General features: G+C 67.9%; 116 protein-coding genes and 1 pseudogene (1 of these 117 running past the window's edge). 47 read left to right on the forward strand and 70 right to left on the reverse strand.

The genetic code is table 11. The annotated features are described in order from the left end of the window. The 4 genes from ACWEH3_RS06390 to rimP form a co-directional block, all read right to left on the reverse strand. On the reverse strand, positions 1-394 hold a 394-nt coding region (locus tag ACWEH3_RS06390; protein ID WP_452358278.1), incomplete at its 3' end, for a translation initiation factor IF-2 N-terminal domain-containing protein. A 106-nt stretch (positions 395-500) separates the two neighbouring features. Then, entirely contained in the window at positions 501-833 is a 333-nt protein-coding gene (locus ACWEH3_RS06395; protein WP_450019146.1) for a YlxR family protein, read from the reverse strand. 122 nt (positions 834-955) lie between these two features. Further along, positions 956-1,984 carry a transcription termination factor NusA gene (gene nusA, locus ACWEH3_RS06400; protein WP_450019148.1) on the reverse strand — a complete coding sequence of 343 codons (1,029 nt, stop codon included), beginning with the start codon at positions 1,982-1,984 and terminating at the stop codon, positions 956-958. Further along, positions 1,981-2,646 carry a ribosome maturation factor RimP gene (rimP, locus tag ACWEH3_RS06405; RefSeq protein ID WP_450019150.1) on the reverse strand — a complete coding sequence of 222 codons (666 nt, stop codon included), beginning with the start codon at positions 2,644-2,646 and terminating at the stop codon, positions 1,981-1,983. Before rimP ends, nusA begins: the two co-directional genes overlap by 4 nt. 160 nt (positions 2,647-2,806) lie before the next feature. Here rimP and ACWEH3_RS06410 point away from each other — a divergent pair, with 160 nt between their 5' ends. Both ACWEH3_RS06410 and ACWEH3_RS06415 read left to right on the forward strand, forming a co-directional pair. Next, positions 2,807-3,403, forward strand: a complete 597-nt coding sequence (locus ACWEH3_RS06410) for a hypothetical protein (RefSeq protein WP_452358279.1) — start codon at positions 2,807-2,809, stop codon at positions 3,401-3,403. Then, positions 3,400-3,834 (forward strand): ferritin-like domain-containing protein, encoded by a 435-nt coding sequence (locus ACWEH3_RS06415; protein WP_450019154.1) that lies wholly within the window; start codon positions 3,400-3,402, stop codon positions 3,832-3,834. Before ACWEH3_RS06410 ends, ACWEH3_RS06415 begins: the two co-directional genes overlap by 4 nt. A 101-nt stretch (positions 3,835-3,935) precedes the next feature. Here ACWEH3_RS06415 and ACWEH3_RS06420 read toward each other — a convergent pair whose 3' ends face one another. Both ACWEH3_RS06420 and ACWEH3_RS06425 read right to left on the reverse strand, forming a co-directional pair. Beyond that, a complete protein-coding gene (locus ACWEH3_RS06420; protein WP_450019156.1) occupies positions 3,936-5,687 on the reverse strand; it encodes an acyl-CoA dehydrogenase family protein in 1,752 nt (583 codons plus the stop codon). 185 nt (positions 5,688-5,872) lie between these two features. Next, a complete protein-coding gene (locus tag ACWEH3_RS06425; RefSeq protein WP_450019158.1) occupies positions 5,873-7,630 on the reverse strand; it encodes a proline--tRNA ligase in 1,758 nt (585 codons plus the stop codon). Positions 7,631-7,688: 58 nt separating this feature from the next. On the opposite strand from ACWEH3_RS06425, the gene yaaA reads away from it, so the two are divergent. Further along, positions 7,689-8,432 (forward strand): peroxide stress protein YaaA, encoded by a 744-nt coding sequence (yaaA, locus tag ACWEH3_RS06430; RefSeq protein ID WP_450019272.1) that lies wholly within the window; start codon positions 7,689-7,691, stop codon positions 8,430-8,432. Here yaaA and ACWEH3_RS06435 read toward each other — a convergent pair. Both ACWEH3_RS06435 and ACWEH3_RS06440 read right to left on the reverse strand, forming a co-directional pair. Next, positions 8,425-9,066 carry an HD domain-containing protein gene (locus tag ACWEH3_RS06435; RefSeq protein WP_450019160.1) on the reverse strand — a complete coding sequence of 214 codons (642 nt, stop codon included), beginning with the start codon at positions 9,064-9,066 and terminating at the stop codon, positions 8,425-8,427. The two genes, yaaA and ACWEH3_RS06435, sit on opposite strands and share 8 nt — an antisense overlap. A 53-nt stretch (positions 9,067-9,119) precedes the next feature. Further along, positions 9,120-10,112 carry a PucR family transcriptional regulator gene (locus tag ACWEH3_RS06440; RefSeq protein WP_450019162.1) on the reverse strand — a complete coding sequence of 331 codons (993 nt, stop codon included), beginning with the start codon at positions 10,110-10,112 and terminating at the stop codon, positions 9,120-9,122. A 111-nt stretch (positions 10,113-10,223) separates the two neighbouring features. Between ACWEH3_RS06440 and ACWEH3_RS06445 the strand changes: the two genes are divergently transcribed. Together ACWEH3_RS06445 and ACWEH3_RS06450 are read left to right on the forward strand one after the other, a co-directional pair. Then, positions 10,224-11,714 carry a CoA-acylating methylmalonate-semialdehyde dehydrogenase gene (locus ACWEH3_RS06445; protein WP_450019164.1) on the forward strand — a complete coding sequence of 497 codons (1,491 nt, stop codon included), beginning with the start codon at positions 10,224-10,226 and terminating at the stop codon, positions 11,712-11,714. Between the two features lie 133 nt (positions 11,715-11,847). Next, a complete protein-coding gene (locus tag ACWEH3_RS06450; RefSeq protein ID WP_355070067.1) occupies positions 11,848-12,261 on the forward strand; it encodes a PPOX class F420-dependent oxidoreductase in 414 nt (137 codons plus the stop codon). A 2-nt stretch (positions 12,262-12,263) separates the two neighbouring features. Here the strand turns inward: ACWEH3_RS06450 and ACWEH3_RS06455 are convergent, their stop codons facing one another. Together ACWEH3_RS06455 and cobA are read right to left on the reverse strand one after the other, a co-directional pair. Next, positions 12,264-13,724 carry an MFS transporter gene (locus ACWEH3_RS06455; protein WP_355070065.1) on the reverse strand — a complete coding sequence of 487 codons (1,461 nt, stop codon included), beginning with the start codon at positions 13,722-13,724 and terminating at the stop codon, positions 12,264-12,266. A 329-nt stretch (positions 13,725-14,053) separates the two neighbouring features. Continuing rightward, positions 14,054-15,328, reverse strand: a complete 1,275-nt coding sequence (gene cobA / locus ACWEH3_RS06460) for a uroporphyrinogen-III C-methyltransferase (RefSeq protein ID WP_450019167.1) — start codon at positions 15,326-15,328, stop codon at positions 14,054-14,056. Positions 15,329-15,526: 198 nt separating this feature from the next. On the opposite strand from cobA, the gene ACWEH3_RS06465 reads away from it, so the two are divergent. Beyond that, positions 15,527-15,970, forward strand: coding sequence for a nucleoside deaminase (locus ACWEH3_RS06465; RefSeq protein WP_450019274.1), 444 nt, complete (start codon positions 15,527-15,529; stop codon positions 15,968-15,970). Positions 15,971-15,987: 17 nt separating this feature from the next. On the opposite strand, the gene ACWEH3_RS06470 is transcribed toward ACWEH3_RS06465, so the two are convergent. Continuing rightward, positions 15,988-17,346 carry a DoxX family protein gene (locus ACWEH3_RS06470; protein WP_450019169.1) on the reverse strand — a complete coding sequence of 453 codons (1,359 nt, stop codon included), beginning with the start codon at positions 17,344-17,346 and terminating at the stop codon, positions 15,988-15,990. Between the two features lie 66 nt (positions 17,347-17,412). Next, on the reverse strand, positions 17,413-18,771 hold the full coding sequence (locus ACWEH3_RS06475; protein ID WP_450019171.1) for a DoxX family protein: 1,359 nt from the start codon (positions 18,769-18,771) through the stop codon (positions 17,413-17,415). Positions 18,772-19,010: 239 nt separating this feature from the next. Here ACWEH3_RS06475 and ACWEH3_RS06480 point away from each other — a divergent pair, with 239 nt between their 5' ends. After that, on the forward strand, positions 19,011-20,141 hold the full coding sequence (locus ACWEH3_RS06480) for a phosphotransferase family protein (RefSeq protein ID WP_450019173.1): 1,131 nt from the start codon (positions 19,011-19,013) through the stop codon (positions 20,139-20,141). 2 nt (positions 20,142-20,143) lie between these two features. Continuing rightward, positions 20,144-21,241: a hypothetical protein gene (locus ACWEH3_RS06485; protein WP_450019175.1), complete on the forward strand. Its 1,098-nt coding sequence runs from the start codon at positions 20,144-20,146 to the stop codon at positions 21,239-21,241. Between the two features lie 369 nt (positions 21,242-21,610). Here the strand turns inward: ACWEH3_RS06485 and ACWEH3_RS06490 are convergent, their stop codons facing one another. The 6 genes from ACWEH3_RS06490 to mqo all read right to left on the reverse strand — a co-directional run bounded on the left by ACWEH3_RS06490 (position 21,611) and on the right by mqo (position 28,533). Continuing rightward, positions 21,611-21,979, reverse strand: a complete 369-nt coding sequence (locus ACWEH3_RS06490; RefSeq protein WP_450019177.1) for a cobalamin biosynthesis protein — start codon at positions 21,977-21,979, stop codon at positions 21,611-21,613. After that, on the reverse strand, positions 21,966-23,507 hold the full coding sequence (locus ACWEH3_RS06495; protein WP_450019179.1) for a cobyrinate a,c-diamide synthase: 1,542 nt from the start codon (positions 23,505-23,507) through the stop codon (positions 21,966-21,968). Before ACWEH3_RS06495 ends, ACWEH3_RS06490 begins: the two co-directional genes overlap by 14 nt. A 79-nt stretch (positions 23,508-23,586) precedes the next feature. Then, on the reverse strand, positions 23,587-24,201 hold the full coding sequence (gene cobO, locus ACWEH3_RS06500) for a cob(I)yrinic acid a,c-diamide adenosyltransferase (RefSeq protein WP_450019181.1): 615 nt from the start codon (positions 24,199-24,201) through the stop codon (positions 23,587-23,589). A 173-nt stretch (positions 24,202-24,374) separates the two neighbouring features. After that, complete coding sequence (locus ACWEH3_RS06505) at positions 24,375-26,387, reverse strand: VWA domain-containing protein (RefSeq protein WP_450019276.1); 2,013 nt, start codon at positions 26,385-26,387, stop codon at positions 24,375-24,377. Between the two features lie 156 nt (positions 26,388-26,543). After that, positions 26,544-26,999 (reverse strand): GNAT family N-acetyltransferase, encoded by a 456-nt coding sequence (locus ACWEH3_RS06510; RefSeq protein WP_379251410.1) that lies wholly within the window; start codon positions 26,997-26,999, stop codon positions 26,544-26,546. Positions 27,000-27,018: 19 nt separating this feature from the next. Next, positions 27,019-28,533 carry a malate dehydrogenase (quinone) gene (gene mqo, locus ACWEH3_RS06515; RefSeq protein WP_450019183.1) on the reverse strand — a complete coding sequence of 505 codons (1,515 nt, stop codon included), beginning with the start codon at positions 28,531-28,533 and terminating at the stop codon, positions 27,019-27,021. 295 nt (positions 28,534-28,828) lie between these two features. Between mqo and ACWEH3_RS06520 the strand changes: the two genes are divergently transcribed. Beyond that, positions 28,829-29,890: an alpha/beta hydrolase gene (locus ACWEH3_RS06520; RefSeq protein WP_450019185.1), complete on the forward strand. Its 1,062-nt coding sequence runs from the start codon at positions 28,829-28,831 to the stop codon at positions 29,888-29,890. Here ACWEH3_RS06520 and ACWEH3_RS06525 read toward each other — a convergent pair. From ACWEH3_RS06525 to map, 5 genes are all read right to left on the reverse strand, one after another. Continuing rightward, a complete protein-coding gene (locus ACWEH3_RS06525) occupies positions 29,870-30,433 on the reverse strand; it encodes an alpha/beta fold hydrolase (RefSeq protein ID WP_450019187.1) in 564 nt (187 codons plus the stop codon). The genes ACWEH3_RS06520 and ACWEH3_RS06525 overlap by 21 nt on opposite strands. A gap of 56 nt (positions 30,434-30,489) precedes the next feature. After that, positions 30,490-30,882, reverse strand: a complete 393-nt coding sequence (locus ACWEH3_RS06530) for a PIN domain-containing protein (RefSeq protein ID WP_195149221.1) — start codon at positions 30,880-30,882, stop codon at positions 30,490-30,492. Then, positions 30,879-31,112: an AbrB/MazE/SpoVT family DNA-binding domain-containing protein gene (locus ACWEH3_RS06535; protein WP_355070037.1), complete on the reverse strand. Its 234-nt coding sequence runs from the start codon at positions 31,110-31,112 to the stop codon at positions 30,879-30,881. Before ACWEH3_RS06535 ends, ACWEH3_RS06530 begins: the two co-directional genes overlap by 4 nt. A 141-nt stretch (positions 31,113-31,253) precedes the next feature. Next, a complete protein-coding gene (locus ACWEH3_RS06540; RefSeq protein WP_450019278.1) occupies positions 31,254-32,792 on the reverse strand; it encodes a cobyric acid synthase in 1,539 nt (512 codons plus the stop codon). Positions 32,793-32,827: 35 nt separating this feature from the next. Next, positions 32,828-33,691, reverse strand: a complete 864-nt coding sequence (map, locus tag ACWEH3_RS06545) for a type I methionyl aminopeptidase (protein ID WP_450019191.1) — start codon at positions 33,689-33,691, stop codon at positions 32,828-32,830. Positions 33,692-33,904: 213 nt separating this feature from the next. On the opposite strand from map, the gene ACWEH3_RS06550 reads away from it, so the two are divergent. Both ACWEH3_RS06550 and ACWEH3_RS06555 read left to right on the forward strand, forming a co-directional pair. Beyond that, a complete protein-coding gene (locus ACWEH3_RS06550; protein WP_450019193.1) occupies positions 33,905-34,609 on the forward strand; it encodes a hypothetical protein in 705 nt (234 codons plus the stop codon). Positions 34,610-34,785: 176 nt separating this feature from the next. Continuing rightward, on the forward strand, positions 34,786-35,409 hold the full coding sequence (locus tag ACWEH3_RS06555; protein WP_450019195.1) for a DUF4126 domain-containing protein: 624 nt from the start codon (positions 34,786-34,788) through the stop codon (positions 35,407-35,409). 193 nt (positions 35,410-35,602) lie between these two features. Here the strand turns inward: ACWEH3_RS06555 and ACWEH3_RS06560 are convergent, their stop codons facing one another. The 4 genes from ACWEH3_RS06560 to ACWEH3_RS06575 all read right to left on the reverse strand — a co-directional run bounded on the left by ACWEH3_RS06560 (position 35,603) and on the right by ACWEH3_RS06575 (position 37,807). Next, a complete protein-coding gene (locus ACWEH3_RS06560) occupies positions 35,603-35,962 on the reverse strand; it encodes a DUF4254 domain-containing protein (protein ID WP_450019280.1) in 360 nt (119 codons plus the stop codon). 271 nt (positions 35,963-36,233) lie between these two features. Continuing rightward, positions 36,234-36,377: a hypothetical protein gene (locus ACWEH3_RS06565; RefSeq protein ID WP_450019197.1), complete on the reverse strand. Its 144-nt coding sequence runs from the start codon at positions 36,375-36,377 to the stop codon at positions 36,234-36,236. 152 nt (positions 36,378-36,529) lie between these two features. Further along, on the reverse strand, positions 36,530-36,898 hold the full coding sequence (locus ACWEH3_RS06570; protein WP_450019199.1) for a DUF1304 domain-containing protein: 369 nt from the start codon (positions 36,896-36,898) through the stop codon (positions 36,530-36,532). Between the two features lie 93 nt (positions 36,899-36,991). After that, the gene (locus ACWEH3_RS06575; protein ID WP_450019201.1) at positions 36,992-37,807 is read right to left on the reverse strand and encodes an amidohydrolase family protein; all 816 of its coding nucleotides are present in this window, start codon (positions 37,805-37,807) and stop codon (positions 36,992-36,994) included. Between the two features lie 279 nt (positions 37,808-38,086). On the opposite strand from ACWEH3_RS06575, the gene ACWEH3_RS06580 reads away from it, so the two are divergent. Next, entirely contained in the window at positions 38,087-41,509 is a 3,423-nt protein-coding gene (locus ACWEH3_RS06580) for a protein kinase domain-containing protein (RefSeq protein WP_450019203.1), read from the forward strand. Positions 41,510-41,623: 114 nt separating this feature from the next. Here ACWEH3_RS06580 and ACWEH3_RS06585 read toward each other — a convergent pair whose 3' ends face one another. From ACWEH3_RS06585 to ACWEH3_RS06595, 3 genes are all read right to left on the reverse strand, one after another. Beyond that, positions 41,624-42,901: a diguanylate cyclase domain-containing protein gene (locus tag ACWEH3_RS06585; RefSeq protein WP_450019205.1), complete on the reverse strand. Its 1,278-nt coding sequence runs from the start codon at positions 42,899-42,901 to the stop codon at positions 41,624-41,626. A gap of 115 nt (positions 42,902-43,016) precedes the next feature. Next, positions 43,017-44,132: a terpene synthase family protein gene (locus ACWEH3_RS06590; RefSeq protein WP_450019207.1), complete on the reverse strand. Its 1,116-nt coding sequence runs from the start codon at positions 44,130-44,132 to the stop codon at positions 43,017-43,019. 305 nt (positions 44,133-44,437) lie between these two features. Beyond that, positions 44,438-45,109, reverse strand: coding sequence for a PAS and ANTAR domain-containing protein (locus ACWEH3_RS06595; protein ID WP_450019282.1), 672 nt, complete (start codon positions 45,107-45,109; stop codon positions 44,438-44,440). 574 nt (positions 45,110-45,683) lie between these two features. On the opposite strand from ACWEH3_RS06595, the gene ACWEH3_RS06600 reads away from it, so the two are divergent. The 3 genes from ACWEH3_RS06600 (at position 45,684) to ACWEH3_RS06610 (ending at position 48,634) form a co-directional block, all read left to right on the forward strand. Then, complete coding sequence (locus ACWEH3_RS06600) at positions 45,684-46,553, forward strand: helix-turn-helix domain-containing protein (RefSeq protein WP_450019209.1); 870 nt, start codon at positions 45,684-45,686, stop codon at positions 46,551-46,553. A 102-nt stretch (positions 46,554-46,655) separates the two neighbouring features. After that, a complete protein-coding gene (locus ACWEH3_RS06605) occupies positions 46,656-48,044 on the forward strand; it encodes an APC family permease (protein WP_450019211.1) in 1,389 nt (462 codons plus the stop codon). 92 nt (positions 48,045-48,136) lie between these two features. Further along, positions 48,137-48,634 carry a hypothetical protein gene (locus ACWEH3_RS06610; RefSeq protein ID WP_450019213.1) on the forward strand — a complete coding sequence of 166 codons (498 nt, stop codon included), beginning with the start codon at positions 48,137-48,139 and terminating at the stop codon, positions 48,632-48,634. Here ACWEH3_RS06610 and ACWEH3_RS06615 read toward each other — a convergent pair whose 3' ends face one another. The 3 genes from ACWEH3_RS06615 to ACWEH3_RS06625 form a co-directional block, all read right to left on the reverse strand. Next, entirely contained in the window at positions 48,635-49,078 is a 444-nt protein-coding gene (locus tag ACWEH3_RS06615) for a DUF4254 domain-containing protein (RefSeq protein WP_356961367.1), read from the reverse strand. Positions 49,079-49,348: 270 nt separating this feature from the next. Further along, a complete protein-coding gene (locus ACWEH3_RS06620; protein ID WP_450019215.1) occupies positions 49,349-50,287 on the reverse strand; it encodes a phosphotransferase in 939 nt (312 codons plus the stop codon). Positions 50,288-50,636: 349 nt separating this feature from the next. Continuing rightward, positions 50,637-51,395 (reverse strand): SDR family oxidoreductase, encoded by a 759-nt coding sequence (locus ACWEH3_RS06625; protein ID WP_450019217.1) that lies wholly within the window; start codon positions 51,393-51,395, stop codon positions 50,637-50,639. A 69-nt stretch (positions 51,396-51,464) separates the two neighbouring features. Between ACWEH3_RS06625 and ACWEH3_RS06630 the strand changes: the two genes are divergently transcribed. The 3 genes from ACWEH3_RS06630 (at position 51,465) to ACWEH3_RS06640 (ending at position 53,813) form a co-directional block, all read left to right on the forward strand. Continuing rightward, the gene (locus ACWEH3_RS06630) at positions 51,465-51,815 is read left to right on the forward strand and encodes a winged helix-turn-helix transcriptional regulator (RefSeq protein WP_450019219.1); all 351 of its coding nucleotides are present in this window, start codon (positions 51,465-51,467) and stop codon (positions 51,813-51,815) included. Positions 51,816-52,006: 191 nt separating this feature from the next. Continuing rightward, positions 52,007-53,065 (forward strand): DNA polymerase III subunit beta family protein, encoded by a 1,059-nt coding sequence (locus ACWEH3_RS06635; protein ID WP_450019221.1) that lies wholly within the window; start codon positions 52,007-52,009, stop codon positions 53,063-53,065. Between the two features lie 247 nt (positions 53,066-53,312). Next, positions 53,313-53,813: a hypothetical protein gene (locus ACWEH3_RS06640; protein ID WP_450019223.1), complete on the forward strand. Its 501-nt coding sequence runs from the start codon at positions 53,313-53,315 to the stop codon at positions 53,811-53,813. A gap of 48 nt (positions 53,814-53,861) precedes the next feature. Here the strand turns inward: ACWEH3_RS06640 and ACWEH3_RS06645 are convergent, their stop codons facing one another. After that, on the reverse strand, positions 53,862-55,208 hold the full coding sequence (locus tag ACWEH3_RS06645; protein ID WP_450019225.1) for a TIGR03118 family protein: 1,347 nt from the start codon (positions 55,206-55,208) through the stop codon (positions 53,862-53,864). Positions 55,209-55,315: 107 nt separating this feature from the next. Here ACWEH3_RS06645 and ACWEH3_RS06650 point away from each other — a divergent pair, with 107 nt between their 5' ends. After that, entirely contained in the window at positions 55,316-55,822 is a 507-nt protein-coding gene (locus ACWEH3_RS06650) for a peroxynitrite isomerase (RefSeq protein WP_412805199.1), read from the forward strand. Here the strand turns inward: ACWEH3_RS06650 and ACWEH3_RS06655 are convergent. Together ACWEH3_RS06655 and ACWEH3_RS06660 are read right to left on the reverse strand one after the other, a co-directional pair. Further along, positions 55,811-56,257, reverse strand: coding sequence for a DUF4254 domain-containing protein (locus tag ACWEH3_RS06655; RefSeq protein WP_450019227.1), 447 nt, complete (start codon positions 56,255-56,257; stop codon positions 55,811-55,813). The two genes, ACWEH3_RS06650 and ACWEH3_RS06655, sit on opposite strands and share 12 nt — an antisense overlap. After that, positions 56,254-56,610, reverse strand: coding sequence for a DNA-directed RNA polymerase subunit beta (locus tag ACWEH3_RS06660; RefSeq protein WP_450019229.1), 357 nt, complete (start codon positions 56,608-56,610; stop codon positions 56,254-56,256). Before ACWEH3_RS06660 ends, ACWEH3_RS06655 begins: the two co-directional genes overlap by 4 nt. A gap of 354 nt (positions 56,611-56,964) precedes the next feature. On the opposite strand from ACWEH3_RS06660, the gene ACWEH3_RS06665 reads away from it, so the two are divergent. The 11 genes from ACWEH3_RS06665 to ACWEH3_RS06715 all read left to right on the forward strand — a co-directional run bounded on the left by ACWEH3_RS06665 (position 56,965) and on the right by ACWEH3_RS06715 (position 64,627). Further along, positions 56,965-57,846 (forward strand): helix-turn-helix domain-containing protein, encoded by an 882-nt coding sequence (locus ACWEH3_RS06665; protein WP_450019231.1) that lies wholly within the window; start codon positions 56,965-56,967, stop codon positions 57,844-57,846. After that, positions 57,843-58,055, forward strand: a complete 213-nt coding sequence (locus tag ACWEH3_RS06670; protein ID WP_450019233.1) for a DUF397 domain-containing protein — start codon at positions 57,843-57,845, stop codon at positions 58,053-58,055. The genes ACWEH3_RS06665 and ACWEH3_RS06670 overlap by 4 nt, the downstream gene beginning before the upstream one ends. Before the next feature lie 207 nt (positions 58,056-58,262). Continuing rightward, on the forward strand, positions 58,263-58,829 hold the full coding sequence (locus ACWEH3_RS06675; protein WP_450019235.1) for a DUF3558 domain-containing protein: 567 nt from the start codon (positions 58,263-58,265) through the stop codon (positions 58,827-58,829). A 42-nt stretch (positions 58,830-58,871) separates the two neighbouring features. Next, positions 58,872-59,351 (forward strand): hypothetical protein, encoded by a 480-nt coding sequence (locus ACWEH3_RS06680; protein ID WP_450019237.1) that lies wholly within the window; start codon positions 58,872-58,874, stop codon positions 59,349-59,351. Beyond that, positions 59,348-60,514 (forward strand): WXG100 family type VII secretion target, encoded by a 1,167-nt coding sequence (locus tag ACWEH3_RS06685; RefSeq protein WP_450019239.1) that lies wholly within the window; start codon positions 59,348-59,350, stop codon positions 60,512-60,514. Before ACWEH3_RS06680 ends, ACWEH3_RS06685 begins: the two co-directional genes overlap by 4 nt. Positions 60,515-60,611: 97 nt before the next feature. Then, the gene (locus tag ACWEH3_RS06690) at positions 60,612-61,388 is read left to right on the forward strand and encodes an ESX secretion-associated protein EspG (protein ID WP_450019241.1); all 777 of its coding nucleotides are present in this window, start codon (positions 60,612-60,614) and stop codon (positions 61,386-61,388) included. 209 nt (positions 61,389-61,597) lie between these two features. Continuing rightward, positions 61,598-62,305: a hypothetical protein gene (locus tag ACWEH3_RS06695; protein ID WP_397076590.1), complete on the forward strand. Its 708-nt coding sequence runs from the start codon at positions 61,598-61,600 to the stop codon at positions 62,303-62,305. Next, positions 62,305-62,625, forward strand: coding sequence for a hypothetical protein (locus ACWEH3_RS06700; protein ID WP_379251442.1), 321 nt, complete (start codon positions 62,305-62,307; stop codon positions 62,623-62,625). The genes ACWEH3_RS06695 and ACWEH3_RS06700 overlap by 1 nt, the downstream gene beginning before the upstream one ends. Next, positions 62,622-63,392 (forward strand): hypothetical protein, encoded by a 771-nt coding sequence (locus tag ACWEH3_RS06705; protein ID WP_379251443.1) that lies wholly within the window; start codon positions 62,622-62,624, stop codon positions 63,390-63,392. The genes ACWEH3_RS06700 and ACWEH3_RS06705 overlap by 4 nt, the downstream gene beginning before the upstream one ends. A 116-nt stretch (positions 63,393-63,508) precedes the next feature. Next, entirely contained in the window at positions 63,509-63,943 is a 435-nt protein-coding gene (locus tag ACWEH3_RS06710; protein WP_450019244.1) for a hypothetical protein, read from the forward strand. Between the two features lie 342 nt (positions 63,944-64,285). Next, positions 64,286-64,627, forward strand: a complete 342-nt coding sequence (locus tag ACWEH3_RS06715; RefSeq protein ID WP_452358280.1) for a hypothetical protein — start codon at positions 64,286-64,288, stop codon at positions 64,625-64,627. Positions 64,628-64,630: 3 nt separating this feature from the next. On the opposite strand, the gene ACWEH3_RS06720 is transcribed toward ACWEH3_RS06715, so the two are convergent. Next, positions 64,631-64,951: a hypothetical protein gene (locus ACWEH3_RS06720; protein ID WP_450019248.1), complete on the reverse strand. Its 321-nt coding sequence runs from the start codon at positions 64,949-64,951 to the stop codon at positions 64,631-64,633. A 419-nt stretch (positions 64,952-65,370) separates the two neighbouring features. On the opposite strand from ACWEH3_RS06720, the gene ACWEH3_RS06725 reads away from it, so the two are divergent. The 6 genes from ACWEH3_RS06725 to ACWEH3_RS06750 all read left to right on the forward strand — a co-directional run bounded on the left by ACWEH3_RS06725 (position 65,371) and on the right by ACWEH3_RS06750 (position 72,271). Then, positions 65,371-66,108, forward strand: coding sequence for an IPT/TIG domain-containing protein (locus ACWEH3_RS06725; RefSeq protein WP_450019250.1), 738 nt, complete (start codon positions 65,371-65,373; stop codon positions 66,106-66,108). 793 nt (positions 66,109-66,901) lie between these two features. Further along, the gene (locus tag ACWEH3_RS06730; protein WP_450019252.1) at positions 66,902-67,123 is read left to right on the forward strand and encodes a hypothetical protein; all 222 of its coding nucleotides are present in this window, start codon (positions 66,902-66,904) and stop codon (positions 67,121-67,123) included. Next, positions 67,120-67,557: a hypothetical protein gene (locus ACWEH3_RS06735; RefSeq protein WP_450019254.1), complete on the forward strand. Its 438-nt coding sequence runs from the start codon at positions 67,120-67,122 to the stop codon at positions 67,555-67,557. The genes ACWEH3_RS06730 and ACWEH3_RS06735 overlap by 4 nt, the downstream gene beginning before the upstream one ends. After that, positions 67,554-67,859 (forward strand): hypothetical protein, encoded by a 306-nt coding sequence (locus ACWEH3_RS06740; RefSeq protein ID WP_450019256.1) that lies wholly within the window; start codon positions 67,554-67,556, stop codon positions 67,857-67,859. The genes ACWEH3_RS06735 and ACWEH3_RS06740 overlap by 4 nt, the downstream gene beginning before the upstream one ends. A gap of 333 nt (positions 67,860-68,192) precedes the next feature. Then, the gene (locus ACWEH3_RS06745) at positions 68,193-71,141 is read left to right on the forward strand and encodes an IPT/TIG domain-containing protein (protein WP_450019258.1); all 2,949 of its coding nucleotides are present in this window, start codon (positions 68,193-68,195) and stop codon (positions 71,139-71,141) included. A 122-nt stretch (positions 71,142-71,263) separates the two neighbouring features. Then, positions 71,264-72,271 carry a hypothetical protein gene (locus tag ACWEH3_RS06750; RefSeq protein ID WP_450019260.1) on the forward strand — a complete coding sequence of 336 codons (1,008 nt, stop codon included), beginning with the start codon at positions 71,264-71,266 and terminating at the stop codon, positions 72,269-72,271. A 19-nt stretch (positions 72,272-72,290) separates the two neighbouring features. On the opposite strand, the gene ACWEH3_RS06755 is transcribed toward ACWEH3_RS06750, so the two are convergent. The 5 genes from ACWEH3_RS06755 to dxr form a co-directional block, all read right to left on the reverse strand. Beyond that, positions 72,291-74,078 (reverse strand): penicillin-binding transpeptidase domain-containing protein, encoded by a 1,788-nt coding sequence (locus ACWEH3_RS06755; RefSeq protein ID WP_450019262.1) that lies wholly within the window; start codon positions 74,076-74,078, stop codon positions 72,291-72,293. A gap of 74 nt (positions 74,079-74,152) precedes the next feature. Next, entirely contained in the window at positions 74,153-75,016 is an 864-nt protein-coding gene (locus ACWEH3_RS06760; protein ID WP_450019264.1) for a GNAT family N-acetyltransferase, read from the reverse strand. A 67-nt stretch (positions 75,017-75,083) separates the two neighbouring features. After that, positions 75,084-76,241 carry a flavodoxin-dependent (E)-4-hydroxy-3-methylbut-2-enyl-diphosphate synthase gene (gene ispG, locus ACWEH3_RS06765; protein WP_379251452.1) on the reverse strand — a complete coding sequence of 386 codons (1,158 nt, stop codon included), beginning with the start codon at positions 76,239-76,241 and terminating at the stop codon, positions 75,084-75,086. A gap of 109 nt (positions 76,242-76,350) precedes the next feature. Then, the gene (locus ACWEH3_RS06770; protein ID WP_450019266.1) at positions 76,351-77,550 is read right to left on the reverse strand and encodes a M50 family metallopeptidase; all 1,200 of its coding nucleotides are present in this window, start codon (positions 77,548-77,550) and stop codon (positions 76,351-76,353) included. 188 nt (positions 77,551-77,738) lie between these two features. Further along, complete coding sequence (gene dxr, locus ACWEH3_RS06775) at positions 77,739-78,878, reverse strand: 1-deoxy-D-xylulose-5-phosphate reductoisomerase (RefSeq protein ID WP_450019268.1); 1,140 nt, start codon at positions 78,876-78,878, stop codon at positions 77,739-77,741. Positions 78,879-79,022: 144 nt separating this feature from the next. Between dxr and ACWEH3_RS06780 the strand changes: the two genes are divergently transcribed. Both ACWEH3_RS06780 and ACWEH3_RS06785 read left to right on the forward strand, forming a co-directional pair. Then, positions 79,023-79,289, forward strand: a complete 267-nt coding sequence (locus tag ACWEH3_RS06780) for a DUF2631 domain-containing protein (protein ID WP_355069939.1) — start codon at positions 79,023-79,025, stop codon at positions 79,287-79,289. Between the two features lie 132 nt (positions 79,290-79,421). Next, positions 79,422-79,736, forward strand: a complete 315-nt coding sequence (locus ACWEH3_RS06785; protein WP_450019270.1) for a hypothetical protein — start codon at positions 79,422-79,424, stop codon at positions 79,734-79,736. A gap of 52 nt (positions 79,737-79,788) precedes the next feature. Here ACWEH3_RS06785 and ACWEH3_RS06790 read toward each other — a convergent pair whose 3' ends face one another. Next, entirely contained in the window at positions 79,789-80,712 is a 924-nt protein-coding gene (locus ACWEH3_RS06790; RefSeq protein WP_452358281.1) for a LysR family transcriptional regulator, read from the reverse strand. A 61-nt stretch (positions 80,713-80,773) separates the two neighbouring features. Here ACWEH3_RS06790 and ACWEH3_RS06795 point away from each other — a divergent pair, with 61 nt between their 5' ends. Beyond that, positions 80,774-81,187, forward strand: a complete 414-nt coding sequence (locus tag ACWEH3_RS06795) for a DUF5997 family protein (protein ID WP_450018198.1) — start codon at positions 80,774-80,776, stop codon at positions 81,185-81,187. Between the two features lie 78 nt (positions 81,188-81,265). On the opposite strand, the gene rlmN is transcribed toward ACWEH3_RS06795, so the two are convergent. Continuing rightward, positions 81,266-82,375, reverse strand: a complete 1,110-nt coding sequence (rlmN, locus tag ACWEH3_RS06800) for a 23S rRNA (adenine(2503)-C(2))-methyltransferase RlmN (protein ID WP_450018200.1) — start codon at positions 82,373-82,375, stop codon at positions 81,266-81,268. A gap of 125 nt (positions 82,376-82,500) precedes the next feature. Between rlmN and ACWEH3_RS06805 the strand changes: the two genes are divergently transcribed. Next, positions 82,501-82,857, forward strand: coding sequence for a LapA family protein (locus tag ACWEH3_RS06805; protein WP_450018202.1), 357 nt, complete (start codon positions 82,501-82,503; stop codon positions 82,855-82,857). Positions 82,858-82,866: 9 nt separating this feature from the next. Here the strand turns inward: ACWEH3_RS06805 and ACWEH3_RS06810 are convergent, their stop codons facing one another. From ACWEH3_RS06810 to rpsB, 5 genes are all read right to left on the reverse strand, one after another. Further along, complete coding sequence (locus tag ACWEH3_RS06810) at positions 82,867-83,865, reverse strand: phosphatidate cytidylyltransferase (RefSeq protein ID WP_450018204.1); 999 nt, start codon at positions 83,863-83,865, stop codon at positions 82,867-82,869. Between the two features lie 111 nt (positions 83,866-83,976). Continuing rightward, positions 83,977-84,534 carry a ribosome recycling factor gene (gene frr, locus ACWEH3_RS06815; protein ID WP_355069927.1) on the reverse strand — a complete coding sequence of 186 codons (558 nt, stop codon included), beginning with the start codon at positions 84,532-84,534 and terminating at the stop codon, positions 83,977-83,979. A gap of 50 nt (positions 84,535-84,584) precedes the next feature. Beyond that, positions 84,585-85,313, reverse strand: coding sequence for a UMP kinase (gene pyrH / locus ACWEH3_RS06820; protein WP_039799499.1), 729 nt, complete (start codon positions 85,311-85,313; stop codon positions 84,585-84,587). Positions 85,314-85,508: 195 nt separating this feature from the next. Then, positions 85,509-86,333, reverse strand: a complete 825-nt coding sequence (gene tsf / locus ACWEH3_RS06825) for a translation elongation factor Ts (RefSeq protein WP_355069925.1) — start codon at positions 86,331-86,333, stop codon at positions 85,509-85,511. Positions 86,334-86,432: 99 nt separating this feature from the next. Then, positions 86,433-87,245, reverse strand: a complete 813-nt coding sequence (gene rpsB, locus ACWEH3_RS06830) for a 30S ribosomal protein S2 (protein WP_355069923.1) — start codon at positions 87,243-87,245, stop codon at positions 86,433-86,435. Positions 87,246-87,624: 379 nt separating this feature from the next. On the opposite strand from rpsB, the gene ACWEH3_RS06835 reads away from it, so the two are divergent. From ACWEH3_RS06835 to ACWEH3_RS06845, 3 genes are read left to right on the forward strand one after another with little or no spacing between them, the layout of a single operon-like run. After that, entirely contained in the window at positions 87,625-87,906 is a 282-nt protein-coding gene (locus tag ACWEH3_RS06835; RefSeq protein WP_450018207.1) for a hypothetical protein, read from the forward strand. A gap of 23 nt (positions 87,907-87,929) precedes the next feature. Continuing rightward, entirely contained in the window at positions 87,930-88,568 is a 639-nt protein-coding gene (locus ACWEH3_RS06840) for a M23 family metallopeptidase (RefSeq protein ID WP_450018209.1), read from the forward strand. Positions 88,569-88,578: 10 nt separating this feature from the next. Then, complete coding sequence (locus ACWEH3_RS06845; RefSeq protein WP_450018211.1) at positions 88,579-89,091, forward strand: DUF1990 family protein; 513 nt, start codon at positions 88,579-88,581, stop codon at positions 89,089-89,091. 606 nt (positions 89,092-89,697) lie between these two features. On the opposite strand, the gene ACWEH3_RS06850 is transcribed toward ACWEH3_RS06845, so the two are convergent. The 5 genes from ACWEH3_RS06850 to ACWEH3_RS06870 all read right to left on the reverse strand — a co-directional run bounded on the left by ACWEH3_RS06850 (position 89,698) and on the right by ACWEH3_RS06870 (position 94,495). Beyond that, positions 89,698-91,599, reverse strand: coding sequence for an alkyl/aryl-sulfatase (locus ACWEH3_RS06850; protein WP_450018213.1), 1,902 nt, complete (start codon positions 91,597-91,599; stop codon positions 89,698-89,700). Between the two features lie 47 nt (positions 91,600-91,646). Continuing rightward, entirely contained in the window at positions 91,647-91,955 is a 309-nt protein-coding gene (locus ACWEH3_RS06855) for a DUF202 domain-containing protein (protein WP_450018215.1), read from the reverse strand. Then, complete coding sequence (locus ACWEH3_RS06860; protein ID WP_450018217.1) at positions 91,952-92,317, reverse strand: YidH family protein; 366 nt, start codon at positions 92,315-92,317, stop codon at positions 91,952-91,954. Before ACWEH3_RS06860 ends, ACWEH3_RS06855 begins: the two co-directional genes overlap by 4 nt. A gap of 539 nt (positions 92,318-92,856) precedes the next feature. After that, positions 92,857-93,588 (reverse strand): acetoacetate decarboxylase family protein, encoded by a 732-nt coding sequence (locus tag ACWEH3_RS06865; protein WP_450018219.1) that lies wholly within the window; start codon positions 93,586-93,588, stop codon positions 92,857-92,859. 145 nt (positions 93,589-93,733) lie between these two features. Continuing rightward, positions 93,734-94,495: a TetR/AcrR family transcriptional regulator gene (locus ACWEH3_RS06870; protein ID WP_450018221.1), complete on the reverse strand. Its 762-nt coding sequence runs from the start codon at positions 94,493-94,495 to the stop codon at positions 93,734-93,736. A 54-nt stretch (positions 94,496-94,549) separates the two neighbouring features. On the opposite strand from ACWEH3_RS06870, the gene ACWEH3_RS06875 reads away from it, so the two are divergent. The 3 genes from ACWEH3_RS06875 (at position 94,550) to ACWEH3_RS06885 (ending at position 97,309) form a co-directional block, all read left to right on the forward strand. After that, positions 94,550-96,013, forward strand: coding sequence for an MFS transporter (locus ACWEH3_RS06875; protein ID WP_450018223.1), 1,464 nt, complete (start codon positions 94,550-94,552; stop codon positions 96,011-96,013). 181 nt (positions 96,014-96,194) lie between these two features. Continuing rightward, on the forward strand, positions 96,195-96,473 hold the full coding sequence (locus tag ACWEH3_RS06880; RefSeq protein ID WP_379251464.1) for a hypothetical protein: 279 nt from the start codon (positions 96,195-96,197) through the stop codon (positions 96,471-96,473). Positions 96,474-96,643: 170 nt separating this feature from the next. Beyond that, positions 96,644-97,309, forward strand: coding sequence for a serine protease (locus ACWEH3_RS06885; protein WP_450018226.1), 666 nt, complete (start codon positions 96,644-96,646; stop codon positions 97,307-97,309). A gap of 30 nt (positions 97,310-97,339) precedes the next feature. On the opposite strand, the gene ACWEH3_RS06890 is transcribed toward ACWEH3_RS06885, so the two are convergent. Next, positions 97,340-98,029, reverse strand: a complete 690-nt coding sequence (locus ACWEH3_RS06890) for an FHA domain-containing protein (RefSeq protein WP_450018228.1) — start codon at positions 98,027-98,029, stop codon at positions 97,340-97,342. A 212-nt stretch (positions 98,030-98,241) separates the two neighbouring features. Here ACWEH3_RS06890 and ACWEH3_RS06895 point away from each other — a divergent pair, with 212 nt between their 5' ends. Next, positions 98,242-98,739, forward strand: a complete 498-nt coding sequence (locus ACWEH3_RS06895; RefSeq protein ID WP_450018230.1) for an N-acetyltransferase family protein — start codon at positions 98,242-98,244, stop codon at positions 98,737-98,739. 725 nt (positions 98,740-99,464) lie between these two features. Here ACWEH3_RS06895 and ACWEH3_RS06900 read toward each other — a convergent pair. From ACWEH3_RS06900 to ACWEH3_RS06970, 15 genes and pseudogenes are all read right to left on the reverse strand, one after another. Further along, positions 99,465-99,548 (reverse strand): annotated as a pseudogene (locus ACWEH3_RS06900) (biotin carboxylase N-terminal domain-containing protein); the annotation flags it as partial. Between the two features lie 10 nt (positions 99,549-99,558). Next, the gene (locus ACWEH3_RS06905; protein ID WP_452358282.1) at positions 99,559-100,008 is read right to left on the reverse strand and encodes a hypothetical protein; all 450 of its coding nucleotides are present in this window, start codon (positions 100,006-100,008) and stop codon (positions 99,559-99,561) included. Positions 100,009-100,048: 40 nt separating this feature from the next. Further along, a complete protein-coding gene (locus ACWEH3_RS06910; protein WP_450019385.1) occupies positions 100,049-100,972 on the reverse strand; it encodes a tyrosine-type recombinase/integrase in 924 nt (307 codons plus the stop codon). A 54-nt stretch (positions 100,973-101,026) separates the two neighbouring features. Next, entirely contained in the window at positions 101,027-102,217 is a 1,191-nt protein-coding gene (dprA, locus tag ACWEH3_RS06915; RefSeq protein ID WP_450019478.1) for a DNA-processing protein DprA, read from the reverse strand. A gap of 299 nt (positions 102,218-102,516) precedes the next feature. Beyond that, positions 102,517-104,025 carry a YifB family Mg chelatase-like AAA ATPase gene (locus ACWEH3_RS06920; RefSeq protein WP_450019387.1) on the reverse strand — a complete coding sequence of 503 codons (1,509 nt, stop codon included), beginning with the start codon at positions 104,023-104,025 and terminating at the stop codon, positions 102,517-102,519. Beyond that, positions 104,026-104,382 carry a YraN family protein gene (locus ACWEH3_RS06925; protein WP_450019389.1) on the reverse strand — a complete coding sequence of 119 codons (357 nt, stop codon included), beginning with the start codon at positions 104,380-104,382 and terminating at the stop codon, positions 104,026-104,028. A 101-nt stretch (positions 104,383-104,483) separates the two neighbouring features. Continuing rightward, a complete protein-coding gene (locus ACWEH3_RS06930) occupies positions 104,484-104,789 on the reverse strand; it encodes a DUF2469 domain-containing protein (protein WP_011210678.1) in 306 nt (101 codons plus the stop codon). Between the two features lie 46 nt (positions 104,790-104,835). Further along, positions 104,836-105,621, reverse strand: a complete 786-nt coding sequence (locus ACWEH3_RS06935) for a ribonuclease HII (RefSeq protein ID WP_450019480.1) — start codon at positions 105,619-105,621, stop codon at positions 104,836-104,838. Positions 105,622-105,669: 48 nt separating this feature from the next. Further along, positions 105,670-106,452, reverse strand: coding sequence for a signal peptidase I (gene lepB / locus ACWEH3_RS06940; RefSeq protein WP_355069897.1), 783 nt, complete (start codon positions 106,450-106,452; stop codon positions 105,670-105,672). Between the two features lie 77 nt (positions 106,453-106,529). After that, positions 106,530-106,871, reverse strand: a complete 342-nt coding sequence (gene rplS / locus ACWEH3_RS06945; RefSeq protein WP_014352079.1) for a 50S ribosomal protein L19 — start codon at positions 106,869-106,871, stop codon at positions 106,530-106,532. A 211-nt stretch (positions 106,872-107,082) separates the two neighbouring features. Then, positions 107,083-107,373, reverse strand: coding sequence for a hypothetical protein (locus ACWEH3_RS06950; protein WP_355069896.1), 291 nt, complete (start codon positions 107,371-107,373; stop codon positions 107,083-107,085). A gap of 162 nt (positions 107,374-107,535) precedes the next feature. Continuing rightward, a complete protein-coding gene (locus ACWEH3_RS06955) occupies positions 107,536-108,456 on the reverse strand; it encodes a hypothetical protein (RefSeq protein ID WP_379251472.1) in 921 nt (306 codons plus the stop codon). 27 nt (positions 108,457-108,483) lie between these two features. Next, positions 108,484-110,859 carry a Tex family protein gene (locus tag ACWEH3_RS06960; protein WP_450019482.1) on the reverse strand — a complete coding sequence of 792 codons (2,376 nt, stop codon included), beginning with the start codon at positions 110,857-110,859 and terminating at the stop codon, positions 108,484-108,486. 106 nt (positions 110,860-110,965) lie between these two features. Beyond that, positions 110,966-112,603: an AMP-binding protein gene (locus ACWEH3_RS06965; RefSeq protein WP_450019392.1), complete on the reverse strand. Its 1,638-nt coding sequence runs from the start codon at positions 112,601-112,603 to the stop codon at positions 110,966-110,968. Further along, a protein-coding gene (locus ACWEH3_RS06970; protein WP_450019394.1) for an AMP-binding protein crosses the window boundary here: on the reverse strand, positions 112,600-112,859 show its final stretch. The gene runs 1,375 nt beyond the window's last position; the window shows 260 of its 1,635 coding nt (coding positions 1,376-1,635); its start codon lies off the right edge, out of view — the gene reads right to left on this strand; it ends in the stop codon at positions 112,600-112,602. Before ACWEH3_RS06970 ends, ACWEH3_RS06965 begins: the two co-directional genes overlap by 4 nt.

The following is a 112,859-nucleotide window of genomic DNA, read 5'->3' on the forward strand; positions in this document are numbered from 1 at the left end:
GGGCGGCGGGCTTGGGCGCCGGGGACGGTCCGGGACGCGCGGCGGGGCCCGGCTTCACGGCCGGGGATTCGCCGGTGCGCGCGGCGGGAGCGGCGGTCTCCTGCGCGGTGGGCGCCGGAGTGGGCACCGACGGACGGGGACCCGGACGCGGGCCTCCGCCCGCGGGCTTGGGGGCCGGACGACCGGACGGTCCGGGGCGTGCACCCGGCTTGTTGCCGTTGGACGGGGCGGATTTCGCCGCGAACGACTCACGCAGCCGGCGGGCGACGGGAGCTTCCACCGTCGAGGACGCCGACTTCACGAACTCGCCCTGCTCCTTGAGCGTTGCGAGTAGTTCCTTGCTCGTGACACCGAGTTCTTTTGCCAACTCGTGCACGCGGGCCTTGCCTGCCACTGCTCTCCTCACTGAGAGGCCGAGCAGCGCCACCGTTGGGGACGGCGGCCCGCACGACCTCGGGTTATCTCCGATGGACGTTCATCGTTGGTACTTCACGGTGTGCTCATGAGTGCTCGTGCCTGTTCTCGAGGTAATGCTCCAGGGCTGAGATATCCAGATGTCCGGACACTCGTAGTGCTCTGCCGATCGCTCGGCGCCGCTCTGCCGCGCGCAGACAAGCCGAAAGGGGGTGCAGCCAGGCACCCCGTCCGGGAAGTCTGCGCCGCGGATCGGGAACGATCTCGAGGACGTGGGAGCCGTCTCCGGTCTCACGGTCCCGAGCCACGATCCGCAACAGATCGACGGCCAGCTCGCGCTTCCGGCACCCGATACACGTCCGTACCGGAGCCGCTCGACGCCGGGGCGCCTGGTGCTGCTCGGTGGTGCGGTCGGGCATGGGAACCGAAGACTCGGACTGAACCTTGGACCACTCTACCGCTGCCACGCTCGGAACGCCGAACCCCTCCCCCGCGGAAGTTACGAACCTGTCATCCCGAGCACTCCGCGGACGGGCTCCGGTCAACTGCGATGCGCCTCCGTCCGGACGGATCCGCCCATGTCGGGCGCTGCATCGCTGCGGATATCGATGCGCCAGCCGGTCAGCCGCGCGGCCAGGCGGGCGTTCTGCCCCTCCTTGCCGATCGCCAGGGAAAGCTGGAAATCGGGGACCACTACGCGGGCTGCCCTTGCCTCCGGGTCGACGATAGTGACCGAAACCACTTTCGACGGCGAGAGCGCATTGCCGACGAAGGTCGCCGGATCGTCGGCGTAGTCGATGATGTCGATCTTTTCGCCGGCCAGTTCGCTCATCACGTTGCGCACGCGCTGTCCCATGGGCCCGATACAGGCGCCCTTGGCGTTGACGCCGGGCACCGTGGTGCGCACGGCGATCTTGGATCGGTGCCCCGCCTCGCGCGCCACGGCGACGATCTCCACCGAGCCGTCGGCGATCTCCGGCACCTCCAGCGCGAACAGGCGCCGCACCAGATTCGGGTGGGTGCGCGACAGCGTGATCTGTGGCCCACGCGGTCCACGCGAGACCCCGACGACGTAGCACTTGATCCGGTCGCCGTGCTCGTAGGTCTCGCCGGGCACCTGCTCGGCGGGCGGGATCAAGCCCTCCGCGCCGTGCAGCTCGCTGCCGATGCGCACCACGACGGTGCCGCGGGCGTTGGCGCGCGCGTCGCGCTGCACCACACCGCCGACGATGTCGCCCTCGTGGGTGGAGAACTCGCCGAAGGACTTCTCGTTCTCCGCGTCGCGCAGCCGCTGCAGCACGACCTGCCTGGCGGTGGTCGCCGCGATCCGGCCGAAGCCCTCCGGGGTGTCGTCCCATTCGGAGATCACGTTGCCGTCGGCGTCCACCTCGCGCGCCATCACCCGGACCACGCCGGTCCTCTGGTTGATGTCGATGCGCGCGTTGGGCTGGTGGCCCTCGGTGTGGCGGTACGCGGTGAGCAGCGCCGACTCGATCGCGGAGATCACGGTCTCGATCGAGATCCCCTTGTCGGCGACGATCGCGCGCAGGGCTTCGATTTCGATGTTCATTCCACGATCCCTTCGGTCGGCGAATCGGACGCTGTTACGGATTCGGACAGTGCATTCGGTGTTCCTCGGAGCTGCGCGGCGTCCTCGACCGCCACCGCGTCGTCCGCGCCCGGAGCGGGCCGCCCCGGAACGACTCCGCCCGTGAGTTCCAGCTCCCGAGCACTCGGCGGGGAGAACTCGACTTGGACGACGGCCGTGGCGATGTCGGCGAGCGGGACCGTCACCCGGCGCGGGTCGCGTTTGCCGCCGAGCACCAGCGCCACCGAATCACCGGTGAGCGCGCCGACCCTGGCCTCGAAGGTCGCCGACCCTTCCGGCGGCTGTGCGCCTTCGCGTAGTCGCACGCGCACCTTCCGCCCGCGCGCCCGACGCCAGTGCCGGTCGGCGGTCAACGGGCGGTCGATCCCGGGGGTTGTGACTTCCAACAGGTAGGGCGTCTCGCCGAACTCCCCCGCGTCGTCCAGCAGCGCCGACAGCTCCGTACTCAGAGTCGCCAGGGAGTCCAGATCGGAGGTGTCGCGGTCCACGGTCACCTGCACCCGAGCCTGCGCGTCCACGCGCGTGCCCGCCGTCGAGATCTCGACGCCCTCGAGATCGAATCCTCGGCGTTCGACGAGACCAGCTACTAGCTGGCTCACCCTTTCCTCGGTCGGCATCGGCATGTGGGCGGCTCCTGGTTCAGTTGTGACGCGGCGGGAAATTTCTCTACCGAAGGTCTAGCGTAACGCGCCACGAGAGTGTAAAGGACCAGCGGTCCAGGAGTCCGCACGCCACGGCCGATGCTCGTCCGGCGACCCACCGCGAGTCTGGCACGATAGTGCCGTGCCCATCCGCCTTCCCGCCCCGCCGCGCGCCGGGCGCACTTCCGGCATGCCCTCCGACCGGCACGAGCCCCGCCGCGCCGCCCTGGATCGTCGCAGCGCGCTACGTCTCGCCGGCGGCGGAACGGCCGGGGTGCTCGCCCTCGGCGCGCTGGTCGGCTGCACCGGTGACGACGTGGTCCACGAACCGGATCCGCTTGCCGCACAAGAGGTCGCGGCCCGCTCCGACGCCGCGGCGGCGACCGCGGCCATCGCAGTCGCGCCCGACCGGCACGCCGCGTTGGCCGCGATCGCGGCCGAGCGCACCGCCCACGCCGACGCCTTGCGCACCGAGATCGACCGCGCGATCGGCGTCTACGCCGACGGCACCAAACCGGCGCACCGCACCCGCGCCGGTGCGTCCGGTCCGTCGGCCGTGGCTTCGGGCAGCGCCGTGCCGCCCGCCGCGCCGCCGAGCGTCGAGACGCTGCGCACGCAGCTCACCGCCTCCCAGAAATCGGCGGCCGAACTCGCCCGCGCCCTGACCGGCTATCGGGCCGGTCTGCTCGCTTCGATCAGCGCGGCCTGCGCGGTGCAGACGGGGGTGTTGCTGGCATGACCGAGGACGAACGCCGAGCGCTCATCGACGCGCTGAACGCCGAATACGGCGCGGTGTACGCCTATGGGGTGATCGCCGCCTACGCCTCCTCCGAGCGCACCAGGCTGGTCGCCGAGCACACCGCCGCGCACCGGGCTCGCCGCGACACCACCGTGGACGCCCTCGCTCTGGGCGGCGCGACGGTGCCGCCGCCGGACGCGGCCTACACGGTGCCGTTCGCGGTGACCGATCCGATCTCGGCCGCCAAGCTGGCCGTGACGGTCGAGTCCGACACCGCCGTAGCCTGGCGGTCGGTGGTCGAGCGCGGTGACTCCATGGCCATCCGGCGCACCGGTGTCGAAGCGCTCACCGAGGCCGCCGTCCGGCTGGCCGCGTGGCAGTCGATTCTCGGCGCGAATCCGCCCACGGTCGCGTTTCCTGGCAAAGCCTGACCGGTCGACCGGGTCGAGTGCCCGAGACCTGATGCGCCGCAAAGGAAACGACGCGAACAGCGGCCGCGGCGAACCGGGCCGCCGTTCGCTCGACAACCGACCTACGGCCGCATCTCGTACGCGCCGTCGTAGGACGCGACCTCGGCCCACACCCGGTCGAAGCGCGGGCGATCGGCGACCGGCGGCCGCAACGCGGATGCCGCCCAGCCCTGCTGGTCCGGCGTGGCCGACGGCTTGCCGTACAGCGCGGTGGCGTAGCCGTTGAAGTCGCGGACCTGGAAGTCGAAGATCTGGTCGATCAGGTCGCGGTCCAAGCCGGTGATCGCGGCCTGCTCCAGGATCAACTGGCCGTAGACCACCAGGGAGAACAGGTGGCCGATGGTCAGCATGAAGTCCAGGTCCTTCTGCTGCGCGGCGTCCGGGGCCGCCGTGGTCAGCAGCGTGCGCAGCGCCTGCGCCTGCTCGTAGAACCGGCTCACGTTCGGGATGTCGGCGTCCTTGTCGTAGATCGGCGCCCAGTCGGCGAAGCGCACCTTGCCCGCGCCCCGCGCCGGGCCCTGGCGCCAGAAGAACGCGTCGTCGGCCGCGTCCTGCCGGGTGCCGATCTCCGGGTAGTCCTGCGGGTCGAACAGATAGTTGGGCATGAACTTCAGGATCTGCCCGACGTTCACGTGCACCGTGCCCTCGAGCCGGGGCAGCGTGCTGATCAGCCGTTGCACCTCGGCGAAGTAGGTGTTCTTCTCGAATCCCTTGGCGGCCAGCACATCCAGCAGCAGCGTCATGACGGTTTCGCCCTCGGAGGTCACCTTGGACTTCGTCATCGGGTTGAACAGCAGGTACCTGCGATCCTCCAGGCTCGCGGCGCGGAAGTAGTCGATCGCGCGGTCGCTGAACAGCTTCATCGCGATGATGCGCGCGTAGGCGTCGACGAAATTCGCCCGCACGTGCGGGAATTCGGTGACCGGGTTGCCGTAGAGGACACGGTTGTTCGCATGGGTGATCGCCTCGTAGAAGGAGTGCTCGACCATGCCGATTCCGCCGTGGCACAGATTGAACTTGCCCACGTTCACGGTGTTCAGCGCCGCGGAGAACGCCTCGGGGCCGGTGTGCAGGATGTCCTCGGCCCGCACCGGGTAGTTCTCCAGCCGGAAGGTGCTCACGTACATCTGCTGATGTACGACGTTGCCGAGCAGGCGATAGTTCTCGTGCCGGGAGTCGGCGGCGAACCAGACGTACGCGTCGGCGCCTTCGAGGTCGGCGCGGCGGGAGAACACCGACACCATACTGGCCACGTTGCCGTTGCCGATGTAGTACTTCTCGCCGTTGGCGCGGAAGAGGATTCCGGCTTCGGCGTCCGCGCTTCCCGGCTCGGTCGGGGTCAATACCAGGTCGGTGTTGTAGATGTCCGCGCCGTGGCTCTGCTCGGACAGACCGAACGCCATCACCTCACCCGCGGCCAGGTCGGCGGCCGCGCGCTTCTTGGCGGCCTCGTTGTCGCTCTGCCAGATCGGGCCGAGGCCGAGGATGGTCACCTGCTCGGCGTACCAGTACGCCAGACCGTAGAAGCCGAAGATCTCCGACAGCGCCGCGTTGCGCGCGGCGTCCCAGCGGCGGTCCGGGTCACCGTCGGCATACGCCGCTGGGGTCAGGAAGGTGGCGAACAACTTCTCCTTCTTCACGAAGTCGAGGAAGTCCGCGGTCCACACCGCGTTCGCGTCGTCGGCGAGCAGACGCTGTTTGCCCCGCCCCTCGAACCACTCGATCGTGGCGCGCAGCAGGCGCCGCGTCTCGGCGTCGAACTGCTGCGGATCATAGGTGGCGGGGTTGAACAACCGCGCGTCGGTGTTTGTCATGCCGGTTAACTTACCAGCGGGTAATAGCAGCGTGGAGGAGGTCCGCGGATCTGTAACCAGCGAATTCAGGTTACGGTCGCGTAGGTGACATCGTCCCGTTCCCGCGTGCGCATTCTCCTGCGGCCTTCGTGCCGATAGCGAACGGCCCCCGGTATTTTCTGCCGGGGGCCGTTCGGGGAAACGAGTCAGCCGCGAACTCTGGCCACCACCGCGTCCACCGCGGAGGCGGCGGGGAGTTCCTCGGTCTCGCCGGTGAAGCGGTCGCGCAGTTCGACCTTGCCCTCGGCCCAGCCGCGGCCGATCACCAGCACCAGCGGCATGCCGAGCAGCTCGGCGTCCTTGAACTTCACGCCCGGCGAGGCGGTGCGATCGTCGAAGAGCACGTCCAAGCCCTGCGCGTGCAGGCCGGACACCACCTCTTCGGCGCCCGCGCGGGCCGCGTCGTCCTTGTTCGCGATGACGACGTGCACGTGGTAGGGCGCGACCGCCGCGGGCCAGCGCAGCCCTTTGTCGTCGTGCTGCTGCTCGGCGATCACCGCGACCATGCGGGAGACGCCGATGCCATAGGACCCCATGGTCAGCCGCACCGGCTTGCCGTTCTCACCGAGCACGTCCACCTCGAACGCGTCGGTGTACTTGTTGCCGAGCTGGAAAATGTGGCCGATCTCGATGCCGCGGGCCGCCACCAGGGTGCCGCGCCCGTCGGGCGAGGGGTCGCCGTCGCGGACCTCGGCGGCCTCGATGGTGCCGTCCGGGACGAAGTCGCGGCCCGCGACCAGGCCGACGACGTGCCTGCCCGGCTCGTCGGCGCCGGTGATCCAGCTGGTGCCGGTGCCGACGCGGGGATCGACCAGGTACCGAACGCCGTTGGCCTGCAGCGCCTTCGGGCCGATGTAGCCCTTGACCAGGAACGGATTCTCGGCGAAGTCCGCTTCGGTGAGCAGCTCGACCTCGGCCGGTTCGACCGAGGCGCCGAGGCGCTTGTCGTCGACCTCGCGGTCACCGGGGACACCGATGCCGACGATTTCGGTCTTCCCGTCCGGGTGGCGCAATTTGACCATCACGTTCTTCAAGGTGTCGGCCGCGGTGACCGGACGGCCGTAGCGCTCGGCGATGCCCGCGCCGTTGGCCCAGTCCACCAGCGTCGCGATGGTGGGAGTGTCCGGGGTGTCGTGCACGACCGCCTCGGGCTGTCCTTCGATGGGCAGCGGTTCGGGAGCGGGCGTGACCACCGCCTCCACGTTGGCCGCGTAGCCGGACTCCGGGCAGCGCACGTAGGTGTCCTCGCCGACCGGGCTGTCGGCCAGGAACTCCTCCGACGCGCTGCCGCCCATCGCGCCCGATGTGGCGGCCACGATGACGTACTTGACCCGCAGCCGATCGAAGATGCGCTGGTAGGCCTGGCGGTGCGCGTGATAGCTGGCCTTGAGTCCGTCTTCGTCCAGGTCGAAGGAGTAGGAGTCCTTCATCACGAACTCGCGCCCGCGCAGGATGCCCGCCCGCGGGCGCTCCTCGTCGCGATACTTGGTCTGGATCTGGTACAGCGTGACCGGCAGGTCCTTGTAGGAGCTGTACTCGCCCTTCACGGTGAGCGCGAAGAGCTCCTCGTGGGTGGGCCCGAGCAGGTAGTCCGCGCCCTTGCGGTCGCGCAGCCGGAACAGGCCGTCGCCGTACTCGGTCCACCGGTTGGTGGTCTCGTACGGTTCGCGCGGCAGCAGCGCGGGTAGTGAGATCTCCTGCCCGCCGATCGCGTCCATCTCCGCGCGCACCACGTCCTCGACCTTGCGCAGCACGCGCAGGCCCAGCGGCAGCCACGAGTAGACACCCGGGGCGACGCGGCGCACGTAGCCGGCACGGACCAAGAGTTTGTGGCTGGGCACCTCCGCGTCGGCGGGATCGTCGCGGAGAGTGCGCAGGAACAGGCGGGAGAGGCGGGTGATCACGGAAGCACAGGGTAGTCGCTGGCCGGACGCCGGTCCCAGCGCATTACCGTATTCGTTCGTGCTGGTCCTGCTGCCTCCCTCCGAAACCAAGTCCGACGGCGGGGCCGGGGCGCCGCTCACCCTGGACTCGCTGGCGATGCCGCAGCTCACGGCGGTGCGCGCCCGGCTGATCGAGGAAGTGGTGCGCCTGGCGGCCGACCCGGAACGCTCCCGGACCGCGCTCGGCCTCGGCAAGGGGGCCGACGGCGAGATCGCCCGCAACGCCGCGCTGCGCACCTCACCGACGCGGCCCGCGCTGGAGCGCTACACCGGCGTGCTCTACGACGCGCTCGACGCGCGCTCGTTCACCAAGGCGCAGCGGGCCAAGGCGGATGCCCGGCTCGGCATCGGCTCCGCGTTGTTCGGCGCGGTCCGCGCCGGTGACCCGATTCCCGCATACCGTCTGTCCGGCGGCTCGAAACTACCCGGTCTGCCTACTCTTTCGGCCGTCTGGCGCGACGAGCTCGCGGCGGCGCTGCACGCCGAGGCGGCGGGCGAACTCGTCGTCGACCTGCGCTCGGGCACCTATCAGCAGTTGGGGCGGGTGCCCGGCGCGATCACCGCCAACGTCCTCACCGAGCATCCGGACGGGTCGCGCACGGTGGTGAGTCATTTCAACAAACACCACAAGGGTCTGCTGGCGCGTGCCCTCGTGCTCACCAGAGCCGAACCAGCCGACGTGCGGGGCGTCGCACGAGTGGCGGCCAAAGCGGGGTTGCGCGCCGAGATCGCCTCTGCGACCGAACTTCTGATCATCACCTGAGCGCGTCCGGCGGTTCCGTGGTGAGCGCGGCGAGTTCGGCCGCGAGGTTGGCTCGGGCCGCCTCCTCGTACCGGCGCCGCGCCGTGGGCGTCCGGAACAACCGCGGCTGCTCGGCCAGTTTCCGCAGCACCGCCGCCCGGCCCGCGCGGAACAGATCGTCCGGGACGTGCGCGTATTCCGCGCGCACCGCCCGCGTATAGGCGGCGTATCCGGACGCGTCGGCGGCGAGGATCGCCAGGTCGGCGTCGCAGAGCACGTTGCCGTTGCGATCGTCGGCGGCGGTCCGGTGGGTCGCGGTCAGGCGAACCAATCTGCCGACCTCGCCGACCAACTCGGGCGCCGGGCCCACTGCGGGCAGCGTCGTTTCGGCCAGTTCGGCGCTGCGCTCCTCGTTGTCGGCGCGATCGACGGCATAGATCGCGTCGTGGAAGAAGGCCGCGTAGCGAACAGCGACCACGTCGTGCGCGTCCTGCGCCAGATCGTCGATGACCGACAGCATCGCCGCCAGATGATCGACCGTGTGATATCGCCGATGCGGCTCCCGGTATCGGTTGATCAGCTCCGAACCCACCGCGCCGAACTGTTCCCCCGCCAACTCGATCCAGCGAGTCAGCAAACGTTCCTCCACCGTCATGGGCCCAGTCTCACGCAAACCGCGGTCGCGCGACAACGGCGTGGCGACCGGGATCACCCCTGACCCGGACCCGCCGTCAGATCACGGATCAACAGCGCGGTGTGCAGGGAGGTGCGGGACTCGCCGTCGTCGAGATCGACTTCGAGGATGCGCGCGATGCGGGCGAGCCGTTCGTAGAGGGTGGGGCCGCTGATTCCGAGCCTGCGGGCGAGTTCGGTCTTGTTGCCCGCGAGATCGAGGAACTGCCGCAGCGTGCGGGTCAGATCCGCGTCGTGGCGGATGTCGTAGCGCAGCAGCGAGCTCAGCTCGGTCTCGGCGAAGCGCTGCACGCCCGGCTCCGCCCGGATCAGCGACAGCAGTCCGCGCAGCCGCACGTCGCCGCTGCGATAGAACGGCCGAGACGCCGAAGTTCCCAGCGAGAGAGCGACGTGCGCGGCGTGCGGGACGCCGTGGGCGGTGTCCGACACCGTGCCCGCGCCGATCACCACCCCGCGCACTCCGTCGACGCGCCTGACCTCGCCCAGCATCGCGGCGCGCGCGGCGGGCAATGCCTCGTCCGGATCACCGGCCCGGGGCAGCGCGACGATCAACGACACCCGGTCGCCCGGCCCGGTGGCAACCAGCGCGGTCACCTTGGCCAGACCCAGTCCGTGCGTCACCGCGTCCACGATGCCCGTCGTGCGGCGCTGACCCGCCAGCGGATCGGACTCGGCCGCCGCGGCGACCTCGACGGCCAGCGGCACGTAGACGGCACGGCGAGCCAACCCGAGCGCGGCGGCGCGCGCGAGGGCGTCGCGCTCGTCGCGTCTGCCGTTGACCAGGTCGTCGATCAGTCCGGTCCGCGCCTGGCGGTGCGGGCCGAAGCGATCCTTCTCGATCATGCGGTGCAACGTCAGCGTCTGGGCGGCGCGTTCGAGCACCATGCGCGCCCGTGCGGTCGCCACGCCGTCGGCGCGCAGGATCAACCGTCCCCAGCGCCGCGGGTGCGGGCCGACGGCCACCGCGTTCCAGTCGTCCGGCAGCAGGCGGGAGGTGGCCTCCGGCACACCGAGAAGGGTGTATGCCGGACAGTGGTAGTCAGGCCGCGTTCTCGCCCCCGATCCGGTCCAGGCGGGAGTCACGGCACCGCCGATGCTCACCGATCGAATCGAGGAGACATGCAAACCATCGCGCACTGGCTCGACGGCAAAGCTTTCGCGGGCACCGGCGAGACGACGGCGCCGGTGACCAACCCGGCGACCGGCGAAGTGACCGGACAGGTCGCGCTGGCGACCGTCGCCGATACCCGCGCGGCCATCGATTCCGCCGCGAAGGCCTTCCCGGCTTGGCGGGACACCTCGCTGACCCGGCGCACCCAGATCCTGTTCCGCTTCCGTGAGCTGCTGAACGAACGCAAGGAGGAGCTGGCCCGGCTGATCACCGCCGAACACGGCAAGGTCGTCGCCGATGCCGTCGGCGAGGTGAGCCGCGGCCTGGAAGTCGTCGAATTCGCCTGCGGCATACCGCATCTACTCCAGGGCGGCTATACCGAGAACGCCTCCACCAAGGTCGACATCTTCTCCATCCGCCAGCCGCTCGGGCCGGTCGCGATCATCTCGCCGTTCAACTTTCCCGCGATGGTGCCGATGTGGTTCTTCCCGATCGCCATCGCGGCGGGCAACACGGTGGTGCTCAAACCGAGCGAGAAGGACCCTTCCCCGTCGCTGTGGCTGGCGCGGCTGTGGGCCGAAGCCGAACTGCCCGCGGGCGTGTTCACCGTGCTGCAAGGCGACAAGGTGGCGGTCGACGAACTGCTGGACAACCCGGGCGTCAAGGCCGTCTCGTTCGTCGGCTCGACGCCGATCGCCCGGTACGTCTACCAGCGCGGCACCGCCGCGGGCAAGCGGGTGCAGGCGCTCGGCGGCGCGAAGAACCACATGGTGGTACTGCCGGACGCGGACCTGGATCTGGCCGCCGACGCCGCGGTGAACGCCGGGTTCGGCTCGGCGGGCGAGCGGTGCATGGCGATCAGCGTGGTGGTCGCCGTGGGCGGGGCTGGCGACGCGCTGGTCGGCAAGATCGCCGAGCGGGCCGGGACCATCAGGACCGGCGACGGCACCCGGGGCGCCGACATGGGTCCGCTGGTCACCCGGGCGCACCGCGACCGGGTCGCCGAGTACATCGCGGCGGGTGAATCCGCCGGAGCCACCGTGGTTCTCGACGGCCGGGGCGTCGAAGCGGACGGCGCGGCCGACGGCTTCTGGCTCGGTCCGACGATTCTGGACCGGGTCACCACCGACATGAGCGTCTACACCGACGAGATCTTCGGACCCGTGCTGTCGGTGGTGCGCGCCGACAGCTACGACGAGGCGCTGGCGCTGATCAACGCCAATCCCTACGGCAACGGCACCGCCCTGTTCACCAACGACGGCGGCGCCGCGCGCCGCTTCCACAACGAGGTCGAAGTCGGGATGGTCGGCATCAACGTGCCGATCCCGGTTCCGATGTCCTACTACAGCTTCGGCGGCTGGAAGAACTCGCTGTTCGGCGACGCGCACGCACACGGCACCGACGGCGTGCGGTTCTTCACCCGCACCAAAGCGGTCACCACCCGCTGGCTCGATCCCAGCCACGGTGGACTGAACCTCGGCTTCCCCCGGAACAGGTAGGCGGAGACCGAGGCGAAGGAGGGGCTGGCGATTCTGGACCACGCGTTGGCGGCGGACCGGCACACCGTCTGAGCGGCAGCGTCTTTCGCGGCCGACGGGAATGCGGTGCCGTCTCGCGTTGTTCGCTCAGAGCGTGACCACCACCGCTGAGTTCTCCGACGAACTGAAGAAGTACCTGGACGAAGAGAAGGTCTTCGCCACCGCGGCCACGATCGGGCCCAACGGGCAGCCGCACCTGACCGTGATCTGGCTGAAGCGCGACGGCAACGACCTGCTCTTCTCCACCACCACAGATCGCCAGCAGGGCAAGAACCTCGCGCGCGACCCGCGCATCACCGTGCTGATCAATCCGCCGGACAACCCGTACGTCTACGCGGAGATCCGGGGCAGCGCGACCCTCACGCCCGATCCGGAGAAGACGCTGCCCAACGAGCTGTCGGCGAAGTACACCGGACAGAAGTACGTGGACTTCAACCCCGCCTCCGTCAACGACGGCCCGCGCGTCATCGTGCGCGTGACACCCCGTCGAGTAGCGGGGAGGTTCTGAGTTCAGGCCTGCTGGGCTTCTTCTTGGGCGTGCTGAGCCATGGCCAGTTGCTGCGGGGTGAAGCGCAGGGTCAGGGCGACCAGCCCGGCCGCGAACGCGGCGAAGGCGCAGACGAACAGCACCAGGGTGTAGCCGTTGCCGAGCGCGGCGATCTCCGCGGACGTCATCCCGGCCACCTTCTCGGTGCGGCCGCCGAGTGAGAGGGTGCGGGAGGCGGCGATCGGCGTGAGCAGGCCGATGGCCACGGGGGTGGCCAGGTTCATGAACATCTGCCCGACCGCGGCCAGCGGGCCGATATTGGCGGGCGGCACGCCGACCAGCACACACAGCGGTGCGAGCACCATGGCGATGCCGACGCCGAAGCCGATCACCACCAGCAGCGGCAGCAGCGTGGCGAAATACATGACCTCGCCGTCGAGGGTGGAGCCGAACAGCAGACCGACGCCGAGCACCACGGCCGCGCCCGCGAGCAGCCAGCGCGGCGCGATGTACAGCGCCGCCTTGGAGGCCACCGCGCCGCCGATGCCGATGCCGACGGTGAACGGGATCGCCGCGACGCCCGCCTTGAGCGGCCCGTACCCGATGACGTTCTGCATGAACTGGGCGACGAAGAAGGTCATCGCACCCAGCACCCCACCGGCCAGGAAGATCAGCAGGAAGGTGGCGACGCGGTCACGGCTGTCGAACAGCGACCACGGCAGCAGCGGGTCGTCCACCCGCCGTTCCAGCGCCACGAAGACGATCAGCAGCACGACGCCCGCGATCAGCGAGCCGATGATCGCCGGGTGCCCCCACCCCATCTCCGGCCCCTCGGTCGCGCCGAACACGATCGACGCGCAGGCGAAGGTGCCGAGCACCGCGCCGGGGATGTCGAGGGCCGAACGGTGATGTTCGGTGTCGGCGAGCTTGTAGGCCGCGCCCAGGATGATCAGCGCGCCGATCGGGACGTTGATCAGGAAGATCCACCGCCACGACAGCTGGGTCAGGGCGCCGCCGACCACGAGGCCGCCGACGGAGCCGATGCCGACCATCGACCCGACGATCGCGATCGCCTGGTTGCGTGCCTTGCCCGGCGCGAAGGTCGTCGCCACGAGCGCGAACGCGGTCGGCGCCGCGACGGCCGCGCCCGCGCCCTGGAAGGCCCGCGCGGCGAGCAGCATCGCCTGGTTCTGCGCCAATCCGCACAACAGCGAGGCCAGCGTGAACACCGCGACACCGACCACGAGCATGCGCTTGCGGCCGAACGCGTCACCGAGCCTGCCGCCGAGCAGCATCAGACCCGCGAAGGTGAGCCCGTAGGAGGTCACCGTCCACGCGCTGCCCGCGCTGGACAACCCCATCTCCTCTTGCAGCCGCGGCAGCGCGAAGATCACGACCGTGCCGTCGAGCACGACCATGAGCTGCAATCCGCTCAGGACTAGGATCGCGAGCCCGAAGGCCCGCTGCGTCACTGGATACTGCATCGTCGCAGCGGGGTTCCGAAGCACAGTGAGTCACTGTAATTGATGCCGCTGCCGTATTTGTCCGCCCACCGACCCGACCGCACCCCACGACGAGGAGCTGACCCTGTGATCCGGGCGGACCGAACGGTCTCCGGCTCGTCCGCTCCACTGCCGGCCCTCGGCCGACTGGGCGACCTGCTGTGCCGCACGTCGCGGGGCGGATCGGGGGCCCGCGAGGACGACGCGCACTCAGCGGGCGGCCACCGGCACGGGTGCCACCGCGACCGGGACGGACGGCGGTCGATGCGGCCAAGGTCTCGCGGAATCGGATCGCCGCACCGCCGCGGACGCTAGCCCGCCGCGGAGTCGGCGTGCGGAACGAGCGCGTCGGCGGAGAAACCGGCGGTCGGGCCGATCACCACGATCGCGGGTGGGCGGATGCCCTCGGCGCGCACCCGGGCGGCCACCGTGCCGAGATCGGCGCGCAGCACGCGCTGCGTGCGCAGCGTGCCCTCCTGGATGACGGTGGCGGGGGTACCCGCCGGACGACCGCCCTCCAGCAGCGCGGCGGCGAATTGTTCGATCCGCTCCACCGCCATCATCAGCACCAGGGTGCCGCGCAGCCGGGCCAGTGCGGGCCAGTCCACCAGCGAATCCGGGTGATCCGGCGCGACGTGCCCGCTCACCACCACGAACTCGTGGGTGACGCCGCGATGGGTCACCGGGATACCCGCCGCGGCCGGCACCGAGATGGGACTGGTGACGCCGGGCACCACCGTGACCGGGACCCCGGCGGCCACACAGGCCTCCAGCTCCTCGTACCCGCGCCCGAACACGTACGGGTCGCCGCCCTTGAGCCGCACCACGAACTTGCCCGCCTTCGCACCTTCGATCAGCGCGGTGTTGATCGCCTCCTGCGCCATCGCCCGCCCGTACGGGATCTTGGCGGCGTCGACCACCTCGACCTCGGGCCCGAGCTCGGCGAGCAGTTCCGGCGGCGCGAGCCGGTCGGCCACCACCAGATCCGCCCTGGCCAGCAACCGCCGTCCGCGCACGGTGATCAGGTCGGGATCACCGGGCCCACCGCCCACCAGGGCGACACCGGGCGCGATCGGCGTCGAGTCGTCGCTCACGACACCGGATTGCAGGGCTTCCAGCAACGCGTTGCGCACGGCCGCCGAACGCCGGTGCTGCCCGCTCGCGAGCACACCGAGGGTGAGCCCGTCGTAGCGTGCGGTGGCCGGGGTGACCGCCGTGCCCAGCCGTGCCGTGTCGGCGCGCACGCAGAAGACCCGCCGCCGGGTCGCCTCGGCCACCACCGCCGCGTTGGTCTCGGGTTCGTCGGTGCACGCGATCGCGTACCAGGCGCCGTCGAGGTCGCCGTCGGCGTAATCGCGCAGCGTGACGGTGATCTGCCCGGAGCTCGCCATTCCCTCGACCGCGGGCGTGACGGCACGACTCACGACGTGGACGTCCGCGCCGGCGGCGATCAGCAGGCCCAGCCTGCGCTGCGCCACCGACCCACCGCCGACCACGACGACACGCCGTCCGTGCAGATCGAGCCCGACCAGGTAGTTCGGGTCGCCGGTGGGCTGATCTTGCGTTGCGTCTGACGTGTTCGGCACAAGTTTCGAGCCTACGGCGTGACCGGCGGGCACCGGCAATCGACCGGCACGCCCGCACGGTCGACGCAACGACCACGCGGCCGGGCAAACCTACTGTGACCAGTGGTAACAAGCGATTCGATGGTCCGCGGCGGTAGGTTGCGGTGTAGTCGTCCAGCTCGGAAAGGCGGACCGATGAAGCAGCCGACACCGGCACGACTGCTCGACGTGGCCTACGACGAGGCGCTGCGCGGGCTCGCCGAGGGCGGCATCCCGATCGGTGCCGCCCTCTTCGACGCGGGCGGCGTCCTGCTCGGGCGTGGCCGTAACCGCCGGGTGCAGTCCGGCGACCCCAGCATGCACGCCGAGACCGACGCCTTCCGCGCGGCGGGACGTCGTCGCGATTACCGCGACACCATCATGGTCACCACGCTCTCGCCGTGCTGGTATTGCAGTGGCCTGGTCCGTCAGTTCGGCATCGGCTCGGTGGTGGTCGGGGAGTCGCAGACCTTCTCCGGCGGGCACGAATGGCTCGCCGGGCACGGCGTCGTCGTCACCGTCCTGGAAGACCGGCGCTGCATCGACCTGATGACCCGCTTCATCGCCGAGCATCCCGCACTGTGGCACGAGGACATCGGAGTCGCCGACGATCTCGAGGCTTGACCCGAGCCGCGGGCGGCTCAGCGGAAATACGGATATTCCTGCACCCAATGAAAACCGCGGCTGCGCAACGGGAAGTCCTCGAGCGCGACCGAGGTCAGTGCCACCGAAACCGGCTGCCCGGCGAGCGTGCCCGTCAAGGTCAGCCGCTCGGGCGCGGGCCGGTCGAAGCCGAAACTGCCCAGCGGTTGCGGTCCCGCGCCGACGGCCGTCGGCGGCGCGGCCATGACAAGCGTGCGCGCGCCGGGATCGACCATGGCGAGCACCGGGACCAACTGACCGTCCATTCGTTGCACGGTCACCCCGTCCCGGTCGAAAACTATTCTCTGCCAACGTAATTGATCGGTGCTCAACGGTGGAAGCGGTTTGCCGTCCACGCTGAAGTCGGTGACCGCCCAGATGCCGTACAGCGGCGGTTCCGGCCGCCCGGCTCCCTGTTCGTTCCACCTTTCCCAAGCGGTGTAGGCGTTCGAGAACACCAGCCACACCCCGAGCGCGATCTGCACCGCGGCCGCGATCCGACGGGCCCGGGGCGAGTGCAGCAACGGCGGTGTCGTCGACGGTCCGGTGGGCCGGTCCAGTACGAGCACGTTCGCCAGACGCCCGGCCTCCGGAACGAGCAGCACCAGGCACAGCAGCATCAGGTGGAACGACAGGATTTTCGCGGGCACGTCGTAGGTCATGTCCAGCACGAACACCTGTGTCGTGCACACCAAGGCGAGCATCGCGCCCACCAGCGCGGTGCGCGGCACGAACAGCAGCACACCGGCGAGCAGTTCCGCCGAGCCCAGCAGGATCTCGTACTGCGGCGACACCCCGATGTGATTCCAGAGCACCGCCATCGGACTGAAGTTCCCGTAGGGCTCGAGCAATCGGCTCAGCGGTGTGGGCGGCATCTGGGTCGGGACGGCCTTCGCCATGCCGTAGGAGATCAGCTGCCCCGCCAGGGACAGACGCACGAACAGCAGGAACCACGGTTGCACGGCGCGGTAATGCGGCCGCTGCCGATCCAGCACGCTCCAGAGCAGGGTTCCGAACACCGCGGCCACCAGGACGACGAACACCAGCACCCAGAAGTACGCCTGGTCACCGCTGATCGAAGCGGTGTTCGCCGCGACGGACGCGCCGAACACGCGCGTCCCGACCCCCTCCACCACCGGACGCAGCGCGCGGGCTGCGCCGTAGTTCACCCAGTCCGGCAGCCATTCGCGGGTCAGTCCGAGGAACTCCGGGACGATCGACGGATACACCAGGCAGAACAGTCCGAAGTACAGGAAGCCGAAACGGAACGTCACCCGGGTCGCCCCGCTCCACGGCCGGACCCCGGCGTCCTCCGCGCCGGCGGCGGCGTCTGTCCGATCCAGGATCGCTTCGGTCACGGTGGCCCTCCAGTCCGAGTCGATGCAGACCGAAGGTATCGAAAAGAGCCGTGGCCGTATGGGATTTCAGCGGAAGTACGGGTATTCCTGAACGAAGTGGAATCCCCGGCCGCGCAGCGGGAAGGAATTCAGGTCCATCCGGTCCAGCGACAAGGTCACCGGCGTTCCGTTCAGCTCACCCGTCAACGACAGCGTGTCCGTACCGGGCCGGGTGAAGGTGAAGGCGCCGAGGCGGGCGGGCGGAACGCCTGCCGACTCGGGAGCCTCCGACAGAACAATGGTGTGCGCGGCCTCGTCGACCACCGCCACGACGGGCACGAACGAGTCGTCCATCTTCTGCACGGTCGTGCCCTGGCGGTCGAAGACGAGCCGCCGCCAGCGGCCCTCGTCGGTGAGCAGCGGCGGCGCCGCATGCCCGTCCCTGGTGAACTCGCCGACGGTCCAGATGCCGTAGAGCGCAGGCTTCGGCGCGCCGTCACCCGACTCGCGCCAGGTGTGCCAGCCGATGTACACACCACCGATCAGCACCCACAGGCCCAGCGCCACTTGCGCCACCGCCGCGATCCGGTTCGCGCGGCGGGAACCGAACAGCGGCGGCTGCGCGGCCGGTTCGGACGGGCGTTCCAGCACGAGCAGGTTCGCCAACCGCCCGGCCTGCGGCGCCAGCACCACCAGCGAGAGCAACAGCAAGTGGAACGAGAGGATCTTCACCGGCACGTCGTAGGTCATGTTCAGCACGAAGACCTGCGCCATGCTCACCAGACTGAGCAACGCGCCCGCCGTCGCGGTGCGCGGGAGGAACAGCAGCAGGCCACCGAGCACCTCGGCCGTACCGAGCAGGATTTCGTACATGGGCGCGGCGCCGACCTGGTTCCAGAGCACCGACGCCGGGCTCATCGTCCCGTACGGTTGCAGCAGCGCGGTCAGCGAAGGCGCGGGCATCTGCGACGGAATCGCCTTGGCCAGACCGTAGAAGAGCATTTGGCCGCCCAGGCACAGCCGGATGAACACCAGGAACCAGTTGCGCAGTGCCGTGTAGTCCCGGCGGCGGCGGTCGAGGATCGACCAGACGATCGTGATCAGCGCCGCGGCGACGAGTTCGCAGAAGATCAGCAGCCAGATCGCGGCCTGGTCGCCGCTGCCCGAATTCTCGTGCAAGACGGCTTCGACCCCGAAGACATGCTCGCCGACCCACCCGACCAGCGGGCTCGTCGTGCGCATCTGCCACAGGATCGCGCTCTCGGGCAGCCACTTGCTCAGTATCCCGGTGAAGACGAAGAGGATCTGGGCGAACAGCAGGCAGAACAGACCGAAGTAGGCGAAGACGAAGCGGAACGCGATCCGGGCCGGCAGGCTCCACGGCCGCCGCTCGTCACCGGTTCGCGCCTCGCCGCTCGTCAGGACTTCCATTTCGACGGTACGCACACCACTCCCCTCACAGGCCGACAGATTGGCCAGCCGAAAGTATCCGACCAGGTCATGGGATGACCTCCGGGAAAACCCTGGATTTCCGAGTACTTCTTTCGGCCTACTTGCCCGCCGCACCGAGCGGCGCCGGGATTCGTTCCCGGTTCCGGCCCGTCAATAACTAGAACGCGTTACAGTCGCGTATCCCGGCGCACCGCCAGCGGTGCACCCGGGCCGCACGTGTCAGGAGGACAACGATGACCGACGATCCGGACCCGGCACAGCGACAGCAGCTGACCGTCAGCGAACGCGACCTGGACACGCTCGCCGGGGACCTGGCGCGCTGGCTGAACACGAAGGTCGCCGCGGACGAGTTGCCGCGCATCTCGGATCTGTCGCGTCCGCAGTCCGGCGGCATGTCCAGCACCTCGATCCTGTTCGACGCCGAATGGACCACCGGGGGTCGGGCGGAGCGCGGGTCGTTCGTGGCGCGGATGGCGCCCGAGGCCGGATCGTTCCCGGTCTTCGAGACCTACGACCTGACCACCCAGTACCAGGTGATGGCCGGCGTCGCCGCGGCCACCGACGTGCCGGTGCCGGGCCTGTGCTGGCTGGAGAACGACGAAAAGCCGCTCGGCGCACCGTTCTTCGTCATGCGGCGGGTGGACGGACGGGTGCCGACGGACAACCCGCCGTACGTGTTCATCGGCTGGCTGTTCGATGCCGATCCCGCCGACCGCCTTCGGCTCACCCACAACACCGTCGAGGTGATCGCGAAGGTCCACGGCATCCCCGACCCGGCGGCGCACTTCCCGATGCTGAGCGGGCCGGGCGACTCGCTGCGCAGGCACGTCGCCGCGCAGCGCTCCTGGTACCGGTGGGGGCTCGCGGACGACGGCTATGAGATCCCGCTCATCGAGCGGAGTTTCACCTGGCTGGAGGAGCACTGGCCCGCCGACCCCGGTCCGGATGTGCTCACTTGGGGCGACGCCCGCCCGGGCAACATCATCTACCGCGAATTCGACCCGGTGGCGGTGCTGGACTGGGAGATGGCCGCCCTCGGGCCGCGGGAACTCGACCTGGGGTGGGTGATCTTCATCCACCGGTTCTTCCAGGACCTGGCCACCCGCTTCGGGCAGCCGGGGCTCCCCGATTTCCTCCGCCGCGACGACGTGGTGTCGAAATACGAGGAGCTGACCGGCTACTCGGTGCGCGATCTCGATTTCTACCTCGTGTACGCCGCGCTGCGGCACGCGATCGTGATGGCGCGGGTGAAACGCAGGATGATCCACTTCGGCGAGGACACCGACACGCCGGACCGCGACGACTACGTCATGCACCGGGCAAGCCTGGAAGCGCTGCTCGACGGAACCTACGAATGGGACTGATCATGCCTGTGCCCTTGGACGAGTACCCGATCCACCAGACCCCGTTGTCGCTGGCGCGGGTGGCCAGTAGCGATCGGAATTTCTACGACCGCAGCTACTTCAACGCCCACGACCGCGACGGCGGCACGTTCCTGATCACCGGTCTCGGCGTGTACCCCAACCTGGGGGTGACCGACGCCTACGCCGCCGTCCGGCGCGGCGACACGGTGCGCGCGGTGCGCTTCTCCGACGCGCTCGGCGACCGGAGCCTCGACCAGCGCGTCGGCGGCTACCGTGTCGAAGTGATCGAACCGCTGCGGCGCATCCGGGTGGTCTGCGAGCACGACGATCTCGGCTTCGACCTGACCTGGACCGGGGCCTTCCCCGCCGTGCAGGAACAACCGCACCTGATCCTCGCGGGCAACCGGCCGATCATCGACGCGTCCCGATTCGCACAGGTCGGGTCGTGGGCGGGAACGCTGCGCGTGGACGGCGACGACATCACGGTCGACCCGGCGGTGTGGACCGGGACGAGGGATCGCTCGTGGGGCATCCGCCCGGTCGGCGAGACCGAGCCGCCCGGACGCGCGGCCGCCGAGCCGTCGGGCGGATTCTGGTGGCTGTACGTGCCGCTGCGGTTCGACGACTTCGCCGTCGTGGTCATCGTGCAGGAGGAGCCGGACGGCAGGCGCACCCTCAACGACGCGACCCGGATCTGGCCGGACGGACGCACCGAACAGCTCGGCTGGCCCCGCATCGCCATCGACTATCGTTCCGGCACCAGGCTTCCCGTCGGGGCGCGACTGGAGCTGACCACGCCGGACGGCAAACCCCTGGAGATCGAGATCACGCCGGGCACGGGCGTTCCCTTGCACGTCGGGTGCGGCTACGGCGGCGATCCCGACTGGCAGCACGGCCAGTGGAAGGGCCGCGGCTGGTCCTCCTCCAGCCGCTACGACCTCACCGACCCGGGGATCGCCGCCCGCATCCCCTACGGCGTCACCGACCACGTGGCCCGCGCCCGCTGCGGCGACGCCGAAGGCTGGGGCCTGTTCGAGCACGCCAGCATCGGCCGCCACGACCCGACCGGCTTCGCCGACTGGGGCTCGGTCGCACCCTGAAACAGGGGCCGGAGCGGCCTTCGCGTGGTGCTGCGCTCCGCCGCGTCAACGGACCGGGACGGCGGTCGCCTCGCCGCCGGAGCATCCCGAGCACCTTGTGGGATCTTCCGCCAGGAGCGAGTGTCCAGCGGCGCCGGCGCCGCATTCGCGCAGTGACCGGCCTGCGGCGCGACCATCCCAATGACCCCGTCCGGAGGTCGTTCATACGTCGAGACGCGGGCGGACCTCGCGATCCGTGAGTTCCGCTCGCGCGGTCGGCCGCGGGGCTGACGAGGTGCAGTTGGCGCACATCGCTCGATCAGGAGCCGAGTAGACGGCCCGCATCCATGCGGCGATCGCGCGGAAGTCCGTGCAACCGGTCGAACGGCTCTACCGCTCGTACAGCGCTGCCGCGAGCACCACGCCGTGCACGACGCGCTTGGGCAGCACCAGCGGCCCGCCTTCGGCGGCGAGCAGCGCCGCGGCCTCCGCGACGCTTGCCGTGCCGATGGCGGCACGCGTCCGGTCTCCCGGGTTCGGGACGGTGACCGCCACCAGTTCGTCGGCGGAGTAGGACCGTAGCGGCACCCGGAGGTCAGCGGCGACCGTGCGCAGTCCGGGTTCGGCGGAGCGCCGCGTGATGGTGGCGAGGCACACGATCCGATGGTCGCCCACGCCCTCGTGCAGGGCAGCGCGAATCGTGCGGGCCGAAGTGAGCGGTCGCAGGCCGATGCCGACGACGACCTCAGCGGACGGCACGGGAACTCGCGAAACGGGCTGTCTCCGTGACGAATCGACGCACCGCCCGGGGATTCCCCGCCGGATGGGTATGCAGGTACGAGGCATGCACGTTGCCGCTGAGCGCCCCTTCCTGGACGCGCTCTCCCGCGCTTCCGCGCCATCCCCACGCCGGATTCGGTGTCGGCGCGGACACCAGGCGCGTGCGGTGGAATTCGTGCCCACGGACCCGTTCCCCGGCCCGCCACAACAGCGAGTCGGCGAGCGCGACGGCGTCTCGGTAACCGAGCGTCAGGCGCGGCCCGAACGCGGCGTCGGCCTCCACCACCCCGGCCATGGGGTGCCCGTCCAGCGAACGGGTCAGATACAGCAGCCCGGCGCATTCGGCATGAACCGGCATCCCGTCGCGGGCGGCTTCGGCCACCGCCCGCAACAGGCCGGAATTGGCGGCCAGCGCCGCGGCGTGCTCCTCGGGGAAGCCACCTGGCAGCACCAATCCCGCTGACCCGGCGGGCAATTCGTCGTGCAGCGGATCGAAGACGACCACTTGCGACCCCGCGGCCGTCAGCAACTCGCGGTGCTCGGCATAGCCGAACGTGAACGCCGGGCCACCCGCCACGGCGATCAGCGGACCCTCCCGATCGGCGGGGCCACCGATGACGATCGCGCCGTCCGCGCTTTCGTCGGCTCGCGAGATACCACCGGGCTCCGTGGAGACGCGCGAGTCCCGATCACCGGCGGCAGACGTCGACGCCACCATGTCACCGCCTTCACCGAGCGACGCCGCGGTGTCCTCTACCCCTTCGAGCCCACGCACGGCCGCGACGGGATCCCACGCGGGTCCCGCCACCGACGAGCGAGCGAGTGCGGCGACGGCGCGCAGGTCCACATGCGCGGCGACGAGGTCCGTCATCGCCGCCACCGCCGCTGTCGCGGCCGAACCGTGTTCCACGGCCGGGATCAAGCCGAGATGCCGGGAAGGCACCTCGAGTTCGGCCAGGCGCGGCAACGACCCGAGCACCGGCAACCCGACGCGATCGCAGGCGGCCCGCAGCACTTGCTCGTGCCGTTCGCTGCCGACCCGATTCAGGATCACACCGCCGAGCCGGACGCCGCTGTCGAAGGTCGCGAATCCGTGCAGCAGCGCCGCCAGGCTCTGGCTGTGCCCGCGCGCGTCGACCACCAGCACCACCGGCGCCCCGAGCAGGGCCGCGACCTGCGCCGTCGAACCCTCCGCCACCGCACCGGAATAGTGTTCATCGATCCGCCCGTCGAACAGCCCCATCACGCCCTCGACCACGGCGAGATCGCACCCCCGCGCGCCGTGCTGGTACAACGGCACAACCCGTTCCTCCCCCACCAGCACCGGATCTAGATTCCTCCCCGGCCGCCCCGCCGCCAACCCGTGATATCCCGGATCGATGTAATCCGGCCCCACCTTGAACGGCGCCACCCGATGCCCCACCCGGCGCAACGCCCCCACCAACCCGGTCGCCACCGTCGTCTTCCCGCTCCCCGACGCCGGCGCCGCCACCACAACGGCTCTCATTCCCACCTCCGCTTCGCGAGTGGCACACCCTCGCGCGGCCCTCTCGCGATTCGCCGCAGCCATGTGCCACTCGCGGAAATCACCATTCGATGCCTCGTTGGCCTTTGCGGCCCGCATCCATGGGGTGTTTGAGTTTGGTCATTTCGGTGACCAGGTCGGCGGCTTCGAGGAGGGGTTGGGGCGCGTCGCGGCCGGTGATGACGACGTGTTGGTTTCCGGGGCGGGTGCGGAGGGTTTCGACTACTTCTGCGGTGTCCACCCAGCCCCATTTGAGGGGGTAGGTGAATTCGTCGAGGACGTAGAAACGGTGTTGTTCGGTTTTCAGGCGGCGGGCGATCTCCTGCCAGCCCGCCAGCGCGGCCGCGGCGTGGTCGTCTTCGGTGCCCTGCTTGCGGGTCCAGGACCAGCCCTCGCCCATCTTGTGCCATTCGACCGGCCCGCCCGCGCCGGTCTGCTCGTGCAGTGTGCCGAGAGCGCGGAAGGCGGCTTCCTCCCCGACCTTCCACTTGGCGCTCTTCACGAATTGGAACACCGCGACGTCGAAACCTTGGTTCCAGGCCCGCAGCGCCATCCCGAACGCGGCCGTCGACTTGCCCTTGCCCGGCCCCGTGTGCACGGCGAGCACCGGCTGGTTGCGCCGCTGCCGCGTGGTCAGCCCGTCGTCGGGAACGGTTTCGGGAACACCCTTGGGCATCGAATCTCCTTGCTCTCGGATCACTCCGACCTACAGCGTGTCCTGGCCGGAAGCCACGACCTCACGCAACCGGCACGAACCGAAGGGGCGCGTGCTCGTTCGACCGACCGCGCCGCCCACCGGGCGAGCGCCGCCGAGCTGCTCGCAGCGGACACGCCGATCGGAAGTCGTGGTCACGCCGCTCGAACCGCGCCGCTGGGGCGTGCGGAACTCGACCGCACGACATCGGCGACCGAATCGCCGGTCAGCTCGGCCAACCGCAGATATCCGCCGCGCAGGTCGCGAGCCAGATCCGCGGCGAGACCGAGGCGGATCATGCCGCGTTCGCAGTCGACCACGATCGCGGTGACCGCGTCCCTGGCGAGCAAGCGGGCCGCGGCGCGGGCGCGGGGAACCGGGTCCGCGCCGCCGGTGGCGCGACCATCGGTGAGCAGCACCAGCATGGGCCTGCGGCGCGGATCCCGCACCCGCTCGCGCAGCACTATCTCGCGCGCCTTCAGCAGGCCGGCGGCCAGCGGCGTCTTCCCGCCCGTGCGCATCCCGGACAACCGGCGCACCGCGATGTCGACCGACGAGGTGGGCGGCAGCACGAGTTCGGCCTCCGCCCCCCGCACGGTGACGACGGCGACCTTGTCGCGGCGCTGGTAGGCATCGCGCAGCAGCGTGACGACCGCGCCGGTGACCGCGGACAACCGGTCGCGGGCGGCCATCGAGCCGGACGCGTCGACGACGAACACGACCAGATTCCCCTCGCGGCCTTCCCGATACGCACCACGGAGGTCCTCGGCGGCCAGCCGCAACGGCCCGGCGGCCCGCCCGCGCGCATGCTGATGCGGCGCGGCCGCGAACACGGTGCCGAGCAGGTGCAGCCCCGAGGAGGTGTCGGTGCTGGAACGCACCGCTCGCCCGTGCCGGGACTCCGCGCGTGAGCGGCGCCCCGGAGCGCCCTCGCCGACTCCGGGCACTTCCCAGCGCGGGGTCCGCGCACCAGCGGAAACCGGTGTGCCGGTGCGGCCTTCACCCGAACGGCCGCCGCCCGGACCGTCCGGCGGCGACGGGTCTTCATGACCTCCGCCCGGACCTTCCGGCGGTAGGGGGTCGTCCGGGTCGTCCCCGGGACGAGCCCGTCTTTCGTCGTCAGTCACCGCTCCGTCGGCCTCCCCGGTGTCCTGCTGCGCGGACGACGGCTGCTCGCGTTGCGCCTCCGCGGCGGCGTCGCGCATCGCGTCGTCGAGTTGTTGCTCGCTGATGCCGGGCTCGTCGAACGGATCGCGCCTGCGCCGGTGCGGCAACGCCAGTTCGGCGGCCACCCGCACGTCGTCCTCGGTCACCGCGTCGCCGCCGCGCCATGCGGCATGCGCTGTCGCGGTGCGCGCGACGACCAGGTCGGCGCGCATGCCGTCGACGTCGAACGCGGCGCACAGCGCGGCGATCCGGCGCAGCTCCACATCGTCGAGCGCCACCTGTCCCAGCCGGTCGCGAGCGGCGAGAATCCGTTCGGCCACTTCCTGGTCGGCCTCGGCGTACCCGGCGGCGAATCGGGCCGGGTCGGCCTCGTAGTCCAGCCTGCGGCGCACCACCGCCATGCGCACGTCCACGTCCCGGGAGGCGGCCACGTCCACGGTCAGGCCGAATCGGTCCAGCAGCTGGGGACGCAGCTCACCCTCTTCTGGATTCATGGTGCCTACCAGAACGAATCGCGCGGGGTGCGAATGCGACACACCGTCGCGCTCGATGTGCACCCGGCCCATCGCCGCGGCGTCCAGCAGCACGTCCACCAGATGGTCGTGCAGCAGATTGACCTCGTCGACGTACAGCACACCGTGATGGGCGGCGGCCAGCAGGCCGGGACGGAACGCCTGCTCCCCGTCGCGCAGCACCCGCTCCAAGTCCAGCGAGCCGACCACGCGGTCCTCGGTCGCGCCCACCGGCAACTCCACCAAGCGAGCGGGCCGTGCGCCGGTCTCGTCCACCACCGGCGGCAGCAACTGCGCCAGCGCGCGCACCACGGTCGATTTCGCGGTGCCCTTCTCGCCGCGCACCAGCACGCCGCCGATACCGGGATGCACCGCGCAGAGAATCAGCGCCAGTTGCAGCCGTTCCTGCCCGACCACCGCCGAGAAGGGAAATCCCGCCTCACCGTCCGAGGTGGAAAGTGTTCGGCCGCGCTGATCGGACGTAGGCACTGTTTCGGCATGGGACAGGGACACGCCCCAACTCTAAGGGCGCGCCCGCACTCATCCGACAGGGCCCTTCGATTCAGAACCGATGCGGGCGGGCCCCGAAAGCGCCGCACCCGCCCCGGAGACATCCGGAGCGGGTGCGAATGGCGGATGGAGTGGCTACTCGCCTCCCCTGCGCATCGGCACGTGCGCGATGCCGTCTTCCTCGAACTCCGGGCCGTCGACCTTGAAGCCGTGCTTGGTGTACAGGTCGATCAGGTAGCTCTGCGCGCTCAGTCGCACCGTCGCCGAGCCCACCTCGGCCAGCGCCGCCTGCAGCAGTCGCGTGGTGTACCCGTGTCCGCGAGCGGGAGCGGCGGTGCAGAGCCTGCCGATGCGGAAGCTCTTCACACCGTCGCGGTGCTCTTCGCACAACCGCAGCGTGGCGATGACCTCGCCCTCGTCATCGAGCCAGAAGTGCCGGGTCTCGGGAAGCAGATCCTTCCCGTCCAGCTCGGGGTACGCGCACTTCTGTTCGACGACGAAGACTTCGACGCGAAGTTTCAACAGCTGGTAGAGCGTCGCGGTATCGAGATCCTGCGCCCAGGAGCGTTTGAGAGCAACCGTTGACATCATCGCGCCTTGCTATCACAACCTAGGCGTTCGCCGCGACCCCTGCACGTCTCGGCGTGTTGTCCCCGCCGTCGACGAGGTTGAGCGCCTTGGAGGTCCAATCCCACACTTCGTGGAACAGCGCCGGGTCCTCCGAGAGCTTGATGCCCAGCGAGGGCACCATCTCCTTCAGCTTCGGCGTCCATTCGGCGTACTCCTGCGGGAAGCACCGCTGCAGCACGTCCAGCATGGCGGTCACGCAGGTGGAGGCGCCCGGAGACGCACCGAGCAGACCGGCGATCGTGCCGTCCTGGGCGGCGATCACGGCGGTGCCGAACTCGAGCACGCCACCCGCGCCCTTGCGCCGGATCACCTGCACGCGCTGGCCCGCGGTGATCAGCTCCCAGTCCTTGGCCTCGGCGCGCGGGATGAACTCCGACAGGGTGATCACCTTGCCCGCCTCCGACTTCAGCAGCTCGCTGACCAGGTACTTGGTCAGGCCGAGTTCGGTGACGCCGACGCCGAGCAGCGAGAAGATGTTGTTCGGCCGCACCGACTTGAACAGGTCGGTGTTCTTGCCGTCCTTGAGGAACTTCGGCGTCCAGCCCGCGTACGGGCCGAACAGCAGGCCAGGCTTGCCCTTGATGACGCGAGTGTCCAAGTGCGGCACCGACATCGGCGGAGCGCCGACCGCGGCCTTGCCGTACACCTTGGCCTCGTGCTGGTTGATCAGCGCCGGGTTCACGCAGCGGAAGAACTGACCGCTCACCGGGAACCCGCCGAAGCCCTTCGCTTCCTTGATATTCGCCTTCTGCAGCAGCGGCAGCGCGCCGCCGCCCGCGCCGACGAAGACGAATTTGCTGCTCAGCGTGCGACTTTCCCGGGTGCGTACATTGCGGACCGTGACCAGCCAGGAGCCGTCGGACTGCTTGGACAGGTCACGCACCTCGTGCCCGAAGGCCAGGTCGGCGCCGGAGGCGCCGAGGTAGGCGAGCAGTTCCTGGGTGAGCGAGCCGAAGTCGATGTCGGTGCCGCCGTCGGTCCAGTTCAACGCGATCGGATCGGAGAAGTCGCGCCCGCGCGCCATCAGCGGCAGGCGGCGGGAGAACTCGTCGGGGCTGTCGATGTACTCCATGCCCTCGAACAGCGGGTGCGGCGCCAGCGCCTCGTACCGCTTGCGCAGGTACTGCACGTTGTCGGCGCCGTGCACGAAGCTGACGTGCGGGATGGGGTTGATGAAGCCGGACGGATCGCCCAGGATGCCGTTCTCCACGCCGTAGGACCAGAACTGGCGGGAGACCTGGAAGCGCTCGTTGATGTCGACGGCCTTGGAGATGTCCACCGAGCCGTCGGGCAGCTGCGGGCTGTAGTTCAGCTCGCACAGCGCCGAGTGTCCGGTGCCCGCGTTGTTCCACGGATCGCTGCTCTCCGCGGCGGCGGCGTCGAGCCGCTCGAACAGGGAGATCGACCAGTCCGGCTGCAGCTGCCGCAGCAGCGCGCCGAGGGTGGCACTCATGATGCCGGCACCGATGAGTACTACATCGGTCTTTTCAGTCATGGCAGCGTTCGGCACGGGTAGATCGACTTCCTTGTCTGCGCGGGCCCACCGGGCGGGTGGACCAGCCTGGGCACGGTGTAGTTGTGGCTCGGTTCCGGCGTCCGCCGGTTCCGAACGGCTTGGCGGGAGTCAGGTTACCCGCCGTTCACCTAAGCCCAATTGTGCACCTCACCACGCCGCCACCCCGCAGCGAACCTGCGGAATGTGCGGAATGCGACAGAGACGGTCGTCACTTCGGCGGCCGGGCGGCGGCTGCGGACTGTCCGCGTTCGACACCGTCCAATAGATTGGTCGCGTGACGAACGAACAGTCGCTTGCCGAGCCGGTCAGCACCTCCCCGGATGGCGCAGGCTGGCGCCCCGACGTCCTCGGCCCGCACTATCAGCAGCGCACGCTGGACCTCGGTCCCGACCCCGACGGCGAGGGCGAGGTGGTCGCCACGCTGGTGCGCTACGTCCCCTCCGGCGACGTCGAGCAGACCGCGGGCGCGGTGCTCTACGTCCATGGCTTCACCGATTACTTCTTCCAAGAGCACCTCGCCGAGCACTTCACCGCGCGCGGGTTCCAGTTCTATGCTCTCGACCTGCGCAAATGCGGGCGGTCGCTGCGTGATGGGCAGACCCCCCACTATGTGACGGATCTCGCTTTCTACGACCGCGAGCTGACGGAGTCGCTGCGGATCGTCCGGGCCGAGACCGGTGCTGCCGTCGTGCTCAACGCCCACTCGACCGGCGGCCTGGTCGTGTCGCTGTGGCTGGACCGCCTCAACCGAGCCCAGGGAACGGCCGCCGCGGGGATCACCGGCGTCGTGCTCAACAGCCCGTGGTTCGACCTGCAGGGTCCCGCGTACTACCGGACCATCGGAACGCCGATCATCAAGGCCGTGGGACGGTTCCGGAAGATGGTCCAGCTGCCCGGCGGCAAGGTCAGCACGTACGGTGACAGCCTGCACCACTCGGTGTCGGGTGAGTGGGAGTACAACCTGGACTGGAAGCCGTTGCACGGCTTCCCGGTCCGGCTCGGCTGGCTGCGCGCGATCCGCAACGGCCACGCGCGGCTGCACCAGGGCCTGGACATCGGGGTACCCTCCCTCATCCTGCGCTCCCGGATGACCAAGTTCGCCAAACAGTACGGTCCCGCCGTGGCCGTGGCCGACGCGGTGCTCGACGTCAAACAGATCCAGCGCTGGTCGGGCTGCCTGGGCGACCGCACCAACATGGTGCCGATCGACGGCGCCAAGCACGACGTGTTCCTGTCCGGCCCGGAACCGCTGGCCCAGGCGTTCCGCGAGCTCGACAGCTGGCTCGACTGGCTCGCGGACTACCAGGGCGCGAAGTCACCAGAGGCTGGTGCGTAGCACGATCTCGGTGGCCAGCTCGTGGTCGGCTTCGGTGGCCACGTCGGTGACGTCGACCTCGACCACCCGGAATTCGCCGTAGACGAACCGCCCCGACGTGTCGGCCACCGAGCGCGGCAGATTCTTGGTCACCAAGAGCGTGGTGGGCACCTCGACCGGACCGGTGGACGCGTCCACTACCGTTCCGTCGGCGCCGGGAGTCGCCGGGTGGCCGCGATCGGCCACGACCAGGCTCTGGAAGCGGCCGAAGCCGTGTGCGCACGCCTGCCAGGCCAGCACGGCGCCCGCGCCGCATCCGGCCACGTTGACCCACGGCAACCCGAGCTCATCGAGGATCGCGGTCACACCGGCCGCGTCGAGGCCGTCGATCGACTCCACCGCGAAGGTGCGCAGATCCGAGGTGTGCAGGCGGGCGCACACCCGATCGAAGACGTCCGCCGACTCGCCCGCGTCGGGCAGCAGCAGCACGCTGTGCCGGGATTCCGGTCCGTCGATCCGCACGGTCCACGCCCGGTCACCCACCGTGATCTGCCGAGATTCCATGCCGATTCACGCTACACGGCTCGCGGCGCCGCGGCGGCGGGTCCGGGGCAGCGGAATCAGGCGAGCAGGCGCATTCCGGCCCGCTCACCTGCGTTGTGGTCGAAGGTGACGGTCAGGTCACACCCGGCCTCCTGGCCGAGCTGCTGGATCAGCGCGTCGGCGAAGTCCGCGCCGTCGGCGGCTCGGCGCAGCGCCTGGCGAACGGTGTCGGCGCGCTCGACCACGATCTCGCTGGAATCGAGCAGTCCGAGCAACACGTCGGTAACCGCTTCGGGATCCTGTTTGTAGCCGCGGCGCAGCACCCAGTGGATCTCGGCGAGCACGATCATCGTGATGTAGCCGGGCTTGCTCTCGCTGAGCCCGTCGATCACCTGATTGGCTCGGGCGGACTGCTCCGGGTCGTCCTGGGTGAGGTACCGGATCAGCACGTTCGCGTCCAGGCCGATCATTGCGCCTTCCCTTCCACCACGTTGCCCGCGATGGCCTCGTTCATCTCCGCGAGGCCGATCGGCGAGCCCGACCAGCCCACGATGCCCTTCAGCGACTTGATCGTGCGCGTTTCGGGCACCAGTTCGTAGGTGCCGCTGGGCGTGGGGACGAAGGCGACCCGCACTCCGGTACGCAATCCCATCGCCACACGCACGTCGATCGGGATGGTGATCTGCCCCTTACTGGTCACCGTCGCCGACACCACATTGCCCCCTCGGCTGTTGGGTCTCTTCTCCGCCGCCATCATCCTCGCACCCGACCGCACTCGCTCGGCCCAGCCTTACCTGGAGCCGAATTCCTTACTGCAAGGTAAGGCGCGGGGTGGTTCCCGTCAACCGATACGGTCGCTCGCGAGCACCACGTCGGTGGCCATGATCGGCAGACCGGCGGGCGCGCCCTCGGCGACCAGACGCTCGAGCGCGACGAGGTCGAGGTGACCTTCGATCAGGTCGGCCAGCAGATCGAGTTGCGCGGCGCGCACCCCCGCGACCGAAACATCCTCGGCAACAGCGAATCCCGACCGGCCCGCCGCGGCGGCGACCGCGCGGAGCCACCCGCGGCGGAACTCGTCGGACTCGAGCAGCCCGTGCAGGTGGGTGCCCCACACCGCGCCGCGAACGCTGCCCTCCGGCTCGCCGTCGATCGTGAGCCACGCCGGGTCGCCGCGGTGCGTGACGCGGCCGTGATGGATCTCGTAACCGAGCACGGCGACTCCCGCCGCGTGCCCCGCGCTGCGGCGCAACACCTTCGGCTCGGCGAAATCGACGGTCAGGTCGAGCAGCCCGAGTCCGTCCACCGCACCGGCGCCGGACTCGACGCGGTCGAGAATGCGGGTGCCGAGCATCTGATATCCGCCGCACACGCCGAGGATCGGCCCGCCCGCGGCGGCGCGCGCCACCAGCGCGTCGGCGATGCCGGTACGCCGCAACCACCGCAGATCCGACACCGTCGCCTTACTACCGGGCAGCACCACCAGATCGGCGTTCGACAGCCGGGACGGCTCGGTCACCCAGCGCACCGCGACGCCCGGTTCGCAGGCAAGCGCCTCGACGTCGGTGGAGTTGGAGATGCGCGGCAGCCGGATCGCGGCGACGGTCAGCCATTCGTCGCCCACCGGCGGCCGGGGACGGCCCACCGGCGCGTCGGCGAGGGTACCCAGCGAGTCCTCCGCATCGATCCAGAGGTCTTCGGCGTATGGCAGCACACCGAGGGTGGGGCGGCCGGTGAGTTCGGTGAGACGCTCCAGTCCCGGCTGTAGCAGCTCCACCGCGCCGCGGAACTTGTTCACGACGAAACCCGAGATCAGTTGCTGGTCCTCGGGTTCCAGGATGGCGACGGTGCCGAACAGGTGGGCGAGCACGCCGCCGCGATCGATGTCCCCGACCAGCAGCACCGGCAGGCCCGCCGCGCGCGCGAGGCCCATGTTCGCCAGATCCGTCGCGCGCAAGTTGATCTCGGCGGGCGATCCGGCGCCTTCGCAGACGACCACGTCGAATTCGGCGCGCAGCGCGGCGAGTTCCGCGGCCACCACATCGCGCAATTCCCGCCGATGCCGGAAGTAGTCCTCGGCGCCGACGGTGCCGATCGCCTTGCCCCGCACCACCAGCTGGGAACGGCGGTCGCTGCCGGGCTTGAGCAGGACAGGGTTGAACCGCACGCTCGGCTCCAGTCCGCACGCTCTAGCCTGCAACGCCTGCGCCCGCCCGATCTCCCCGCCGTCGAGCGTGACCACGGAATTGTTGGACATGTTCTGCGCCTTGAACGGCGCGACCCGCACGCCACGCCGCGCCAGCATCCGGCAGATCCCGGCTACGACGACGCTCTTCCCCGCGTCCGAGGTCGTGCCCGCGACCAGCAGCGCGCCCTTCATCGCGGGCCGGTCTTCCGGCGCACGGCCGCCCCCGGTCACGGGAGGGTCAGGATCTCGGTCCCGGACTCGGTGACGACCAAGGTGTGCTCGAACTGCGCGGTCCACTTGCGGTCCTTGGTCACCACGGTCCAGCCGTCGTCCCAGATCTCGTAGTCGATGCCGCCGAGGTTGATCATCGGCTCGATGGTGAACGTCATGCCGGGTTCGATGATGGTCTCCACCGCGGGCTGGTCGTAGTGCAGCACCACGAGCCCGCTGTGGAAGGTCGGGCCGACGCCGTGGCCGGTGAAGTCGCGCACCACGCCGTAGCCGAAACGGTTGGCATAGGACTCGATGACGCGACCGATCACGTTCAGCGCCCGACCGGGACGCACCGCTTTGATGGCCCGCATGGTGGCCTCCTCGGTCCGCTCGACCAGCAGGCGCACCTCCTCGTCGACGTCACCGGCGAGGAAGGTCTTGTTGGTGTCGCCGTGCACGCCGTCGATGTAGGCGGTGACGTCGATGTTGACGATGTCGCCGTCCTCGATCACGGTCGAGTCGGGAATGCCGTGGCAGATCACCTCGTTCAGCGAGGTGCAGCACGACTTCGGGAAACCCTTGTAACCGAGGGTCGACGGGTAGGCGCCGTGGTCGCACATGTACTCGTGCGCGATGCGGTCCAGCTCGTCGGTGGTCACACCGGGGGCGACCGCCTTGCCCGCCTCCTCCAGCGCCTGCGCGGCGATCTTGCCCGCGATGCGCATCTTCTCGATCGTCTCGGCGGTCTGCACCCAGGGCTCGCGCCCCTCGTTGGCGGTCTTCTTCCACGCGTATTCCGGGCGCTCGATGGTGCGCGGTACTTCGCGGGTGGGCGACAGCGTTCCGGGGACGAGGGGCTTGCGCGTGCGGACAGACATAGCGAACAGCGTAATCGGCCGACCGCGCCGATGCCGAGGGCCTGCGGGAACAGGGCCGGACCACGGGCACCGCGCTCATAGGCACACCCTCGGAACGAGTCATCCCCGGCACGTCGGTATAGGCGACACCCGAACGAGTAATTCCGCCGACCACGTCCTCCGTCCACATAAGATCATCTGTCGACCGAAAGCCCTCCTCCGGTGGGAGTGAAAATGGCCACTGAACCAGCTTCTCCACCGCACCGAGACAGAAATGAAGCGGCTTCGTCGCCCGAGATCCCCCCCGACCGGTCCGATGAAAACTCCACGACCGCGCCGGCCGCGCAAGAGGACGTGCACCCCCGCGAGGCGGACGCGACCACCAGAAGTGGACGCTACGCGCTCATAGCGGCCCTGTGCGCTGCGCTGATCTCCAGCATCGTGTCGGCCTCGGCGGCGGTGTACGTCACGGTCGACAAGGCAGACAGAGACCAGCAACTAGCGTTGATACAGGTGACTCGCGAGAATCGCCAAAAGTCATACTACGAATTTATCGCGAGCACTTTCGATTTCGTGGAGCAGACGGGAAAGATGGCCGGTCTCCTTCGCGTGGACAACCTCGACGGGTTCCGCTCCGCGACAGTCGAGTTCAGCCAGCGCATGAACAAGTTCCTGTCCACTCTCTATATGGCCTGCATGACATCCAGCGAAGACATGATCCGCCTGTTGAACAAATTTCCCGAAGAGACCAAAGAATTGCTGGACAAGCACTACATGCCCTTCGTACAGAAATACACGGCCAGGACCGCGGCCCCTTCCGACAGCGATGAACGGAAGCTCGACAGCGCCGCCCTCGATACGGTGCTCATGAATTTCATCGACAAGCTCGATTCTTTGGTGAGCGACTTCATCGAGCAGGGCCGCAGGGACCTCGGCTAGCCTGCCGGTCCGTGATCGTACGGAATGGGCATGCACTGCCTCTGGGTCGAGCATGTAGGGTCGCCCCGACCCGGTAGCCGCGGCGGGCAGCGGAGTCCACCCCTTGTCCGGCTCGGCAGCCTGGCAACGAGATCACGCCGCCGACACCGCACTCCCGATCCCCCTACCATGGGCGCGTGTCCGCACTACCTCTCATCTTCACCGCAGGCTGGGCCAGCGGCGTGAACGCCTACGCGGTGGTTCTGCTGCTCGGAATCCTGGGCCGGTTCGGATTCACCGATTCGGTACCGGAAGGATTGCAGCGCACCGATGTCCTGATCGCGGCGGCAGCGTTGTTCCTGATCGAGGCCGTGGCCGACAAGATCCCGTATCTCGACTCGTTCTGGGACGCCGTACACACTGTGGTGCGGCCGATCGCGGGAGCCGTGGTCGCGGCGCTGCTGGCCGGACAGGACGGTTCGCTGCCACAACTCGCCGCGGGCGCGGTCGGCGGTACGGCCGCGCTGGTGAGCCACCTGGTGAAGGCCGGAACGCGCATGGCCGTCAACACCTCCCCCGAACCCGCCAGCAACATCGTGGTCAGCACCGCCGAGGACGTGACCGTCGCGGGCGTGGTCACCCTGGCGGTGTTCCACCCCGTGGCGGCGGCAGTGATCGCGGCGGTGCTGCTGATCATCGGCTTGGCGCTGGTGTACTTCTGCGCGAGCCGGATCCGTCGTTATCTGCGCCGACGGCGCGCCCGCCGGGCAGCGCGCGCGGGCGACCGAGTCGGAGTCGCTGAACAATTGCCACGCGGGTGAGTCCGTCACGGGCGTGCCGCGCCAGTCGACCACGCGGCACGCCGGGCGGGGCGCCCCGTTGCGCCCGCCGTCACTGTGCCGGCGACAAGAGCGCCCGGCTGGAGCGGAACTCGGCACCGGGACGTCGCCATTCGGACGAGTGACGCTGCGGGGCAGTGTCACTATCGCGGACGAGACCACCGTCGCGGCGAACTCATTGTTCGGGCAAACGGCGGCGGCCACCGGCCACGTCGGTTACCAGGTCAGTGTACCCGTCGACGAGTTCAGCCAGTTGGTACCAATGTTTATGGGTATTGTCGCTGCGTCCGCCCTCGACGTGGATGACTTGATTGGCATCCACCCAGCTACGCGCCATCCGGTCCACCACGGCGCCCAGGCTTTCGGTGTGCAACGAGGCGCCGTTGCGATGCTGCGGGATCTCCTGCGCGACCCAGTCGTTGATGTCGTCGACCAGTTCGAGGCGACGGCAGTCGATTTCGGCGATGAGTGCGGCATCCAGCACCTGTGCGCGGCGCTGGTGCAGCTCGGCGAGTGCGTGTGCGGACCGCAGCAGTTCCCGATCTTGGAAACGCCGTCCCTGGAAAGCACACAACAATTGCGGCGCGGTCGGTAAGGCGCCGACCGTCGGGGCGCTCACCGCCGCACTCCGAGTTGACCCGACCCCAACGCTCTTTGTACCAACATAATTGGCTCTCGATTCGGTTATCCCGGCCATCGGATGGGTTGTCACAACTAGGCTAGCTGGATCATGCACGTACAGATGCAAGAACGCAAGATTGCGTCTGCATTTCTGCGGTCAAGGGCTCCTTACGGCCCGCGGAGGCTCAGAGCAGACTGGTCGCAACCCTTTTCGGCTCACCGATCGGGTGCTTCCGGTGCCGATCGGCGGTGACGAGCACCACCACTCGTTCCCGAGTTCCGGCCGCCCCCACCGCCGGTCGCAGATCCGTGCGCACGAATTCGCCCACCGCCGCGCGCCTTCGGTAGCCGACAGTGCGCTGTCGATCTTCCCTACGACGTGGCAAGCCCCTCGCCGAGCACCGTGCCACTCGCGCCGATACCGAAGCGTCGCACCGATCCTCAGCCGCTCGCCGACTACGCGGCCACGTTCACAGCTGGGTCACGGCGGCGAGCAAGTCAGCGCCGGCAACGCGCCCTGCACCACCGCGCCCCTGGCGAACCGGCGGTCGTGCGCCACCAGCACCACCGCGGCGGCCAGCATCGACCCGCACCCGGCGAGCACCAGTGCCCATCCCGCCGCGGGCACCGTCCGCAGGATGGCCACGCCGACCAGTGTCGTCACCGCGAGAAACAGGTTGTAGAAACCCTGATTGAACGCCCACGGCCGGGCCGCGGGCAGTTCGGCTCCGGAAACCCGGAATACCCCCTGGTACACCTTGGGGTCGCCGAACCGCACGGACTCCATGACGAAGATGCCGACATGGAGTAAGGCGGCCGCGACAGCGAACACCTGCACAACCCAGAGCATTCGACCTCCTCACGATGCGCGCCGGGGAATCCTATGGCCCCCAGCCGCGGAACGCCGCGCAACACACCGCCGACACGCCGCCGCGCTAGTCGGTCAACCGGCCAGTCCGAAAACGCGTCGGGCATTGCCGCCCAGGTACAGTTCGCGAGTCTCCTCGTCCAGGCCGAGCGCGGCGACGCCGTCGAGCGCGTGCTGCGGGAAGATCATCGGATAATTCGTACCGAACAACACCTTGCGGCGGCCGCTACCGGACTTCAGGTACGACACCAGTTCCGCGGGAAGGCGTTTCGTCGTGTACGCCGAGGTGTCGATGACGACGTTCTCGTGCTTGCGCGCGACCGCGATCATCTCCTCGGTCCACGGATAGCCGATATGCCCGCAGACGATCGTCAGCTCCGGGAAGTCGAGCGCGACCTGATCGATGTACGGGATGGGGCGCCCGGTTTCCGACGGCCGCAACGGTCCCGTGTGCCCTACCTGCGTGCAGAACGGGATTCCGGCATCGACGCACGCGGCGAACAACGGATAGAAGCGCCGATCGGTCGGCGGCACTTCCCACAGCCACGGGAGCACCCGCAGCCCCTTGAAGCCCTGGTCCACGCGGCGCCGCAGTTCCCGTACCGCGTCCATCGGCCTGCGCAGATCCACCGACGCGATAGGGAGCAGGCGCTCCGGCGCCTCGGCCACCCAGGCCGCGACCTCGTCGTTGGAGATGAGGACGCCTTCCGGCGCGTGCCACGCCGAGATGAGCGCTCGGTCGACGCCTGCGGCATCCATCGCGTCGAGAGTGAACGACAGCGGGATCTCGTCGGTCGGTATCACGGCCCCGGTCCACCGCCGCAGCGAGGCGAACATGTCGTGGGCGAGGAATCGCCGAGTCGGATGCTGCGCCCAGACATCGATGGTCATGCGCGGATTCTGACATACGTCATAGCGCCTCGGACACACCCGCAATGACGTGTGCCACGGAAAGGTACTTTCGCGGCAAATGGTGCGAGACAGCGACTTCCATCGCGACGGACAGATATTGCCGAGTCGCGTCAGCCACACCACGCCCGCCCCCGAAACCGGCGATAATACCCTTCTCACCTCATGGTCTATATCAGGCGTAATAACCAGGGAAAGGGTTCGCTGGGCATAAACTGGGTATCTACCGCAGGACCACAGACAGCCGACAAGAGCAGGGCCATGGCAGGTTCGGACCCGTTCGCGACACAGCACGATCGACCTCCAGGTATCGAGCGGGAACTGGAGGGCGCGGGTCTCGACGACCCCGAAGTGATCGGCAAAGGCGGGTTCGGCGTCGTCTACCGCTGCAGGCAGCGGGCGTTGAACCGCAGCGTCGCGGTCAAGGTCCTCACCGCCCGGCCGGATCTGGAGCCGGAGAACGTCGAGCGATTCCTGCGCGAGCAGCAGGCCATGGGCGCCCTGTCCGGGCATCCGAACATCGTGCCGATCCTCCAAGTGGGCACCACCCGCAGCGGACGCCCTTACTTGGTGATGCCGTATCACTCGCACGGTTCGCTGGAGAACCGTATCCGCCGGGAAGGCTTTCTGCCGTTGCCCGAGGCGATCGGGATCACCGTCAAGCTGGCTGGCGCTCTGGAGACCGCGCACCGGGCCGGGATCTTGCACCGCGACATCAAACCGGGGAACGTCCTGCTCACCGACTACGGCGAGCCGCAACTGACCGATTTCGGGATCGCCCGCGTCGAAGGCGGATTCGAGACCACAACGGGAGTGGTGACCGGCTCGCCCGCGTTCACCGCCCCGGAGGTGCTGCGCTCCGGCGTTCCATCCGTCGCCTCGGACGTCTACGGGCTCGGCGCGACGCTGTTCGCCATGATCACCGGCCACGCGGCCTACGAGCGGCGTTCCGGCGAGCAGATCGTCGCGCAGTTCCTGCGCATCTCCGCCGATCCGCTGCCGGACCTGCGGCTCGACGGCATCCCCGACGAGGTCGCGGCCGCCATCGAGGCCAGCATGGCGCACAATCCCGCGGATCGGCCGCCCTCGGCCGCCGCCTTCGGCGAGATGTTGCGCGAGATCCAGCGCGGCAACGACATGCCGGTCGAGCACATGACGCTGCCCACCGGCGAGCAGCCCGCGCCCGAAGACCTCAGTACGCGGCCGCTCACCGCCACCGCGCGTTTTCCCACTCCTCACCCCAAGACGCCGCCGACACCCGAGACCAAGTTCCGCCCGGCGATGTCCACTCGGCCACTGGTCCAGCGCGAACGCCTGATCGACGCGTTGCAGACCGAGCCGCGGCCCCGCCTCGCCGTCATCCACGCCCCGGCCGGGTTCGGCAAGAGCACGCTCGCGGCCCAGTGGGCCAAGCGTCTCGCCGACACCGAGAAAGTGGCGGTGGCCTGGTTGAACGTCGACCGCGACGACAACAACGTGGTGTGGTTGCTGACCCATCTGATCGAGGCGTTCAACCGCGTGAGCCCCGCACTGGCGCCCGGCCTGGCCCCGGTCCTCGAAGAGGGCGACACCAGCGCAGCGCGCTACGTGCTCACCACGCTGATCAACGCCATCGACGAACGCGACGAGCGGTTCGCGCTGGTGATCGACGACTGGGACCGGATCACCGACCCCGCCGCGGTCGATGCCCTGCTCTACCTGATCGACCAGGGGCCGCGGCACCTGCAGATCATCCTGACCAGCCGATCGCTGGAGGGCCTGCCGCTGGGCACCCTGCGCGTTCGTCACCAACTCGTCGAAATCGACGCCGCCGCACTGCGTTTCGACGCCGCGGAGGCGCAGGCCTTCCTCACCGAGCAGACCGGTCTCACCCTGGCCGACACCGAGAGCGCCGAGCTGCGCGACTACACCGAGGGCTGGGCGGCGGCCTTGCAGCTGGCCTCGCTGTCGCTGCGTGAGCACCCCGATCCGGCCTCGCTGATCGCTCACCTGTCCGGGCGTCATCACGCCATCGCGGAGTACCTGGCCGAGAACGTGCTCGACACCGTCGAGCCCGAACTGCGCGAGGTCCTGCTCGCCACCTCGCTTCCCGAACGGATCTCCGGCAGCCTCGCCACGGCGCTGACCGGCGAACCGCACGGGCAGGCCCTCCTGGAGAACCTCGAACGCCGTAACCTGTTCCTGCGCCGCGTCGACGAGGGCGGCGAATGGTTCCGCTACCACCATCTGTTCGCGGAGTTCCTGCGCCAGCGACTGGAACGCGACCATCCCGAACGCGTGCGCGAACTGCACTGCAAGGCGGCCTCGTGGTTCGGCGACAACAGGATGCTCAGCGAGGCCATCGACCACGCGCTGGCCGCCGACGACGGCGACATGGCCGTCGACCTCCTCGAGGCGAAATCCCGCGCTCTGGTGCAGGACGGGCAGCTCGCCACGTTCCTGGGACTGCTCGACAAGCTCCCGCCCGCCATCGCCGCCTCCCGCCCGATGCTCCAAGTCGGTGTCGCCTGGACGCACGCGCTGCTGCGGCGGCCCACCGAACTGCATGCCGCGTTACGGCTGGTGCGGGCATCGCTGGAGAACGACCCCGCCGCCGATCCCGATGTCGCGCTCGAAGCCGACCTCATCGAGAGCGTGGAGCGCGCCTTCGGCGACCACCCGGAAGGACTGGACGCCGTGGTCGGCAAATGCCTGAGCCGGGCCGACACGTTGGGACCGTGGGCGCTGTGCGCGGCCGCCAACCTGGCCGCGTTCTCCGCGATCAGCAAGTTCGACTACGAGCGGGCACGGGAGTGGAACGACTGGGCCACCCCCTTCTATCGGAAGAACCGCAGCACGTTCACCTTGATGTACAGCCACTGCCTGGTCGGCATCGCGGCCAGGGAACAACTCGACATCGCCACGGCGGAACACAGCTTCCGTACGGCGGTCGAGATATCCACCACCTCGTCGGGCCCGCGGTCCTATGCCGCTCGCCTGGCCGGCGCCCTGCTCGGCGAGCTGCTCTACGAACGCGACCAGGTCGCCGCGGCCGAGCGCCTGCTGGACGAAGCGGGCAGGCTCGGCACCGAGGGCGGCCCGGTCGACCTGCTGATGGCCAACTACGCCACCGGCGCGCGGATCAAAGCCCTGCGCGGTGACCTGGCCGCCGCCGCGCGACGGCTGGACGAAGGCGCCGAGGTCGCGCGGGCCATGAAGCTGCCGCGCCTGGCCACCCGCGTGGCCAACGAGCAGGTCCGGCTGGGCCTGACGGCCACCTACGTCACCGAACCGCCGGCCGGAGAGGGCGGTATCGCCACGATGGCCGCGGAAATGCGTGAGGACTCCGCTATCCGCATGCTGCTGCGTTCGGGAGCCGCCAAAAGGGTGACCGCCGCGTCCGCGCGCGCCCGTCAGCTGCGGGATTCCATCGACCCCGATCGACGTCCCCGCGCCGCGGCCCAGGCATCGCTGCTGCTCGCCTCTTGCCTCGCGGCGGCGGGAAAGACCGAAGCGGCCAAGGACGAGCTGGCCCCGGTGGTGGTCCGGTACGCCGATGCCGGTCTCATCCGGCCGCTGCTCGACGAGGGACCCTGGATCATGTCGTTGCTGCACAGCTTGGACTACGACCTGCGCGAAGGCCTCTGGGACGAGGAACGACCGATGATCCCGCCCGCGTTCCTGCGCAGGTTGCTGGCCCGCTGAGCGCCTCGGCCGCCTGCGCCGCCACCCGCCGCGATACCTCTGCTCGAACGCGGACGCCGACCATCGCTCGTCCGCGACACTTACGCGCCGACGGCGGTCGATCGCTTCCGCCGCTCACAACACCGGTTGCGGACCGAGCGAAGTATCGGTGTCCAGAATGTGCAACACCCACCGGCCCTTGCCGTCGGCCTTCGCCCGGTAGAGGCCGGTGTCGGCCGCGTCGAGCAGCGATTCGGCGTCCGCGCCCGCGACCGCGGTGACGACCGCGCCGATGCTGATCGACATGCGTAGTCGCCGGTCACCGGCCGTGATCGGGTCGACCAGCGCCTCGAGCAGGCTGTTCGCCACGGTGGCCACCCGGTGATCGCTGGCGGGCGGCGGGATCAGCGCGACGAACTCGTCCCCGCCGATGCGGGCGACCAGACACCCGGATCCGCGCACACTGTCCTGCAGGCGTCCGGCGACCGCGGTCAATATCTGGTCGCCCGTGCCATGGCCGTAGCGGTCGTTGATGTGCTTGAAGCGGTCGATGTCGACGAAACACAAACCCGCCCGATCGCCGTTGCGCGCCTCGTCGATCATCGCGTCGATCCGTTCGATGAGATGCCGCCGGTTCGGCAGTCCGGTGAGCGGATCGTGCCGGGCCTGCCGGTGCAGTTCCTCGCGCATCCGGTGCTGTTCGGTGACGTCTTCGCCGACCGCGAGCAGGTAATCGCTCTGCCCCTCCGCGCCCTTGACGAAGGTGATGGCGAACGACGCCCACCCGTAGCTGTCGTCGGCGCGCCGGATGCGCTGTTCCAGTTTCACCGTGCCCGCACCGGCCGGGACCAGTTTCTCGTACACCAGCGTGCGGATGCCCTCGCGGTCGTTGGGGTGCGCGAAGTCGTAGACCGACACCCCGCGCAAGCTTTCCACCGGGACTCCGATCATCTCGGCCAGACCCCGGTTGACATCCAGCAACGTACCGTCGGTGTCACCGATGGCGATCGCGATCGCCGCATTGTCGAACACCACACGGAACCGCTCGTCATCGGATCGGTGCGCGTCCTCGTTGGCGCGCCGCTGCGCTTCGTATCCCTGACCGACCTCCGCGAGCAGCGCCGCGAGCCGCCGGCCGGCCTCCGGGGCCGTCGCCTGTTCGGCCAGCCCGTACAGGACCTGGGCCGACGTACTGGGTACGGCCGGGTCGTCCAGCCCCGCGCAGGCCAGCGACGCGCCGACACGCCTGCCGACGCTCGCGTCGAAGGGTTCGGCTTCCAAGCCGGAAGCCAGCTCCTCGACCATTCCGAGGAGCGCGAGCTCGGAGTCCGGTACAGACGCGGACCCACCGGCGACGGCCTGCAGAGCGCGCCACCACATGTTCGCCATCCTGGCGAGTTCGATCTGTTCCACCGCAACCCCCTCACCATTCAGGCCGGAGATAGCCCCCGACGCATCGTATCCACACATGTTCGAGACCGTCGAGTACTGCCGCCTGGAAGCATTCCCAGGAATGGCGAGAGTGGAGCTATAACTGCAACCCGTTCTCCCGGAAGATCGACGCCCCCTTGTACCGCAGAGTCTTCACCTGCCAGACCCAGGTCGCCTGGACGCAGGCGATCAGATCGGCGAGGTGGGTCGCGACGGTGGACGCCAAGGCAGCGTTCGCGGCTGCCAGCCGGTCGCATCGTTCGGTGGCGACCGCGCACAGTTCCCGGAACTCGGCCAGGCGCGCGCGCACGATCTCGGTGGCGCCCTGCACGGCGTCCTCCAGCGAGTATCCGGGGTGGTTCAGCAACACGGCGGGGATCAAGTTGAAATCCGCCAGATCGACGATGCACTCCTTTTCGAAGGAGAACACGTCGTTCATCAACGCGCCGATCTCGACGGTCAGCACCCGCAGTCGGAGGAGGTCCCCGGCCAGCCCCGTCCGCCGGATCAGCTCCCAGGGCAGATAGTCGTCCCGGCCGAACTCGCACAGCGCGATCGCCGGATACATACCCGAGACCTGAGCCCGCAGATCGATGTACTCCGCGACGCTGAGCAACCCACCGCGCGCCCGGGCGTTCTGGTCCTGGATCGCGGGCCGCAGGTGCGCGACGGTGGCTTCGATGAACCGATCGAGCCAGTCCGCGTCCGCGCGGGCGGACAGCATCGCGAGGAACGCCGAGGTCGAGGTCTCCACCGGGGTGGCGTCCGCCGGTGCCGACCCCGTGCACAAGAGCGCGCACAGCCGATCGATCGCCACCCGCGCCTGTCGCTGTTCGTCGTCGCCGAGGTGCCCGAACTTCTCCCGGCCGACAGTGTCGTTGAGCCAGAACAGGATCGCGTTGTACAGGCCGATGATCGTCATCCGCTCGGCGCTGACGGCGCCGGGGTGCAGATAGGGCGTCATGCTGTTGTAGTGCGGGCCCGCGCGCTCGAGCCAGATGCCGTGCTCGCGGCAGAAACGTTCCACCTCCGCACAGGCTTGCTCCCCGAACCGGTTGGGCCGGAAGTCGCGGCAGTAGTCGATGATGTCCCAGTCGGGTGTGCCGAACATCGCGCGCAACGACCACTGCCGCCCGGTCCGCAGCAACATCTCGTGTTGCCCGCGCATGTCGACGATTTCCCGCTCGAGTGCCGATGTGTACTCACTGACCACAACGACTCCCTCCCACTATGGTTACTTCTAATGAATTGTCTCCGACTTATCGGTAGTGGGACCGGTCGAAGGGCGAAGATCACGCAACACCCGCGCCCTGAATGAGCTTGGCGCATCGGTTATTTGACGGCGACACCGCGGCAAACGGCGAGTTCGGTCCGCGATGCGGCGCCACGGCGCGACAGTCGGCATGACGCATGGAGGCAAGCGGCCGGTTCGGGACGCGCAGGATGCTCCGGCGCCGATGTCGCCAGACGCGATCTCCCGTAGGGCCGCCTATCGGGTGTCGGTCACCGGTACGGCGCTCACTTCGACGCCAGGACGTCGTGCATGGTCAGCAGCAGATGGTCGAAGCGCGCCCGTTGCGCCGCAGGACCGCCGCCCATCGCGGGAACCTCGCCGACCAGTTGTTGCGCCAGGGTCCGCAACTTGATGTTGGTTTCCTGGGAGCGCCATTGCAGCACCCGGAAGGCCTGTTCGGCGTTGATGCCGTAGACCACCATGAGCACGCCCTTGGCCTGCTCGATCACCGCCCGTGATTGCACCAGTTCGGGCAGCGTGTCGTCGAGGATCTCCTGCCGGTTCTCCTCGAGCGTGCCGGACACGTCGATGAAATAGCCCGCGGTGCCGACCACCGAGTCCTGGTCGTCGAGCATGCGATCGGCGACGACGATGACGTGATGGGTGCGCCCGGCGGTGTCGATGACGCGGTGACGTCCGCAGAACGGCTCACCGGTTCGCACGGCGGTGGCGATGGACTCGGCGACCAGAGCGCGGTCGTCGGGATGCTTGTGCGCCAGCAACAGCTCCGTACTGGGTAGCGCACTCCCCTCGGTGTAGCCGTATATCGCGGCGGCCGCGTCCGACCATTCCCATCGCTGATCCTCGAACCAGAAGCGGAAGCTGCCCACGCTCTGCGGCGTGCCCGCGATGACGCTCTCGATCGCGGAGGCGCTTCTCAGCGCGAGGTCGTCCATCCTCGTCACGCGGTCATTATCCATCGGCGCCCGAGGGCCACGGCCGGGAACACGAGATGAAACCAAATTGTGGCAAACTCTCGGCATCATCAAGAAAATGCCTTCTAGCCCGGCACTATGGGCTTGATGCATATAAACGAATGCACTGGCAATTAATCCGCAATGGACGTGATGCCGGGCGGTCAGCGCTATTGCCCACGCCCCGAGCCGGAATCCACACGGGCCGAGTTGCGTCGCCCAGGCGCGGCAGCCGGGCCTCTCCCGGCCCGCACGGACGCGCGGGGTCGTCCGGCGATCACGTTCGAGCGTGGCGCTCCCACCGCCCGGAAAGCGGCTCCGCACAGTTCGGCGAGTATCGACACACCCCCGCAACCGAGCGGTCGGTCCGGTTCGCCCCGCGATATCGCCCAGCGGCCGTAAATGCACGCGAAAACACCGACCATAACGTGCATCACGGGAGGTAGTCTCTGTTGCTGTGCCCACACCAGGCACAGATCCGCTGGACGCAGGCCGCATTCGAGGTCGAACATCAGAACACGTTCCAGCAAGTGCGCACACCGAAGGGGTTGGACTGATGGCAGGCAAGCGCACCGTACTGACCGTCCGGTTGCGGCGGCTGGCGGCGATGCTGCACGAGATGCGCGAGAACGCTCAGCTCAGCAAGGAAGAGGTCAGCGCGAAGACCGGGATCAACGTCACCACGCTGTACCGGATCGAGACCGCGCAGGCGCGGCCGCAGCGGCGCACCCTCATGGCGATGCTCGACCTCTACCGCATCGGCGACGAGCAGCGCGAGGACGCGCTGGAGCTGCTGTCCGACGCGCTGAAGCCCGGCATGTCACGCGCCTACGAGGGCAGCGTGTCGGAGGTCTACGCCGCCTACATCAATTTCGAGTCCGAGGCGTTGTCCGCGCGGCACTACCAAACCTCTTTCATTCCAGGTCTTTTGCAGACCTACGAGTACGCCACCGCCGTGATAGACACCTCCATGCCGAAGCTGGAGGCGTCGGTCATGGAGAGCAGGGCGAAGGCAAGGATGGATCGCGCCGTCAACCTGACCAAGGACGACCCGCTCGAACTCTGGGTCGTCCTGGACGAGGCCGCCATCCGCCGCACCGTCGGCGGGCCCGCGGTGATGCGGGGGCAGCTCGAGCGACTGCTGCAAGAGATCAAGCGCAAGAACGTGATCCTGCAGATCATGCCGTTCGACGCGGGCGCGCACCCCGGCATGGCGGGTTCGTTCACCTTGCTGGACTTCCCCGACCCCGCCGATCCCGAGCTGGTCTATGTGGAGGGCATCGCGGGTGACGAGCTGATCGAGGGCCACTCCGAGATCCGTCGCTTCGGCGTGATCTTCGATCAGCTGCGCGCCATGGCGCTGAGCCCGCGCGACTCCGCGGCCATGATCGTGGAGGCCGCGGGGCAGATGGATCGGGAGGGATAGCAGCCCGCCCCTGGCAGGTGAAATCCAGGCGAAACACGGCCCGGTGCACGACTATTCCGTATCGGAATGGGTACCCTCGCCCTACTGCCGAGGGGAGGACGCATGTCCGAAGTCACAGCCGATCCGACGTCCGACTCCGGGCCCGAACTCAAACGGGTAATGGGGCCGGGATTGCTCTTGCTGTTCGTCGTCGGCGATATCCTCGGTACCGGTATCTACGCGCTCACCGGCAAGGTGGCCAACGAAGTCGGCGGGGCGGTCTGGGTGCCCTTCCTGGTGGCGTTCCTGGTCGCGCTCATCACCGGTCTCAGCTATCTGGAGCTGGTCACCAAATACCCACACGCCGCGGGTGCGGCCCTCTACACGCACAAAGCGTTCGGCATCCACTTCCTCACGTTCATGGTCGCTTTCGCGGTCATGAGTTCCGGCATCACTTCCGCGGCCACGGCCTCGCGGGCTTTCGCGGCCAACTTCGCCGAGGCCTTCGATCCGGATCTCGGCAGCGGCACCGCGGTGACGGTGATCGCACTGCTGTTCATGGGCGTGGTGGCGGCGATCAACCTGCGCGGGGTGAGCGAGGGCGTGAAGCTCAACGTGGTGCTCACCTGCGTGGAGCTGACCGGTCTGCTGATCGTCATCGGGATCGGCTGCTGGGCATTGGGCGTGGGCGACGGCGACTTCTCCCGCATCGTCGAATTCGATACCGGGGAGCACAACGCGGTCGGCGGCGTCATCGTGGCCACCACGCTCGCGTTCTACGCGATGGTCGGTTTCGAAGACTCGGTGAACATGGCCGAGGAGTGCAAGGAGCCCACCCGGATCTTCCCGAAGGTGCTGCTCGCGGGACTGATCATCACCGGGCTCATCTACGTGCTGGTATCGATCAGCGCGGTCGCGCTCGTACCCGCCGACCAACTCGGGCAGGGCGACACACCACTGCTCAAAGTGGTCCAGGTCGGCGCGCCGAGCTTCCCGACCCACATCTTCGCCTACATCACCATGTTCGCCGTCGCCAATTCGGCGCTGATCAACATGCTGATGGCCAGCCGACTGATCTACGGCATGGCCCGTCAAGGCGTGTTGCCCCGGCCTTTCGGCCGCGTGCACCAGCGGCGCCGGACACCCGTCAACGCCATCGTCTTCACCACGCTGCTCGCGCTGGGATTGATCCTGTTCGTCGGCGAGGTGCCCGAACTCGGTGGCACCACGGCCCTGCTTCTGCTGGCGGTGTTCACGGTGGTCAACGTCGCGGTACTGGTGTTGCGCCGAGACCCTGTGTCGCACAAGCACTTCAAGACGCCGACGCCGCTGCCGGTCGTCGGCGCGCTCAGCTGCGGCTTTCTCGTCACACCCTTCACCGACCGCAATCCGGCGCAGTACGCCATCGCCGGCGTGCTGCTGGCCATCGGGGTCGCGCTGTGGGGCCTGAACTACCTGGCCGTTCGGGCCATGCGGGCACAACCCTTGGACAGCGGGTCATCCGCCGAGTGATCGATCGCGTTGTCGCGCCGCGGATCACCTTTGCCGGTATGCCCGGATTCCGCAGATGACTAGTCGCCGACCGATGGGTAAGGTGGGCGCCGATGACCAGCATGGAAGCCCGTTTCGGCGATGCCACCCGGACCGTGCCCCTCCCGAACCCGTGGAATCTGACCGCTTACCTGGCCGCGGTGGCCGCCCATCGCGGACGCTCGATCAGCCTGCATCCGGTGCCCAAGGCGATGTTGGCGGACACGGGTTGCGGCGGAGGCGGCTTGTGGGTGGCACGCAAGCACGACGACATCATCGTCTACGACGCCGCGGCGACCGGCCGCAACGCCGATCACGTCATCCTGCACGAGATCGGTCACATGCTCTTGGGTCACCACAGAGACCAGGAACGCGGCGATCCGTTGCCGCCCTCGTTGGCCGTCGTCCTGCCCTCGATCTCGCCGCAATCGATCGAACACGTCCTCGGCCGTGCCGATTTCGGCGCCGATCGCGAGCGGGAGGCGGAGGTCTTCGCCGACATGACCATGGTGTACGCGACTCTGCCACGTCGGCGCCGCCGCTCGTTCCGGCTGTTCGGGCGGGGCCGGTAGCTACCAGCGGTCGTAGCGCCCGTCGGGTAGTCGTCTGGCTCCGGCGCGCAGGTCGTCGATGAGATCCTGGTAACCGTCGGCCAATTCGTCGATTCGGACCCACGCGTCGTAGAAGACCGATTCCGGCGCGTGCGCCAGCGCGACGAACGCCTGAGCGGCCAGCATGGCCAGCCGGTCGACGATGTGGCCCACGGTCTCGGCGTGTTCGGGCGCTGCCGGCGGCGGGATCGGCGTCGCCAGGGTGACCCAGCGGTCGATGCCGCGCACGAGTTGCACTCGACGCCGGTCGAGTTTGTCGCACCGGCTCGCTGGAGTGCGTTCGCGTGTCTGGTGCAGCTGAGCCAGTTCTCCGGCCGCTTCCAGCATCGGATGATCCATGTGCGGCAAGCCCCGGAAGGCAGCCAGCAGGAGTTCCTTGCCCGGAATGACCCGGGCCTCGGACACCTGTTCCATTCTCCGGACCCCCATTCCGACCAGCGTGGACGCGTCTCGGTCGCGCCCTCGATGCCTTGCCTCGCCGGTGTCCCGGCACTGCCCGAACATCCACATCTGCCCAGCGTGACCGAGAGTGGCGCGGGTCGCGTCGAATTCGATCACTTCCGCGCACGCGACACGCCCATTGACCGATTTATCCGGTCACGCACCACCCTCCAAAGCTTTGGCAAACATCCAGTGACCTTGCGTTTTTCGACGATAGAGCCATATCTCCTGGGATTATCGCCAGCCGAGACGACACGCCAGCCACGCTCCGGCGAGCCGGGCAAACACCGACTGATGCTCACGCAACCGCGGCGAACGCGGCGGTCCCGGCTTCCGGCAAGCCGCCGCCCAATACCCCGCAAGCGCGCAGACGAAAGCGTCGACCGCCACGGGGTCCGCATCGCGAGTCACCGGATGGCTGGCGATGATCGGATCCGGATCCACACCGGCGGCCGCGATCGACGGCGCGAGCGCGACGAGGTCGATCCACGCGGCGCCCCGGCAGGCCCACGCCCAATCGACCGCCAGCACCGCACCGTCGGCCCGCCGCACCATGTTGTCCGGCCGAAGATCGGTGTGCAGCAGGGTGTCTCCTACCGCGGCCGTCGGCCACGCGGCTTCCAGCTCGGCCAATTTCGTCAGGTGACGCATGGACCAACCGTCCAAGTCCGCCGGAGGCCCTTCCGTCACGAACGTTCGCCAGCCGGTCAGCTCCGGTCCGTAGGCTTCCACAACCGTCGGCACATCATCCAGTGGGCTCGGAGTCAGCTCCGTCGCCAATCGCGTCACCAGCTCGAGAGTGTCACGCAACTCCCCCGGCTCGCCGAGTCGGGGAAACGCTCCCTCGACATCGTCGAAAACCGCGACGAACCACCCCGCGATCTCCGTCGCGAACCGGCATCGCGGTGCGGGCACCGTCGCCGGGAGCCGAGCCGCGATCCGCGCTTCCTGCCGATACATCACCGCGAGACCGTCTTCCGCCTCGATCGCTTTCACGAAGGCAGCGCCACCGCCGACGGTGCGCAAGCGCGCTGCCACCCCGTGACTGAACCCTCCGCGCTGGTCCTCGGCAGTGTGGACGGCGTCTCCGAGCACGCGCGCTACTTCCGCTCGCACCGGCTCCGGCACCTCGGCCCATCCGATCCGCAGAGCAGTGCCCAAGTAATCCACCATCATTCGATCGTCCAAGCCGCACCGGGAACTCACCACCGAATTACGCGCCCACATGAGCTCGGATCGGCAGTGCACCGCCGCACTTCTTCATGAGGCAAGGCCGAACGCAAGTGCGACCTCGTCACACGTGGGCAAGCGCTTCGACTCCGGGCAATTCAGCTTTCGCGCCGCAGGGCGTCACTCGAGGCGCTGTCGTCGGATGGGGATTGGTGCGAAATTCGAAGCGCGCGTTCCGGAGGTTCGCCCAGCACTACCGGAGCGCTTCTGTCTCCCGTGGCGGGATCGACACGCGGCGTGGCCGGTTGCCGCCAACGGCCGGAGTGCGCCACGCCTGCGGATCGGCATCGTTTCAGGATGTGATCTCTTGCGCGTCGAGGTAATCCAGACCGCCGATGTAGCTGGTGTGGCCGGGGTCGGCGGTGGCGGCGGTGGCATCGGCGACCGCGGTGGCGAACTCCGTGACCGTGGGCAAGTCGCCGTGCTCGCGGCGGGCGGCGACGGCGTCGGGATTTCGGCGTTCCAGCAGTTGGACGATGATCGTGCCATCGATCATGTCGCCGGAGACCACGTGCAGGGCGATGCCCCTGGCATCGAGTTCCGGGATCATGGCGCGCAGCGCGTCCTCGCCTGCGCGCTTGCTGGCGGCGATGGGTTCGTAGTCGGCGGGGACGGGCTTGCGGCCGTGGAAGTGCGCCTGATGGCTGGTCACGAAAACGATCCGCGCACCGGAAGGCATGTGCGGCAGGGCAAGCCGCACGAGCCGTTCCTGCGCGTCATGATTGAGGGCCATGGCGTAGTCGGGCCGGGCATTGCGCTCCAGCCCACCCGACGCGTTCAGCACCAGCACATCGAGACGGCCGAACTCCTCCGCGACCTGGGCGACCAGCGCCCGGGCCGAATCCGCGTCGGCGATGTTGGCGCCCGTAGTGGCCGCACTGCCGCCCGCCTGCCGGATCGACTCCGCCAGCGCGTCGGCCCGCCTGGCCTTCTCCCGGTAGTTGATCACGACGTGGTCGCCGCGCGCCGCGAGCACCCGGGCGGTCTCCGCGCCGATCCCGCGGGAAGCGCCCGTGATCAGAACGATTCGCCGACCGGTCCTCTCGTCCACCGTCTCCCTTTCGGTCCGCCCGGCACCCGGGCCAGTGCTTCTCATTCAGAACCACTATGCTGGTTCTAAATGAGAAGCGCAAACGAACCCAAGCCGCCACGTGGGCGGGACGACCCGGCGAACGCGCCGTTGCTGGCCACGATGGACTTACTCGGCCAACGCTGGATCCTGCGCATCCTGTGGGAATTGGAACCCGACCGCCTCGGCTTCCTCGAACTGCGCCGACGGATGGGCAACTGCTCCTCGAGCATGCTTTCGGTCCGCCTGCAACACCTGCAATCCGCGGGCCTGATCGCGAAGAACCCCGACAAGTCCTATGAACTCACCACCGCGGGCACCGAACTCGGCACGGCGCTCGGATCGGTCTGGGACTGGTCGCGCCGCTGGCGCGTGACCCCCACCGAGGCCGGGGCCGACTGACTCGCGGCGGGCAACACCGACAACCCTGCGAAGTCGCGCACACCGCGCCCTGGCGGGCTACGAGGACCTCGGCTCCTCCCGCAGCTCAGCGGAGTGCGCGTCGTGTTCCGACGGCGGAACACATGGACTGCGGTTCGTTGCCCCGGCCCGGGAGTTGACCTTCGAGTTGGTTGAGGCTCCATGATGGCCGGGTGGTGAGTACGGAGTCGACAGGGTTGATCACGATCGGCGTGCTCGCGCGGGCCAGCGGGCTCACGGCGAGCGCGCTGCGGTTCTACGACGACTGCGGTCTGCTCGTTCCAGCCAGAGTCGATCCACTGACCGGATACCGCTACTACTCCGAGGCGCAGCGGGAGCGGGCGGTGCTCATCCGGCAGCTGCGCTCGATCGATCTGCCGCTGGACACCATCGCGGAGATTCTCGCCGGTGACACCGACCGGGCACGATGCCTGCTCGACCGTCACGTCGCGGAACTGGCGCGGCGAGCGGACGAGGCCGCGCGCGTCGCCGCCGTGGTCGAACAGTCGCTCGGCGGGCACGTGGCGATCGATGCGGCGACGCTCGCCGCGGCGCTCGATCAGGTCCGCACCGCCGTCGCCCGCACCCGCGAGATACCCGTGCTGGCGGGCGTTCTGCTGGAAGCGGGCGCCAACGCGGTAACCCTGACCGCGACCGATCGCTACCGGCTGTCCACGCGCACCGTGGTGGCGAACCGGCAGCACGGCGGCGAGTGGTCCGTGGTACTCGATTCGAACGGACTCGAGTCGATCACCGACCGATTGCGCGGCATGGACGAGGTCGTCGCCGCACCGTCCGGCGGCGGGCTGCTTCTGACCGGAGGCGGCGCGGAACACCGACCGGCCGTCATCGACGCTCCCTTCCCCGACCACCGCGCCTTACTGGCGGGACTGGGACCGGTGCGCACCAGGGCGGTCGTCGCCCGGCATCTGCTGCTGCATCTTCTCGAAAAAACGGACGCATCAGTGCTATTCGCGATTCAGCCGACGGAAATCTCGATATCGGTGTCGGGGGATGTGCACTGCCTGCCCGCCAAGGTCACCGGCTCCGCCGTCACACTGTCGTTCGACCCCGCGACACTGCGGCCCGCCCTCCACACCGCGCTCGGCCCCGATCTCATGCTCGACATCATCGCCGCCGATCAGCCGGTGGTTCTGCGCTCCGCCACCGACGGCGACCTCACCACCCTGGCCATGCCGGTCCGGCCCCCGCACCACAACGCCGCCGAATAAGTCATCCGCGCCGACGGCCATTACTCGCGCAACCGCGTCCCTCCCGCCCCGGCGGACCACGATCCCGAACGCCCATCTCGCGGTCGCAGTTGCCCGCCCGCGGCCACTACTTCCGATCGATCACCCTTCTCGGGATCGCAAGCGCCCGCCACTACTTCCGATCGATCGGCCGCCCGACGCGGAAGCCGGCTATCCGGCCTCGCACACGAAACGATCCGCGTCCATCCCCCACCTGAAGGAGATCCGCATGAACCCGGCCCACGACCACACCATGAACACCATCACCAGCGCTGTAGCGCTCGGCCGCGAGGGCCGCCCGGACGACGCGCGGGAAGCTCTGCTCGCCGTATGGGCCTCGCTCGGCCCACAGGGCGACCCCCTGCACCGGTGCACCCTCGCCCACTACCTGGCCGACTTGTACGACGACGCCGCCGAGGCGCTCACCTGGGACATCCGCGCACTGGACGCCGCCGACAGCCTTTCGGACGCTCGCGCTCGAACCTTCGACGGAGCACTGCGGGTGGCGGCGTTCTACCCGTCGCTGCACCTCAATCTCGCCGACGACTATCGCAGGCTCGGCTCGTTCGACGCCGCACAGCGCGAAATCGATGCCGCTCACACATGTCTGCACACGCTCGGCGACGACGGCTACGGGGCGACGATCCGAACGGCGGTCGACGAAGTCGAGTCGGCTATCCGCGAACGGCGCACCGAACCCAGGGCCTCGGCGCCGACCGGAGGCCGCTGAAGCGCGAGCAGCCCGCACCGATGCGGTGCGGGCTGCCGCGGAGCGCGGCTACTTCAAGCGAAGCTTGCCGAACAGACCGTCCTTCTCGTCGTCGGGTCCCGCGGTGAAGTACAGCGAGTCGGCGTCACCGAGGCTCTCGCCGTTGCCGAACATCAGCGCCCACAGTCCTTCGATGGCGACCGGCTTGCCGTCGGCATCGCGCAGGTAGTCGGCGAACTTGCCGGTGGTGTCGTCGTAGGCCAGCACGTGCCCGGCGCCGCCGAAGTTGCCGACCAGCAGCTTGCCGCTGAGCGGACCGAACCCGTCCGGCGCGATCGTCACCGCCCACGGGGCGTTGAGGCGCTTACCGTCGTCGATGATGCGCACCAGTTTGCCGTTGGCGTCGAACTCGGCGAGCTTGCCCTTGTCCGGCTTGCCGCCCTCTTTGTCCTTGTCCAGCGAGTCCTCCTCACCGGCATCGAACTTGGTCGCGTCCTTCTCGTCCGGCTGGGTGGTGGCATAGGCGACGAAGACCCGGTTGCCGATGGTCGAGACGTTGAACGGCGCGGGATCGCCGGGCTTGGCCTTCTTGCCCTTTTCCGGCGCGGCCGGGTCGATCGCGTCGCCGGTGGCGAACGGGTTGGCGAAGCCGGTGGTCGGGATCAACTGCCAGTTCTTGTCGAACGTCCGCACCTGCGGGTCGGCGCCGAAATCCGCGGCAAGCAGCTTGTCACCGGAGGGAGCCAGCGCGATCCCGAAGAACTGCATCCCCTGCGACTGACCGTCGAAGACCAGGTTGGCGGGGCCGTCGTGGCGCACGATCCGGCCCTCGAAGCCCAGCTCGGTCCAGGCGGAGATCTTGCCCGAGTCGGTCGCGAAGATGAACCGCGCCGAACCGTTCAGCGGCCCGCCTTCCTCCTCCACCGGCTGATCGTGGACGACGAACAGATCGGAGGTGATCGGCGCCGGGTTGAACACCACGCCGGTGGTCTTGCCCGCGCTCTTGTCCGAGGTGTCGGCGTCGGCGCCGGGGATGGTGACGATCTTCAGCGGGTCCTGGAACAGCTTGTGCACTTTGTCGTCCGAGGACTTGGTCACGTCGCCGACGAACTGGAACGACTTGCCGCCCGCGCCGACCCAGAAGTGTCCACCCGCGCCCTTGGGGCGGTTGGCCAGCCCCCAGGCGTTCACCAGGTCGGGGAAAACGAACTGCGCCTTGTACTCCGCGTTGTTGGCCGCGAGATTGGTCTGGACGTATTTGTTTCCGTCGAGCGCGGGCACCTCGTCCGACTTCGAGTCCGAGCAGCCGGCCGCCACGACCAGCGCGACGCCAAGCGCCGACGCGCGCAGCAGACCACTTCGGGTCCGCGACCGGGGCGTACCGCCACGGCGCGACTCATTCCAGCGTCCGTTCAACTTCCTGTTTCCTTTCCGACCACACCACATTGGTGATAAGGCGAAGCTAACCTTAGCCTGAGGCAAATTAGGGAGTACCCGAACGGTTCGACAAGTACGGGTTTAGGCTGTTCGCCGTGGCCGAACCCCAGCCTGCGATTGCCCTGCACCCCGATATCGCTCCGCTCGCTCCACTGCTCGGCACGTGGCGCGGTAATGGGCAGGGTGAATACCCGACCATTCAGCCGTTCGGCTATGTCGAGGAAATCCGGTTCGGCCATCTCGGCCGCCCGTTCCTCACCTACCGGCAGAAGACCCGCGCCACCGACGACGGCAGGCCGCTCCACGCCGAGACTGGCTATCTGCGTTGCCCGCGCCCCGACCGCGTCGAATTGATCCTCGCCCATCCCACCGGCATCACCGAAATCTGCGAGGGCTCGCTCGCCGTCGAGGACGGCACGCTGCGCATGGAATTGGACTCCACCGCCCTCGGCCGCAGCGGCACGGCGAAACTCGTGACCGCCCTCGGCCGGTCGCTGCACCTGTCCGGCGACACCATCGACTACACACTCCGGATGGCGGCGGTCGGCGAACCACTGCAACATCACCTCGCCGCCACTCTGCTACGGAATTGACCCGGGCCGGAAGGTGCTCGGCAACCGGCGCCGCCCACTGCTCAGCTCGCTGACCAGGTCTTCATAAGCGACCGCTGACTCGGCCAGCCGCTCCCACGCGAACCAGAGGTCCCATTCCTGGTCGTCGGCCATGGCGGCGTACGCGCACGCGCTGAGTCGCGCCAGGCGGTCGACCACCGAGCCGAACGATTCGGTGTGCAGATAGGCTCCGCCGCGCGCCGTGGGCAAGCGAACCTCGACCCAGCGGTCGATGTCCCGAATCAACTGGGTTCGGTGCTCATCGCCCCCGCAGCCACATTCCCTGTTCACCCGGATGCGGCGAATATGCAGTTCGGTCAGGGTGCGGGCACGCAGCAGCACCGGATGCCCCGGCGGCGGCGAGTCCTCCCGGCAAGCGTGCAGCAGTTGACTTCGCGTCGGCAGTCCCTCGCTCATACCGCACCCTTCCCGCCGGCGCGGGCCAGCACGCAGTTCACGATCACCATCCCGGAAGGACGAAACGTATCCCGTGGCGCCACCACCCATCGGCGGAATACGCCGTTCGCGTCGACGGGTGAGGGCAGCGCGATTTCACTGCCGAACGGCACGATCGAAACGTCGATCCGGAACAACGCGGCGAACAACCGCACGTCGTCGGGTAGATCCGGCCTGCACAGGAAAGTCCATCGGCGAGAACGGATATGCGCGATCACCGGGCCGATCGCCTGGCCACGGAAAAGCATGTCGTCGCGCACGCGCTGCCCCAACCTGTCTGGCATCGTAATCCCGCCCACCACGCCCGCCTTCACGACGATGCGGCCGATCTCCGGATGTATCCCAGCGGGCAACCCACAGGTGCGGCGGTAAAACGCGCAGCGGGACGCGGGAGTGTCCGCGAATGCCGCATGATTCATTCGCCATCCTCGATTCACATAGTTCGGTACGCGAAATCCCGGTCGCTGGACCTGGAACCGTTGGCGCGGTTAAGGTTTCAGCACTTCTTCGATTGGGCCCGGGCGCGTTCAGTGAAGCACCGGATATCGCTGGGCGGGAATGTTCTCAGTGGTGGAATCGGGCGGAAACGGCCCAGGTTCCAAGGCCCCCCGCCACAAGGTTCCAGTTAGGTACCCGACCAATACTTAGACTACGAAAGGGATTTCGTCGTGAGTTCAACCGGATCCAGTCTCCCCCGCCGCATGCTGGGGCGGCAGCTGCGCGAGCTGCGGATCGAGTCAGGCGTCAGCGCGGAGTACGCCCGCGACGCGATCGACGTGGGCAAGCAGACTCTCTGGCGGATGGAGACCGGGCAACCGGTACGGCTGCATCCGCTGTTCATCGAGCGGCTGTGCCAGGTCTACGGCGCGTCCGAAGAACGCACCGCTATCCTGCTCAACCTGGTCGAGGAGACCAAACACACGGGATGGTGGCATGCATACGGTGACACCATCGCCGCGGAGTTCAGCCTTTTCGTGGAGCTGGAGGCAGTTGCCAAGCGTCTGGTCTCCTACCAGACCACCCTCCTGCCCGGACTCTTGCAAACCGATGAGTATCGACGGGCCCTGATCTGGGTCGACCTTCCCTCCATACCCGGATCTGAAGTCGAACGAAGGATCGAGATGTTCAGGCAGCGAAAGGCTCGCGTGGGCAACGACTCCAACCCTGTACTCGTAGAGGCTGTTGTCGATGAATCCGCACTCCGACGCGCGATCGGCGGTCCTTCAGTCATGGAGCGGCAGCTTCGACATCTGATGAGTGTCGGTGAGCGACCCAATGTTTCAGTGCGAGTGGTCCCCCTGGCAGCGCATGCGTACGCGGGGCTGGGTGCCGGCTCGTTTGTGATGCTCGACTTCCCCAAGCACCCGACCGCCCATCTCACCGAGCCGCCAGTCGTTTACATGCAGGGGCTCACAGGCGACCTGTATCTTGAGAAGCCCGAGGAGATCCGGCGGTATCGCCAGACGTACGCCGGTATCCTGCGATCGGCACTCGACCAGGAGCGAAGCCGGACTCTCATCGACCAGATCGCGAAGGAGTACGCCGAGTGAACGCCAGCCTATCCGATGCCAGCTGGTTCAAGAGCAGCTACAGCAGTGCCGAGAAAGACTGTGTCGAGGTCGCGTTCTTGCGGGGAGGCTCGGTGGGTGTACGCGACTCGAAGAATGCCGCCGGACCGACTCTGGTGTTCAACTCACGCGGGTGGGACTCATTCACCGGACGCATAGCCAGCGGAGAACTAGGCCCATCGCAGTTGTAACCCCGCCGCTCGTCTATGCCCCGGCCTCTTGCTCGCGCGAGGCCGGGCACTCGTTGAACTAGGGTGGATCCCTCGCAGGTGATGCATGTCAGGTCGCTTGCACCCCGGAAACGCCGCCGGTAGCGTCAACATTCACTGCAGGGGGCGGAGGGGCCGGTCCGGCCCTGGAGAGGCCAGGAACAAGACACCGGTGCGCGAGGGGAAGCAATGACATCAGGGCGGAATTTGCGGCGACTGACCGTCCTCGCCGTCGGCACCGCACTCGTTCTGACAGGCTGCGGTCCAACCGATGACGACGCATCGCACAGCGGATCCCCTTCCGCTAGACCAACCCTCGCCCCTGACGTACCTACAGGCTACGACCCGTGCACCGACATTCCGCAGAGTGTCCTCGATTCAGAGAATCTGCGTAGCAAAGATAAACAGGACTCGAACGCGTCAGGGGGAGTCAAGTGGCGTGGTTGCGGATGGGTCCAGACGGACGGATATGCACCCGTAATCAGAACGACAAATATCACCGTCGACATGGTGCGGGACAAGAAGTTTGCAGACACCCACGAGTTTGCCATCAACGGACGCCGTGCGATCTCGACGCGGCAGGTCGAGGAGCACCCCGACGCTGTGTGCACGATAAACGTCGAGATGAAGGGCGGAAGCCTCGAAGTTTTCCTGAGCAACCCTCCGTCGAATCGAAAGACGGGCCAACTCGACACGTGTGCACTCGCGAAGACTCTGGCGGAAAAGGTAGTCCCAACAATACCTGCAACCGCTTGAAAAATGCTGAAGCGATCGTACTCACCGGGAGGGAATTAGCACATGAGCGACGATAACGCGCAGCCGCCTCGGCCGATGGGAAACATCTTGAATGCTGCGCGAGAAGGGCAGCTGGGAATCCAGATGTCCCCAGAGGATTTCGTCTACATCGATCGCGACTGCCAGTATTTTAAAGACGCGATTCGAAAGATTCAGAGGTATATGGATCTTGCGGCAGGGCAATCTCACTGGGGCTTGGGCGAGGGTAACGGCGACATGGTCTCAGCCGGAACCCTGGTCGACAGATTCAAGAAGAAGGCTCGGGGGGCCGAGGACCGCAACAGCGTCCATCAGATCATGGAAGATCACTATCGGATCGTCGAGGACATCCAAGAGGTGCATCGGCTCGCCCGTGATCGAATCATGCAGGTAGACAGCGACTTTGCCGCAGACTTCAACCGGTTGAACACCACCCTACCCGAGCGCCCGCCCGTCGGAGTCCAGTTCTCACCGCCCAGGCTCCCGAATGGAACGGACAAATGAACGGCTACGAGGACAAGCGCATCCCGAACGGTGGTGAGCACCCAGACAGCTGGGAACACTCCCGTATCAACGACACGTTCAAGCCGCTCGACCCCACCGACACGTTCACCCAAGCTGACACGTACTGGCAAGCTCGCAACGAGTGGGAGCGAGGTGTTGAGACTTTCGCGCGCTCCATCCAGACTTCCATTGCGCAAGCCTGGTCCGGCCCCGCAGCGGAGCAGTCCAAGAGCTCCATCGCCAAATACACCAGCGAAGCGCAGAATCTGACGACATCCCTCGAGGAGCTGTACTACCGGGTTCGCGACGCCGCCACCGCGATCACCGATACGAAGAAGGCTGTACCCGACCTCGTCAACATCCCGTTCGAGGATCGCATTTTCAATCCGAGGCGCTGGAACCTGTCGAGCGAACGCTTCTTGGCCGAACAATCCGCGCGCGTCGCGATGCAGGAATACTACGTCCAACCGTTCAGCGAGATGGACGGCAAGATTCCGGTGCTGCCCACGCCGGTCGACCCGACCGCGTCGGTGGACATCCCAGCGCCTCCGCCTGGCGGATACCACAGCGACGACAGCGGCGGCCCTTCGTCGAACGACTCCGGCAACGGTCCTACCAGTACCGATTCCGGCACTCCCGGCGATAAGGACGGCGACGGCAAGCCCGATACGACGAGCACCGAAGAACAGCAGCAGTCCACCGACGAGTCGACCCAGAACCAGCAATCCTCCGACACGACGGCGTCCGATACCACGACCAAGCCCGCAGGCGTGGACCCCACGTCGACGACTCCCGCCTCCACCACGGACCCGACGAAGACCACGTCGACGGGCACCCCGACCCCGCACAGCCCGGGCACACCGGGCAGCCCCGGCACGCCCGGCACAACGAACCAGCCACAACCGGGACGCAGCATCGCGGGCGCACCGGGAACGCCGAACACATCGGTGAATCCGGCAACCGCCGCGCGGACCGCCTCCGGACTGCGAGGCACGAGCGGAACGTCGGGCATGATGCCGCACGGCTCTCGCGGCAGCGGCAAGGACGACGAATCCGAGCACAAGACACCGGACTACCTGATCACCCAGGAGAACACCGACGAGCTGCTCGGCGAGCCCCCGAGAACGCTGCCCGGCGGCGTCATCGGTGGCACCCCCGACTGATCGCCCGCATACTTCTCGACTCGGCGCACGCCCGCATCCACAGGTAGCGGGCGTGCGTGGATAGTGGCCGCTCCGACGTGGCCGGATTGGACCTCACATGGCTGAATGGACCTGGGAAACAGACGATTTCGCCGCTCTCTGGTACGGCGACGCGCACGATCGCATCCCCAGCCCACTGCGCTATACCAGCCGTTTCGCCTTCCGCGACGACTTCGCCGCCCACCGCGCCGGCGTATGGCAGCGCTACTCCGCGGACGAACTAGACGAGATCGCCGCGGCCTTCCGCACCCTCGGCGACTCCGATCTCCGGATCGAAATCCTCGGCGGCACCTGCAAGCACAAGAACAGCACCGGCCCCGACGACATCCGCGAGTACCGGATCCTCGGCGCCCGCGACAGCTACCGCGCCGTCATCCTCAGCCAAGCGGGCAACCAACACGAGCACGGCCCCATCCGCGCCCGCATGTTCCCCGCCGAACAACTCCCGGCACGCCTCGTGAACGCCATCCCCGCCTGCGCCCCCGGAGCGGAGAAACCCGCCACCTTCCACCCCGACGACCTGATCCCCCGCCGTGACACCTACCTCCAAGACAACGCCCGCAACACACCCCGCGAGCAATACCAACGCCTCCTCAGCCGCCCCGTCGACGGCGGCGGCACCGCCGTCCTCATCACCGCCCCCCTGCACACCCACACCAAACCCACCAAAGTCCTCCAGTGGCACGACATCTCCACCGACGGCCGCTACACCGAACACCGCACCGACCACATCACCGTCCGCCCCACCACCCCCACCGACCTGACCACCCACTTCACAACCTGGATCGACCAAGCCCTCCAACGCCTCGCAGCCGCCCGCCCCGAAAGTTGGTAGATACGTGGACAACTCGTTGCGCAGCCGCTTGCCGACGGCCCGGCACGCCCGGTAGTGTCGGGAACCCAATGGGGAGTTCATCGGCCTGTATGAATATGTAGACAGGCTACCGAGAGGGGAGTTTTGGCGAGCATGAATATCGCACCGGTAGAGTTCGCTGGACGGCGACTTTCCGAGTATCAGGCACTGTCGGTTTCGAAAGCGGACAAGTGACGGCACACACCCCGCCTCCGTGGGATGACCCGAATTATTGGGATGACGAGCCCGACGACGACAGTCGGCGGCAGGATGAATCGGCAGCCGTAGATCGGGGTGGCAACACGGCCGGTATCGAGCACGACACGTTCACTCTGCCGCAGAAGTCCGCGCTGGTATCAGTGAAAATAGCTGAAGACTGCCTGCCCACGGAAGTGAAACTCAGTCGCAACTGGAAGGACAACTGGGAGCCGTCGCGCTACGCGGAGAGCATAATGACCGCATACAAATACGCCCTCTATGAACGGCAAATTCGTTATGCCGAGTCCGGCTCGATCCCGAAATCGGGGATGCCATCCCTGCACGATATCGCCCCTGCACTTCTGCGAACGCGAGATACTCATGAATACCAAGAGACCTTCGCACGTCTGATAGGTCCCGTCACGTACGAAGCGCACGGCTCCGGATTGACCGAATCCGATAAGCCCGCTCTCACCGTGACTGCGAATGAAAGAAGGATTATCGCTATCCGACTCGATCCGCGATGGGCGCAGTCTGCCGAACCCTTCACGATCGCCCACGATATCGTGGCATGCGCCGATCAGATCCGCGCGATGAAGCCGGTTTTCGTCAGAGATCCTCACCTCGATCAAGAATCTGAGGCGGATATTTCCAAGCGCCTTGCCCAGCACATTCGACAACTCACCGAGAACGAGATCTGATGGCAGACAATCTATCCGTAGAACTGGATCTACTCGATCGAGCATCGAAAGCCTGGACCGACACCGTGGATCAGGCACTCTACAATGCTGCAGACCAAATAGAGCCACTGAAATTTTCGAGGATTCAGTTCGGCATCTTCCAAGTCCCCTGGGATCAGTACACCCAGACCGCCGCGTATATCCAGAATCGCCTTCGTGAAGGGGGCGCCGAGGCCACCGAAATGGGTGTCGCACTACATAGAGCGGCGGCCACTTACAGAAGCCAGGACGAAGCGAGTGAAGGCGATCTCAAAAAATTGGATGTGGACTTCAGCATATGACCGAAACGCTCAAGAAGGAAGACCTGGACAAATCAATCGGCGACTTCAAGAAAGCGCGGAACGATTGGAACAATTTGCCGGACAAATTGAACGACGCGGTGGATGGCCTGAAATGGAAGGCGCCGCCACTCTATGCGCTGGTGACTTCAAAGCGGGACGACGCACAGGTAGAACTCAAGAAGGTGATGGATAAATTCGTCGAGATCGGCGAGGGAATTGCCGCACCGTATCTGTTCATTCAGTACGCGGCCGACTGGCAAGCTGTAGGTGGTACGGTTCGAGGTGCGGAAAACGCCCAATCGAACTCTACCGTCAGCCTGGACGGGCATTGGACCGGAGCCGCAAAGGATCGGTACAGCGCGTCCCGTACGAGCCAGCAACAGGCGATGACCACCACAGCAGAACTGTGCGACAAAGTGCACGATCAGCTGATCTCCTTAGCCAGAAGCGGACATGCGCTCTACACTGAGATCGTCAAAGCCATTGTCGGATTTTACGCCAAAATAGTTGAGTTGATCGTCGACATCGCCGAGGTAGTCGGAGCACTGGAGGCCGCTGGCGTTGTAGGACAACTGGCCGGACAAGCCTTCACCGCGATGGCCGATATCTTCACCGCTGCCGTGGGTAATCTGCAAGAGCAGGGGATCGCGGCGAACGAACTCAAGAATCTCCGGAACAACCCGCGCGGGCTGCCGAACAACACGTGGCCGAGCTCCGTTTCCACCACTTTCGACGACCCAAAGCTATGGGAGCTGGCAGTCAAATGATCTCGCTACGTCGCACCACCCGGCGATTTGCGCGGTACGCTTCAGCCCTTGCAGCGATAGCCGTAGCATGCACGGGCGTCGGCTGCGGATCGACGCCCGACACGGACATCAGCTCGATGACGACGAGCACGGTGTCATCGTCGACGACCACCGCGAAGATAGCCAGTTGCTTTCCGACGCAGAAGATCGAAGAACCCGATCTAGCGAAATTCGCCGCCGAGCTTCGGCTTCCACCCGAGGTCAACCTGTTCGATGTGAACTTCGGCATCGCCGCGGACGAGCGGGGCAGGGATATCGTCTTCGTCCATCTCTGCGTACCGGCGTCTACGAATCCTGATGGTCTTCGGGCGGTAGCGACCACCGTGGCCCACGCTTTGAAGAAGAGCGAACTGGGGGCGCGTACAGGCACCTTGTACATCGCCGACACTGGCGCCGCGAAGATAAAGTACCGGTCATATCTGGCGGACCACGACTTCCAAGCGCATCGATGGGATGGCACTCCTTCTCCGGAGGCCGAACTCGCGATGTGGGAGATCTACGACGTGCCATGAGGTTTGATTGGATTCCGTCGGTTGATGACCGGTTGGTGGACAACATCGCAGCCCGCAGCGGTGGACTGCGGGCTCCACGGGGCCGGGAGGCGCGGCCGAAGCTGTCGGTGGTGAGGCAAGTTCCGACGGAAGAGGGAGGGGATTCCAATGGGGTATCCGTATGGCGGCGTCAGCCGCGAGCTGCCGCCGCGGGGGTTCGGCCGTCCTGAACCACCCCCGCCCAGCGGTGCCACCGCGATCTTCGCGGCTGCGATAACACTGGGCATAGGGCTGATGTGCGCCGTCGGAACCTTCTCTGGGGCCGCATTCGCATACGACAACCGGAAGTACTGGTCGGGCGAAATGGCCCTGACCCTCGAGTTGGTCGGGGGCGCGGCCATCCTCTATGTACTCGGAGCGGTCCTGCTGATCTTTCGCACCACAGTCGGCAGGGTACTGGTGATCATCGATTCCGTGCTCGGGGTGATCTACGTCGTCGCCATGGTCGACCACACGGGGAAACCGGCCTTGCTCATCCTTGCGACGCCCGTGCTGATCGCTCTTGTCCTTGCCGCGATGAAGCCGACCGGACGCTGGATCGCCGCCAAACGGACCGTCCCAAACCGGAGGGTGTATGGCCGGACGGCTGTGCGTTTCTTCGGCCGACCATGGTCGCCGAACAGCGCAGCCGGATCGGCGAAGTGAGGTTCAAACCTGCTGATGCGGGGCTCGACGCCGCAGCATCGCGTGGTGGATGTAGCACTTGTCGACCTGGCGGGTGAAGACGCTCACCAGTTCCCAGCCGAAGTAGACGTCCAGCCATTCGATGCAGGCGGTCAGAGTCGACAGGGTTCCGTTGTGGTCGGGCTTGGTCAGGCCCACGTCCCATGCCAGATTGCGTCGGGGCTGTGCGCAGATGACCAGGTATTTGCGCCGGTAGGTGCTCATGTCTACGGTTCCGTCCAGGATGGCCTTGACGTCGAGGACCCGCCCGGGACCGGCCGGGAGCAGTGGAGGCCGACCGTTCATGCTCCGATTCCTGCCTGCGCGGATCGACGGGTAGGACAAGCCCGCGTGGGAGCCCCGCCGAGTCCGGCTCGGCTGCCCCATATAACGATTCCGGCACCGCTCCGCTCGGTCAACGTATCCCCCTCCGACGCAACGCGCTCGACAGCACGGTTTAGGTCCACGATAGCGGGCTCGAAACAGGTGCTTTCGGAGAGAGGTTGCGCCCGCGGCGCTTCGGAACAGTCGCTGTGTCCACTAGGACTCCGCTGAGCGACGTCCAACCCACGCCGGATTCAAAACGGACAAAAACGGAGTGGCTGACTTATTGCCGAGGTAGCGGCGGTGGGCGCTAATGGAAAGAGCCGGGCCACTGAGTGAGTCGGGGCGCCCTCCCCCCGGTGTAGAGGAAAACAATCTCCACGAAACCAGGAGGCATCGCCGTGCCCACAATCACTTCGATCACCCCCACCTCGGGCCCCACCACGGGAGGCACCAGCGTCACGATCGCGGGCACCGGATTCACCGGTCCGCTGACCGTGCGTTTCGGCTCCACCGCAACGACTTTCACCATCGACTCCGCCATCCAGATCACGGCCGTCGCTCCCGCGGGGGCGGCCGGTTCGGTACAGGTGACGGTCAGCGATTCGGGCGGAACCAGCAACGGTGCCACCTACACCTATCTCGCCGTCCCGGCTTTGACCTCCATCGCCCCTGGCCAGGGGTCAACCGCCGGCGGGACGTCGGTCACGCTCACCGGGTCGGGACTGACCGGTGCCACCGCCGTCACTTTCGGCACCACACCGGCGACTTCGTTCACCGTCGACTCGGATACGCAGATCACGGCCGTCGCCCCGGCGGGCACGGGCATCGTGTCGGTCACCGTCACCGCTCCGGGCGGCACCAGCAACGGGGTCACCTTCATCTATGTCGTGGTGCCCACCATCACGGCGGTCTCCCCTGCTTCGGGTCCCGCATCGGGCGGTAACAACGTCACGATCTCCGGCACCGGATTCACCGGCCCGCTGACCGTCCGGTTCGGCAGCACCGCCACGACCTTCACCGTGGACTCCGCGTTGCAGATCACCGCCGTCGCTCCCGGAGGTGCGACCGGATCCGTGCAGGTCACCGTCACCGGCTCGGGTGGCACCAGCAACGGCGTCACCTACACCTACGTCTGATCGAGACAGCCAACGGGCCGTCGCCGGGAATCCGGCGGCGGCCCGATCGCGTTGAGCGCCTGACTCACTGCGCAGTCCCTCTCGAGCAGACCGTCCCGCGGCAACAGCAGGATCCTTCCTTCACTCCGGCGATCGACAGCGGCCACGTGCCCGGAAGTCCACGCGCCGTGGAACGGCCCGGCGTCGATAGTGGCTGTGCGCGAAGGGATTCCGTCCGCAGAAAGCACGGTCGGCAGCAAAGGCGACAATCCCGGCCTGTCATGTCGGCGAGAACAACTCCGGGGCAAGGCCCGACGATGCGCTCCCGGCGCGGTACCCGGCGCTGGTCAACACGTGGCAACAATCTGGAAAACGGACAAAAACGGATCATCCTACACGTTGCCGACGCGCTGTTCCTGGGGCATAACGGAGTTAACCGATCCAATACCAGCTTCGGGCACCCCGCTTTGGAGGAACCAGCAAACAGAGAGGCAGCGCCATGCCTACATTCCTCTCCCCGTCCTCGCGACGGCACGCGCTGGCTTCTCGCGCCACGGTGGCGACCGGGATTCGAGCGGACGGCACCGGTGTGGTGCGGGCGAAAGCGTCGCACCACGAACCGTCCTCCACCGCACACGGGTTCAACTAGATCCCGCTCGGGGCGGGATTCCACGACACCGACACGGTCCGAACTCGCGACCGTGTCCCAACGGACCCCGACACCTGGGTGCTGCGCACAGTTCTCCAGTCATCGGGCTTCGAGACCGGCCGGCGGCACCGTCGATGCCGCAGCAAGAAAGAAAGGAAAGAACCGATGAACAAAGTAATCACGTTCCTGCACAGTGAGCCCGTCCGCGCGTTGTTGTACCCACTGCTGGTCGCGCTGATCGGGTACGGAGTCACCAAGGGCGTTGTCTCGTCCGACCTCTCCGGATTCGTCCTCGCCATCATCGCGGCGGCGCTGGGACTGCCCGCTGTCGAGTCGGCACGCCACCGGGTCAGCCCGGCACCACCGGACAGCGGTGAACCAGCATGAAAGCGACCAAGGCGAAGACCCGCCACGACCCCTTCGAGGTGGTGCTGTGCGCTGTCTTCGGCGCCTCGATGCTCTTGCAGTGCGTCTACGGGCCGCCACCTGACTCGGCGACCGCGGCCATGCCGTCGGGGCTCCGGACGCTGTGGCTGGTTCTCATGCTGATCGGCTGCGCCACGACGCTGGTCGGTCTGTTCGCCCGGCACGTCTGGGGGTATCTGATCGAGCAGGTCGGTCTCGGGGCGCTGGGCTGGTCCCTGGTGGCCTTCGGTGCGCAGCTGCTGCTGTTGCAGCTCGAGAACCGAAGCCTCGGCGCGGCCACGTTTCTCGGCGGTCCGCTGCCGATCGCACTGGGCGTCGCGTTCCTGTGGAAGCGCCGCCAGGTGCTGCAAGACGTGCGGACGTTGCACGCGGTGAAGGTGAGGGAGGCGTCATGAACCTGGTACAGCAGTCGCCGCTCTTCGCCGCGCTGGTGCTCATCGCCAGCTCATCGGCGCTGTCGGCGGCGGTGACGGCGTGGTTCAAGCGCGGCGACGTCGACGCCAACATGACCAAGACGAAGGCCGATGCGGCGAAAGTCCTCAGCGATCTCGCCATTTCGCAGACACAGCAGATGTCCGAGCAGATGGGCGAGTTCCGCATGGCGCTGCGGGCACACCGGGAGTGGGATCGGAAGATGGTGGCCCGGGTGCGGCAGGCGGGCATCGAATTCGACGATCCGCCCGAACTGTTCCTGTGACGCGGACAGGAGCTCGACGAGCGGGACACCGCGGGGCCATTTCCAGTGGTCGCCGAATGTTCGCGGCTCTCCGTGCTCCGGTCGTCCGCTTCGCGTCGGCAAATAATCGGCGGCGTCGCGACGCCGCCGAAAACTTCGCTGCCGCAACGCGTGCCAAGTAGTTGACTTCGCAAACAGACACGCCGCCACCTATCCGAAAACGGACCAAAACGGATTCCAGACATGTTGCCAGCCCCGATGTCTCGGAGTGAGATGGAAACCAGCCGGGCCATGGAATTGTCGGCGCCCCCGGTGACAGAGGAACAATCACCACGGCAACAAGGAGGCAGCGTCATGCCTACCATCACCTCTCTGTCCCCGACATCGGGACCGACCACGGGTGGTACGAGCGTCACGATCACGGGCACCGGATTCGGCGGTCCCACCACCGTACGATTCGGCAGTACCGCAACCACGTTCACGCTCGATTCCGCCACCCAGATCACTGCGGTCGCCCCCGCCGGTTCGGTCGGCACCGTGCAGGTCACCGTCACCAACTCGGGCGGGACCAGCAACGGGCTCCCCTACACCTATGTCGCCGTTCCCGCGTTGAACAGCATTACTCCGAATCAAGGGTCCACAGCCGGCGGAACCACGGTCACGCTGAATGGATCCGGCTTCACGGGCGCGACCGCGGTCACGTTCGGCAGTACACCGGCGACTTCGTTCACGGTCGTCTCCGACACGCAGATCACGGCCGTCACTCCGGCCGGGACGGGGATCGTTCCGGTCACCGTGACCGGTCCCGGCGGCACCAGCGGCGCGGTCCCCTATACCTATGTCGTGGTCCCCACGATCACGTCCATCTCGCCGACTTCCGGTCCCACCGCGGGCGGTAACAGCGTCATCATCACCGGTACCGGGTTCACCGGCCCGCTGACGGTGCGATTCGGCAGCACCGCGACGCTTTTCACAATCAACTCCCCGACTCAGATCACGGCCGTCGCGCCCGCCGGGACCGGCACCGTGCAAGTCACCGTCACCGGATCGGGTGGAACCAGCAACGGCGTCGCCTACACCTACGCCGCGGTGCCCACGCTGACGAGCATCGCCCCCAGCACCGGGCCGGTGACCGGCGGGACGACGGTGGTTCTCACCGGAACCAATCTGACCGGAGCTACAGCGGTCACCTTCGGTGGCACACCGGCGACTTCGTTCACCGTCAACTCCGCCACCCAGATCACCGCCGTCGCCCCCGCCGGAACGGGAACCGTATCGGTCAGGGTCACCACACCGGGTGGGACCAGTAACGGTGTCGCCTACACCTACGTCGCGGTGCCCACCCTCACCACGGTGGTCCCGAACACCGGACCGGCCGCGGGCGGAACAACGGTGATTCTCACCGGAACCAACCTGACCGGAGCTACAGCGGTCAGCTTCGGTGGCACACCGGCGACTTCGTTCACCGTCAACTCCGCCACCCAGATCACCGCCGTCGCACCCGCCGGAACCGGAACGGTATCGGTCACCGTCACCACAGCGGGCGGGACCAGCAACGGCGTCGCCTACACCTACATCGCCGTTCCCACCCTCACAGCTGTAGTGCCGAACGTGGGTCCGGTGTCGGGCGGAACGACGGTCGTTCTCACGGGAACCGGATTGACCGGAGCGACAGCGGTCAGCTTCGGTGGCACCCCGGCGACTTCGTTCACGGTCAACTCCGCCACCCAGATCACCGCCGTCGCACCCGCCGGAACCGGAACGGTATCGGTCACCGTCACCACACCGGGTGGGACCAGTAACGGCGTCGCCTACACCTACGTCGCGGTGCCCACCCTCACCACGGTGGTCCCGAATGTCGGACCGGTGTCCGGCGGAACAACCGTCGTTCTCACGGGAACCAACCTGACCGGAGCTACAGCGGTCAGCTTCGGTGGCACACCGGCGACCTCGTTCACGGTCAACTCCGCCACCCAGATCACCGCCGTCGCACCCGCCGGAACCGGAACCGTGTCGGTCACCGTCACCACAGCGGGCGGAACCAGCAACGGCGTCGCCTACACCTACGTCGCGGTCCCCACGCTCACCGCGTTGGTCCCGAATGCGGGTGTGGCAGCTGGTGGGACGACGGTCGTCATAACCGGCACCGGGTTGTCGACAGCTACCGCGGTCGCCTTCGGCGGCACACCGGCGACCTCGTTCACCGTCAACTCCGCCACCCAGATCACCGCCGTCGCACCCGCCGGAACCGGAACAGTGTCGGTCACCGTCACCACAGCGGGCGGAACCAGCAACGGCCTGCCCTACACCTACATTCCGGTTCCCGCCCTCACAGCGATAGTGCCGAACGTGGGTCCGGTGTCGGGCGGAACGACGGTCGTTCTCACGGGAACCGGGCTGACCGGTACCACCGGTGTCGACTTCGGCGGTACACCGGCGACCTCGTTCACGGTCGACTCCAATACGCAGATCACCGCCGTCGCACCCGCCGGAGCCGGTACAGTGCAGGTCACCGCCACCACATCCGGCGGAACCAGCAACGGCCTTCCATACACCTACATCGCAGTTCCCACGCTGACGGCAGCTGTCCCGAATGTGGGCGTGGAAGCGGGCGGTACGATCGTCGTTCTCACCGGGACGGGGCTGACCGGAGCCACAGCGGTCGACTTCGGCGCCACCCCGGCGACCTCGTTCACCGTCGACTCCGCCACCCAGATCACCGCTGTCGCACCCGCCGGAACCGGAACGGTGCAACTCACCGTCACCACAGCGGGCGGAACCAGCAATGGCGTGGCCTACACCTACATTCCGCTGCCCACCCTCACCACGGTGCTGCCGAATGTGGGATTGGAAGCCGGTGGGACGATCGTCGTCCTGACCGGGACGGGGCTGTCCACCGCCACCGCGGTCACCTTCGGCGGCACACCGGCCACCTCGTTCACAGTGCTCTCCGATACGCAGATCACCGCGGTCGCACCCGCGGGGACCGGCACCGTACAGGTCACCGTCACCACCGCAGGAGGTACCAGCAACGGAATCGCCTACACCTACCTCGGGGTTCCCACATTGATCACGGCGCTGCCGAACGTGGGGTCGGCGGCGGGCGGGACGACGGTCGTCATCGCCGGAACGAATTTGACCGGAGCAACCGCCGTCGACTTCGGCGCCACACCGGCGGCGTCGTTCACCGTCGACTCCGCGGTCCAGATCACGGCGGTCACACCCGCCGGGACGGGCACCGTACAACTCACCGTCACCACTGCAGGAGGAACCAGTAATGGTCTTGCGTTCACCTACATCTGACGGCTGAAGCGGCTGGGCCGTCGGCAGGCTGTTGCCGGCGGCCCAGCTTCGTCGCGGTCGAGCGACTACGACACGAGTCTCCGCCACCGTGGACGGAGGCTGCAGGGGTTAAGGGGGTTTCGTTGGCGACCGTACTCAAGATGCTGCTGGCGGAGCGGCATCTCAAGAGTCATCACGATTTTCTGGCCGCGTACGACCGGTGCGCGGCGCGGCTCGATCCGCCCATCCCGCCCGGGCACGGGCCGGCGAAGGCGCAGTACTACCAGTGGTTGTCCGGGCGCATGATCGGGCTGCCGCGCGACTACCACTGCCGAGTGCTGGAGCGGATGTTCCCGGGCTGGACCGTTGAGGGATTGTTTCAGATGGCCAACTCCGCACCCATCGACATCCCTTCGCAGGGAACGGGATTTTCCGGCGTCGAGGCCTCACTCGAGGCTTTCCTGGGCGCCGAGATGATCACCACCGGAACGACGCTGGTGTACTCGGCATTCGAGTTGGCACGGCCAGCGGCGCAAGCGCTTCGAGCGGCGGGCATCGGCCAGCAGCGTGTGTTTCAGAAGCATGGCGGCGCGTTCGGAAACCGATACGTCGACCTCCCGTCGGTGGTGGCGGAGAACGATCTGCGGGGATTGCTGTACGTGCTTTCCTTCCTGCAACGCCACACCAGCATCCCGGTCGACGTCCGCAGCGACCGCGATCTCGTCGCGCGCCGCGACCGCCCGTGCATCAGCTTCGGGCTCACCGGCAACGACTGCCTGCGGTTGTATCTGGACACCGTCGAGCGTCCGCTGTTCACCGTGCGCGACAGCGTCGCCGAGGACGGTTTCCGTTCCGTGCATCTGCGTCTGGCCGACGGAAGCGGGTACGACTCCGGCGACGACCGCAACATCGGCGTCGTCGCCCGGGTACGCCCGAGCCCGGATCGGCATCCCGGCCGCTACTGGATGCATTGCGGCGGTTTGGGTCCACGGGGCACCGCCGGAGCGGGTTGGTATCTGGCCCACTCGTGGGGCGCTCTGCAACAGCGTGCCGGTGATCACGACTTCGTCGCCGTCATCGGTGTCGACCAGTACTCCGACCACACGGTCAGCTTGGAGCATCTGCTGATCGGGCCGGCCTCCGGTGAATGACAGTGTGAGCGGCGACGCGTCAGTATCCGGGTGGCAGCGCCGCCAGCATGTCCCGTGTCACCGCGACGGCGTTGTCGGAACTGCCCCCTTTGACCAGCAGCGTCGCGAAAGCGATGTCGCCACGGAAGCCGACGAACCAGGAGTGCGACCCGCCGTCCACTTCGGCTTCGCCGGTCTTGCCGTAGACCTCGCCCTGATCGGCGATCCGCTCGGCCGTACCACCCAGGACCACCTTGCGCATCATCGTGCGCAATCCCTCGATGACGTCGGGAGCGAGGGCCGGACGGTCGCCATCGACCTGGGTGGGCCGCCCCGCGATCAGGTACGGCACGGGCGCCGAGCCGTGCGCTACGGTCGCCGCCATCAGCGCCATGCCGAACGGGCTGACCACCACTTTGCCCTGACCGATGCCGTCCTCGGTGCGCTGGATCAGGTCGTCCGAGGCGGGCACCGAACCGGTGGTCGTCGGCAGCCCCACCACCGTATACGTGGGTCCCACACCGAGCTTCGCGGCGGCCTCGTGCAACGCGGGACCGGGCAGATCACTGGCGAGTTTGGCGAACGAGGTGTTGCAGGACCGCTCGTAGGCCGTGGACATCGGCACATTGCCGACAGTGAACAGGTTGTAGTTGGGGATGGTCCGCTCCCCGATCACGATTCGGCTCGGGCACGGCAGCACCGTGTCCGGGGTCGCGAGACCGTTCGACATGGCCGCGGCGGCGGTCACCGTCTTGAATACCGAGCCGGGCGGATATTGGCCGATCGTGGCGAGGGGGCCGTCCCGATCGGCGGCTTTGTTCTGCGCGACCGCCAGGATCGCGCCGGTGGACGGGCGCAGCACCACCATCATGGTCTGCTCGGTACGCGCTTGCACGGCACGCTGTGCGGCATTCTGCACGTTGCGGTCGACGCTGAGCGAGAACGACGGCGCGGGCTGCGAAGGCACTTCCATCAGGACATCGGTGTCGGCGCCGTTGGCGTTCAGGGTAACCACGCTCCACCCCGCTTTGCCGTCCACTTCCGCGATCACCGTTTTACGCACCTGGGTGAGCAGATCGGGCGCGAACTCCCGATCGGTGGCGACCAGATCCCACTGCTGGGTCAACGTGACGCCGGGCAACCCGATCAGATCGGTCGTCACCTCTGCGGATTCGAGGTCGTTGAGCAGCGCGACCGTGTAGGCGCCGTGCGCGGCCTCGGCCGCGTCGAGAATCGACTGCGGCGTCAGCGACTTGTCGAAACGGTACAGCGCGGCGGAGAGCGCGGTGGCCACACTTTTCGGATCGGCGGCGTCGGCCGCTACGAACGCGACCCGGGACACCTTGCCGGGCACCATGATGTCGCTGCCGGACTGCTCGTTCACCCGCGCCCGCGGCGGCGGCTCGGATCGCAACGCCATGGTCTGGGTGTCACCGAGTTTGGGATGGATGTCGGAGGAGGTCCAGCGCACCATCCAGCGCCCGTTGCTGCGTCCCATCTGCAACTGGCCCGAGTACTTCCAGGTCCGGTTCTTCGGTAGCCGCCACTCGTAGGTGTAGTCGACGGTCGCGGTGTCACCGGTTACGCGCGCCGCGCCGGTGCGCGCCGTGAGCTGTTCGGCCTGGAGCTGATTCCACGCGGAACGCAATGCGGCGTCTGCCTTTTCCGGCAGGTTCGTGAGGTCGGCGGCGGCGCTGACCCGGTGCTCGGCGAACGCTTTGACGAACGCGTCCGCGACGGGGACCGGCCCCTGCGGCTTGCTCGCACAACCGGCGGCCGCCACCGTGAGGGCCGCGACGGCGACCGAGAGAAGCATCCGAGTGGACATCGGCACCGATGGTAATAGTCACTGATGGGCAAACGCCTGCGGCACTCCGGAATTCGCCGCGGAGTCGGCCACGCTCAGTCGACGAGCACGGTGGCGAAAGTCGCGATCTGCCGGAATCCGACGCGGCTGTAGGCGCGGCGAGCGATCGCGTTGTAGTCGTTCACGTACAGGCTGGCAGTGCGGCCCGAGGCGACCACGGCGTTCGCGACCGCCGCGGTACCCGCGGTGCCATGCCCCTTCCCCCGATGATCCGGGTGCACCCAGACGCCTTGGATCTGGCCCGTGCGCCGGGACAGCGAGCCGACCTCCGCTTTGAAGACCACTTCCCCGTCCTCGAAACGAGCCCAGGCACGGCCGGATTCGATCAAGCTCTGGATGCGGCGGCGATAGCCGCGTCCGCCGTCACCCGCGCGCGGGTCGACGCCGACCTCCTCGATGAACATGGCGATCGCGGCCGAGAGGTAGCGGTCGAGTTCGTCGCGACGCACCCGGCGTACCTCCGCGTCGGGCGTGGCCAGTGGTGGCTGAGCCAGTGCCAGCAGCGGTTGTTCCCCGCGTAGCTCACGTTCCGGACCCCAGTGCCCGGTCAACATCTCCCACAGCGGCAACGCCAGTTCCCTGCGCCCGACCACCGAGGAACAGACGCGGGGCCAGCGCATAGCGCGGTCGGCGAACGCGCGCAGTGCGTCCCGATCCCCCAGCAACGGCACCAGGTTCGCACCCGAGAAACACAACGATTCCGACGGACCGCCCCTGCTCCACAGCTCCCCTTGGCCGCACCGGTTGTCCAAACCGAACTCTTGCAGGCGGGCCGCGACCATGCACGAGGCGACCGGATCCGCATCCAGCACACGTAGCACCTGAGCAAGATCCCGATTAGCGAGCTGCCGCGCAGGGGCGTATTTGGCCCGTCGCGCCGGCTCCAGCAGCCTCCGCACGATGACAGCCTGCCACGAACCGGCGCTATGCGGTATGACTAAGCCGAAAGCGCTGGTAGGCGCGTCCTCAGCCGACGGTGACGACCGGTTCGCCCGCGCCCGCGTCTTCGCCCATCTCCTCGGCGATGCGCATCGCCTCTTCGATCAGCGTCTCGACGATCTGCGCCTCCGGAACGGTCTTGATGACCTCGCCCTTGACGAAGATCTGGCCCTTGCCGTTGCCGGAGGCCACACCCAGGTCGGCCTCGCGCGCCTCACCGGGCCCGTTCACGACGCAGCCCATGACTGCCACTCGCAGCGGCACCGCCATGCCCTCCAGGCCCGCGGTCACCTCGTTGGCCAGCGTGTACACGTCGACCTGCGCGCGCCCGCACGAGGGGCACGACACGATCTCGAGCTTGCGCGGGCGCAGGTTCAGCGATTGCAGGATCTGCCCGCCGACCTTGACCTCCTCGGCGGGCGGCGCGGACAGCGAGACGCGGATCGTGTCGCCGATTCCCTCCGCCAGCAGCGCACCGAACGCGACCGCCGACTTGATCGTGCCCTGGAACGCGGGGCCCGCCTCGGTGACGCCGAGGTGCAGCGGGTAGTCGCACTGCGCGGCCAGCTGCCGGTAGGCCTCCACCATGATCACCGGGTCGTTGTGCTTGACCGAGATCTTGATGTCACCGAACCCGTGCTCCTCGAACAGGCTCGCTTCCCACAGCGCCGACTCCACCAGCGCCTCCGGCGTGGCCTTGCCGTACTTCTCCATCATCCGCTTGTCCAGCGAACCGGCGTTCACGCCGATGCGGATCGGGATGCCCGCCGCACCCGCGGCCTTGGCGACCTCCTTGACCCGGCCGTCGAACTCCTTGATGTTGCCCGGGTTGACCCGGACCGCGGCGCACCCGGCGTCGATCGCGGCGAAGATGTAGCGGGGCTGGAAGTGGATGTCGGCGATCACCGGGATCTGGGACTTCGAGGCGATCGTGGCCAGCGCGTCCGCGTCCTCCTGACGCGGGCAGGCCACCCGCACGATGTCGCACCCCGACGCGGTCAGCTCCGCGATCTGCTGCAGGGTGGCGTTCACATCGTGCGTCTTGGTCGTGGTCATGGACTGCACCGAGATCGGGTGGTCGCTGCCCACCCCGACATTGCCCACCATCAGCTGGCGGGTCTTACGCCGTGGAGCGAGCACTGCCGCGGGGGCGGTCGGCATCCCCAATCCGATTGTGCTGGTCACCTTCGGCTGCCTACTTTCGTCGTGTCCGGCCGGTTCGGTGCCGAGTCTAGCCGTGGCGCGCGACGGCCACCCTACGTCGCCGGTCACACCGCCTGATCGACGGCGCCGGTCAGAACAGCTTGATCGGGTTCACGATGTCGGCGGCCAGGGTGAGCAGCATGTACGCACCGCCGATCACCACCACGACATAGGTCGCCGGCAGCAACTTCAGGTAATTCACCGGCGCACCCGGCGCGAGTCCCTTCCAACCGCGGATGGTGTTGCGGATCTTCTCGTAGATCACCACCGCGATGTGGCCCCCGTCCAGGGGAAGCAACGGCAGCAGGTTGAAGATGCCGAGGAAGAAGTTCAGGCTGGCCAGCACCAGGATGAAAACGTTCCACAGGCCGCGTTCGGCGGTCTCGCCGCCGATCTTGCTGGCGCCGTACACGCTGACCGGTGTCTCCGGATCACGCTCGCCTCCGGTGACCGCGTTCCACAGCGCGGAGACCTTCGCGGGCATCTCGGTCAGCGAGTCGACCGTGCGCAGGAACATGTCGCCGGTGAACCCGGCGGCGGCGGGGACAGCGCCCAGCAGGTCGTATTGCACGGGGTCGTAGCGCTCGGGCGCCACGCCGACGGCGCCGACCACGCGGCCCTCGCCACCGCCCTCGGGGTAGCGCACGACCCGCTCCGGGGTCACCGGAATGGTGAGGGTGCTGCCGTCGCGCTCGATGAGATAGGTGAAGGGGCCGGTCTGCTTCTGGGTCTCGGCCTGGAACTGCCGCCAGGTGTCCACCTTGACGCCGTTCACCTCTTTGACGATGTCACCGCGCTGCAATCCGGCGCGCTGCGCCGGGCCCGTGCCGGTGCAGGACTCGGACGAGCCGTCCGGCTTCCCTTGCGGCACGCAGCTCATGACCCCCAGCGCGGTGGCGGGGGGTTCCTTCAGATTGGGCAGCCCCCAGCCGACAGCGAGCACCACGATCAAGATGAAGCCGAGGACGAAGTTCATCGCGATGCCGCCGGACATCACCACCAGCCGCTTCCAGGTGGCCTGGCGATACATGGCGCGGTCGAGTTCTTCCGGGCGCAGTTCGTCGAGCGCCGTCATGCCCGCGATGTCGCAGAAACCGCCGAGCGGAAGCGCCTTGAGACCGTATTCGGTCTCGCCGCGGCGGAACGAGAAGATCTTCGGCCCGAATCCGATGAAGTACCGCCGCACCTTCATGCCGGTCGCCTGGGCGGTCCACATGTGCCCACATTCGTGCAGCGCGATCGACACCGTGATGCCCAGCGCGAACAGCACGAACCCCAACGCGAACACCATTTGCTCTACAGCCCTCCTGCGTATGCGCAGCTCGAATATCCCGCACGCGCGCGTCCGCTCCTGGCCGCGAGCACTCTGACCACTCTAATGGGTGCTGCCGGACGTAGTCCGTCTTCAACCCGCGCACGGCCGCAGCGAAGGCGGAGGGACGCCGCCGCTTCGCGCGTCCGATCCGGCGCCGACTGGCGTCAGCCGCGTACCCGGGCGGCGGCGAACTCCCGCGCCCAGGTGTCCGCGGCGAGGACTTCGTCGAGCGATTCCGGCTCCGCGCGCCACTGCTGGGCCGCCTCCACCGCGGCGGCCACCGTGCCGACGATCTGCGGGAAACGGAGGGCGCCGTCCAGGAAAGCCTGCACCGCGACCTCGTTGGCGGCGTTGTAGACCGCGGTGACACTGCCGCCGGCCTCGCCGGCCGCGCGCGCGAGTTCGACCGCGGGGAAGACGTCGTTGTCGACCGGTTCGAACGTCCAGGTGGACGCGGTGCCGAAATCGCAGGCCGCGGCCGCGCCGGGCACCCGGTCCGGCCAGCCGAGCGCCAGCGCGATGGGCAGCTTCATGTCCGGCGGGCTGGCCTGGGCGAGCGTGGAGCCGTCGGTGAAGGTGACCATCGAGTGCACGATCGATTGCGGGTGCACGGTGACGTCGATGCGGTCGTAGGGCACGCCGAACAGCAGGTGCGTCTCGATCAACTCGAGCCCCTTGTTCACCAGGGACGCCGAGTTCAGGGTGTTCATCAAACCCATCGACCAGGTGGGATGCGCTTTGGCCTCGGCGGGCTCGACCGACTCCAGCATCTCGGCGGTCCAGCCGCGGAACGGGCCGCCGGAGGCGGTCAGCACCAGCCGGTCGACCTCGTCGGCGCGACCGCCGCGCAGGCACTGTGCCAGCGCGGAGTGCTCCGAGTCGACCGGGACGATCTGTCCGGGGACGGCGGCGCGGGTGACCAGGGACCCGCCCGCGACCAGCGATTCCTTGTTGGCCAGCGCCAGGCGCGTACCGGACTGGAGGGTGGCCAGGGTCGGCTCCAGCCCGAGCGAGCCGACCAGGGCGTTCAGCACGACGTCCGCCTCGGTGCGGCGCACCAGCTCGGTCACCGCGCCCGGGCCGCCCAGCGGCAGGTCCAGCCGCTGGGCCGCGGCCGGATCGGCCACGGCCACATTGCGTGTGCCCGTGGCGGCCATCTGGGCGGCGAGCAGCTCGGTGTTGCCGCCGCGCGCGGCGAGTCCGACCACCTCGAAGCGGTCGGGATTGGCGGCGATCACCTCGAGCGCTTGGGTGCCAATGGATCCGGTGCTGCCCAGCAGCAGGACTCTCACGATGTCGGACACGCCTTCATTGTGTCCTACCTCGGGAACGTGTTCGACCGGCGCGGGCCGACTTACAACGACGCACCGTCGTATGTCACGATATGCGGCAGCAGCTCATCGAGTGCGTACCGGAATCGCGGTACAAGTAACAGCTAAGGAGCGATCGTGGCCGCCACGGAACTCGAACACGTCGAAACCGAGCGCGTCGTCACTCGCGTGGATCCCGCCGAAGTTCCCTCCGCCGCTTGGGGCTGGAGCGGCGAGTCGCGTCGTACCTTCCGGATCGCGGGCTGGATCGTCGCGCTGATCCTGCTGGCCATGCTGGTCGGCAACCACAAGGGCAAGATCGAGGACATCTTCCTCGTCGGCTTCGCCGTCCTGATCGCGGGCATCCTGATCCGCGACTCGGTGCTCCAGCGCAAGCCGCGCTAGCCGAAAAGTCGTCTCGCACAATTTCATTCGTTCTGTACCGCGGGCTGCGGCCCGGTACCGTGTGCGTCCGAGGTCCGCGTCCCAGCCGGGTCGCGGACCTCGGTTTCTGTTCGCACGACTACTTAGGACGCAATGATCAAGATCTGCTCGGCCGCCCTGCTCGCCGCGAGTGCGTTCGGCTCGCTGCTGTTGTCGCCCGCCGCTCCCGCGTATGCCCAGTCACCGGCGTGCGGCGCGGCCGTCGACGCGATCAACGCCGCCATCGACGAGTCGGGCGGGAATCTGGACCCGACCGTGCAGCAGTCCCTCGCCGCCAAGCTCGCGGCCATCCAGGCCGACGGCGCGGAGAAGGAAGCCATCGCCGCCTATGCCCGCGCTCTGACCGACGACAAGGTCACGAGCATGGACGCCGCGACGGACGAGCTGAACCGAGTCTGCAAGAGCTGATCGCCGGGCGGCGCGAACCCGGGCCGGGTTCGCGCCGTCGCCGGACGGATCGCTAGCGTCCGCGGCGTCGGGCAGGTTTCTTCTTGGCCGGGGCCGGACGACCAGCCACCTTCTTGGCCGGGGGCTTCTTGCGCGACTCGTCCTTGTCGGCTCGGGCCTGGCTGCGGGAACTGCGCTCGGAACGGCCACGGACGACGCCGACGAACTCCTCGACCAGATCCGTGGTGCGGCCGGCCGGCCAGGCCAGCGCGACCTCCGTGTCGGGAACGTCGAGCATCGGACGGTAGACGAGGTCGCGGCGATGATGCAGGCGAGCGAGCGAGTGCGGCACGATCGCCGCGCCGCCGGCCGCCGCGACCAGCTCCAGCGCGCCGCCGACCGCGTCGACGTCCGAGGTGTCCTGGAGACGCTCGTCGGCCAGGTCGGCCATGCGCACCTCGTCGAACACCGACAGCGGGTGTTCCTTCTGCACCACCACGACCGGGACCTCACGGTAGAGCGGGATCGCGCTCATGCCTTCGGGGTCGATCGGCAGCCGGACGAAGCACATGTCCACGCTCCCCGCACGGAGAGCCGCCTCCTGATCCGCCTGCGCCAGCGCGCTCACCTCGAGCGGGATGTCCGGGAACCGCTCGGCCCAGATCCGGGTCCATTTGGACACCGTGACGCCCGGCACGAAACCCACCCGCAGGACGGCCGATGCCTCCGGTTCGTTCCGCTGCGCCGCCGCCTCGGCGCGCGCGATGACCTCGCGGGCCCGCTCCAGCAATTCGCGGCCGTCGTCGGTGAGCTGGGTCGGTTGCGCGCCGGGCACGAAAAGCTTTGTGCCGAGTTCGTTTTCCAAGTCGATGACGGTATGGCTGAGCTTCTGCCGCGAGATGTGCAGCGCCTTCGCCGCGCGCGCGAAGTGCAACTCCTGCGCGACCGCGACGAACCAGCGCAGGCGCACGACATCGATCGACTCCAACGGGCTCATTCGTGGAAGCGTATGCCACCGCGCGGTCGGGCCCCGCCGCGCCGCCCAGTAAGCTGGGTCGGTGAGCCCGGACAAGAAACCGCAGATGATGAAGCCGTTGACGGCGGCGAACAAGCTCGGCATCTACCTTCCGGCCGCACCCGAGGAGTTCCGCAGCGCGCCGATCTCGCGCACCCAGCTCGACGCGCTGCGCGACGATCCCCCCGAATGGCTCACCGAACTGCGCCGCACCGGCCCGTTTCCGCGCGATGTGGTGGCACGCAAACTCGGTGTCTCCAACACCGGCTTGACCCGCGCCGGGGTCTCCGACCACCTCACGGTCGACGAGATCGACGCCCTGCTCGCCGACCCGCCGGAGTGGCTCGTGCGCGAGCGGGAGAACTACGCCGCGGTCCGCGCGGAGAACGAGCGCATCAAGACGAAGGAAGCCGAACGTCGCGCCGCCACCAACCGTCCGGCGAAGAACCGCGGCTAGCGCTTCCGTCGGGGAAACGCTCGCCCTGCAATGGGCGGCGCGAGGCTGCGCCGCCACCCATCATGCGAGCCGAGTATTTCAGTTCTCCGCGGCCAACTGCCCGCAGGCGGCGGCGATCTCTTGGCCGCGGGTGTCGCGGACCGTGCAGGGCACGCCCTTGGCGTTGACGCGGCGGACGAACTCTTGCTCGACCGGCTTGGGGCTGGCATCCCACTTGGAGCCCGGAGTCGGGTTGAGCGGGATGACGTTGACGTGGACCCGGGAGCCGAGCGCCTTGTGCAGCTTCTCGCCCAACAGGTCCGCGCGCCACGGATGGTCGTTGATGTCCCGGATGAGCGCGTATTCGACCGAGACGCGGCGGCCGGTCTTGTCGGCGTAGTAGCGGGCCGCGTCGAGCACCTCCGCGACCGGCCAGCGGTTGTTCACCGGAACCAGGGTGTCGCGCAGTTCGTCGTCGGGCGTGTGCAGCGAGACCGCGAGCGTCACCGACAATCCCTCGTCGGCCAGTTTGCGGATGGCCGGAGCCAGCCCGACGGTCGAGACCACGACATTGCGCTGGGAGATACCGAGTCCGTCCGGCGCGGGCGAGGTGATCCGGCGGACCGCGGCGACCACCCGCTTGTAGTTCGCCAGCGGCTCCCCCATGCCCATGAAGACGATGTTGGACAGTCTGCCCGGCCCACCGGCCACTTCCCCGTCCCGCAGCGCGGCGGCCGCGGCACGCACCTGGTCGACGATCTCCGCGGTGGACAGGTTGCGGTTCAGCCCACCTTGGCCGGTGGCACAGAACGGGCACGCCATGCCGCAACCGGCCTGGCTGGAGATGCACAGGGTCGCGCGATCGGGGTAGCGCATGAGCACGCTTTCCAGCAGCGTGCCGTCGCCCGCACGCCAGAGCGTCTTGCGCGTCTCCCCCTCGTCACACGCGACATGCTTGACCACGTCGAGCAGCGGCGGGAACAGCGCCTCGCCGATCTTCTCCCGGACCGCGGCGGGCAGATCCGTCATCCGCGCCGGATCGGCCTGCAATCGCGCGTAGTACTGCCGGGCGATCTGATCGGCACGGAACTTCGGCAGGCCCAGCTCCTCGATGGCCGCGCGCCTGCCATCGGCGTCGAGGTCGGCGAGATGACGCGGCGGCATGCCACGGCGCGGAGCGTCGAAAACCAGGGGCAGGGAGACGGTCATAATCGTTCCATTCTCCCATCCGCGGCAGACACCCGCGCACTCGACCACGTACGCACGGCTCGACATGCCCGGTTCGTCCCGAGGAAATGCGTGCGGGCCTGATAGCCGTCGGCCATGATCGAGATATGTCCACGCATGCCGAACACCCGCCGGAACCGGATCCGGACCTGTCACAGCGTCAGCGCACGACGCCCCCGGGCGCCCCGCCGGTCGTTCCGCCCGCCGTCCCGGCCAAGAAGTCTCTCGCCTCGCGCGCCGGTTACGCCTGGACCGGACTCGTCGCAGGCGTCTTGATCCTGGTCCTGTTGCTGATCTTCATCGTGCAGAACCTCGAGCAGGTGCAAGTGCACTTCTTCTTCTGGGACTTCTCGCTGCCACTCGGCGTCACCGTGCTGCTGTCGATGATCGGCGGCGCGCTCGTCATGGCCTCGGTGGGCGGCGTGCGCATCCTGCAGCTGCGCCGCGCGGCCAAGAAGGTCTGACGCGCCGGATCACAGCAGCGTGGACAGCACCAGCCAGGAGACGAACGCCGACGGGAGCATGGAGTCGAGGCGGTCCATGATGCCGCCGTGGCCCGGCAGCAGCGTGCCCATGTCCTTGATGCCGAGTTCGCGCTTGATCTGCGATTCGATCAGATCGCCGCAAGTGGCCACCAGCACCAGGCCGACGCCGAGCACGACGCCGATCATCGAGTTGGCATCCAACAGGAGCGTCACCGTGAGCAGACCGCCGATCACACTGAACACCAGCGAGCCGCCGAAACCCTCCCACGACTTCTTCGGGCTGATCGAGGGAACCATCGGATGCTTGCCGAACAGCACGCCCGCCACATAACCGCCGACGTCGGAGCAGACCACCAGGATCATGAAGGTCAGCACCCGCAGGTTGCCGTCCGGCTCGAGCAGCAGCAGGGTGGCGAACGAGGCGAGCAGCGGAATCCAGGCCAGCGTGAACACCGTGATAGCGGTGTCGCGCAAGAAGTTTCGTGGAGCTGTCCGTAAGCCGTGGTCGAACAGCCGCCACGCCATGCAGATCAGCGTGGTCGCGGCGAACGCGCCCGCGACACCGCTGGCGCCGTACGGCCAGCCCAGCCAGAACACCGCTTGGCCGCCCACGATCAGTGGAATCCGCGGGACGAGCACATCGGCCTCGCGCAGGCGCTTGGCGACCTCCCAGGTGGCCACGCCGACCCCGGCCGCCGCGACGCCGATGAACACCTTCGGCACGAACAGCAGGATCGCGATCAGCGAGAGACCGAGGCCGAAGCCGACGGCCAGCGCGGCGGGCAGATTGCGACCCGCCCGCGAACCACTCGAGGCGGGTGCGGTGTGCGCCGCGGCGGGATTCGCGGGACCGCCTAACCGTTCATAACCGGAAGCACCAGCATCGTGCGCGTGCTGTCGCGTCGCATCGGCTGTTCCGTTCACCGGCGGCTCCTCTGCCGCACCGGTCGCGGCGGCGTTCTCGGCCACGATTGTCCCGTCGCTCAACTCGTCGTTCCGTTCGTCCCCCGCCCGGGCGGGCCTCGGCGCTGTCACGGGCGGCACTCGCGGTGACTTGGGCCTCCTCCGGGCCCGGTCACGCCTACCGACCGATCCGCGTCAGACCTCGAGCAGTTCGGCTTCCTTGTGCTTGACCAGTTCATCGATCTGGCCGACATACTTGGCGGTGGTCTTGTCGAGCTCCTTCTCGGCACGCCCGACCTCGTCCTCGCCCGCCTCGCCATCTTTCTGGATGCGGCCCAGTTCGTCCATCGCCTTGCGACGGACATTGCGAATGGCGACCTTGGCGTCCTCGCCCTTGCCTCTCGCCTGCTTGGCGAGCTCACGACGGCGCTCCTCGGTCAGCTGCGGCACCGAGATGCGGATGATGTCCCCGTTGTTGGTGGGGTTGACGCCGAGATCCGAATTGCGGATCGCGGTCTCGATCGGCCCGAGCTGGGCCGCCTCGTAGGGCTTGATCACGACCATGCGCGGCTCCGGCACCGTGATGCTGGACATCTGGGTGATCGGGGTCGGCGATCCGTAGTAGTCGACCACGACCCGGGAGAACATGCCCGGGTTCGCGCGACCGGTGCGAATGGTTCCGAGATCGTCCTTCGCCACCGAGACGGCCTTCTCCATCTTCTCCTCGGCGTCGAAGAGCGCTTCTTCAATCACGACCGTTTCCTCCACAGCGTCGTCATGTCATGATCCGCGGTCCGCGGGTATCAGGACCGAACCAGTGTGCCGATCTTCTCACCGGCGACCGCGCGGGCGATATTGCCCTTGGTCAACAAATTGAACACCAGAATCGGCATCTGGTTGTCCATGCACAAGCTGAAGGCGGTCGCGTCCGCGACCTTGAGGTCGCGCTCGATGACCTCTTTGTGGGTGATCTCGGTGTACATGGTCGCGGTCTCGTCGACGCGCGGGTCGGCGGTGAACACTCCATCGACCGCCTTGGCCATCAAGACCACGTCCGCGCCGATCTCCAGCGCGCGCTGCGCGGCGGTGGTGTCGGTGGAGAAGTACGGCATGCCCATGCCCGCTCCGAAGATGACCACGCGGCCCTTCTCCAGATGCCGCTTGGCGCGCAGCGGAAGGTAGGGCTCGGCGACCTGGCCCATGGTGATCGCGGTCTGCACCCGGGTGTCCACGCCTTGCTGCTGCAGAAAGTCTTGCAGCGCAAGGCTGTTCATCACCGTGCCGAGCATGCCCATGTAGTCCGAGCGCGCGCGTTCCATGCCGCGCTCCTCGAGTTCGGCGCCGCGGAAGAAGTTCCCGCCGCCGATCACCACGGCCACCTGGACGCCGGTGGCGACCACCTCGGCGATCTGCTCGGCCACCGTCTGCACCACGTCCGGGTCGAGTCCGACCTTCCCGCCGCCGAACATCTCTCCGCCGAGTTTCAGCAGTACCCGGCGATATCCTGGGCGATCGGTCCCCGGGTCCGTCATGGGTCTCCAGTCTCCTTCGGCGAGGGATTGTCGTTCTTCCGGCGATTCGTTGCTCACGGCAGGCGCCTGTGACGTAGAGCAAGGCAGAGCGGCATCTATCCTGCCTTATTCGGTTGGAGCGGCAGCAGAAGGCCCCCCGTCAACCGGCGTTCGTTCGGTCGGCGGGGGGCCTGCACGCTGAAGGTGCGGCGAAACTCAGTTCGCGCCGACCTCGAAGCGGGCGAAGCGGGTGACAGTGACACCGGCCTCGTCCAGCAGAGCCTTGACGGTCTTCTTCGAATCGGTGACCGACGGCTGCTCGAGCAGCACGACGTCCTTGAAGAAGCCGTTGACCCGGCCCTCGGTGATCTTCGGCAGCGCAGCCTCGGGCTTGCCCTCCTCGCGAGCGGTCTGCTCGGCGATGCGGCGCTCGTTCTCCACGAGATCGGCGGGAACCTCGTCGCGGGTCACGTACTTGGCCTTGAGCGCGGCGACCTGCATGGCGGCTGCGCGAGCGGCCTCGGCCGCGGCGTCGCCCTCACCGGTGTACTCGACCAGCACGCCGACGGCGGGCGGCAGGTCGGAGGCACGCTTGTGCAGGTAGGTGGCGACCGGGCCGTTCAGCGAGATGACGCGGCGCAGCTCGAGCTTCTCGCCGATCTTCGCGGCGAGCGCCTGCACAGCCTCGTCGACGGTCTTGCCGCCCAGGTCGAGGGCCTTCAGCGTGTCCAGGTCGCCCGGCTTGGCGGACGCCGCCGCGGCGACGACCTGCTCGGCCAGCTGCTGGAACTCCGCGTTCTTCGCGACGAAGTCGGTCTCGGAGTTGATCTCGACCATGACGCCGTCCTTGGCGGCGACCAGGCCTTCGGCGGTGGTGCGCTCGGCACGCTTGCCGACGTCCTTCGCGCCCTTGATGCGCAGCAGCTCGACGGCCTTGTCGAAGTCACCGTCGGTCTCGGCCAGCGCGTTCTTACAATCCATCATGCCGGAGCCGGTCAGCTCCCGGAGCCGCTTCACGTCGGCAGCGGTGTAGTTCGCCATTCTCGGCGAGCCTCCTTTGGAGAAGTGTGGATGTTGACAGCGGCGATCACGATGGCACTGGCTCGTGATCGCCGCCGAAACAGCTGGTTACGAGTCCGCTCAGGCCTCGGCGGAGGTCTCTGCGGCCTCGGCGCCGGGCGCGGCCTGCGCGAGCAGCTCCTGCTCCCACTCGGCCAGCGGCTCGCCCGCGCCCGCCTCCGGCTTCTCGTCGCCCGAGGACAGACCGGCGCGCGCCTGCACGCCCTCGGCCACCGCGGAGGCGACGACCTTGGTCAGCAGGGCGGCGGAGCGGATCGCGTCGTCGTTGCCTGGGATCGGGTAGTCGACCAGGTCGGGGTCGCAGTTGGTGTCCAGGATCGCGATGACCGGGATGTTCAGCTTGCGCGCCTCGCCGACGGCGATGTGCTCCTTGTTGGTGTCGACGACCCAGATGGCCGAGGGCACCTTCTGCATGTCGCGGATACCGCCGAGGGTGCGCTCCAGCTTGTTCATCTCACGCGTCAGCATGAGGATTTCCTTCTTGGTGCGACCCTCGAAGCCACCGGTCTGCTCCATGGCCTCGAGCTCCTTGAGGCGCTGCAGACGCTTGTGCACGGTGGAGAAGTTGGTGAGCATGCCGCCCAGCCAGCGCTGGTTGACGTAGGGCATCCCGACGCGAGTCGCCTCGGCCGCGATCGACTCCTGGGCCTGCTTCTTGGTGCCGACGAAGAGGACGGTGCCACCGTGGGCGACGGTCTCCTTGACGAACTCGTAGGCCTTGTCGATGTAGGTCAGCGTCTGCTGCAGGTCGATGATGTAGATGCCGTTGCGGTCGGTGAAGATGAACCGCTTCATCTTCGGGTTCCAGCGCCGCGTCTGGTGTCCGAAGTGTGCGCCGCTGTCGAGCAGCTGCTTCATGGTTACGACAGCCATGGCTCCCGTATCTCTCTTTCGTTTGCCGGTTGACGCAGCGAATCGGCGATCCGCTGCCCTGGCGCCACCCAATCGTCGGACCCGACCACGAAGGTGGGGACCAGCCGGCGATTCCCTGTTCCGAACACGCTGCCGCGAACCCAATTTGTCTCGAGCTCGATTCGAACAGCGCCGCTATGAACAAGCACGGTGGCGCGCGAAGTCGGTCCATGCACGCACAGACCGCTCGATCAGTTTACGACCTCGGAGCACCAGATCTAAATCGGTCCGATCCGAAGCCTCCGACCAGGCGGAACGGCGGCTTTCCACAGTCGAGCGGGTTATCCCCATTCCACGGATCGAGCCCCCGGCGACCCCGGAACCGCGGAAGGGTTGAGCCATGAAACCGATCTCCACCGCGACAACCCTTCTTCTTCCGCTGTTCTTCGCGCTCGGCATTGTGACCGCGCCGCCGGTCGGGGCCGAGACGCCTGCCGCGAAACCCGGGCTCGAGGCGTGCACGGGCTCCGTCTGCCTGCCTTCCCTGTCCGGCCTGCCGCGTCGCGCGCCGCTGCCCTTCCGGCAAGCCGGACTCGGTGGCGGTGGAGATGACCGGCATAAGACGATTTCCGCCTCCGGTAGCGACCTGTGCGCACCGCCCGCACCCCTCTGCGGGTCGTAATCGGCCCTCCCGGCGCGGCGCGAATGACCGGGTCGAGGGCGATGCGGCGGTGGTCCTCTTCGGCGCTGGCTCTCGGCATCGCCGCAATCGTCGCGGCGGCGCCGACCGCGACAGCCCGACCCGAAGGGCGATTCGACTGGCCCCTGCAGCCGCGCCCCGCGGTGGTTCGGCACTTCGACAAACCCGCGCAGAACTGGCTACCGGGGCATCGCGGGGTCGATCTGGCAGGCGCCGAGGGGCAAGCTGTGCTCGCGGCGGGAGAGGGGATCGTCATTTTCGCCGGAACGGTGGCCGACAAGCCGGTCGTTTCCATCGAACACCCCGGCGGGCTGCGCACGACATACGAGCCCGTTCGCGCCGAAGTCCCCGTGGGAAGGCGGGTCGGACGAGGTACCCGGATCGGCACGCTGGAGTCCGGGCACCTGGGATGCGTGGCGGTGTGTCTGCACTGGGGAGCCCGCGTCGAGGGCGGTCCCCACCGCAATCGTGAGTATCTGGACCCCTTCGGGCTTCTGCATCTCACTCCCCTGCGGCTCAAGCCGGTGCGCCCTGTGCCCGGCATCGGACGATCCGCCGCGTCGCAGCGCATCGGTCCGCGGCGTCGTCGCCTCGGACCGGCGTGTCGGCGGCACGAGGTGGCCAGACTATGGGCCGTGGGGTGAAGATCAGGACATGGCGGATGGGCTGGAGCCGTTCACGTACTCCGAACTCGGCGCGACCCGAGGTGTGCTGCCGGAGGGCTATCACGGGTTACGGTTGCGGCGGCGCATCGGCCGGGGACGCGCGCTGTTCGAGCAGGCGGGGGCCCGGATTCTGGCCTACGGCGTGCAGAAGGGCACCGGGATCTTCCGATCCGCCGATACTCCGACGGCCGAGCCCGGCACCACCGTCACCGTGCGGCTCGGAGTCGGTCCGTTCGGGATCACCGCTCCGTGCCGCGTGGTGTACGTCCTCGACGAACCCGACCGGCGGGGTTTCGCCTACGGCACCCTGCCCGGGCACCCGGCCTCCGGCGAAGAATTGTTCGCGGTCGAGTACGACTCCGCCGACGACATGGTGTACGGGCTGATCGTCGCGTTCTCCCGCCCAGCCACCTGGTACACCCGGCTCGGCGGACCCGTTATGCGGCTGACCCAGCGCTTCGTTGCGGGCCGATACCTCGCGACATTGCCGACGTCCGATTGAACAATCACGCAACGGCCGTATGTTCGGAATAACCCAAAACGGGTTCGTATCAGAACCTTTGATCAACCAGCAGGGCAGCGACGACGGGGCGATACTGTTCCGGTGACCGGCGAACCCGAAATGGCCGAGAGTCCGCTGAATTTCCCTGTGGACAGCGATCCGGCCTCGCCCATTTACAGCGAGGCACTCGACAGCCGTGCCGAGATCCAGGAGATCATCGAATCTTCTCGACTGATGGGCGTCGAGTCCCTGTCGTTCGACCAGATGATGACCTACATCACCGCGAAGCGCGAATACCAAGCCTCGGCCTATGCCGACACCGAGGCCGTCGACCGAGCTCGGCGCGATCATGAGCTGCAGGCGGAGTCGCGGCGCACCGAGCTGATCAAAGAAGAGGCGGAGGCGAAGAACAAGATCCTGGAGGCGCGCTACCGCGCAGGACTCGCCGCAGCGCTGGTGGCGGGCACGGTGGCCGGAGTCATGTTCGGCATCGTCAAAGGTCTGCCCGCACAGGAACTGACGCAATACCTTGCGCCGGTGTCGGGCCTCGCCGGGATCGTGGTCGGCTATTTCTTCGGCCGCGACGCGAGACGAGAAAAGCGCGAACTACGGTGTGACGATCGCGAAATCGGGGTCCGGGGCGTCGAAGATGTCGACCAGTTCGGCGAGCTTGGTGACGTCTCCCTCGATGACGATGTCGCCGGCGGCCGCTGCGACGCCGAAGTCGTCACCGGCCAGCAACACGCGGATCAGTGTTTCCTTGGCCAGCGTGAAGGTGGCATCGGCTTCCGGCAGGGACATGCCCGGAGCGACGTCGAAGTGGGTGAGGCGGCCGTTGCGCAACTCGAGCCGGTGGGTACGGTCCTGGTCGGTGAGGATCCAGTCCGTCACCAGCCGATGATTCCACGCTTTCGGGCCATCGACGCGCAACGCCAGGGCGTCGAAAATCTGGTCGATGGACAGCGCCGCCGCCATCGTGGGCGAATCGGTCTTGGTGGGCGTGCCGAACGAGCCGTAGCGCAGTTCGTAGGCGCCGCTGAGATAGAAGTTGCGCCACGTGGCGTTCTCCGCGCCGTAGCCCAGTTGCTCGAAGGTACTGGCCTGCAATTCTTTCGCGCCGTCGTTGTCCGGATCGGCGAATATGACGTAGTTGAGCACCTGCGCCACCCAGCGGTAGTCCCCGGCGTCGTAGGAGGCCCGCGCTTTGCGGAGCACTTCGTCCGCACCACCCATGAATTCCACGTGCCGCCGAGCGGATTCGACCGGCGGATGCTCCCACAGATGTGCGGGGTTGCCGTCGAACCACCCCATGTAGCGCTGATAGACAGCCTTCACGTTGTGACTGACCGAGCCGTAGTACCCGCGCGCGTGCCAGGCCTCCTCGATGGCGGGCGGGAGGGCGACCAGCTCGGCGATCTCCGCGCCCACGTAGCCCTGGTTCAGCAGGCGGACGGTCTGGTCGTGCAGGTACCCGTACAGATCCCGTTGCAGCGAGAGGAACTCCACCAGGCGGTCGGTGCCCCAGGTCGGCCAATGGTGCGAGGCGAAGACGACGTCGGAGTCACGGGCGAACAGGTTGATCGCCTCGGTCAGGTATTTCGCCCAGACATGCGCGTCACGCACCAGCGCGCCGCGCAACGTGAGCACGTTGTGCAGGGTGTGGGTCGCGTTCTCCGCCATGCACAGCGCGCGACGGTCCGGGAAGTGGAAATTCATCTCCGCGGGCGCTTCGGTGCCGGGCGTGAGCTGGAAAACCATCCGTATGCCGTCGATCGTCTTCTCTTCCCCGGTGGCGGTGATGTCGACGGTCGGGGGGATCAGCGTGACCGTGCCGACCGACGTGGTCTGGCCCAGCCCGGAGCCCACCGCGCCCAGCGGACCGCGCGGTAGCACGGCGCCGTACATGTACCCCGCACGGCGCGCCATCGCCGTGCCCGCGTAGATGTTCTCCGCCACCGCGTGTTCCAGGAATCCGGCAGGCGCCAGCACCGGGCAGCGTCCCGTCTCGACCTCCTCGGCGGTGATGACGCCGCAGGCTCCGCCGAAATGGTCGGCGTGCGAATGCGTGTAGATCAGACCGGTCACCGGGCGGTCGCCACGATGCGCGCGGTAGAGCGCGAGACCGGCCGCGGCGGTCTCGATAGAGATCAGCGGATCGATCACGAGGACTCCGGTCTCGCCTTCGACCAGCGTCATATTGGAGATGTCGAAACCACGGATCTGATAGATGCCCGCGCAGACCTCGTACAACCCCTGTCGCACCGCGAGGCCGGACTGCCGCCACAGGCTCGGATGGACCGAGGGCGGGCAGGGTTCGCGCAGGAACGAATAAGAGTCGTTGTCCCAGACGACGGTTCCGTCTTCGGAGGTGATTACACCGGGATCCAGCGCCGCGACGAAGCCTCGATCGGCGTCGGCCAGATCGGTCGTGTCGGCGAATGGCAGCGCGGCGGTCGCACGCTCGTGCTCCGCGACGATGAAGCCGCTCGGCTCGCTCGCTGTGCACATTGTCGTCCTCCTGTCGTCTCGGCCAACTTTGCTGGGCCGCCACCCGGTCAGGGCAGCGGTTCGAGAGAACCGGCCGCCGCGGCGGCCAGCGCGACCACGACCACGGCCGCGGCCGTCGCGGCGACGACGCGACCACCGTGGGCGTAGCGGCCCCGGCGAAGACCGCGGTTGCGCAGATAACAAGCCCCCGTCAGCGCCGCCATCGCGATCGCGGCGCCGATGGGCGCGACCGCGGCCGCGCGCCATCCGCTGCCGAGAGCCTGATGCAGGAACAGCGTGCCGACGACCATCGCCGACACGGCGGTGCGCCGCCACGCCAGTGCGGTGCGTTCGGCGGACAGATGTGGCGCGCTCACCGCAGCAGCACCGCCACCGCCGCCAGCACCGAGACGATCGCGATGCCCGCCGACAGGATCGGCACCAGCACCGTCTCCGGCAGCGGATCGCCGCGCCGCATGGCCACGCCGATGCGCCGCCAGTGCCCGTACGCGCCGATCGCGACGACCGCCGCCAAGACCAGGCAGCTGAGCGCGATCGCGCGCCGCAATCCCGCGATCCGGAACGACTGCACCAGTGTGTGCACCGCGACGCCACCGGCCAGCAGTCCAAGCGAGGTCCGCATCCAAGCCAAGAAGGTGCGCTCGTTGGCGAGCGTGAAGCGGTAGTCGAGCTGCTCCTCACCCTCTTCCCCCTCGGCTCCGGGGTTCGGCAGCGTCACGCCGCCTCGGTTCGGGCGTCCGACCACCTACGCCTCGGGAGGGCGCCCCGCTCGCGTCGCACGGGTCTGCATGTCGTTGCGCCAGGCGGTGTTCCGATGCGCAGGAGGACGCCGGACTGCACGGTGGTCACGACACACCACGCTAGTGGGGATCGGGGAAGCTCGCGGCGCGCCATCACCGACGGCGGGAACGCGACCGACTCCGCTACGTGTCCTGAGAATCTTGTCCGGGCGAGCACGCTGACCATCGAGCGGTCCGGATGGCCGGCCGAAGACGCGAACGTTTCCGAAGAACGCAGCAACCAAAGTTTCGGAGCGTATCCGGTACCGGAAATCACTTGCTCGAGCCACTCGCAGTCGTGCGGTATCCGCTGTTCGAAGCGTCCTTCAGCGACGCAGGTCCGGTCGGCGACGATCACGGGCACACTCCATAACTGAGAGCGTTGGCAAACGATCCGCTAAGTCAGGCTAACCGCAGCCGCGCCGGACCGTCCACGTGCCCCACCCGCCCGTGACCGGGTGGTTATGCGGAAGGCACGTCAGATCGAGATCGCGTCTTCGAACGTCATCGCCAGCCGCGAGACGGACGAGGACATCGACGCACGCCGCGGCAGGCCGAGCGACCGGAGTTCCGCGGCGATCGCATGGTCGCCCAGCGTCAGCTCCGCACCGCCGAAACGCGCACGCATGCCGGAAGGCCGCATCTCCCAGCGCGTGCAGCGAGTGACGCCGTCGATGTGCGAGTAGGCGTCGAACGAGGACGCCGCGGCGCGACCGTTCGGGGTCGCGAACCCCGGCCGCACCGTGAGATCGGCGATGAGCTGCCCGTTCTGGTGCAGCGCGCCGCTGCGCGTCCGGCCGTCGTGATCGACGACGAATTCGGCGAGTTCCTTTGGAAAGCCCCAGATGCCGCGCCCTGCGGCCAAAGTGAACTCGCCGTCCACCGGCAGTTTGTGGATGAACACGCCGGCCTGCCCGGTCACCAGCGCCCGCAGGTCGCCGATTCCGGAGGGCGCCCCCGCGGTGTGGTGGCGCACCATGAACGAGACGCCGAACTCGTTGTACGGACCCAGATCGCCGTCGACGTAGTCGACGAAGACCAGTGTGCACATCGCCCGGCCGCCCGGGAGCCGGAGAATCCCCAGGCCGGAGTAGTCGATGAGGCGCTGCGCCCGTTCAGCGGGCACCAGATAGGTGGCCATGAACGCGCGCGCGAGCCGGATGCGGACCGGCATGCGCACCTCTCGGCCGAGAACGGTGTGCGTGCTCACATCAGACGCCTTTCTGCGCGTCGGCGCTCGGGCGCGCCGCGTGGCCATGCGCGTGATCCGGTACCGGATCACGTCTATAGAACACGTTTCAATTTATCCGCACAATCCCGATACGTAGCCCGTTTGACCCTACCGAGAACCTGTTTCACGTTCGATCGGCGTCACCCACGGGAGATCGAGCCGCCCGCGACTCTTGCCCGGGTTCCCGCAGGTTGCGCAGGCGAGCTTCCAGGCCATCGAGGACGCAGAGCAAGCCGAAGTCGAACGCCATCGCACGCGCGGCCTCCTGGTCGGTCGGCACGGTCGCCCGATAGTCCGCGAGCATCTCGGGATAGTCGCCGGCCACGTCCTGCATCACGCGCAGCACGCCGTCGGCGTCGATCTCCATCCCCTCGGACACCTTGTCCCAGGCGATCTCCGGAATCACCTGACCTAAGACGAAACACATCACCGTGCCGCTGGCCAGATAGATGTCCACACCATGAAAACCCGCCCGGACGAACGCGCGGCGCAGCCGATCGCTCAGACGCAGCGAGTTGGGGCCGATGCTCGGCAGTTGCCCGACCAGCGACGCCATCCATGGATGCTCCCTGATGGACGCGCGCAAGTTGTAGGCGAAGGTGTTCAGCAGTTCACGCCAGGACGCCTCCTCGGGCTCCGGGGTCCGGACCAGACCCCAGAACTCGTCGAGCACCAATTCCAGCAACTCGTCCTTGTTGGAGACGTGCCAGTAGAGACTGGTCGCCCCCGCACCCAGTTTCGCGCCGAGCTTGCGCATGCTCAGCGACTCCAGCCCCTCGGCGTCGAGAATCTCGACGGCCGCCGCGATGATCTGCTCGCGGCGCAGCCCGGGCGATTTGGGCTGGCGCGGCTGCTTGGTCCATACCGACGCGAACTGCTTGGTCACAACACGATCTTATAATCGCTCGCACACTGTTCGAGTTTCTCATACGCTGTGCGAGTGGAATCGAACATTGTGCGAGACCCCCGGCGCTGGTGGGTCCTGGGGGTCCTCTGTCTGTCCTTGCTGGTGTTGATGCTCGACAGCACCGTGCTGAATCTCGCCATCCCCTCGCTGATCCGGGAACTGGGCGCGACACCGTCGGATGTCCAGTGGATCCTGGACGCCTACGTGCTGGTCTTCGCCGGGCTCCTGCTCACCGCGGGCAGCTTGTCCGACCGGTTCGGCAGGCGACGAGCGCTGATCACCGGGCTCGCCGTGTTCGGGATGGCCTCGCTGGCCGCCGTACTGGCGACCGAACCGTGGCAGGTCGTGGCCGCCCGCGTCGCGATGGGCGTCGGTGGGTCGCTGCTGATGCCGTCGACGCTGTCGATCCTGATGACCAGCTTCGCCGAGGACGAACGGCGCACGGCGATGGCGGCGTGGTCGACGGTCTCCATGGTCGGCATCGTCGCCGGTCCCACGCTGGGCGGCTTCCTGCTCCAGCACTACTGGTGGGGATCGGTCTTCCTGCTCAATATCCCGGTGGCGGTGCTCGCGATCATCGCGGCCGTCGTGCTGATGCCGGAGACCACCGGTGAGCAGCGACCGGTCGATCTCGTCGGCGTCGTCCTGTCCGTCGTGGCGCTGAGCGCGACGGTCTACGTGATCATCGAACGGGAATGGAACTTCGGCGTGCTCGCGCTGGCCGCTGTCGCGGCGACCGCCTTCGTCATCTGGGAGAGCCGATCGGCACATCCGATGCTGCCGTTGGCGGTGTTCCGCAGCCGCGATTTCACCGGCACCTGTTTCACCCTGCTGCTGATGGTCTTCGGCATGGGTGCGGTCATGCTGATGCTCACTCAGTACTTGCAGTTCGTACTCGGCTACGGCCCGATGAAGGCCGGACTGGCGTTGCTCCCATACGCCGTGGCCGCCGCGGTCTGCAACGGCCTCGGCGCGACGCTCGGCAAAACGCTGAGCAACAAGACACTCGTCGTGTCCGGCCTGCTCGTCATGGGAGTGGCCTTCGGCATCCTCGCGCTGGGGAGCGGATATCTCTGGGTGCTGATCAGCATGCTGGTGATGGGTGTCGGCGGCGGCTTGGCGGGTCCGGCCGCCTACGCGGCCATCATGAGCGCCATTCCGCTGGAGCACGCCGGTGTCGGCTCCGCGATGAACGACACGATCCAGCAAGTCGGCATGGCGATCAGCATCGCCGTCCTCGGTAGCGTGCTGGCCGGTGTGTTCACCTCGAACATGCCCGCCGACGCGCCCGACGCCGCGCGTGAATCCATCGGCGCCGCCTTCCAGCTCGGCTACGTCGAGCCCGCCAAGGACGCCTTCACCGCCGCCATGTCCACGGGCGCGTGGATCAGCGCCGGATTCAGCATCGCCGCCGCCGTGCTCGGCGCGGTGCTGCTGCGCGCCCGGCGGCCGCAACCGGCCGAGCAGCCGGACCCCGCTCCTGTCGCGCACGGCTGATCGCTTCGGCGGCGCCGCCTGATTCGACGGCCACATTCGGTTCGCGCAGAATAGCGATTCCGATGTCTTCTCGCCTCCTCCGGTATGAATGATTCCGACCCGGAGGCTGATGGCCTCTCGCGCTTGCTCCGAGCAGAGTTGGTTGTGTGTTCACACTGAGGCCTTCAACAAACGAGGGCTGGTGAAGCAATCAACCACTGGAGACATCATGATCACGAACAAAATGCGCGTAACGGCGGCGGCAGTAGCGCTCGCACCGATCATCGCCCTCGGGTCAGGTTTCGCTTCCGCAGCCCCGGACGTAGCACCGGGACCGGTGCAAGTGGCGGATCATCCCGTACCTGTTCAGGTCGAGCCCGCGACACTGGGCCTGATTTGGCCGCTGGGCATTTTCTGCGCTCCTCTGTTGCTGCTTCCGCCGGTGGCCAACGCGGTTGCCGTGGCCGTTTGCGCCGCCTGATCGCGTTTCGTCATAAGCCCTTCGAACACGAGTGCGCCTCGGGCATAGACCCGAGGCGCATCACCTCTGTTTCCCACCCCGATGAATAAATTCGTTTCGAGCCGTATCCCTGACGCGTGAACATCTGGGAACCGACGGTGACGCACGGATAAGTGCGGTTGAATTACCGGATGACCAAGTTCAGGAAACTCGTGGGCGCCGCGGCGGCATTCGCCGCGATGACAGCGCCGTTCGGAGCACCTGGGACCGCGCAGGCCGCGACGCCATCCGTGCTGGGTGGCGGCTCCGGCATCGTCGTCGGCGGTCAGAACATCTGCACTCTGACCACGATCGGACGCGACTCCGGTGGGCGGCTGGTCGGGTTCACCGCGGGGCATTGCGGTGGGGCGAATGCCGCCATCGTCTCGGAGAACGATCGCGACGCGGGCACCCTCGGCACCATCGTCTACGCCAACAACGACATGGACTATGCCGTCATCGAATTCGATCCGGGGAAGGTGACGCCGGTCAACCAAGTGGGCGGAACCACCATTACCGGCCTGGGCGGGCCGGCGCGATTCCCGGACACCGTCTGCAAGGAGGGCAGGACGACCGGCCGGACCTGCGGGCCCGCCTACGGCGATATGTTGACGGGCGGCAATTCGACGTGGAGCCAAACATGTGTCGCCGAGGGAGATTCGGGCGCTCCGCTCGTCGTCGGAACGACGCTCGTCGGCATGGTCAACGGTTACTTGGCGGTGCCGTGCCTCGGACCGGAACTCGGCGCCGACATCACCGCGGTCGTCGCGGACGTGAATGCACGCGGCGGGGCAGGTTCCGGTTTTCAGCCGATCTGATCGGATTTCAGTTCCTCACCAGCCGGAGCCTTACCTCTCCTGGTCGGTGACGATGCCGAATTCGATAGCGCGCTCGACCAGGAACAGCCTCTTCTGGTTCGGGGGTAGGGCTTCGACCTGGAATATCCGGAACAGCGCCCGCATATGCGTCTTCACCGTGGACAGACTCAGACACAAATTGTCCGCGATCTGCCGGTTGGAGGCGGGGTAGGAGTACGCGTCGCGCGCGTCGTACGGGTGGCACAGCGCCTCGAGAACCACATACTGGGCCGGGGTGAGGGAGTTCCGGGTCGGCAGTGGTGAATGGGCGAGAGTCATTTCCTCGTCGAAGGACTCGTCGGCCCGCAAGACGAATACCGATCGACCCACGCGAATCATGTCGCCGGAACCGAGTTTCCGCCGACCGCCCACACGTTCGCCATTGACGAATGTCCCATTCTTGGACAATCCGTCGTCGACGATGGTCCAGCATCCGCCCACCCGCTCGAGAATGGCGTGCAGCCGGGACACGGTCGGGTCGGAAGTCACGACGATATCGGCGGCGACGGAGCGCCCGATCGTCATCCTGGACGCGCCGCCGTTGAGGGAGATCTCCCGCGCCCCGTCCGGTGCGGCGGGCTGCGGCGAGGCGGAAGCGATGGCCGAGCGGCGCCACGCGGACTGCCCCACCAGTGGGTGCAGTTCGCGACGCAGGGCCTCCGGTCCGCTGGACGTAGACATCGCTCGTCTTCCCACTCGAAGTACGCCGTGAACTGCGGGCACTGATTCGCTACCTCAAGGGTGCCCTTTCTCAACGCCGATCACATGCCTATTCGACTACTTCTCTGCGCGAGCGAGGCAGTACCGGACCGCAGTGCACGACAATGAACGGAAATCCAACCGATCGGTCTGAATAATGCTGCCTCCAGCGTGGGGCAGTAAGAATGGTCGAGATGAGCGTCATCATTCGACCGCGCACCGAGGGTGACCTCGACGCCTGCGCCGCGGCACTGCGGCACGTCCACGACAACGATCGGTATCCGGACGTGTGGCCTGCGGACCCGGCGGGCTGGCTGTCGCCGCCCAAACTACTCGCGGCCCTTGTCGCCGAACACGACGGAGCGGTGGTCGGGCACGCCGGACTCGGCACGGGCGGCGGAATGCCGGAGGTGGTGGGCGAATCGGTCGGCGCGGAGACCGTCGTCTCGGTGATCCGGCTGTATGTCGTCCCGGTCGCGCGCCGGGTGGGAGTGGGTTCGCAGTTGCTGACCGCGACTGCGCGCATGGGCGCGCGTCTGGGGCACCGTGCTGTACTCACCGTGGCCTCCGACAGTGCGGCAGCGATAGCGATGTACGAGCGGCACGGTTGGCGGCAGGTGTACAGCGGGCCCGGCGGTTGGCATACCGCGGATGGACAACAGGCGCGGGTGCGTTACTACGTCAGCCCGTGACGGGTCGCGGATGTTGTCGCTTGTCCGCGAACTCCCTTTATCCGGGAAATCGCGGCCTGCGACTATGCCGGGTGTCGTTGGCGACGCGCCCACCTGGGCGGAACCGGCGACCGCACTGCGAAGATGTGGGTCAGCAGTGGCGACGAGCCCAATGGATGCGGCGCACTCGATAAAGCCCACACGGCCTCCCACGCACACGCGCCGGCAGGCTGAGGCAACTGGCCCCGCCCACACTCGCACACAGTCCAGCAGGCCCAGAGCATCGGCCGCCCACACTCTGGCAGGCCCACACACGGGCCGCGCCTCCCTCACGCACACTCTCCAGCAGGCCCACGCACGAACTGCCGCCCTCACATACTCGAGCACGCCAAGGGCACCAGCCGCCCACACTCGCACATGCTCCGGCAGGGCAAGGCACGGACCGCCGCCCTCAGACACTCCTGCAGGCTTACGCACGAACCACCGCCCTCACGCACACTCCAGCGCGGACCGCCAGCACTCGCACACGCTCCAGCAGACCAACACACGAACCACCCGCCCCGGCGCACACTCCCGCGGGCCCAGCGGCACGGCACAGGCCGCCCACACTCGCACACGGCTCCAGCAGGCCAACGCATGGGCCCGGCGCACTGTGCACGTACGTACCCGCTGGCGGTACCGGAGGACAGCGTGCCCTGCCATCCGACCGGTGGCCTCGACGCCGTGATCGGCATCGACAGCCGGGCGGTGCGCACGCCGAGTTCGCGGCAGGTGCGCGCGACGCGCAGCGCGATCTCACCACGGTTGGCGATCAGGATCTTCTCGAACATGGCGCCACTCCTACGCGACCGACCGGACCAGGACCTGCTGCCGCGCACCGAAGCGCCGGAACCGGGCGCGGCGCTCGTCGGCCAGCTCCGCACCGCTGCGACCGGACAGTTCGCCGAGAGCCGCGGCCAGCGCGCGATGCAGCTGTTCGGCCGCGGCCACGGGGGCCGCGCCCACGTCGTCGCCCGGCTCGGGCAGCACCGCGTCGACCACACCGAGACGCAGCAGGTCCCGCGCGGTCAGCGACAGCGCGGCCGCGGCCTCCGGTGCGGCGGCGGGGTCGTTCCACACGATCGCCGCGCAGCTTTCCGATTTGTCGTCGCATTCAAGATGCAGCGCCGTCTCCGCGTGACCCCAAAGGGCCGAAGCCGATGGACGCCGCGTCGCCGAAGGTGGGCTGCACTCGTTCGCTCGGCCCTCACCCGCACCAATCGCTTGGGTATCGGCGGATCCAACGTGCACGCACTAGACCCCGTCGCCGCCACTGCTCCCCACGATCGGGTCAGGCGCGGGGGTGGGCTTGGTCGTGCACCTTCTTGAGGCGGTCGATGGAGACGTGGGTGTAGAGCTGGGTGGTGGCCATGCTTGCGTGTCCGAGGAGTTCCTGGACCACGCGTAGGTCGGCACCGCCCTCGAGAAGGTGGGTCGCTGCGGTGTGCCGCAGACCGTGCGGCGCCAGGTCCGGTGCGCCTGGGATGGCTGAGACCACCTCGTGCACAACGGTTCTGGCCTGGCGCTGATCCAAGCGCCTGCCGCGGCGGCCGAGCAGCAGCGCTCGACCCGAGTCCGCGGTGGCGAAAGCGGGGCGTCCGTAGTGCAGCCAGTTGCCTACCGCCTCGTCGGCGGGCGTGCCGAACGGCGCCGAGCGCTCCTTGTTGCCTTTGCCGAGCACCCGCACCACGCGCCGCTCGCGGTCCACGTCTTCGATGTCCAGCCCGCACAACTCGCTGACCCGGATACCGGTGGCGTACAGCAATTCCACGATCGCTCGATCGCGCAGCGCCATCGGATCGCGCTGCGCGGCGCCGGATTCCGCCGCGTCCATGGCACCGAGCGCCTGTTGTCGCCCGAGTACGGCGGGCAGCACGCGATGCGCCTTCGGCGACCCCAGACGCAGTCCGGGATCGACGGGCAGCCGGCCGGCCCGGGTAAGCCACGCGGTGAACGTGCGCGCCGACGACGCCCGCCGGGCCACGGTCGTGCGCGCCGCACCCGCGGCGGCTTGCCGGGCCAGCCACGAACGCAGCAACATCAGGTCCAGTTCGCGAATCGCCGAATCCGCCGATCGCGCGTACAGGTGCTCCAGCAAGGATCGCGCGTCCCCCAGATACGCGCGCACCGTGTGCTCCGAGCGGTTGCGCCCGAGCCGCAGATGCCTGCCGTACTCCGTCAGCAGTGCTTCGAGATCTTCGGGCAGTTCGTCCATGCCTCCACCGTCCCCACCCGTGGTCCGGATGGCAAGCGACCGCGCCGAACACGCTCATCGACCCCGTACCGTTCGGTGCCAACCGCTTTCGTCACTGGACACCAGACCCGCCAATTCGAGAGCGGACAAAGTCGCACGGACCACCGGAAGCGACAATCCGCACTGCCGGGCGACCTCCAGTGGCAGTCGCGAGCCGATTCTCGGCAGCGCGGCGAAGACCAGCGCGTCGTCTCCGGTCAGCTGACCCTCCGGATTGCCGCCCGCTGCCGCCGCGGGGACCGACAGCCGCAACGGTCCGGCCTCGTCGACGACTTCTTCGGCTCGGGTCACCAGCAGGGCTTCGCCGTCGCGGATCATGCGGTGACAGCCCACCGAAGCGGCCGAGGTCACCGGACCCGGCACGGCCAAGGCGGGACGACCCATGCGGCGTGCCCATTTGACGGTGTTGCGCGCGCCGCTGCGCAGGCCCGCCTCGACGACGAGCACGCCGTCGGCGAGAGCGGCGATCAGGCGGTTCCGGGCCAGGAACTGATGCTTCTGTGCGGTGACGCCGGGCGGGTATTCGCTGACGACCAAACCTGATTCGGCTATATCGGCCAGCAGGCGTTCGTGCTGCACCGGGTAGGGCCGGTCGATGCCGCAGGCCAGCACGGCGATCGTGGGGCCTTCCACGGCCAGCGCTGCCCGGTGCGCCATGCCGTCGATACCGAACGCCGCTCCGGACACGATGGTCCACCCCTGCGCGGCGAGGTCGCCCGCGATCTCCCCCGTGACCCGGTTTCCGTAGCCGGTGCTGCACCGCGCCCCGACCACCGCCACCGCGCGTTCACTGGATTCCAGCAGCGAGCGCGGGCCACGTACCCACAACACGAGCGGCACCGCGCCGTCGCGATCCTTGCCCGGCTCGAGCTGGGCGAGACCGAGCATGCGCCAGGCAGGCCATTCCGGATCGTCCGGCGTCACCACGCGCCCCCCGATCCGCTCGATGATCTCGAGATCCCGCGCCGCGAGGTCGATGTCGCGCCGCTGCGCCGTGGGCCCGCGGAGTGGTTCGGGCAACGCGCACTCCCGCACGGCACGGGCCGCCTCGACAACTCCGACCGACTCGATGAGCGCAGACAGCGGCGCACACGGCCCCTGAACCACCCGCGATAGATACACCCACGCGAGCCGCCGGTTGTCGCGTTCACCAGGCGGCGGTCCGCCCGCGCGCACGGGCACCCCGACCACCGCGGGCACACCCATGGCTCCGGGCACGCTCGTCGCCACCGGCGTGTGGACAGCCGGGGCTACGTTCGCCGTAGCGGGCACGCCCGCGACCATATTAGGAACCGCACCCGCAGGCACCTGTACCACCGCAGGCGCGTCCGAGGCTCCGGATAGTTCCACTGTCCCGCCGACGCCTGCGATTCCGGAGAGGTTCCGGACCGCAGGCCGGGCCTTCACCGCAGGCAAGTCGCCGGCCCGAGGCATGTCCTGGGCGGCGAGCACATCGACGGCCGCAGGCGGGTCGGCCGCCGCGCCTTCGGGCGGCACCGTCGCGCTCACTGCGCACCCCGCTGACGGAAGTTCAACGCGGACAGTACGTCCTGCGCCGAGGGCAGCTCGCCGCCGCGCAGATCGCAGATGGTCCACGCGACGCGGATGGCTCGGTCGGCACCCCGCGCGGACATGCGGCCGAGACGCAACGCGGCCTCGACCGGAGCGATCGAATCGCGCGGCAACCGGAATCGTTGACGCAGGATGTGGCCGGGAACCTCGGCGTTGGTGAGCCATCCGTATTCGCGCCACCGGGCGGCGGCGGCGCGCCGTGCGACGGCGACCCGGCCGCGGACCACCTCGCTGCTCTCGGCCGCATCGGTGCTGAACGCCGCGCCGGACTGCCCGTGCATCCGCACCCAGATGTCGATCCGGTCCATCAGCGGACCGGACAATTTGCCGAGATAGCGGCGGCGAGCCAGCGGCGCGCAGATGCAGTCGACGTCGCGCGCCGGAGCACACGGGCACGGATTGGCCGCCAGCACCAGCTGGAAGCGGGCCGGGTACCGCGCGACACCGTCGCGCCGGGCGATGCGCACTTCCCCTTCTTCCAACGGCGTTCGCATCGCTTCCAGCACTTTCGTGCCGAGCTCGGCACATTCGTCGAGGAACAGGACGCCGCGGTGGGCTCGGCTGACCGCGCCCGGCCTGGCGGTCCCCGAGCCGCCGCCGATCATCGCGGTCACCGAGGTCGAGTGGTGCGGGGCGACGAACGGCGGCGCGGTGACCAGCGGGTGATCGCCTGCGAGTGTGCCCGCCATGGAGTGGATGGCGGTGACCTCCAGCGCCTCGGTCTCCGTGAGCGGTGGCAGCAGCCCCGGAAGACGTTGGGCCAGCATGGTTTTGCCGATGCCGGGCGGCCCGGTGAGCAGCAGGTGGTGCCCGCCCGCCGCAGCCACCTCCAAAGCCCAGCGGGCTTCTTCCTGCCCCACCACCTCGCTCAGATCGCCGCCGTGGCGCACCGTGTCGGGCAGGTCGCCGTCCGGCTCGTCGAGCGCGCCTTCCCCGCGCAACCAGGCCACCACCGCGCGCAAGCTGGCCGCCCCGAAGACCTCGATGCCCTCGACGAGCCCGGCCTCCGCCAGGGTCACCGCGGGCACCACGACGGTCGACCAGCCCGCCCTGCGCGCGGCGAGCACGGCGGGCAGGATGCCGCGCACCCGCCGCACCCGTCCGTCCAGCGCGAGTTCACCGAGCAGCACCGTCTTCGCGAGCCGTTCGGAGGGCACCGAGCCGGACGCGTCCAGCACGGCGATCGCGAGCGCCAGGTCGTACACGCTGCCGAGCTTCGGCAGTGTCGCGGGCGACAGCGCGAGAACCACCCGGCCATCGGGCCACTTCTCCCCCGAGTTCGCCACCGCGGAGCGGATCCGGTCACGGGACTCCTGCAACGCGGTGTCGGGAAGGCCGACCAGGTGGACCGATGGCAGGCCCTGTCCGATATCTGCCTCGATCTCGACGAGCAGACCGTCCACGCCGGTGACCGCGACCGAGTGCGCCCGCCCCAGCGCCATTCAGAACACCGCCTCGAGATGGTCGATGACCGGTGTACCCCCCCGCGCCACCAGCACCGACACCACGTCGAACCGGATGCGCCGCCACGGCCCCTCCTGCTCGGCCAGCCACAGCAGCGCCAGCCGCCGGATCCGCTGCCGCTTGGCGAAGGTGACCGACTCCGCGGGGGTGCCGTAGCCCAACCCGGAGCGGGTCTTGACCTCGATGAACGCGGTCACATCCCCGTCTCGGGCGATCAGATCGAGCTCGCCGTATCGGCACCGCCAGTTCTTGGCGACGATTTCCATCCCCGCGGCGCGCAGAAAGTCCGCCGCCAGTTCCTCCCCGTGCGCGCCGAGCGCCTGTTTGTCCGTCACCCGGCCAGCGTGCGCCGCAGCCGGATCAGGTCAGCGCCGCCGACCTGGGGAATCGAAAAACCTGTTGATAACCGAGTGGCTGTGCAGAACGCCGGGCGGGTTCACTCGGGCAAGCGCAGGTCCGGCTTCTCCAGCTCCTCGATGTTGACGTCTTTGAAGGTGATGACCCGGACGTGCTTGACGAAGCGGGCCGGGCGGTACATGTCCCAGACCCACGCGTCGCTCATCCGCACCTCGAAGTACACCTCGCCGTCCGCGTTCTGCGGCCGCAGCTCCACGGAATTGGCCAGGTAGAAGCGGCGCTCGGTCTCCACCACGTACGAAAACTGACCGACGATGTCCTTGTACTCGCGATACAGCGAGAGCTCCATCTCGGTTTCGTACTTCTCGAGGTCCTCGGCACTCATCGGGTGGGACGTCCTCCTTCTCGCCGCATCGCGTCGTGTGGTGACATCATCGCGCATGCGCTGCGTCGGTAGCTACTCGGCCAGCCGTACGCCCGTTCGGAAACTGCTCCGACAGCGCCTCGTCCACGCCCTCGGCCAGTACGGCGTCCGCGACATCGGCCGTCGCCGCGACCGGGCGCAACCCGGCGGCTTCGCGCACGTTGCGCCAGGAGCGCCGGTGCTCGCTGCTCGGGCCGAGACGTTGCAACGCGGCGGTGTGTTCGGGCGTGTTGTAGCCCTTGTGGGCGGCGAATCCGTAGCCGGGGAACCGCTCGTCCAGCTCGACCATGATGCGGTCCCTGGTGACCTTGGCCAGGATGCTGGCCGCCGCGATGCAGGCCGCCGCACCGTCGCCGCCGATCACCGGCAGCGAAGGCACCGGTATGCCGGGCACCCGGAACCCATCGGTCAGCACGTAGCCGGGAGTGCGCCCGAGCCCGGCCACGGCGCGGCGCATCCCCTCGATATTGGCGACGTGGATGCCGATCGAGTCGATCTCCCAGGCCGGGATCACGACGACCTGATAAGCGAGTGCCAGACGGACGATCACCGGGTACAGCTCTTCGCGAGTGGCCTCGGTGAGCTTCTTGGAGTCGTCGAGGCCGGCCAGCCTGTCGTACGCCTTCGGGGCCAGCAGGCACGCCGCCACCACCAGTGGTCCCGCGCAGGGGCCGCGTCCCGCCTCGTCGACACCGGCGACCGGCCCGAGACCACTGCGGATCAACGCCGCCTCGAGCGTGCGCAATCCTCCGGCCCTGCGCATCACCACACGCGGCGGCCAACCGTTACCCACCGGCACTCGACCTTGCCCCACCGTTCGATTATCCAGCGCCTCGCGTGATCAGTTCTGCTGGGGATTCTCCGAGTGCACCGGACCGATCCGTCCGGGCGGCCAGATCTTGAACACCGCCTTGCCGCGGACGTTCTCCACAGGGATGGTGCCCTGCAGTTCGTCGGTGATGTGGGCGCGGGAGTCGGCGGACTGGTTGCGGTTGTCGCCCATCACCCACAGATGCCCTTCGGGCACCTTCACGGGCTTGAACTCGCGGCCGCCGGAGGCGTTGTAGGGCTGGCCGGGCACATACGGGGCGAGGTACCGGGCGTACGGCTCGTCCAGCGGCTTGCCGTCCACGATGACCCGCCCCTGCGGGTCGCAGCACTCCACGGTCTGGCCGCCGACCGCGATGACGCGCTTCACCAGATCGTTCTCGTCCGGCGGCACCAAGCCGAAGAAGGAGAAGAAGTTCTGCACGCCACGGACCGCGGGATTGTCCGAGCGGATCGACTGGTAGCGGGTGTTCCACGACGGCGGGCCGACGAACACGACCACGTCGCCCGGTTGCGGGTCACCCCAGTAGTAGCTCAGCTTCTGCACGTAGATGCGGTCACCGGTGCATCCGGCGCATCCGTGCAACGTGGTTTCCATCGACTCCGAGGGAATCACGTACGGCCGACCGACAAAGGTAACCATCAGCGCGGCGATCACCGCGGCGATCACGATGAGGATCGGCAATTCCTGCCAGAACGGCCGCTGCTTCTTCTTCGATCGCCGCTTGGCGCGACCCGCCCGCGTACTCTCGTCGCCCGATTCGGACACCGATACCGACCCACTTTCGTCTGCCACGCCGAACAGATTAGCCCGGCAGCGAAACCGAGGTCCGATGCCGGGCTGAGGAAGATCTGTTGTGCCGAAAAGCTAACTCAGCGCTTTTCCTTGATCTTGGCGGCCTTGCCACGCAGGTCGCGCAGGTAGTACAGCTTGGCGCGGCGGACATCACCGCGGGTCACGACATCGATGTGGTCGATGTTCGGGCTGTGCACCGGAAAGGTGCGCTCGACGCCGACACCGAACGACACCTTGCGGACGGTGAAGGTCTCGCGGATGCCACCGCCCTGGCGACGGATCACGACGCCCTTGAAGACCTGGATGCGCTCCTTCGAGCCTTCGATGACCTTCACGTGCACGTTCAGCGTGTCGCCCGGCCGGAACTCGGGGACGTCGCTGCGCAGCGACTTCTCGTCGACGAAGTCAAGGGTGTTCATTTCCATCCTTATGGTTTCGCGCGAACAGAGGACCCTGGCGGCACTGGGCGTGCTCGGCCGGTTCATGCTCCGATCAATGGGATGCGCCGGGTCGACAACCACCCAGGGCAACCTGAGCATTGTGCCAGATCGGCGCGCCGTGGAAGAAATCGACCCTGGTGGCGGCGAGTCGGCGGTCTCTTCACATTACGCCCGAGGCGGTGCGCTCGGTTCACGACTCCGGCGGGAGTATGGGCGAGGCGAACACTTCTTCGAGCGGAATCGGGCCGGTGTAGCGGCGGCAGTTGCAACCGACCCACTCACGCAGGCCGTGGATGCCTTTGCGGGAGATCTCGGCGTGACAAGCGCCCGAGGAGCGGTCGTGCAGTGCCAGGTCGTGACCACAACCGCAGCGTGCCCGAAGCTCCTTCCCCGCCCGGCCTCGCCGAGGCACGAATCGACCACATACCCAGCCGACACCGACGAGGCCGGCGCCGACCGCAAGGCTGAGCGGATCCAACATGAACGCAGTATACGTATACGCATAGCCACCGTCGATCGAAAATGGCCTGCGACAGAACCACTTACGGGTTACGCGACACAGAGGCTCCCGGCAATTTCACGCGACCCCGATCATCCCCCGCCGCGCACGGCACGTTGCCCGGCCGACCCCTCCGCTGAGCGTTCAGCGGTTCTGTTCGCCGGAGATCGCGTCCTGGGCGGGCGGCGGGCCGGGCGTACGCGGCGAGCCGTGGTCGGAGTGCCAGAACGAATGGTCGCGGTGCGGAGCGGGCGGGGCGGGCACGACCGTGCGGGTGAGTTCCGCCTCCGCCGCCGTGCGGACGTGCTCGACATCCGGTTTTCCGGCGACCAGATCCTGCACGAAGATCTTGGCGCGGATGACCGGGCGACGGTATCGCCGTTCCCGGACGATGGCCCGGTACCTCAGGCGCCTGCGGTCGCCGTAACGCCAGCGCGCCCATGGCGCGCCGGGGCGGCTCAGCCGCAGCGCACCGACGACCAGCAACGGCAGGAAGAACATGCCGAACAGGCCGGTCCAGATCTTCCCCTTGGCGATCACGATCGCGGCGAGAGCCAGGTTGACCACGGCGAACGCCACGACGAAGGCGCGGACCTCGAGGCTCGGATCGTGCCGGAAGTCGTTGATGTCCAGCAGCCACAGCGGGTGGAAGCCCAGCAGCAGCAGTCCCGTCACGGCGAGCGCGACGAACACCGCGTCCACCGATGTGCGCCCCTGCTCCTCCCAGTACACGTCGCGCAGATAGAAGATCAGCGCGAATTCGTCGAGCACCAGAGCGGCGCCCACGCCGAAGAGCGCGGCGAGGACGCTGGCCGTTGCGGCGTCGGCGCTCTCGTACTGGGAGACCATGCCGATGCCGGAGGAGAGCAGCAGGATCACCCCGAACACCATGTGGTGGATGTGCGTGTCACCGGCCCGCAGGTTGCCCGGCCACCAGCGCACGCGGGCGCGAATCAGCCGGACGCTGAGGCGGATGAACAGGAATCCGACGATGAATCCGAGCAGGAAGCACAGCAACGGCAGCCGCCCTTGGGCGATCACGTCTTCGTGGAGCCACCGTCGCATGGCCTCTACTTCCTCCTGCGGACCGGGCTACTGGCCGAAACCCGCCCTGCGCAAGGCGTCCGCCATCGCGCCGCTAGGTGCCGGCGCGTTCCTGCGCTGATTGCCGCCACGCCCCTGTCCTTGATTGCGGTTCTGGCCCTGCTGCCTGTTCTGACCATTCTGCCGCTGCCGCTGATCGCTTCCACCGGATCGGCCGCCGCCTTGACCGCGCTGCCGGTTGTCGCCGCCCTTGGCGGGCGTGCCGGGTTCGTCGTCCAGGCGCAGGGACAGACCGATGCGCTGGCGCGCGACGTCCACCTCGAGCACCTTCACCTTCACGACGTCGCCGGACTTGACCACTTCGCGCGGATCCTTGACGAAGTTGTGCGACATGGCCGAGACGTGCACCAAGCCGTCCTGGTGCACGCCCACGTCGACGAACGCGCCGAAGGCGGCCACGTTCGTCACCACGCCCTCGAGCACCATGCCCGGCTTCAGGTCGGCGACCTTCTCCACACCCGCCGCGAACTCAGCGGTCTTGAATTCCGGACGCGGGTCGCGCCCCGGCTTCTCCAGCTCGGCGATGATGTCGGTGACGGTCGGTACACCGAAGCGCTCGTCGGTGAAATCGCCCGCGCGCAGCGAGCGCAGCGCCGTGGTGTTGCCGATGATCTCCGCGATGCCGCGCCCCGTCGATTCGAGGATGCGCCGCACCACCGGATACGCCTCAGGGTGCACCGCGGAGGTGTCCAGCGGATCGTCGCCGCCGCGAATGCGCAGGAAGCCCGCGCACTGTTCGAACGCCTTCGGGCCCAGCCGCGGGACGTCGAGCAGCGCGGTCCTGCTGCGGAACGGGCCGTTCTGATCCCGGTGCGCCACGATGCTCTCCGCCACCGACGCGGCGATGCCGGAGACCCGCGACAGCAGCGGCACCGAGGCGGTGTTCACGTCCACGCCGACCGCGTTCACCGCGTCCTCGACCACCGCGCCCAGCGAACGGGCCAGCAGCGATTCGGACACGTCGTGCTGGTACTGGCCGACGCCGATGGACTTCGGATCGATCTTCACCAGCTCGGCCAGCGGGTCCTGCAGTCGGCGCGCGATCGACACCGCGCCGCGCAGCGACACGTCCAGCTCGGGTAACTCCTGCGAGGCGTAGGCCGAGGCGGAGTACACCGAAGCGCCCGCCTCGGAGACCACGATCTTGGTGGGCTTGTTCTCCGGGATGCGCGAGATCAGTTCGGCGGCGAGGGCGTCGGTCTCGCGCGAGGCGGTGCCGTTGCCGATGGCGATGAGTTCCACGCCGAATCGGGCCACCAGCGCGCCGAGCACCGCGAGCGACTTCTCGGTCTGGCCCTGCGGTTTGTGCGGGTAGATCACCTCGGTGGCGACCACTTTGCCGGTGGCGTCGACCACCGCCACTTTCACGCCGGTGCGGTAGCCAGGGTCCAGACCCATCGTCGTGCGGGTGCCCGCGGGGGCGGCGAGCAGTAGATCGCGCAGATTCGCGGCGAATACGTCCACCGCGTCCTTCTCCGCCGCCTGCCGCAACCGCATCCTGGTGTCGATGCCGAGGCTGACCTGCAGCTTGGTTCGCCAAGCCCAGCGCACCGTGTCCAGCAGCCAGGAGTCGGCGGGGCGGCCCCGGTCGGCGATGCCGAAGCGAGTGGCGATACGACCCTCGTAGACGGTGCGCTCGCCCGGCTGCGGCTCCTCGGTGTCCGGTTCGAGGTGCAGGGTGAGCACCTCCTCCTTCTCGCCGCGCAGCAGCGCCAGGATGCGGTGGGAGGGCAGTTTGTCGAACGGCTCGCTGAACTCGAAATAGTCGGCGAACTTCGCGCCCGCTTCCTCCTTGCCCGCGCGCACGGTCGAGGTGACCTGCCCGCGGTTCCACATCAGTTCGCGCAACTCGCCGACCAGATCGGCGTCCTCGGCGAAACGTTCGACCAGGATGGCGCGTGCGCCGTCGAGTTGCTCGGCGGTGTACTGCGCCGGGTCGGTGTTCGGATCCTCGATCAGGGCGTCGGCCACCGGCTCGTGCCCGGCCTCACGCGCGATCTGCGCCTTGGTGCGCCGCTTCGGCTTGTACGGCAGGTAGATGTCCTCGAGCCGGGCCTTGGTCTCGGCGAGCAGGAGCTGCCGATGCAGAGCGTCGTCGAGTTTGCCCTGGCCCCGGATCGATTCGATGATCGCGGCCCTGCGCTCGTCGAGTTCGCGCAGGTAGTGCAGACGCTCGTCGAGCACGCGCAGCTGCGCGTCGTCCAGGCCGCCGGTGACCTCCTTGCGGTACCGGGCGATGAACGGCACCGTCGAGCCCGCGTCGAGCAGCTCGACGGCGGCGCGCACCTGGGTCTCGCGCACCGCGAGTTCCTCGGCGATGCGACGGTTCACGCTGGCTGGGCCCGCGGTGTCGGAGCGTGGCACGGCGGGTGTGGACTCTGCACTGGCAGTCTCGGGCGCTGTCGTCACGTCGGAGACACTACCGTCGCCGCCTGACACGCGGTCCACACCCAGGTGAACCTCCCTCGTGTCAGCTGTCGTCCAGGCCGAGCAGCCGCCGCGACAGTTCCCGCATCTGCGCCTTGCGGATCTTGCCGGTGACCGTCATCGGGAATTCCTCGACCACATGCACGTAGCGAGGAATCTTGAAGTGCGCCAGCTTGCCGGTGGCGAAGTCGCGCACGGCCGTGGCGTCCAATGGCGTTGCGCCCTCGCGCATCCGGATCCATGCCATCAGTTCTTCGCCGTACTTCGGATCCGGCACACCGATCACCTGCGCGTCCAGGATGTCGGGATGGGTGTAGAGGAATTCCTCGATCTCCCGCGGGTAGACGTTCTCGCCACCCCGGATGATCATGTCCTTGATCCGGCCGGTGACGGCCACATAGCCCTCGTCGTCCATCACGCCGATGTCGCCGGTGTGCATCCAACGGGCGGCGTCGATGGCCTCGGCGGTCTTGTCCGGCTCGTCCCAGTACCCGAGCATCACCGAATAGCCTCGGGTGAACAGCTCGCCGGGTTCGCCGCGCGGCACCGTGAGACCCGTTGCGGGATCGACGATCTTGACCTCCAGGTGCGGCCCGACCCGGCCGACGGTGGCGGTGCGCCGTTCGATGCCGTCGTCGCGCCGGGTCTGGGTGCTGACCGGAGACGTCTCCGTCATGCCGTAGCAGATACAGACCTCGCGCATGCCCATCCGGTCGATCACCCGCTTCATCACCTCGACCGGACACGGCGAGCCCGCCATGATCCCGGTGCGCAGAGTGGACAGGTCCGCGGCGGCCGAGTCCAGCGCGGCCAGCATGTCGATGAACATCGTCGGCACACCGTAGAGGGAGGTGCAGCGCTCGGCTTCGACCGCAGCCAGGGCCGCTCTCGGATCGAACGACGGCGACGGAATCACGATAGCCGCACCGTGACTGGTGCTCGCCAGATTGCCCATCACCATGCCGAAGCAGTGGTAGAACGGCACCGGGACGCAGATCCGGTCCTGCTCGGTGTATCCGCACAGTTCCCCGACGAAATAGCCGTTGTTCAGGATGTTGTGGTGGCTGAGCGTGGCGCCCTTCGGGAAACCGGTTGTGCCCGAGGTGTACTGGATGTTGATCGGGTCGTCGGCGGAAAGCCGCGCGCCCAGTTCGACGAGCCGATCAGTGTCGATCTCGGTGCCCGACAGCGCCTCCCACTCCGGTGTGCCCAGCACGAGCACCTGTGTCAGCGCCGGGCAGTTCGGCCGGACCTGCTCGATCATCGCCACGTAGTCCGAGGACTTGAACCGCTCGGCCGCGATGAGCATTCGCACGCCCGCCTGGCACAGCACGTACTCCAGTTCACTGGTGCGGTACGCCGGATTGATGTTGACCAGGATCGCGCCGATTTTCGCCGTGGCGTACTGCACCAGAAACCATTCCGCGCGGTTCGGCGCCCAGATGCCGACCCGGTCGCCCTTGCCGATGCCCCGTGCGGCGAGGCCGCAGGCCAGGGCGTCGACCGCGGCGCCGAGAGCGCGATAGGTCCAGCGCTGTCCGCTCGGCAGGTCCACCAGGGCCTCCCGGTCCGGGAACGCCGCCACCGCGCGATCGAGATTGCCGCCGATGGTGTCGCCGAGCAGCGGGACGTCCGACACGCCCGACGCGTAGCTGGGCAGGGGCACCGTGGCCGAAGTCATCGGGCACCGCCCTGCCGCAGCACGAACCGCTGCACCTTGCCGCTGGGCGTCTTCGGCAGACTCGCCACGAAGTGGACCCTGCGCGGGTAGGCATGCGCCGCGAACTTTCGCTTCACCAGGCTCTGTAGCTCGGCTTCCAACTCGGCACCGCCGACGGCGCCGTCACGCAGCACGACGAACGCCTCGAGCACTTCGCCGCGCAGTTCGTCCGGCATGCCGACCACCGCCGCCTCCGCGACCTGCTCGTGCAGCACGA

Source organism: Nocardia sp. NPDC004718, assembly GCF_053601535.1.

What these genes read in the sequence shown, in the direction of transcription:
- ACWEH3_RS06395 (WP_450019146.1), bottom strand. Translation starts at nt 833, where the DNA reads ATGCCCGACCGCACCACCGAGCAGCACCAGGCGCCCCGGCGTCGAGCG.
- nusA (WP_450019148.1), bottom strand. Translation starts at nt 1,984, where the DNA reads ATGAACATCGAAATCGAAGCCCTGCGCGCGATCGTCGCCGACAAGGGG.
- rimP (WP_450019150.1), bottom strand. Translation starts at nt 2,646, where the DNA reads ATGCCGATGCCGACCGAGGAAAGGGTGAGCCAGCTAGTAGCTGGTCTC.
- ACWEH3_RS06415 (WP_450019154.1), top strand. Translation starts at nt 3,400, where the DNA reads ATGACCGAGGACGAACGCCGAGCGCTCATCGACGCGCTGAACGCCGAA.
- ACWEH3_RS06420 (WP_450019156.1), bottom strand. Translation starts at nt 5,687, where the DNA reads ATGACAAACACCGACGCGCGGTTGTTCAACCCCGCCACCTATGATCCG.
- ACWEH3_RS06435 (WP_450019160.1), bottom strand. Translation starts at nt 9,066, where the DNA reads ATGACGGTGGAGGAACGTTTGCTGACTCGCTGGATCGAGTTGGCGGGG.
- ACWEH3_RS06445 (WP_450019164.1), top strand. Translation starts at nt 10,224, where the DNA reads ATGCAAACCATCGCGCACTGGCTCGACGGCAAAGCTTTCGCGGGCACC.
- ACWEH3_RS06455 (WP_355070065.1), bottom strand. Translation starts at nt 13,724, where the DNA reads ATGCAGTATCCAGTGACGCAGCGGGCCTTCGGGCTCGCGATCCTAGTC.
- ACWEH3_RS06480 (WP_450019173.1), top strand. Translation starts at nt 19,011, where the DNA reads ATGACCGACGATCCGGACCCGGCACAGCGACAGCAGCTGACCGTCAGC.
- ACWEH3_RS06485 (WP_450019175.1), top strand. Translation starts at nt 20,144, where the DNA reads ATGCCTGTGCCCTTGGACGAGTACCCGATCCACCAGACCCCGTTGTCG.
- ACWEH3_RS06495 (WP_450019179.1), bottom strand. Translation starts at nt 23,507, where the DNA reads ATGAGAGCCGTTGTGGTGGCGGCGCCGGCGTCGGGGAGCGGGAAGACG.
- cobO (WP_450019181.1), bottom strand. Translation starts at nt 24,201, where the DNA reads ATGCCCAAGGGTGTTCCCGAAACCGTTCCCGACGACGGGCTGACCACG.
- ACWEH3_RS06510 (WP_379251410.1), bottom strand. Translation starts at nt 26,999, where the DNA reads ATGATGTCAACGGTTGCTCTCAAACGCTCCTGGGCGCAGGATCTCGAT.
- mqo (WP_450019183.1), bottom strand. Translation starts at nt 28,533, where the DNA reads ATGACTGAAAAGACCGATGTAGTACTCATCGGTGCCGGCATCATGAGT.
- ACWEH3_RS06525 (WP_450019187.1), bottom strand. Translation starts at nt 30,433, where the DNA reads ATGGAATCTCGGCAGATCACGGTGGGTGACCGGGCGTGGACCGTGCGG.
- ACWEH3_RS06530 (WP_195149221.1), bottom strand. Translation starts at nt 30,882, where the DNA reads ATGATCGGCCTGGACGCGAACGTGCTGATCCGGTACCTCACCCAGGAC.
- ACWEH3_RS06540 (WP_450019278.1), bottom strand. Translation starts at nt 32,792, where the DNA reads ATGAAGGGCGCGCTGCTGGTCGCGGGCACGACCTCGGACGCGGGGAAG.
- map (WP_450019191.1), bottom strand. Translation starts at nt 33,691, where the DNA reads ATGTCTGTCCGCACGCGCAAGCCCCTCGTCCCCGGAACGCTGTCGCCC.
- ACWEH3_RS06550 (WP_450019193.1), top strand. Translation starts at nt 33,905, where the DNA reads ATGGCCACTGAACCAGCTTCTCCACCGCACCGAGACAGAAATGAAGCG.
- ACWEH3_RS06570 (WP_450019199.1), bottom strand. Translation starts at nt 36,898, where the DNA reads ATGCTCTGGGTTGTGCAGGTGTTCGCTGTCGCGGCCGCCTTACTCCAT.
- ACWEH3_RS06575 (WP_450019201.1), bottom strand. Translation starts at nt 37,807, where the DNA reads ATGACCATCGATGTCTGGGCGCAGCATCCGACTCGGCGATTCCTCGCC.
- ACWEH3_RS06580 (WP_450019203.1), top strand. Translation starts at nt 38,087, where the DNA reads ATGGCAGGTTCGGACCCGTTCGCGACACAGCACGATCGACCTCCAGGT.
- ACWEH3_RS06595 (WP_450019282.1), bottom strand. Translation starts at nt 45,109, where the DNA reads ATGGACGACCTCGCGCTGAGAAGCGCCTCCGCGATCGAGAGCGTCATC.
- ACWEH3_RS06600 (WP_450019209.1), top strand. Translation starts at nt 45,684, where the DNA reads ATGGCAGGCAAGCGCACCGTACTGACCGTCCGGTTGCGGCGGCTGGCG.
- ACWEH3_RS06605 (WP_450019211.1), top strand. Translation starts at nt 46,656, where the DNA reads ATGTCCGAAGTCACAGCCGATCCGACGTCCGACTCCGGGCCCGAACTC.
- ACWEH3_RS06610 (WP_450019213.1), top strand. Translation starts at nt 48,137, where the DNA reads ATGACCAGCATGGAAGCCCGTTTCGGCGATGCCACCCGGACCGTGCCC.
- ACWEH3_RS06620 (WP_450019215.1), bottom strand. Translation starts at nt 50,287, where the DNA reads ATGGTGGATTACTTGGGCACTGCTCTGCGGATCGGATGGGCCGAGGTG.
- ACWEH3_RS06630 (WP_450019219.1), top strand. Translation starts at nt 51,465, where the DNA reads ATGAGAAGCGCAAACGAACCCAAGCCGCCACGTGGGCGGGACGACCCG.
- ACWEH3_RS06640 (WP_450019223.1), top strand. Translation starts at nt 53,313, where the DNA reads ATGAACCCGGCCCACGACCACACCATGAACACCATCACCAGCGCTGTA.
- ACWEH3_RS06655 (WP_450019227.1), bottom strand. Translation starts at nt 56,257, where the DNA reads ATGAGCGAGGGACTGCCGACGCGAAGTCAACTGCTGCACGCTTGCCGG.
- ACWEH3_RS06675 (WP_450019235.1), top strand. Translation starts at nt 58,263, where the DNA reads ATGACATCAGGGCGGAATTTGCGGCGACTGACCGTCCTCGCCGTCGGC.
- ACWEH3_RS06680 (WP_450019237.1), top strand. Translation starts at nt 58,872, where the DNA reads ATGAGCGACGATAACGCGCAGCCGCCTCGGCCGATGGGAAACATCTTG.
- ACWEH3_RS06685 (WP_450019239.1), top strand. Translation starts at nt 59,348, where the DNA reads ATGAACGGCTACGAGGACAAGCGCATCCCGAACGGTGGTGAGCACCCA.
- ACWEH3_RS06690 (WP_450019241.1), top strand. Translation starts at nt 60,612, where the DNA reads ATGGCTGAATGGACCTGGGAAACAGACGATTTCGCCGCTCTCTGGTAC.
- ACWEH3_RS06700 (WP_379251442.1), top strand. Translation starts at nt 62,305, where the DNA reads ATGGCAGACAATCTATCCGTAGAACTGGATCTACTCGATCGAGCATCG.
- ACWEH3_RS06705 (WP_379251443.1), top strand. Translation starts at nt 62,622, where the DNA reads ATGACCGAAACGCTCAAGAAGGAAGACCTGGACAAATCAATCGGCGAC.
- ACWEH3_RS06710 (WP_450019244.1), top strand. Translation starts at nt 63,509, where the DNA reads ATGACGACGAGCACGGTGTCATCGTCGACGACCACCGCGAAGATAGCC.
- ACWEH3_RS06715 (WP_452358280.1), top strand. Translation starts at nt 64,286, where the DNA reads ATGGCCCTGACCCTCGAGTTGGTCGGGGGCGCGGCCATCCTCTATGTA.
- ACWEH3_RS06720 (WP_450019248.1), bottom strand. Translation starts at nt 64,951, where the DNA reads ATGAACGGTCGGCCTCCACTGCTCCCGGCCGGTCCCGGGCGGGTCCTC.
- ACWEH3_RS06730 (WP_450019252.1), top strand. Translation starts at nt 66,902, where the DNA reads ATGAACAAAGTAATCACGTTCCTGCACAGTGAGCCCGTCCGCGCGTTG.
- ACWEH3_RS06735 (WP_450019254.1), top strand. Translation starts at nt 67,120, where the DNA reads ATGAAAGCGACCAAGGCGAAGACCCGCCACGACCCCTTCGAGGTGGTG.
- ACWEH3_RS06740 (WP_450019256.1), top strand. Translation starts at nt 67,554, where the DNA reads ATGAACCTGGTACAGCAGTCGCCGCTCTTCGCCGCGCTGGTGCTCATC.
- ACWEH3_RS06745 (WP_450019258.1), top strand. Translation starts at nt 68,193, where the DNA reads ATGCCTACCATCACCTCTCTGTCCCCGACATCGGGACCGACCACGGGT.
- ACWEH3_RS06755 (WP_450019262.1), bottom strand. Translation starts at nt 74,078, where the DNA reads ATGTCCACTCGGATGCTTCTCTCGGTCGCCGTCGCGGCCCTCACGGTG.
- ACWEH3_RS06770 (WP_450019266.1), bottom strand. Translation starts at nt 77,550, where the DNA reads ATGGTGTTCGCGTTGGGGTTCGTGCTGTTCGCGCTGGGCATCACGGTG.
- ACWEH3_RS06785 (WP_450019270.1), top strand. Translation starts at nt 79,422, where the DNA reads ATGATCAAGATCTGCTCGGCCGCCCTGCTCGCCGCGAGTGCGTTCGGC.
- ACWEH3_RS06790 (WP_452358281.1), bottom strand. Translation starts at nt 80,712, where the DNA reads ATGAGCCCGTTGGAGTCGATCGATGTCGTGCGCCTGCGCTGGTTCGTC.
- rlmN (WP_450018200.1), bottom strand. Translation starts at nt 82,375, where the DNA reads ATGACCGTCTCCCTGCCCCTGGTTTTCGACGCTCCGCGCCGTGGCATG.
- ACWEH3_RS06805 (WP_450018202.1), top strand. Translation starts at nt 82,501, where the DNA reads ATGTCCACGCATGCCGAACACCCGCCGGAACCGGATCCGGACCTGTCA.
- pyrH (WP_039799499.1), bottom strand. Translation starts at nt 85,313, where the DNA reads ATGACGGACCCGGGGACCGATCGCCCAGGATATCGCCGGGTACTGCTG.
- tsf (WP_355069925.1), bottom strand. Translation starts at nt 86,333, where the DNA reads ATGGCGAACTACACCGCTGCCGACGTGAAGCGGCTCCGGGAGCTGACC.
- rpsB (WP_355069923.1), bottom strand. Translation starts at nt 87,245, where the DNA reads ATGGCTGTCGTAACCATGAAGCAGCTGCTCGACAGCGGCGCACACTTC.
- ACWEH3_RS06835 (WP_450018207.1), top strand. Translation starts at nt 87,625, where the DNA reads ATGAAACCGATCTCCACCGCGACAACCCTTCTTCTTCCGCTGTTCTTC.
- ACWEH3_RS06840 (WP_450018209.1), top strand. Translation starts at nt 87,930, where the DNA reads ATGACCGGGTCGAGGGCGATGCGGCGGTGGTCCTCTTCGGCGCTGGCT.
- ACWEH3_RS06845 (WP_450018211.1), top strand. Translation starts at nt 88,579, where the DNA reads ATGGCGGATGGGCTGGAGCCGTTCACGTACTCCGAACTCGGCGCGACC.
- ACWEH3_RS06850 (WP_450018213.1), bottom strand. Translation starts at nt 91,599, where the DNA reads ATGTGCACAGCGAGCGAGCCGAGCGGCTTCATCGTCGCGGAGCACGAG.
- ACWEH3_RS06885 (WP_450018226.1), top strand. Translation starts at nt 96,644, where the DNA reads ATGACCAAGTTCAGGAAACTCGTGGGCGCCGCGGCGGCATTCGCCGCG.
- ACWEH3_RS06890 (WP_450018228.1), bottom strand. Translation starts at nt 98,029, where the DNA reads ATGTCTACGTCCAGCGGACCGGAGGCCCTGCGTCGCGAACTGCACCCA.
- ACWEH3_RS06895 (WP_450018230.1), top strand. Translation starts at nt 98,242, where the DNA reads ATGAGCGTCATCATTCGACCGCGCACCGAGGGTGACCTCGACGCCTGC.
- ACWEH3_RS06910 (WP_450019385.1), bottom strand. Translation starts at nt 100,972, where the DNA reads ATGGACGAACTGCCCGAAGATCTCGAAGCACTGCTGACGGAGTACGGC.
- dprA (WP_450019478.1), bottom strand. Translation starts at nt 102,217, where the DNA reads ATGGGTGTGCCCGCGGTGGTCGGGGTGCCCGTGCGCGCGGGCGGACCG.
- ACWEH3_RS06920 (WP_450019387.1), bottom strand. Translation starts at nt 104,025, where the DNA reads ATGGCGCTGGGGCGGGCGCACTCGGTCGCGGTCACCGGCGTGGACGGT.
- ACWEH3_RS06930 (WP_011210678.1), bottom strand. Translation starts at nt 104,789, where the DNA reads ATGAGTGCCGAGGACCTCGAGAAGTACGAAACCGAGATGGAGCTCTCG.
- rplS (WP_014352079.1), bottom strand. Translation starts at nt 106,871, where the DNA reads ATGAACACCCTTGACTTCGTCGACGAGAAGTCGCTGCGCAGCGACGTC.
- ACWEH3_RS06950 (WP_355069896.1), bottom strand. Translation starts at nt 107,373, where the DNA reads ATGTTGGATCCGCTCAGCCTTGCGGTCGGCGCCGGCCTCGTCGGTGTC.
- ACWEH3_RS06955 (WP_379251472.1), bottom strand. Translation starts at nt 108,456, where the DNA reads ATGCGACGGTGGCTCCACGAAGACGTGATCGCCCAAGGGCGGCTGCCG.
- ACWEH3_RS06965 (WP_450019392.1), bottom strand. Translation starts at nt 112,603, where the DNA reads ATGACTTCGGCCACGGTGCCCCTGCCCAGCTACGCGTCGGGCGTGTCG.